This window comes from Pseudonocardia lutea (assembly GCF_042658055.1).
In the GTDB taxonomy this organism is placed as follows: domain Bacteria; phylum Actinomycetota; class Actinomycetes; order Mycobacteriales; family Pseudonocardiaceae; genus Pseudonocardia; species Pseudonocardia lutea.
On sequence record NZ_JBHSQK010000007.1, the window covers coordinates 223748 to 337592 of the forward strand.

The 113845-nt window shown below is 70.3% G+C and carries 110 protein-coding genes and 4 pseudogenes (2 of these 114 cut by a window edge); 34 read left to right on the top strand and 80 right to left on the bottom strand.

The window, feature by feature from the left end:
- The 5 genes from ACFQH9_RS04065 to ACFQH9_RS04085 form a co-directional block, all read left to right on the top strand.
- Window positions 1-741, top strand: the 3' portion of a protein-coding gene (locus ACFQH9_RS04065; RefSeq protein ID WP_379564315.1) for a sugar ABC transporter substrate-binding protein. 381 nt of this gene lie to the left of the window's left edge; the window shows 741 of its 1122 coding nt (coding positions 382-1122); its start codon lies beyond the left edge, outside the window; it ends in the stop codon at window positions 739-741.
- Window positions 742-827: 86 nt separating this feature from the next.
- The gene (locus ACFQH9_RS04070; protein ID WP_379564317.1) at window positions 828-2297 is read left to right on the top strand and encodes a sugar ABC transporter ATP-binding protein; all 1470 of its coding nucleotides are present in this window, start codon (window positions 828-830) and stop codon (window positions 2295-2297) included.
- Window positions 2294-3283, top strand: coding sequence for an ABC transporter permease (locus ACFQH9_RS04075; protein WP_379564319.1), 990 nt, complete (start codon window positions 2294-2296; stop codon window positions 3281-3283). Before ACFQH9_RS04070 ends, ACFQH9_RS04075 begins: the two co-directional genes overlap by 4 nt.
- 1 nt (window position 3284) lies before the next feature.
- Window positions 3285-4277, top strand: coding sequence for an ABC transporter permease (locus ACFQH9_RS04080; protein ID WP_379564321.1), 993 nt, complete (start codon window positions 3285-3287; stop codon window positions 4275-4277).
- 59 nt (window positions 4278-4336) lie between these two features.
- Entirely contained in the window at window positions 4337-5176 is an 840-nt protein-coding gene (locus tag ACFQH9_RS04085; RefSeq protein WP_379564323.1) for a mycofactocin-coupled SDR family oxidoreductase, read from the top strand.
- A gap of 29 nt (window positions 5177-5205) precedes the next feature.
- Here ACFQH9_RS04085 and ACFQH9_RS04090 read toward each other — a convergent pair whose 3' ends face one another.
- Window positions 5206-5457 (bottom strand): hypothetical protein, encoded by a 252-nt coding sequence (locus ACFQH9_RS04090; protein ID WP_379564325.1) that lies wholly within the window; start codon window positions 5455-5457, stop codon window positions 5206-5208.
- A gap of 47 nt (window positions 5458-5504) precedes the next feature.
- Here ACFQH9_RS04090 and ACFQH9_RS04095 point away from each other — a divergent pair, with 47 nt between their 5' ends.
- Genes ACFQH9_RS04095 through ACFQH9_RS04110 form a run of 4 tightly spaced genes read left to right on the top strand, consistent with a single transcriptional unit; the run spans window position 5505 to window position 9788 of the window.
- Complete coding sequence (locus ACFQH9_RS04095; protein WP_379564546.1) at window positions 5505-6062, top strand: SDR family oxidoreductase; 558 nt, start codon at window positions 5505-5507, stop codon at window positions 6060-6062.
- Window positions 6052-7149, top strand: a complete 1098-nt coding sequence (locus ACFQH9_RS04100) for a zinc-dependent alcohol dehydrogenase (RefSeq protein WP_379564327.1) — start codon at window positions 6052-6054, stop codon at window positions 7147-7149. Before ACFQH9_RS04095 ends, ACFQH9_RS04100 begins: the two co-directional genes overlap by 11 nt.
- Window positions 7146-8765, top strand: coding sequence for an MFS transporter (locus ACFQH9_RS04105; protein ID WP_379564329.1), 1620 nt, complete (start codon window positions 7146-7148; stop codon window positions 8763-8765). The genes ACFQH9_RS04100 and ACFQH9_RS04105 overlap by 4 nt, the downstream gene beginning before the upstream one ends.
- A gap of 27 nt (window positions 8766-8792) precedes the next feature.
- Complete coding sequence (locus ACFQH9_RS04110; RefSeq protein ID WP_379564331.1) at window positions 8793-9788, top strand: alcohol dehydrogenase catalytic domain-containing protein; 996 nt, start codon at window positions 8793-8795, stop codon at window positions 9786-9788.
- A 57-nt stretch (window positions 9789-9845) separates the two neighbouring features.
- Here the strand turns inward: ACFQH9_RS04110 and ACFQH9_RS04115 are convergent, their stop codons facing one another.
- The 4 genes from ACFQH9_RS04115 to ACFQH9_RS04130 form a co-directional block, all read right to left on the bottom strand.
- Complete coding sequence (locus ACFQH9_RS04115) at window positions 9846-11288, bottom strand: aldehyde dehydrogenase family protein (RefSeq protein WP_379564333.1); 1443 nt, start codon at window positions 11286-11288, stop codon at window positions 9846-9848.
- 52 nt (window positions 11289-11340) lie between these two features.
- Complete coding sequence (locus ACFQH9_RS04120; RefSeq protein ID WP_379564335.1) at window positions 11341-12435, bottom strand: NAD(P)-dependent alcohol dehydrogenase; 1095 nt, start codon at window positions 12433-12435, stop codon at window positions 11341-11343.
- Between the two features lie 111 nt (window positions 12436-12546).
- On the bottom strand, window positions 12547-13293 hold the full coding sequence (locus ACFQH9_RS04125) for an IclR family transcriptional regulator (protein ID WP_379564337.1): 747 nt from the start codon (window positions 13291-13293) through the stop codon (window positions 12547-12549).
- Window positions 13294-13391: 98 nt separating this feature from the next.
- On the bottom strand, window positions 13392-14207 hold the full coding sequence (locus tag ACFQH9_RS04130; protein ID WP_379564339.1) for a shikimate dehydrogenase family protein: 816 nt from the start codon (window positions 14205-14207) through the stop codon (window positions 13392-13394).
- A gap of 134 nt (window positions 14208-14341) precedes the next feature.
- Between ACFQH9_RS04130 and ACFQH9_RS04135 the strand changes: the two genes are divergently transcribed.
- From ACFQH9_RS04135 to ACFQH9_RS04150, 4 genes are all read left to right on the top strand, one after another.
- Window positions 14342-15184 (top strand): sugar phosphate isomerase/epimerase family protein, encoded by an 843-nt coding sequence (locus tag ACFQH9_RS04135; RefSeq protein ID WP_379564341.1) that lies wholly within the window; start codon window positions 14342-14344, stop codon window positions 15182-15184.
- A 148-nt stretch (window positions 15185-15332) separates the two neighbouring features.
- Window positions 15333-16733 carry an MFS transporter gene (locus ACFQH9_RS04140; protein ID WP_379564343.1) on the top strand — a complete coding sequence of 467 codons (1401 nt, stop codon included), beginning with the start codon at window positions 15333-15335 and terminating at the stop codon, window positions 16731-16733.
- Window positions 16734-16759: 26 nt separating this feature from the next.
- Window positions 16760-17617, top strand: a complete 858-nt coding sequence (locus tag ACFQH9_RS04145) for an alpha/beta fold hydrolase (RefSeq protein ID WP_379564345.1) — start codon at window positions 16760-16762, stop codon at window positions 17615-17617.
- The gene (locus tag ACFQH9_RS04150) at window positions 17610-18371 is read left to right on the top strand and encodes an SDR family NAD(P)-dependent oxidoreductase (protein WP_379564347.1); all 762 of its coding nucleotides are present in this window, start codon (window positions 17610-17612) and stop codon (window positions 18369-18371) included. Before ACFQH9_RS04145 ends, ACFQH9_RS04150 begins: the two co-directional genes overlap by 8 nt.
- Window positions 18372-18981: 610 nt before the next feature.
- Here the strand turns inward: ACFQH9_RS04150 and ACFQH9_RS04155 are convergent.
- The 9 genes and pseudogenes from ACFQH9_RS04155 to ACFQH9_RS04195 form a co-directional block, all read right to left on the bottom strand.
- Window positions 18982-19350: a hypothetical protein gene (locus ACFQH9_RS04155; RefSeq protein WP_379564349.1), complete on the bottom strand. Its 369-nt coding sequence runs from the start codon at window positions 19348-19350 to the stop codon at window positions 18982-18984.
- Window positions 19351-19368: 18 nt separating this feature from the next.
- Window positions 19369-19641, bottom strand: a complete 273-nt coding sequence (locus tag ACFQH9_RS04160; RefSeq protein ID WP_379564351.1) for a hypothetical protein — start codon at window positions 19639-19641, stop codon at window positions 19369-19371.
- A 223-nt stretch (window positions 19642-19864) separates the two neighbouring features.
- Window positions 19865-19999, bottom strand: a pseudogene (locus tag ACFQH9_RS04165) (hypothetical protein); the annotation flags it as partial.
- A 195-nt stretch (window positions 20000-20194) separates the two neighbouring features.
- Window positions 20195-20932 carry an enoyl-CoA hydratase-related protein gene (locus tag ACFQH9_RS04170; protein ID WP_379564353.1) on the bottom strand — a complete coding sequence of 246 codons (738 nt, stop codon included), beginning with the start codon at window positions 20930-20932 and terminating at the stop codon, window positions 20195-20197.
- 71 nt (window positions 20933-21003) lie between these two features.
- A complete protein-coding gene (locus ACFQH9_RS04175) occupies window positions 21004-21975 on the bottom strand; it encodes a zinc-binding dehydrogenase (protein WP_379564354.1) in 972 nt (323 codons plus the stop codon).
- Between the two features lie 15 nt (window positions 21976-21990).
- Window positions 21991-23169 (bottom strand): thiolase family protein, encoded by a 1179-nt coding sequence (locus ACFQH9_RS04180; protein WP_379564356.1) that lies wholly within the window; start codon window positions 23167-23169, stop codon window positions 21991-21993.
- On the bottom strand, window positions 23166-25106 hold the full coding sequence (locus tag ACFQH9_RS04185) for an acetoacetate--CoA ligase (protein ID WP_379564358.1): 1941 nt from the start codon (window positions 25104-25106) through the stop codon (window positions 23166-23168). Before ACFQH9_RS04185 ends, ACFQH9_RS04180 begins: the two co-directional genes overlap by 4 nt.
- Before the next feature lie 16 nt (window positions 25107-25122).
- A complete protein-coding gene (locus tag ACFQH9_RS04190; RefSeq protein ID WP_379564360.1) occupies window positions 25123-26547 on the bottom strand; it encodes an amidohydrolase family protein in 1425 nt (474 codons plus the stop codon).
- Between the two features lie 70 nt (window positions 26548-26617).
- Window positions 26618-27607: a cyclase family protein gene (locus ACFQH9_RS04195; protein WP_379564362.1), complete on the bottom strand. Its 990-nt coding sequence runs from the start codon at window positions 27605-27607 to the stop codon at window positions 26618-26620.
- Between the two features lie 222 nt (window positions 27608-27829).
- On the opposite strand from ACFQH9_RS04195, the gene ACFQH9_RS04200 reads away from it, so the two are divergent.
- On the top strand, window positions 27830-29650 hold the full coding sequence (locus ACFQH9_RS04200) for a helix-turn-helix domain-containing protein (protein ID WP_379564364.1): 1821 nt from the start codon (window positions 27830-27832) through the stop codon (window positions 29648-29650).
- 37 nt (window positions 29651-29687) lie between these two features.
- Here ACFQH9_RS04200 and ACFQH9_RS04205 read toward each other — a convergent pair whose 3' ends face one another.
- From ACFQH9_RS04205 to ACFQH9_RS04220, 4 genes are all read right to left on the bottom strand, one after another.
- Window positions 29688-30779, bottom strand: a complete 1092-nt coding sequence (locus ACFQH9_RS04205) for a purine-cytosine permease family protein (protein ID WP_379564366.1) — start codon at window positions 30777-30779, stop codon at window positions 29688-29690.
- Between the two features lie 106 nt (window positions 30780-30885).
- A complete protein-coding gene (locus ACFQH9_RS04210) occupies window positions 30886-31713 on the bottom strand; it encodes an enoyl-CoA hydratase-related protein (protein WP_379564368.1) in 828 nt (275 codons plus the stop codon).
- Window positions 31714-31720: 7 nt separating this feature from the next.
- Window positions 31721-32509, bottom strand: a complete 789-nt coding sequence (locus ACFQH9_RS04215; RefSeq protein ID WP_379564370.1) for an enoyl-CoA hydratase-related protein — start codon at window positions 32507-32509, stop codon at window positions 31721-31723.
- Window positions 32509-33729 carry a CaiB/BaiF CoA transferase family protein gene (locus ACFQH9_RS04220; protein ID WP_379564372.1) on the bottom strand — a complete coding sequence of 407 codons (1221 nt, stop codon included), beginning with the start codon at window positions 33727-33729 and terminating at the stop codon, window positions 32509-32511. Before ACFQH9_RS04220 ends, ACFQH9_RS04215 begins: the two co-directional genes overlap by 1 nt.
- A 233-nt stretch (window positions 33730-33962) precedes the next feature.
- On the opposite strand from ACFQH9_RS04220, the gene ACFQH9_RS04225 reads away from it, so the two are divergent.
- Entirely contained in the window at window positions 33963-34874 is a 912-nt protein-coding gene (locus tag ACFQH9_RS04225; protein ID WP_379564374.1) for a LysR substrate-binding domain-containing protein, read from the top strand.
- A gap of 45 nt (window positions 34875-34919) precedes the next feature.
- Here ACFQH9_RS04225 and ACFQH9_RS04230 read toward each other — a convergent pair whose 3' ends face one another.
- The gene (locus ACFQH9_RS04230) at window positions 34920-36299 is read right to left on the bottom strand and encodes an MFS transporter (protein WP_379564376.1); all 1380 of its coding nucleotides are present in this window, start codon (window positions 36297-36299) and stop codon (window positions 34920-34922) included.
- Window positions 36300-36583: 284 nt separating this feature from the next.
- On the opposite strand from ACFQH9_RS04230, the gene ACFQH9_RS04235 reads away from it, so the two are divergent.
- Window positions 36584-37456, top strand: coding sequence for an oxidoreductase (locus tag ACFQH9_RS04235; protein WP_379564378.1), 873 nt, complete (start codon window positions 36584-36586; stop codon window positions 37454-37456).
- Window positions 37457-38196: 740 nt separating this feature from the next.
- On the opposite strand, the gene ACFQH9_RS04240 is transcribed toward ACFQH9_RS04235, so the two are convergent.
- A complete protein-coding gene (locus tag ACFQH9_RS04240) occupies window positions 38197-38583 on the bottom strand; it encodes an ATP-binding cassette domain-containing protein (protein ID WP_379564380.1) in 387 nt (128 codons plus the stop codon).
- A 566-nt stretch (window positions 38584-39149) separates the two neighbouring features.
- Here ACFQH9_RS04240 and ACFQH9_RS04245 point away from each other — a divergent pair.
- Window positions 39150-39548 carry a hypothetical protein gene (locus ACFQH9_RS04245; RefSeq protein WP_379564382.1) on the top strand — a complete coding sequence of 133 codons (399 nt, stop codon included), beginning with the start codon at window positions 39150-39152 and terminating at the stop codon, window positions 39546-39548.
- A gap of 128 nt (window positions 39549-39676) precedes the next feature.
- Here ACFQH9_RS04245 and ACFQH9_RS04250 read toward each other — a convergent pair whose 3' ends face one another.
- Together ACFQH9_RS04250 and ACFQH9_RS04255 are read right to left on the bottom strand one after the other, a co-directional pair.
- A complete protein-coding gene (locus tag ACFQH9_RS04250; protein ID WP_379564384.1) occupies window positions 39677-40585 on the bottom strand; it encodes an IS5 family transposase in 909 nt (302 codons plus the stop codon).
- Window positions 40586-40702: 117 nt separating this feature from the next.
- Window positions 40703-41623 carry an aldo/keto reductase gene (locus ACFQH9_RS04255; protein ID WP_379564548.1) on the bottom strand — a complete coding sequence of 307 codons (921 nt, stop codon included), beginning with the start codon at window positions 41621-41623 and terminating at the stop codon, window positions 40703-40705.
- 184 nt (window positions 41624-41807) lie between these two features.
- Here ACFQH9_RS04255 and ACFQH9_RS04260 point away from each other — a divergent pair, with 184 nt between their 5' ends.
- A complete protein-coding gene (locus ACFQH9_RS04260) occupies window positions 41808-42653 on the top strand; it encodes a helix-turn-helix transcriptional regulator (RefSeq protein WP_379564386.1) in 846 nt (281 codons plus the stop codon).
- A gap of 32 nt (window positions 42654-42685) precedes the next feature.
- Window positions 42686-43525, top strand: coding sequence for a hypothetical protein (locus ACFQH9_RS04265; RefSeq protein WP_379564388.1), 840 nt, complete (start codon window positions 42686-42688; stop codon window positions 43523-43525).
- 174 nt (window positions 43526-43699) lie between these two features.
- Here the strand turns inward: ACFQH9_RS04265 and ACFQH9_RS04270 are convergent, their stop codons facing one another.
- Complete coding sequence (locus tag ACFQH9_RS04270; protein WP_379564390.1) at window positions 43700-44515, bottom strand: NAD-dependent epimerase/dehydratase family protein; 816 nt, start codon at window positions 44513-44515, stop codon at window positions 43700-43702.
- A complete protein-coding gene (locus ACFQH9_RS04275; RefSeq protein ID WP_379564392.1) occupies window positions 44512-44976 on the bottom strand; it encodes a MarR family winged helix-turn-helix transcriptional regulator in 465 nt (154 codons plus the stop codon). The genes ACFQH9_RS04270 and ACFQH9_RS04275 overlap by 4 nt, the downstream gene beginning before the upstream one ends.
- 434 nt (window positions 44977-45410) lie before the next feature.
- On the opposite strand from ACFQH9_RS04275, the gene ACFQH9_RS04280 reads away from it, so the two are divergent.
- From ACFQH9_RS04280 to ACFQH9_RS04290, 3 genes are all read left to right on the top strand, one after another.
- A complete protein-coding gene (locus ACFQH9_RS04280) occupies window positions 45411-45545 on the top strand; it encodes a hypothetical protein (protein WP_379564394.1) in 135 nt (44 codons plus the stop codon).
- A 103-nt stretch (window positions 45546-45648) separates the two neighbouring features.
- Window positions 45649-46056 (top strand): hypothetical protein, encoded by a 408-nt coding sequence (locus tag ACFQH9_RS04285; protein ID WP_379564396.1) that lies wholly within the window; start codon window positions 45649-45651, stop codon window positions 46054-46056.
- A gap of 756 nt (window positions 46057-46812) precedes the next feature.
- A complete protein-coding gene (locus ACFQH9_RS04290) occupies window positions 46813-48129 on the top strand; it encodes an MFS transporter (RefSeq protein ID WP_379564398.1) in 1317 nt (438 codons plus the stop codon).
- Between the two features lie 244 nt (window positions 48130-48373).
- On the opposite strand, the gene otnC is transcribed toward ACFQH9_RS04290, so the two are convergent.
- From otnC to ACFQH9_RS04330, 8 genes are all read right to left on the bottom strand, one after another.
- The gene (otnC, locus tag ACFQH9_RS04295; protein WP_379564400.1) at window positions 48374-48997 is read right to left on the bottom strand and encodes a 3-oxo-tetronate 4-phosphate decarboxylase; all 624 of its coding nucleotides are present in this window, start codon (window positions 48995-48997) and stop codon (window positions 48374-48376) included.
- Window positions 48994-50235: a 3-oxo-tetronate kinase gene (gene otnK / locus ACFQH9_RS04300; RefSeq protein ID WP_379564402.1), complete on the bottom strand. Its 1242-nt coding sequence runs from the start codon at window positions 50233-50235 to the stop codon at window positions 48994-48996. Before otnK ends, otnC begins: the two co-directional genes overlap by 4 nt.
- The gene (locus tag ACFQH9_RS04305) at window positions 50232-50906 is read right to left on the bottom strand and encodes a hypothetical protein (protein WP_379564404.1); all 675 of its coding nucleotides are present in this window, start codon (window positions 50904-50906) and stop codon (window positions 50232-50234) included. Before ACFQH9_RS04305 ends, otnK begins: the two co-directional genes overlap by 4 nt.
- Entirely contained in the window at window positions 50903-51691 is a 789-nt protein-coding gene (locus ACFQH9_RS04310) for a hydroxypyruvate isomerase family protein (RefSeq protein WP_379564406.1), read from the bottom strand. The genes ACFQH9_RS04305 and ACFQH9_RS04310 overlap by 4 nt, the downstream gene beginning before the upstream one ends.
- Entirely contained in the window at window positions 51688-52398 is a 711-nt protein-coding gene (locus ACFQH9_RS04315) for a substrate-binding domain-containing protein (protein ID WP_379564408.1), read from the bottom strand. Before ACFQH9_RS04315 ends, ACFQH9_RS04310 begins: the two co-directional genes overlap by 4 nt.
- Window positions 52399-52505: 107 nt before the next feature.
- Window positions 52506-53423, bottom strand: coding sequence for an alpha/beta fold hydrolase (locus ACFQH9_RS04320; protein WP_379564410.1), 918 nt, complete (start codon window positions 53421-53423; stop codon window positions 52506-52508).
- 2 nt (window positions 53424-53425) lie between these two features.
- A complete protein-coding gene (locus ACFQH9_RS04325; protein WP_379564412.1) occupies window positions 53426-53812 on the bottom strand; it encodes a RidA family protein in 387 nt (128 codons plus the stop codon).
- Between the two features lie 86 nt (window positions 53813-53898).
- A complete protein-coding gene (locus ACFQH9_RS04330; RefSeq protein WP_379564414.1) occupies window positions 53899-54510 on the bottom strand; it encodes an HD domain-containing protein in 612 nt (203 codons plus the stop codon).
- A 57-nt stretch (window positions 54511-54567) separates the two neighbouring features.
- Here ACFQH9_RS04330 and ACFQH9_RS04335 point away from each other — a divergent pair, with 57 nt between their 5' ends.
- The gene (locus tag ACFQH9_RS04335; protein ID WP_379564416.1) at window positions 54568-55914 is read left to right on the top strand and encodes an amidase; all 1347 of its coding nucleotides are present in this window, start codon (window positions 54568-54570) and stop codon (window positions 55912-55914) included.
- A gap of 147 nt (window positions 55915-56061) precedes the next feature.
- Entirely contained in the window at window positions 56062-56700 is a 639-nt protein-coding gene (locus ACFQH9_RS04340) for a GntR family transcriptional regulator (protein WP_379564418.1), read from the top strand.
- A 348-nt stretch (window positions 56701-57048) separates the two neighbouring features.
- Here the strand turns inward: ACFQH9_RS04340 and ACFQH9_RS04345 are convergent, their stop codons facing one another.
- Both ACFQH9_RS04345 and ACFQH9_RS04350 read right to left on the bottom strand, forming a co-directional pair.
- On the bottom strand, window positions 57049-57921 hold the full coding sequence (locus tag ACFQH9_RS04345; RefSeq protein ID WP_379564550.1) for an IS3 family transposase: 873 nt from the start codon (window positions 57919-57921) through the stop codon (window positions 57049-57051).
- 8 nt (window positions 57922-57929) lie between these two features.
- Complete coding sequence (locus tag ACFQH9_RS04350; protein WP_379564420.1) at window positions 57930-58220, bottom strand: transposase; 291 nt, start codon at window positions 58218-58220, stop codon at window positions 57930-57932.
- Between the two features lie 49 nt (window positions 58221-58269).
- On the opposite strand from ACFQH9_RS04350, the gene ACFQH9_RS04355 reads away from it, so the two are divergent.
- Window positions 58270-58602 (top strand): transposase family protein, encoded by a 333-nt coding sequence (locus ACFQH9_RS04355; RefSeq protein ID WP_379564422.1) that lies wholly within the window; start codon window positions 58270-58272, stop codon window positions 58600-58602.
- Window positions 58603-58619: 17 nt separating this feature from the next.
- Here the strand turns inward: ACFQH9_RS04355 and ACFQH9_RS04360 are convergent, their stop codons facing one another.
- Window positions 58620-59171 (bottom strand): TetR/AcrR family transcriptional regulator, encoded by a 552-nt coding sequence (locus tag ACFQH9_RS04360; protein WP_379564424.1) that lies wholly within the window; start codon window positions 59169-59171, stop codon window positions 58620-58622.
- A gap of 63 nt (window positions 59172-59234) precedes the next feature.
- Between ACFQH9_RS04360 and ACFQH9_RS04365 the strand changes: the two genes are divergently transcribed.
- A complete protein-coding gene (locus ACFQH9_RS04365; protein ID WP_379564426.1) occupies window positions 59235-60200 on the top strand; it encodes an SDR family NAD(P)-dependent oxidoreductase in 966 nt (321 codons plus the stop codon).
- 628 nt (window positions 60201-60828) lie between these two features.
- Window positions 60829-61325 (top strand): annotated as a pseudogene (locus tag ACFQH9_RS04370) (transposase family protein); the annotation flags it as partial.
- 351 nt (window positions 61326-61676) lie between these two features.
- On the opposite strand, the gene ACFQH9_RS04375 reads toward ACFQH9_RS04370, so the two are convergent.
- From ACFQH9_RS04375 to ACFQH9_RS04415, 9 genes are all read right to left on the bottom strand, one after another.
- Window positions 61677-63317: an AMP-binding protein gene (locus ACFQH9_RS04375; RefSeq protein WP_379564428.1), complete on the bottom strand. Its 1641-nt coding sequence runs from the start codon at window positions 63315-63317 to the stop codon at window positions 61677-61679.
- A gap of 7 nt (window positions 63318-63324) precedes the next feature.
- Window positions 63325-65070, bottom strand: a complete 1746-nt coding sequence (locus ACFQH9_RS04380) for a CocE/NonD family hydrolase (RefSeq protein ID WP_379564430.1) — start codon at window positions 65068-65070, stop codon at window positions 63325-63327.
- A gap of 71 nt (window positions 65071-65141) precedes the next feature.
- Entirely contained in the window at window positions 65142-66776 is a 1635-nt protein-coding gene (locus ACFQH9_RS04385; RefSeq protein ID WP_379564432.1) for an AMP-binding protein, read from the bottom strand.
- Window positions 66773-67894, bottom strand: a complete 1122-nt coding sequence (locus ACFQH9_RS04390) for an LLM class flavin-dependent oxidoreductase (RefSeq protein WP_379564434.1) — start codon at window positions 67892-67894, stop codon at window positions 66773-66775. The genes ACFQH9_RS04385 and ACFQH9_RS04390 overlap by 4 nt, the downstream gene beginning before the upstream one ends.
- Window positions 67895-67967: 73 nt before the next feature.
- Window positions 67968-69071, bottom strand: coding sequence for an acyl-CoA dehydrogenase family protein (locus ACFQH9_RS04395; protein WP_379564436.1), 1104 nt, complete (start codon window positions 69069-69071; stop codon window positions 67968-67970).
- Window positions 69072-69076: 5 nt separating this feature from the next.
- On the bottom strand, window positions 69077-70237 hold the full coding sequence (locus ACFQH9_RS04400) for an acyl-CoA dehydrogenase family protein (RefSeq protein ID WP_379564438.1): 1161 nt from the start codon (window positions 70235-70237) through the stop codon (window positions 69077-69079).
- On the bottom strand, window positions 70234-71001 hold the full coding sequence (locus ACFQH9_RS04405; RefSeq protein ID WP_379564440.1) for an enoyl-CoA hydratase-related protein: 768 nt from the start codon (window positions 70999-71001) through the stop codon (window positions 70234-70236). The genes ACFQH9_RS04400 and ACFQH9_RS04405 overlap by 4 nt, the downstream gene beginning before the upstream one ends.
- Before the next feature lie 13 nt (window positions 71002-71014).
- Window positions 71015-71938, bottom strand: a complete 924-nt coding sequence (locus tag ACFQH9_RS04410) for an alpha/beta hydrolase (RefSeq protein ID WP_379564442.1) — start codon at window positions 71936-71938, stop codon at window positions 71015-71017.
- A 58-nt stretch (window positions 71939-71996) separates the two neighbouring features.
- Window positions 71997-72893: an SDR family NAD(P)-dependent oxidoreductase gene (locus ACFQH9_RS04415; RefSeq protein WP_379564444.1), complete on the bottom strand. Its 897-nt coding sequence runs from the start codon at window positions 72891-72893 to the stop codon at window positions 71997-71999.
- Between the two features lie 211 nt (window positions 72894-73104).
- On the opposite strand from ACFQH9_RS04415, the gene ACFQH9_RS04420 reads away from it, so the two are divergent.
- From ACFQH9_RS04420 to ACFQH9_RS04430, 3 genes are all read left to right on the top strand, one after another.
- Window positions 73105-74247 carry an acyl-CoA dehydrogenase family protein gene (locus tag ACFQH9_RS04420; protein WP_379564446.1) on the top strand — a complete coding sequence of 381 codons (1143 nt, stop codon included), beginning with the start codon at window positions 73105-73107 and terminating at the stop codon, window positions 74245-74247.
- A 547-nt stretch (window positions 74248-74794) separates the two neighbouring features.
- Complete coding sequence (locus tag ACFQH9_RS04425; RefSeq protein ID WP_379564448.1) at window positions 74795-75145, top strand: helix-turn-helix domain-containing protein; 351 nt, start codon at window positions 74795-74797, stop codon at window positions 75143-75145.
- A 169-nt stretch (window positions 75146-75314) separates the two neighbouring features.
- A complete protein-coding gene (locus ACFQH9_RS04430) occupies window positions 75315-77066 on the top strand; it encodes a CocE/NonD family hydrolase (protein WP_379564450.1) in 1752 nt (583 codons plus the stop codon).
- A 98-nt stretch (window positions 77067-77164) separates the two neighbouring features.
- Here the strand turns inward: ACFQH9_RS04430 and ACFQH9_RS04435 are convergent, their stop codons facing one another.
- The 7 genes from ACFQH9_RS04435 to ACFQH9_RS04465 form a co-directional block, all read right to left on the bottom strand.
- Window positions 77165-77314 carry an SDR family oxidoreductase gene (locus ACFQH9_RS04435; RefSeq protein ID WP_379564452.1) on the bottom strand — a complete coding sequence of 50 codons (150 nt, stop codon included), beginning with the start codon at window positions 77312-77314 and terminating at the stop codon, window positions 77165-77167.
- Window positions 77269-77460 carry an SDR family oxidoreductase gene (locus tag ACFQH9_RS04440; protein WP_379564552.1) on the bottom strand — a complete coding sequence of 64 codons (192 nt, stop codon included), beginning with the start codon at window positions 77458-77460 and terminating at the stop codon, window positions 77269-77271. Before ACFQH9_RS04440 ends, ACFQH9_RS04435 begins: the two co-directional genes overlap by 46 nt.
- A 124-nt stretch (window positions 77461-77584) precedes the next feature.
- Window positions 77585-77845, bottom strand: a complete 261-nt coding sequence (locus ACFQH9_RS04445; RefSeq protein ID WP_379564454.1) for an SDR family NAD(P)-dependent oxidoreductase — start codon at window positions 77843-77845, stop codon at window positions 77585-77587.
- Window positions 77846-77986: 141 nt separating this feature from the next.
- A complete protein-coding gene (locus ACFQH9_RS04450) occupies window positions 77987-78601 on the bottom strand; it encodes a sugar ABC transporter substrate-binding protein (protein ID WP_379564456.1) in 615 nt (204 codons plus the stop codon).
- Window positions 78602-79048: 447 nt separating this feature from the next.
- Window positions 79049-79555, bottom strand: a complete 507-nt coding sequence (locus ACFQH9_RS04455) for an FAD-dependent oxidoreductase (protein ID WP_379564457.1) — start codon at window positions 79553-79555, stop codon at window positions 79049-79051.
- Window positions 79556-79643: 88 nt separating this feature from the next.
- On the bottom strand, window positions 79644-79775 hold the full coding sequence (locus ACFQH9_RS04460; RefSeq protein ID WP_379564459.1) for a hypothetical protein: 132 nt from the start codon (window positions 79773-79775) through the stop codon (window positions 79644-79646).
- The gene (locus ACFQH9_RS04465; protein WP_379564461.1) at window positions 79772-80761 is read right to left on the bottom strand and encodes an NAD(P)H-dependent flavin oxidoreductase; all 990 of its coding nucleotides are present in this window, start codon (window positions 80759-80761) and stop codon (window positions 79772-79774) included. Before ACFQH9_RS04465 ends, ACFQH9_RS04460 begins: the two co-directional genes overlap by 4 nt.
- Before the next feature lie 225 nt (window positions 80762-80986).
- Here ACFQH9_RS04465 and ACFQH9_RS04470 point away from each other — a divergent pair, with 225 nt between their 5' ends.
- Complete coding sequence (locus ACFQH9_RS04470) at window positions 80987-81655, top strand: TetR/AcrR family transcriptional regulator (RefSeq protein ID WP_379564463.1); 669 nt, start codon at window positions 80987-80989, stop codon at window positions 81653-81655.
- Between the two features lie 8 nt (window positions 81656-81663).
- Here ACFQH9_RS04470 and ACFQH9_RS04475 read toward each other — a convergent pair whose 3' ends face one another.
- A complete protein-coding gene (locus ACFQH9_RS04475; RefSeq protein WP_379564465.1) occupies window positions 81664-82575 on the bottom strand; it encodes a helix-turn-helix transcriptional regulator in 912 nt (303 codons plus the stop codon).
- A gap of 117 nt (window positions 82576-82692) precedes the next feature.
- On the opposite strand from ACFQH9_RS04475, the gene ACFQH9_RS04480 reads away from it, so the two are divergent.
- A complete protein-coding gene (locus ACFQH9_RS04480) occupies window positions 82693-84162 on the top strand; it encodes an MFS transporter (protein WP_379564467.1) in 1470 nt (489 codons plus the stop codon).
- 98 nt (window positions 84163-84260) lie between these two features.
- Window positions 84261-85379, top strand: a complete 1119-nt coding sequence (locus ACFQH9_RS04485) for an FAD-dependent monooxygenase (RefSeq protein ID WP_379564469.1) — start codon at window positions 84261-84263, stop codon at window positions 85377-85379.
- Window positions 85380-85420: 41 nt separating this feature from the next.
- On the opposite strand, the gene ACFQH9_RS04490 is transcribed toward ACFQH9_RS04485, so the two are convergent.
- From ACFQH9_RS04490 to ACFQH9_RS04520, 7 genes are all read right to left on the bottom strand, one after another.
- The gene (locus ACFQH9_RS04490; protein ID WP_379564471.1) at window positions 85421-85783 is read right to left on the bottom strand and encodes a DUF1330 domain-containing protein; all 363 of its coding nucleotides are present in this window, start codon (window positions 85781-85783) and stop codon (window positions 85421-85423) included.
- A gap of 30 nt (window positions 85784-85813) precedes the next feature.
- Window positions 85814-87145, bottom strand: a complete 1332-nt coding sequence (locus ACFQH9_RS04495) for an MFS transporter (RefSeq protein WP_379564473.1) — start codon at window positions 87143-87145, stop codon at window positions 85814-85816.
- Between the two features lie 40 nt (window positions 87146-87185).
- Window positions 87186-88406, bottom strand: a complete 1221-nt coding sequence (gene fdhA / locus ACFQH9_RS04500) for a formaldehyde dehydrogenase, glutathione-independent (RefSeq protein WP_379564554.1) — start codon at window positions 88404-88406, stop codon at window positions 87186-87188.
- Between the two features lie 38 nt (window positions 88407-88444).
- Window positions 88445-88858 (bottom strand): carboxymuconolactone decarboxylase family protein, encoded by a 414-nt coding sequence (locus ACFQH9_RS04505; protein ID WP_379564475.1) that lies wholly within the window; start codon window positions 88856-88858, stop codon window positions 88445-88447.
- On the bottom strand, window positions 88855-90348 hold the full coding sequence (locus ACFQH9_RS04510; protein ID WP_379564477.1) for a CoA-acylating methylmalonate-semialdehyde dehydrogenase: 1494 nt from the start codon (window positions 90346-90348) through the stop codon (window positions 88855-88857). Before ACFQH9_RS04510 ends, ACFQH9_RS04505 begins: the two co-directional genes overlap by 4 nt.
- A gap of 159 nt (window positions 90349-90507) precedes the next feature.
- Window positions 90508-91998 (bottom strand): aldehyde dehydrogenase family protein, encoded by a 1491-nt coding sequence (locus ACFQH9_RS04515; RefSeq protein ID WP_379564479.1) that lies wholly within the window; start codon window positions 91996-91998, stop codon window positions 90508-90510.
- A gap of 101 nt (window positions 91999-92099) precedes the next feature.
- Entirely contained in the window at window positions 92100-93035 is a 936-nt protein-coding gene (locus tag ACFQH9_RS04520) for a LysR family transcriptional regulator (protein ID WP_379564481.1), read from the bottom strand.
- 121 nt (window positions 93036-93156) lie between these two features.
- Here ACFQH9_RS04520 and ACFQH9_RS04525 point away from each other — a divergent pair, with 121 nt between their 5' ends.
- A complete protein-coding gene (locus ACFQH9_RS04525; protein WP_379564483.1) occupies window positions 93157-94083 on the top strand; it encodes an amidohydrolase family protein in 927 nt (308 codons plus the stop codon).
- Window positions 94084-94438: 355 nt separating this feature from the next.
- Here ACFQH9_RS04525 and ACFQH9_RS32245 read toward each other — a convergent pair.
- The 21 genes and pseudogenes from ACFQH9_RS32245 to ACFQH9_RS04630 all read right to left on the bottom strand — a co-directional run.
- Window positions 94439-94672, bottom strand: a pseudogene (locus tag ACFQH9_RS32245) (hypothetical protein); the annotation flags it as partial.
- A 20-nt stretch (window positions 94673-94692) separates the two neighbouring features.
- Window positions 94693-94932, bottom strand: a complete 240-nt coding sequence (locus tag ACFQH9_RS04535; protein WP_379564558.1) for a dehydroquinate synthase/iron-containing alcohol dehydrogenase family protein — start codon at window positions 94930-94932, stop codon at window positions 94693-94695.
- A gap of 41 nt (window positions 94933-94973) precedes the next feature.
- Window positions 94974-95270 (bottom strand): annotated as a pseudogene (locus ACFQH9_RS04540) (iron-containing alcohol dehydrogenase); the annotation flags it as partial.
- Between the two features lie 25 nt (window positions 95271-95295).
- Window positions 95296-96501 carry a CaiB/BaiF CoA transferase family protein gene (locus ACFQH9_RS04545; RefSeq protein WP_379564485.1) on the bottom strand — a complete coding sequence of 402 codons (1206 nt, stop codon included), beginning with the start codon at window positions 96499-96501 and terminating at the stop codon, window positions 95296-95298.
- A 97-nt stretch (window positions 96502-96598) separates the two neighbouring features.
- Window positions 96599-97831 (bottom strand): NAD(P)/FAD-dependent oxidoreductase, encoded by a 1233-nt coding sequence (locus ACFQH9_RS04550; protein ID WP_379564487.1) that lies wholly within the window; start codon window positions 97829-97831, stop codon window positions 96599-96601.
- A 58-nt stretch (window positions 97832-97889) separates the two neighbouring features.
- Complete coding sequence (locus tag ACFQH9_RS04555) at window positions 97890-98672, bottom strand: alpha/beta fold hydrolase (protein ID WP_379564489.1); 783 nt, start codon at window positions 98670-98672, stop codon at window positions 97890-97892.
- A gap of 69 nt (window positions 98673-98741) precedes the next feature.
- A complete protein-coding gene (locus tag ACFQH9_RS04560; RefSeq protein ID WP_379564490.1) occupies window positions 98742-98939 on the bottom strand; it encodes a ferredoxin in 198 nt (65 codons plus the stop codon).
- A 30-nt stretch (window positions 98940-98969) separates the two neighbouring features.
- Window positions 98970-100250, bottom strand: coding sequence for a cytochrome P450 (locus ACFQH9_RS04565; RefSeq protein WP_379564492.1), 1281 nt, complete (start codon window positions 100248-100250; stop codon window positions 98970-98972).
- A 143-nt stretch (window positions 100251-100393) separates the two neighbouring features.
- Window positions 100394-101386 carry an NHL repeat-containing protein gene (locus tag ACFQH9_RS04570; RefSeq protein WP_379564494.1) on the bottom strand — a complete coding sequence of 331 codons (993 nt, stop codon included), beginning with the start codon at window positions 101384-101386 and terminating at the stop codon, window positions 100394-100396.
- The gene (locus tag ACFQH9_RS04575; RefSeq protein WP_379564496.1) at window positions 101383-102054 is read right to left on the bottom strand and encodes a GDSL-type esterase/lipase family protein; all 672 of its coding nucleotides are present in this window, start codon (window positions 102052-102054) and stop codon (window positions 101383-101385) included. Before ACFQH9_RS04575 ends, ACFQH9_RS04570 begins: the two co-directional genes overlap by 4 nt.
- Before the next feature lie 43 nt (window positions 102055-102097).
- Window positions 102098-102907, bottom strand: coding sequence for an SDR family NAD(P)-dependent oxidoreductase (locus ACFQH9_RS04580; protein ID WP_379564498.1), 810 nt, complete (start codon window positions 102905-102907; stop codon window positions 102098-102100).
- A 6-nt stretch (window positions 102908-102913) separates the two neighbouring features.
- A complete protein-coding gene (locus tag ACFQH9_RS04585) occupies window positions 102914-103486 on the bottom strand; it encodes a cupin domain-containing protein (RefSeq protein WP_379564500.1) in 573 nt (190 codons plus the stop codon).
- A gap of 19 nt (window positions 103487-103505) precedes the next feature.
- Complete coding sequence (locus tag ACFQH9_RS04590) at window positions 103506-104042, bottom strand: (2Fe-2S)-binding protein (protein ID WP_379564502.1); 537 nt, start codon at window positions 104040-104042, stop codon at window positions 103506-103508.
- Complete coding sequence (locus tag ACFQH9_RS04595) at window positions 104039-104857, bottom strand: FAD binding domain-containing protein (protein WP_379564504.1); 819 nt, start codon at window positions 104855-104857, stop codon at window positions 104039-104041. The genes ACFQH9_RS04590 and ACFQH9_RS04595 overlap by 4 nt, the downstream gene beginning before the upstream one ends.
- On the bottom strand, window positions 104854-107313 hold the full coding sequence (locus ACFQH9_RS04600; protein ID WP_379564506.1) for a xanthine dehydrogenase family protein molybdopterin-binding subunit: 2460 nt from the start codon (window positions 107311-107313) through the stop codon (window positions 104854-104856). The genes ACFQH9_RS04595 and ACFQH9_RS04600 overlap by 4 nt, the downstream gene beginning before the upstream one ends.
- Before the next feature lie 239 nt (window positions 107314-107552).
- A complete protein-coding gene (locus ACFQH9_RS04605; protein ID WP_379564508.1) occupies window positions 107553-108527 on the bottom strand; it encodes a sugar ABC transporter substrate-binding protein in 975 nt (324 codons plus the stop codon).
- A gap of 29 nt (window positions 108528-108556) precedes the next feature.
- The gene (locus tag ACFQH9_RS04610; protein ID WP_379564510.1) at window positions 108557-110047 is read right to left on the bottom strand and encodes a sugar ABC transporter ATP-binding protein; all 1491 of its coding nucleotides are present in this window, start codon (window positions 110045-110047) and stop codon (window positions 108557-108559) included.
- Window position 110048: 1 nt separating this feature from the next.
- Window positions 110049-111080, bottom strand: coding sequence for an ABC transporter permease (locus ACFQH9_RS04615; RefSeq protein WP_379564512.1), 1032 nt, complete (start codon window positions 111078-111080; stop codon window positions 110049-110051).
- A gap of 307 nt (window positions 111081-111387) precedes the next feature.
- Window positions 111388-112221, bottom strand: a complete 834-nt coding sequence (locus tag ACFQH9_RS04620; RefSeq protein ID WP_379564514.1) for a mycofactocin-coupled SDR family oxidoreductase — start codon at window positions 112219-112221, stop codon at window positions 111388-111390.
- A gap of 40 nt (window positions 112222-112261) precedes the next feature.
- Window positions 112262-113350 carry a YncE family protein gene (locus ACFQH9_RS04625; protein ID WP_379564516.1) on the bottom strand — a complete coding sequence of 363 codons (1089 nt, stop codon included), beginning with the start codon at window positions 113348-113350 and terminating at the stop codon, window positions 112262-112264.
- Between the two features lie 79 nt (window positions 113351-113429).
- Window positions 113430-113845: the 3' portion of an enoyl-CoA hydratase/isomerase family protein gene (locus tag ACFQH9_RS04630; RefSeq protein WP_379564518.1), read on the bottom strand. It continues 349 nt past the right edge of the window; 416 of the gene's 765 nt are visible here — the last part of the coding sequence; the start codon falls outside the window, past its right edge; it ends in the stop codon at window positions 113430-113432.

A 113845-nucleotide genomic window follows, 5' to 3' on the forward strand; every position in this document is an offset into this window, starting at 1 on the left:
CCGGTCATCCAGATCAATCAGGGTGTGTCTGCGGAGACGGAGCAGTACGTCGCGGCGTACGCCGGCGCGAACGACGGGTTGATCGGCACGATCGCCGGTCAGCAGGCGCTCGAGGCGCGCAAGGCGGACGTCGCGGCGGGCCGCACGCTCCACTCCGGCAACGGCAACCTCATCGAGTTCAGCTTCCCGTCCGGCTACAAGGCCGCCGCCGACCGGCACGACGGCTTCACCGAGGCCACCAAGGCAGCGCCGTTCGACCTGCTCCGCGACGAGCCGGCGACGGGCACGCTCGACGCCGCCGACGGGTTCAACCACGCGTCGCAGGTCCTCCCCAAGTTCAAGGCCCAGGGCGTCGACTACGTCTACGCCCAGAATCTGGACATGGGGTCGGGCATCGTCGAGGCCCTCGAGCAGAACGGGTACCAGCCCGGTAAGGACGTCACGGTGGTGGCCGGCAACTGCTCGGGCAACCTCGGTCCGCTCCAGGACGGCAAGGTCTACTCGGCGGTCGTGCAGCCACCGCTGATGGAGGGCCGCCTCGCTGTCCGGACCGCGGTCCAGCTCCTCGCGTCGGGGAAGGTCACGGACGAGACGGTGACCGTGGAGCCCAGCGACACCGTCCCGGAGCTGACGGTCGGGCCGGTCCCGAAGCGCGCCTACCTCCCGGCGGTCCCGCTGACGAAGGACTGCCTGGCCACGCTCAAGATCTGGGGTCTGTCGGGACGGGACCTGTGCAGCTGATGGCCGCCCACGAATCCCTGACGTCGACGGACTCACCTGCGGAGCCGAACAGCGCATCCGGTGTGCCATCGGTGCGGATCCGCAGGGTGTCGAAGAGCTACGGCGCGGTGCGCGCACTCGACTCGGTCGACTTCGAGCTGCGCCGCGGAGAGGTCATGGCCCTGCTCGGCGAGAACGGGGCTGGCAAGTCGACCCTGGTGAAACTCCTGTCGGGGCTGATCCAGCCCGACTCGGGGACGATCGAGATCGCCGGCAAGGAGGTCGTGCTCGGGTCCCCCCTGCAGTCGCAGCGACACGGGGTCGCCGTCGTCCAGCAGGAGTACAGCTCGGTGCCGACGATGACGGTCGCGGAAAACCTCCTGCTCGGTGACCGGACCGCGGGCTGGTGGTGGAGCCGTGCCCGCCTCGACCGGGGCACCGGCGACGTCCTCGACCGGGTCGGGCTCGGCCACGTGTCGCCCCGGACCCGCGTCGAGGACCTCAGCGTCGCGGAGTCGCAGCTCCTCGAGCTGGCCCGGATGCTCCGGCGCGACGCACAGATCCTGATCCTCGACGAGCCCACCGCGGCGCTGTCCGACCACGAGATCGAACGGGTGCTCGCCGTGCTGCGGGACCTCGCGAACGAGGGGCGGAGCATCATCTACGTGACCCACCGGCTGGACGAGGTGTTCCGCCTGGCCGACCGGGTCACCGTTTTCAAGAACGGGCGCAGCCTGCCGGCTCGGGACGCCGCGTCGCTCGACGAGCACGCGGTGGTGACCATGATGCTCGGTCGGGAGATGTCCACGATGTTCCCCGAACGCCCCGAACTCGACGGCGCCCCCGTCCGGGTCGAGGCCACCGAACTGGTCGCCCCCGGGCTCCACGAGCCGGTCTCGGTCTCGGTACGCCGGGGCGAGATCCTCGGCGTGACCGGCCAGCTCGGGAGCGGCGCCAACGCCTTAGTACGCGCCCTCGCCGGCGTCACACCGGCCGTCGGTGGCCGGGTCGCCGTCGACGGCGCGGCGGTGGACCTGCGGTCCCGCAGGCGCGGCATCGCCGCCGGGATCGCCTACTGCTCCGACGACCGCAAGCGCGACGGCATGTTCCAGGGCGTCTCGGTCCTGCGCAACCTCTCGGCCCCGTGGCTCGGCCGGAGCTCGCGCCTAGGGGTGCTGCGTCCGCGACACGAACGGTCCACGGGGCGGGAGATAAGCGGTGCCTTTGCCTTCGACGCCTCCCGGCTCTCGGCCAACGTCGAGACGCTGAGCGGCGGCAACCAACAGAAGGTGGTCCTGGGCCGGTGGGTCGGCACCGACCCAGTGCTGCTGCTCGTCGAGGAGCCCACGCGGGGAGTCGACGTCGGCGCCCGGGCGGAGATCTACGCCAAGCTGCGCGACCTCGCCTCGACCGGGACGTCGATCATCGTCGCCTCCTCGGACTCGACCGAGATCCTCGGGCTCTGCGACACCATCGGCGCCTTCTACCGAGGCCGGTTGACCAGCGTTCGGCCCCACACCGAGTGGGACGAGCCGCAACTGATGGCCGCCACCATGCACAGCGAGGCCACGTCATGACCACACAGACCGATGCGCGCCCCGCGGCTACCGCGACCGTAATCTCGCGGCTGGGCACCGACGTCGCAGGTCTGCTGCCGCTCGTGGTCGCGGTCGTCGCCCTCTTCGCGCTCGGCGCGGTCACCACGGCCGGATTCGCTGCGCCGGAGAACATCCGGGCGGTGCTGATCGCCGCCTCCATCACCGGCATCGTCGCGGTGTCGATGACGTTCCTGACCCTGTCGGGCAACTACGTCTCGCTCGGCGTCCAGCAGTCCACGGTGCTCGCCGCCCTGCTGTTCCTGCACACGGTGGCCGAGGGCCACGGCGTGACGCTCGCGATCCTGGTGTCCGTGCTTGCCGTCGTCGCGGTCGGGGTCGCCCAGGGCATCGTCGTCGCGCTCGGGATGAACACGATCATCACGACGCTGGCCACGGGTTCGGTCCTGTTCGGGATCACGGCCTCGGCCTCGGGCAGCGGCGTGGTCACCGCGGAGGGCAAGAGCATCGGCTGGCTCGATGCGAGCCTGGTGTTCGGGCTCCCGATCGCGGTGTACGGCTTCGTGGCCGTCACGATCCTGGCCACCCTGATCTCGGCGCGCACGGTGATCGGCCGCAAGGTGCTCCTCGCCGGGGCGAACCGCCGGACGGCCCGGCTCAACGGCATCTCGGCCACGGCGACCACGTTGTTCGGGTTCGTCGCGTTGTCCCTAGGAGCGGCGATCGCCGGCGTGCTCACCGCCGCGCAACTCGGGCAGGCGACGGCCAGCGACATGCCGAGCCTCACCATCGATGTGGTGGCCGCGGTCCTCGTGGGCGGCACCGCGATCGCCGGCGGGTACGGGTCCCCGATCCGCTCGGCCCTGGGCGCCATCACCATCGCCCTGCTCAACAACGTCATGGTGCTCAACAACTTCGCCACCGGATGGCGGTTCGCGATCCAGGGGCTGGTGGTCGTGGGCGTCGTCTGTCTGCTGCAGTACCTCGCCCGGAAGAGAGCGAACTGACATGCGCATCGGCGGCAACAGCAGCATCGCACGGGAGTACGGCGTCCAACTCGTCATCCTCCTGGCCGTCCTGATCGGACTCACCGCGACCTCGCCCGCGTTCCGCGGGGAGGGCGCGGTCTTCTCGACGCTGGAGGGGTTCGGGTTCCTCGGGGTGGTGGCGCTCGGGGTCGGGGTGACCATGATCGCCGGCGAGCTCGACCTGTCCGCGGCGTCGATCGCGACACTCGCCGCGGTCACCGCGATCCAGGCCTCAGACCTCGGCCTGCTCCCGGCCCTCCTGATCCCGACAGCCGTCGGGCTCGGCATCGGGGCGATCCAGGGTCTAGTGATCTCCGGGCGCGGCATCAACTCACTCGTCTTCACCGTGGGCGCCTCGGTGCTCTACCAAGGACTGTCCTACATCGTCAGCGGTGGCGGACCCGTACAGCTGACGGACTTCGACCTCTCCGACGCCCTGCTCGTGCGCTGGGGCCCGTTCTCCCCGTCGTCGGTGACCGGCATCGTGCTGTTCATCGTGATCGGTGTGGCCCTGACCCGGACCGTCGTCGGGCGCGAGATCTTCGCCATCGGCGGAGGCCGGCGCGAGGCCCTTGCCGCCGGGGTCGGGCTGCGGCGCCCGATGGTCACCGCATTCGCCCTCTCCGGCGGATGCGCGGCGCTGGCCGGTGCCATGGCGGCGATCCGGGGCGGCAGCGCCGCCCCCAACTCCTTCGGCAGCCTGCTGCTCACCGGCGTCGCCGCGGCCCTAATCGGCGGCATCGCACTCAGCGGCGGACGGGGGTCGGCGGTCCACGTCGCCATCGGCGTCGTGGTCCTGTCCACCATCTCGGCCGGGTTCGCCGCCCGCGGCTCCGAAGGCTACGTCACCGAGCTGGTCACCGGGCTAGTCCTGATCGGCGCGGTGGGCCTGCAGGCCGGAACCCTGGCCCTGCTCCGGCGGCGCGACCGCACTCGTGCGATGGGGCTACAGCTCGCGCACGCCACGCACTGAGCGGGCCGGACGGCCCGAGGCCGACCATCCATCAGCCACGACGACGAGGAGTACGCGCCATGGGGCGTATGGAGGGCAAGGTGGCGCTGGTGACCGGCGCCGGACGGGGTCAGGGCCGCGCACACGCGGTCGCCCTGGCCCGGGAGGGCGCAGACATCGTGGCAGTCGACTTCAACGGCACGTTCGACCACGTTGCGTACTCGGTCAACCACCCCGGCGACCTGGCCGAGACGACGCGGCTGGTCGAGGCGACCAGCCGCCGCTGCCTGCCGGTCGAGTGCGACGTCCGGTCGGTGGAGGGCATGCGCGCCGCGGTGGCGAGGACGCTGGCCGAGCTGGGCCGGATCGACGTCGCCGTCGCCAACGCGGGGATCGACTCCTACGCGCCGGTGCACGAGATGACGCCCGAGCAGTGGCGCGACATCGTCGACGTCAACCTCACCGGCGTTTTCAACACCCTCAGCGCGGTGGCCCCGCACATGATCGAGCGCCGCCGGGGCAGCATCATCGGGATCTCCTCGTCGGTGGGCAGGCTGGGGGCCGGCAACAACGCGGCCTACTGCGCGGCCAAGTGGGGCGTCATCGGCCTGGTGAAGTCCGCCGCCATCGACCTCGGGCCGCACCTGGTCAGGGTCAACGCCGTCTGCCCCGGCTACATCAGCACCGGCATGATCGACAACGGTCTCCTGCCGCCACTGTTCTTCCCGCACGAGGAGGCGCCGACCGAGGAGATGGTCGACCAGGTCGTCAACGAGCGCTACCACTTCATCCCGGCCGGCAGGCTCGCCCCGGAGGAGGTGTCGGCCGCGGTCGTCTTCCTCGCCTCCGACGAGGCCCGCTACATCAGCGGATCGACCGTCGACGTCAACGCCGGCTGGAGCGCGGCCTACTCGGCCTGAGCGAGGAGACGCACATGGAAAGAGTCCCGTCAACCGATCCCGCGGCCGAGCTGGCCGGCCGCGGCGCCCTGGTCACGGGCGGCGCCCGCGGACAGGGCCGGGCGCACGCCTTGCGCCTGGCCGGGGCCGGCGCGGCCGTCGTCGTGGCCGATGTGGCCGACGGCGGCGTACCCGGGACGGTCCCGGCCACCGCGGACGACCTGGCGCTGACGGTGCGACAGGTCGAGGCGGCGGGAGGCCGCTGTCTGCCCGTGGTCGCCGACGTACGCGATCCGCGGCACTCGAGGAGGCGGTTGCGGTCGCGGTCCGCGAGTTCGGGCGCCTGGACATCGCGGTCGCCAACGCCGGGACGACGGTCATCCAGGGCGCCCTCGAGACCAGCGACACCGAGTGGGAGCACTCGCTCGCCGTCAACCTGTCGGGCGTGTTCCACACGTTGCGCGCCGCCGGCCGGGCCATGCGTGCCGCCGGCGCTGGCGGCTCGATCATCGTGACCGGGTCGGTGTGCTCCCGGCGCGCGCAGCACGGCCTCTCCGCCTACACCGCGACCAAGCACGGGGTCCTCGGTCTGGTCCGTCAGCTCGCGCTCGAGCTCGCGCCGCTCGGCATCCGGGTCAACCTCCTCGAGCCCGGCAACGTCGACACCCCGATGATCAACAACGAGCCGATGTACCGCCGCCTGCCTCCCGACCTGGCCCGGCCCGGTCGGGACGACGCCGCTGTCGCCTTCGCGCGCATGAACGCGATGGAGACGCCATGGGTGGCGGCCGAGGACGTCAGCGAGGCGATGCTGTGGCTGGCCGGTGACCGGGCCCGCTTCCTCACCGAGATCGAGCTGCCGGTCGACGCCGGGCTCCTGCTGACGCCGGGTCGTCATGAAGGGTGAGGCGATGCGGGCCGTCGTGCTGCACGCGCGCGGGGACCTCCGGGTCGAGGAGCGGGCGCGGCCGCACCCCGGGCCGGGAGAGGTCCTGCTCCGGGTGACCGCCGCCGGCGTCTGCGGGAGCGACGCCGGCGAGCTCGACCACGGTCCCGTGCTCACCCCCCTGACGACCCCTCACCCCGTGACGCGGCACGAGGGACCGCTCGTTCTCGGGCACGAGATCGGTGGTCGCGTGGAGATACTCGGTCCCGGCGTGGCGGGCCTGCGGATCGGCCAGCTCGTGGCGTGCGGGGCAGGGGTGTCGTGCGGCCGGTGCGACCACTGCGCGGCCGGACGCACGAACCTGTGCGATCGCTACTGGACCCTGGGGCTGAGTACCCACGGCGGCCTCGCGGAGTACGTCGTCGCGCCGGCCTCGGTCTGTCTCCCGGTGGACCCCGACCGGGTCTCGGAGCACGCGGCCGGGCTCGTGCAGCCGATGTCCATCGCCGTCCACGCCTCGCGGTGCGGCCGGCCGACGAGCGACGACCACGTGGTCGTCGTCGGCGCCGGTGGTATCGGAGCGTTCCTGGTCGCCGCCCTCGCCCAACACACGGGTCCGCGCAGCCTCCGGTTGGTCGAACCGAACCCGGCCCGCCGTGAGGTGGCGCTCGGACTCGGGGCGACCTCGGCGCACGAGGACGCCGGTTCGCTGCGGGCAGCGGCCGCGCCGGTCGACGTCGTCTACGAGGTGAGCGGTACGCCCGCAGGTCTGCGGACGGCCCTCGGAACCGTCCGTCGCGGCGGCCGGGTCGTGCTCGTCGGGCTCCAGAGACCCGGCACCGCGCCCGACGACCTGCTCCTGGACGTCTCGCGCACCGAGCTCGAGCTGGTCGGGACGAACGCACACACCTTCGCCGCGGACTTCACGGTCGCGGCCGAGCTCATCGCCCGGCGCGGGGACTGGAGCCTCGTGGCGCCGCGTGTGCACCCGCTGGAGGCCGCGGCGACGGTCGTCGACGCGCTGGCCCACGGCGGCGGGACGACGATCAAGGAGCTCTTCGACCCACGAGTCGGACGACCGGTCGAGGCCGGCTACGGGACGGCGTGAACCGCTCCGTCCCGTGGGCCCTCTTCGCCGGCAGCGCGTTCGTCCTGGCCCCTACTCCACTGTGGACGCACTACCGGCAGCTGCTGGGTCTGACCGACGTCGAGGTGACGACGATCTTCGCCCTCTACGGCGGGGGCGTCCTGGCCGGGCTGCTGGTCGGCCCCGCGTCCTGCCGGCTCCTCGGCGCACGACGGGTCGTCCGGTTCGGGCTGCTGATCTGCCTGCTCGCCGCGGCCGACTTCGTCGTGTCTGCGGATCCCGTGGGGCTGCTGGTGGCCCGCACCGCCTCGGGACTGGGGCTCGGGCTGCTGTCCGCGGCCGCCGCCCACGTGCTGGCGGACGGGCCCGCGGGAGCGCGAGCCCTGACGGCGGCCACCCACGGCGGCGTCGCCACCGGTGCGCTGGGATCCGGCCTCGTCGTCGAGCCCTTCCCATGGCCGCTCGTCACCCCGTACGTCCTCGCGGCCGCCGGAATGGCCGTCGCGGACGTGGCGGTGGGCCGCGTCCCGGCACCGGCCCGCCACGAGTGCTCCCCGGCCCCGCCGGTCGCGAAAGGGGATACCCGCAGGTCCGCCCCCCTGGTCCTCGTCAGCGGCCTCCTCGGTGCGTTCGCCACCAACTGGGTCTTCGGCACGGTCACCGTGAACGCCTCGCACCTCGTCCTGGTGCAGGGGCTCCCCGCGGACGGGATCGTGGCCGGAGCCCTGGTTGCGGTGATGCAGCTCTGCGGGGGTCTCGGACAGCTCGCGGTCGGGCGCAGGACCGCCGCCGGTCCCCTGCCGGTGCTCTGCTTCGCGGCCGGCGTGGGCGTCGTCGTGATCTCCGTGTTCTGCTCGTGGCCGGCACCCCTCTTCGGCGGGGTCGCGATGGTCGGCCTGGGCGGCGGGATCCTCCTCCGCCGAGCCTTCGCGGCCGGGGCCTTCGGGAACGGGTGGACGCGAAGGGCGCCCGCTCTCGCGTTCTACTCGGGCATGTCGCTGCCCGTGGTCGGCGGCGGATGGCTCGCCGACCGCACGGGTCTCGCGGCCTCGATCGCGCTGTCCGGGCTCGGCGCCGTCGCCGTGGCGGTCGCGAGCCGGCTCGTGCACACCGCTTCCACGGTGCGCGCCCGGCCGTCGCCGCTCTCCACCCATTGCTACTCAGCGGCACACGATGATGGGTCGCCAACGGCCGCTCTGGCTACGTTCGTCGTCCGGCCGCCGAACGCCTCACCACCACACGATGGGATACAGCCGATGGACACACAGAAGGTCAAGGCGGACATCCTCGAACTCGAGGACCGCCGCTACCAGGCCATGGTCGACAACGACACGAAGGCCCTCCAGGAGCTGCTCTCCGACGAGCTGGTCTACACGCACTCGAACGCCACCCGCGACACGAAGCACTCCTACCTCGACAAGGTCACGGCCGGATTCTTCGTCTACCACTCCGTGGAACACCCCGTCGAGACGCTCGTCGTCCGGGACGGGCTCGCCGTCCTGACCGGACAGATGCGCGCCCGGGTGACCAACAACGGTGTGGAGAGGCAGCTCGACAACGCCTGTCTGGCGGTGTGGGCGAAGGAGGGCGAGGACTGGAAGTTCGTCGCCTACCAGCCGACCCCGAACCAGGGCTGACGCCATGACGGAACGAGGAGGTGCGCCGTGCGCGCCGCGGTGACCCGAGAGCCGGGCACCCTCCCGGCGATCACGACGCTCCCCGACCCGGAGCCGGGGCCCGGCGAGGTGCTCATCCAGGTCGACGCGGTCGGCCTGTGCGGCACCGATCTCAAGCTGCTCGACGGGATGATCCCCACCGTGACCTACCCGCTAGTGCAGGGCCACGAGGTCATGGGCCGGGTCGCCGGTGGCGAGGGCCCCACCGGGGCACGGGTCGCCGTCTACATCCCGCAGGCCTGCGGGGACTGCAGGTGGTGCGCCCGCGGACTGACGAACATCTGCCCCCGGGCCACCCGCATGGGCTTCGAGCGTCCGGGCGGCCTGGCCGAGTACGTCGTGGCGCGGGCGGAGAACGTCGTGGCGGTCCCGGCGGCGGTGACCGACGAGATGGCCGCCGTGACCCTCGACGCTGTCCTCTCCCCCTACCGCGCACTGAAGGTGCGCGGCGAGGTCGGGCCCGGCGACCGGGTCGTCATCGTGGGCGGCGGCGGCCTCGGGCTCCACGGCGTGCAGATCGCGATCGCGCTCGGAGCCCGGGTCGCCGTCGTCGACCTGGATCCCGGGAAGCTGGAGACGGCCTCTCGCCTGGGGGCGGAGGTGGGCGTCCTCGCCGCGGACGAGGGAACGCTCGGCGAATGGGCGCCCGACGGCGCCGACGTCGTCATGGAGTCCTCGGGGGCACCGGCCGGGTTCCGGCTGGCGACCGAGGTCGTGCGCCCCGGCGGCACGGTCGTCACCTGCGGCTACAAGCCCGGCTCCGACGCCAGCTCCGACTCGATGCGCCTGGCCATGGACGAGCTCACCATCCGCGGTTCCAAGGGCGGCACCCGCGCCGACGCCGACGGCGCGCTGGCCCTGATCGCGGAGGGCAAGGTGGCGCCACTGATCGCGCGCACCGGCGGCCTCGACGACGTGCCGGCGTTCGTGCAGGACCTGCGGGCCGGCGAGCAGGTCGGCCGGCTGGTCGTCCGGCCGCGGTAGCCGCACCACACGCCACGGCCGGCTGGGCGTCCCAGCCGGCCGTGGCGTGTGCGGAGCTCAGTGACCGGAGCCCAGCGAGACGTGCTTGTACTCGGTGAAGTCCTCCATGGCGGCCAGCCCGTTAAGACGACCCAGGCCACTCTGCTTGTAGCCGCCCTCCTCGAACTCGTCGTGCACGACCGCCCAGTTGTTGACCCAGACGGTGCCTGCCTCGAGCCGCTTGGCCACTTGCAGGGTGCGGTCGACGTCGCGGCTCCACACGCTCGCGGCCAGGCCATAGCTCGAGTCGTTCGCCATCTCGACGGCCTCGTCCTCAGTGTCGAAGACCTGCAGCGTCAGGACCGGTCCGAAGGTCTCCTTCTGGATGATCGGGAGCGACTGGTCGTCGACCTCGAGCAGGGTCGGGTGGTAGAAGGCGCCCTCCGCCAGCGCCGGATCGATGCCGGCGCCCCCACGTACCAGGGCACGGGCCCCTGCGGCGAGCGCGCCCTCGACGACGCCGTCCACCCGGGCGACATCGCGCTTGCTGATCAACGGCCCCATCTGGCTCGAGGGATCTGCGGCCGGGCCGACCCGGACCTTGCCGAGGGCGTCGATCATCAGCGAACGCACCCGGTCGACGACCCCCCGCTGCACGAGCAGCCGGGAACCGGCCATGCAGAACTGGCCGGCGAATGTGGTGATGGCCTTCGTGAGCACCGGCACGGCCGCGTCGACGTCGCCGTCGTCGAAGACGAGCATCGGCGTCTTGCCCCCGAGCTCCAGGCTGAGGCGCTTGAGGGTCGCGGCACCCTGCGCTGCGATGGCCCGGCCGGTCGCCGAGCTGCCGGTGAAACTGATCGCGCGGACGGTCGGCGACTCGACGACCAGCGAACCCTCCTCGACGCCCGTGGTGACCGCGTTGACGACACCCGGCGGCAGCCCCTCGACGCCGGCGAGCACCTCCATGAACGCGGCATTCACCAGCGCCGTCTCCTCGGGCATCTTGAGCACCGCCGTCGCACCCGCGGCCAGCACCGGACCGAGGGAACGCACGGCCAGGATCACCGGGGAGTTGAACGGCACGATGATCCCGACGACCCCGATCGACTCGCGGAGCACGATCGAGGTCTTGCCGCCCGGCATCTCCGATGCGCGGCCCTGCTCGGTGAGGGCCATCGCCGCCCACCAGCGGAGCTTGGGGGCGACCATGCTCACCTCGAACGTCGCCTCGGGCACGATCTTGCCGTTGTTCGCCGCGAGCAGGGAGATCAGCCGTTCGCTGTTCGCCTCCACGCGATCGGCCATGGCGTTCAGGACGCGCGAACGCAGCCGGCGGTCGTGGGCCCATTCGGAATCGGTGAAGGCACGCTGCGCCGCGTCGATGGCCCGGGCGACGTCGTCGCGGGTCCCGTGGGCGTATCGGCCGATCTCGAGACCGGTGGCCGGATCGTACGCAGGCCGGTGGTCCCCGCTGTCCATCCATTCTCCGTCGAGATAGTTGCGTGCGAGGTCGTACAACGGTGGGCCTCCTCGTAGGTCATCCACGATCGTGTGATCGGGATCGTGTGGCTCAGGGCTCGCCGACGACGAGAACCGGCTTCACGACGCGGCCGGACTCCATCGCCTCGACCGCCTTCTGCACGTCGGCGAAATCGAACCGGGTCACCATCCGGTCGAAGGGAAGACGCCCGTCGCGATACAGCTCGAGCAGCCGCGGCAGGAACTCCCGTGGCGTGGCGTCGCCCTGGATGGTCCCGCGCAGCCGGCGCCCGTTCAGCAGCACGTTCATGTCGACGGGTGCGGTAGTCCCGGCCGGCGCCGCACCGACGGACACCAGCTCGCCCACCATCGCGGTCGCGCGCAGGGCGCCGGCCAGCACGGCCGGGATCCCGGTGGTCTCGACCCCGGTGTCGACGCCGTCCGAGACGATCTCGAGCACCTGCTCGGTCGCGCCGTCCGCACGGGCGTCGACGACATGGGTGGCGCCGAGCGAGCGGGCGAGCGCGAGCCGTTCGGGCCGGGTGTCGACCGCCACGATCGTCCGCGCGCCGACCACAGCACCCGCCATGACCGCCGACAGCCCGACACTGCCGGCGCCCCATACCGCCAGTGATCCCCCGGGTCCGAGCGACGGGGACGACATCACCGCCCCGCACCCGGTCTGCACGCCGCAGCAGAGCGGTGCGAGACCCGCCAGGTCCGGTGTACCGGGGGGCGCGATCACCAAGTTGTTCACGTGGACGACGGCGTGGGTCGCCATCGACGACTGCTGGAACACGTGCCCCTGCACGGGCGAGCCGTCGAGTCGCGATAGGGCAGTGGTGCCGTCCGGCCGGCGGCCGCCGAAGGACAGCGCGAAGCCGTCCCGGCAGTACGACTGCCGGCCCTTCCGGCACGCCGGGCACGATCCGCACCACGGGAACGACGCGAGCACGTGGTCCCCGACGGCCACCTCGGTGACCTCGGCACCGACGGCCTCGACGACACCCGTCGACTCGTGCCCGGCGACGACGGGGTGCCCGGGAACCGGGTACTCGCCGTCCCGGATGTGGAGATCGGTGCGGCAGATCCCCACGCTCACCGCGCGCATCAGCACTTCTCGCGCCTGGGGCTCACCCAGTTCGAGCGGCTCCACGGTGAAGGGTCCGCCCGGAGCGGTCGCCACCGCGCCCATGATCCGCATCAGGCCCCCCGGAAAGCGTCCGACATGGCTGGGAGGGTATGGCGACGATTCCGCGCCTGGAAAGGACGGTTGACCGCTCAGTGGCAACGCGCGTCAGCTGATGACGCGGCCGATCGACAGCGATGCCGTCTTCACTGCGGGGGTGAGCGCTTCCAGCTGTCCGGGCGCGCGCACGACGATCCCGATCGCCCCGCGCAGCGTGCCACCGGACAGAATCGGGGCGGCGACCGACACCGCGCCCAGCGTCATCTCCTCGCGGGAGTACGCCACCCCGGCGGCGCGGACCTCCTTGAGCTGGCGGACCAGGAGCCCCGGCTGGGTGAGGGTGTGCGGGGTGTGTCGCGACAGGCCGCGCTCGACCACCGCGACGAGCAGGTCCCGGGGGCTGTGGGCAAGCAGACACTTGCCGACCGCGGTGGCGTAGAGAGGGAGGCGTCCTCCCACCTGGGTCGCAGTGGGGCTCGCCCTCGCGGCCGAGACCTTCTCCACACAGAGCGCGTCCAGCCCGTCGAGCACCATGACCTGCACGGTCTCCTGGGTCGCCTTGGCGAGGTCGTGCATCAGCGGCAGCGCCGTCTCGCGCAGGTCACGCTGCCGGGGGGCGAGTGTCCCGATCTGCCAGAGGTGGATGCCCACGCGGAACCGGTTGTCGACAAGGCGCTCGAGCCCACCCCAGGCCGTCAGCTCCTGGAGCAGGCGCCGGGTCGTGCTGATCGGGAGGTCCGCGCGTTCGGCGATCTCCGTGAGGGTCATCTCCCCGTGGGCCGGGTCGAATGTGTCGAGGACGCGGAACAGCCGTTGCGCCACCGACGCGCCCGGGACCGAGGCGTTGCCTGCCATGCCGTCTCCTTGCTCTGCCGCTCAGTGAAGCGGCTGGGCGCAGCCTGCCACGCGTCGTCCCCGGCGGCACCGGGACGCTCCGGCACCGAGCGGCGAGATCAGCCCCGGTCAGGCGTGTGCAGCCGGCCATAGCCGAAGAACTCGGCCTGGTCGGGTACCTGCGCGTGCATCATTCGGCCCCCGGGAACGACCCAGCACCCACGCTCACGTGCCAGGCGCAGCAACCTGGTGACGGGCGGATGCGCGACGGCGTCGGCGACGGTCGTGCCGGGCCCGGTGCCGTCGAGGTCGATCGGCAGGTCGTCCTCGGCACGCATCCCCGCCGGGCTGCAGTTCACGACGACGTCGAATCCGGCCGCGACGGGCTCGGCGACGTGGGCGGGGTAGCCGAGCTGGGTCAGACGTCGGGCGAGCGTGAGGGCTCTCGCCGGATCCAGGTCGCTCACCGCGAGATCGGCGACGCCGGACTCGCCCAGCGCGTGCGCAACGGCCGTACCCACTCCGCCGCTCCCGACAACCAGTGCACGCCGGTCCCGCAGCGGCCGGCCGTCGCTCGTCAGCGCCGCAACGAGACCGACGCCGTCGAGGATGTCACCGGTCCAGCCGGACGCCCCGTCGGGTCTCAGCACGTTGACCGCGCCGACACGGTCGGCCCGCGTGCTCAGCTCCGTGGCAAGGGTCGCCGCCGTGATCTTGTGAGGGATCGTGACGATCAGCCCGTCCAGGTTCTGCCAGCGCGCCGCCCCGGCGAGGAACTGCGCCAGATCCTCCGGGCGGACGTGGGCCGGTACGCACACGGCGTCGAGGCCCTGGTCGCGGAACAGGGCGGTCCAGATCGCCGGCGCCCCGACCTGCACGACCGGGTCGCCGACGATGCCCAGAACCCGTGTGCGCCCGCTCGGCAGCTGAGTCATTCCCTCGCACCTCCGGTCCGTCGGGTGAGCACTGCGATCCTGCGCGTCGTCCGTTCGCGGCGCGAGCGGTCGTTGCCACTGAGCCGCATTCTGCTTTTGACGGCCGCCCCGAGACCGACCTAGTTTCGCCCGGTATGACCACCCGAGCGCCGGGCGACCCGGCAGCCGATCCGCAGGTCGAAACGCCGCTGGCGATGGGGGCGATCTGCTTCCGGGACCGCCCCTTCGACCAGATCCTGGCCGCCGCGTCGGCGAGCGCCTTCCCCGGCATCGGGCTGACGGTCGGCCAGTGCCTCTCCGCGCTCGAACGGGGCATCTCGTGGGACGACCTGCCGAGCCGGATCGCCGGGGCCGGGCTCCGGCTAGCCGAGTTCGAGCTGGTACGCCTGTGCGAGGACGGCCCGGTGGCGGCGGCCAACCGGCTGGTCGAGGAGCTGGCCCTCGCGCTGCGGCCCGACCGCGTCCACGTCGCCGCCTTCCGCGGCGAAGCGGCGCGTATCGCGGACGAGTTCGCCGCTGTGTGCGAGCGTCTCGCCCCGGTGCCCGTCGCGGTTGAGTTCATGCCGTACAGCGCGGTGAGCAGTCTCGACCAGGCCCGCGAACTCGTCGGCACGGTCGCCGCGCCGAACGCCGGCATCGTGCTCGACGTCCTGCACTTCTTCCGCTCCGGGGGGCGGATCGAGCAGCTCGACCGTGACCTGCTTGAGGCCGTCGTGTGCATCCAGCTCTCCGACGTCGTCCGCCGTCCCGGCGTGCGCCCCATCGACGAGGCCCGCCACCTGCGCACCTACCCCGGCCGGGGCTCGCTCGACATCGCCGGGTTCCTGCGCGCCGTGCGGGAGGCGACCGACGTCGTGCCGCCGGTCTCCGTCGAGCCGGTCTCCGACGCGCTGGAGTCGCTGCCCCTCGGCGTCGTGGCCGAGGAGACCATGTTCTCGACCCTGGACGTCCTCGACGCTGCCGGCTGGCCCCGGTAAGACGGCCGGCGATCTCGACCGCTCGGTCACTGAGTGGTCGACAGAGCTGGCACGCCGGTGCGCGAGCACCGACCATCCCGGTCGTAGCACGCGACCTTCCCCCACCATCGCCGGCGCAAGCTGGTCGCACAGACACCGAGGTCTACGAATGAGCACGGCAGGGTACCTGGACGTCCGAGAACTCATCGACCACAACCGCCTGACCGGGAAACAGAAGCTCTCGACACTCGTGGCGCTGCTCTGCATCGTCGTCGACGGCCTCGAGGTCATCGTCGTCGGGTTTATCGCACCCGCACTGAAAGCCGACTGGGGCCTGTCCACTGCGCAGCTCGCGCCCGCCGTGACCAGCGGTCTCGTCGGACTCGCGCTCGGCTCGTTCGTCGCCGGGCCGCTGGGTGACCGGTTCGGCCGGAAGCCGGTGATCCTCACGGCGGTCGCCGCGTTCGCGGTCATCACTCTCGTGACCCCGCTCGCCGGCGGGGTGGTGTCGTTCAGTGTCCTGCGCCTGCTGACCGGCTTCGGACTCGGCGCGTCGATGCCCAACGTCGCCGCGCTGGTCGCCGAGCTGACCCCCACGCGGCACCGGCGCGCGCTCGTCGGCCTGAGCTATGCCGGCTTCCCAACCGGCGCGGCCATCGGCGCGGCGGTGCTGCCGTTCATCGTCGCCGGTGCGGGGTGGAAGGTCGCCATGCTCCTCTGCGGCCTCGCCGCGGTGGCCATCGGCATCGCCGTCCTGTTCCTGCTGGCGGAGTCGCCCCGGTTCCTGGCCTCGAGCGGCCGCAACCGGGCCACCCTCGTCCGCTTCTGCAATGATCTCGAGCCCGGCAGCGCCGACGACACGACGGTCTTCACCCTCGGCACCCCGACCCGAGGCCGCAACTACCCGATCTCGGCCCTGTTCCGGCGCGGCCTCGCGCCGGGCACCATCTTCCTCTGGGTCGGTTTCCTCGCCGTCATGTTCACCGTCTACCTCAACAACACCTGGCTGCCCTTCCTCTTCGCCGACACCGGTTTCGAGACCGGCCAGATCTCGCTGCTGACCACCCTGCTCCAGGTCGGCGGCATCGTCGGTTGCAGCATGATCGGCCTGCTGCAAGAGCGATTCGGGCCGCAGGCGACGCTGGTCGTCACGGGAGCCGTCGGAGCGCTCATGGCCCTGTCCATCGCCCTGGTCCCTGCGTCCACCACCGTGCTCGCCATCCTGATCTTTGTGCTGGGGATGGCCACGAACTCGATCTCGACGGGCTACACCGTCGTGTCGTCGACCTTCTACCCGACCGACATCCGGTCGACCGGCACGAGCTGGACGGCCGGGGTCTCCCGGATCGGCTCCGTCGCCGGAGCGGCGGTCGGCACCGCCCTCGTCAGCCTTGGGTTCAGCATCTCGCAGGTCTTCCTGCTGCTGCTCGTCCCCATCGCCATCGGCGCGCTGGCCATGGCAGCAAAGGGCGTCGTCTACCGCCGCCGCCCGACCGCCGGCGACGACGCCCCGCACCACCCGCCCGTCACAGCCGAGAGCCGGCCCATCTCGCCCGCCGAGCAGAGCTGATCCGCCGTCAACCGAGGAGTATCTCGATGTCGCAGACCCTGGACGAGTTCGACCACGTCGTCGTGGAGGTGTCAGACGGAGTCTCCCTGCACGCTGTCGTCGCGGGGAGCGGGCCGACCGTCGTCCTGCTGCACGGCTTCCCGCAGACCTGGTACGAGTGGCGGCACCTCATGCCCGTGCTCGCTCGCGACCACCGGGTCGTCGCCGTCGACATGAAGGGAGCCGGGGAGTCGTCGAAGCCGCTCGTCGGCTACGACAAGGTCACCATGGCGAACGACTTCGAGACCCTGCGCCAGGAGCTCGACCTCGGCCAGGTCCAGGTCGTCGGCCACGACATCGGCGCCATGGTCGGATACGCCTGGGCCGCAATGCATCGGGACTCGGTGAGCAGGCTGGCCTTCCTCGACGCACCGCTACCGGGCGCGTCGTTGTGGGAAGGCGTCCTGCTCAACCCGAGGACGTGGCACTTCGCGTTCCACATGCACCGCGACATGCCGGAGTTCCTCATCGCCGGGCGCGAGTACGGGTACGTCGAGGCGTTTTTCAAGGACCGCGCGGTCAATCACGCGCCCTTCACACATGAGGAGATCGGCTACTACGCGCGGGCACTTGCCCAGCCCGGTGCGACCCGTGCTTGCCTGGAGTGGTATCGGGCGTTCCCGCAGGATGTCCTGGACAACCGGAAGCTCGGGAAGGAGCCGTTGTCCATCCCTGTCCTCGGCCTCGGCGGAGCCGGCCGGTGGGGACCACAGCTGCAGAGCATGCTATCCGAGTTCGCCTCGGACGTGCGGGCCGTCTCCATCGACCGGTGCGGCCACTGGCTGGTCGAGGAACGCTTCGACGAGGTGGTCCGGGCCCTGCAGGAGTTCCTGGCCCATGACTAGCTCGCACGGGCGGTTGGCGGGGAAGATTGCTGCCATCACCGGGGCTGCGAGTGGGATGGGGCGGGCGGCCGCAACGCGGTTCGCCCGCGAGGGCGCCACCGTCGTCGTGGCCGACATCGCTGACGGTGAAGACGTCGTCGAGGCCATCCGCTCAGATGGCGGAAACGCGCACCAGCTGCGCCTCGACGTCACGGACGAGAGTTCCTGGGCCGAGGTGATGAACGACGTGGTCGGCCGCTATGGCCGCCTCGACGTGCTCGTCAACAACGCGGGGCTCAGCGGCACCTACGAAACCGACCTGTTCAGCACCGCGTTCTTCGACCAGCTCATGCTCGTCAACGCGCGCGGTGTGTTCCTCGGGATCAAGCACGGCGCCCGGACGATGGCCGCCTCTGGCGGGGGCTCGATCGTCAACGTCTCTTCGATCTCGGCCTCGGTCGGTCAGCTGGGAGTCCACATGGGCTACAGCGGGTCGAAAGCGGCCGTGCGGATGATGAGCACCACCGCGGCCGTGCAACTCGCCGACGCCGGTATCCGCGTCAACGCCGTTGCACCGGGCATCCTGCCCCCGATGCGCACATCACGCGGTTCAAGGGATCCGGCTTGGCGTGCTCGGCAGATCGACGGCATCCCGATGAAGCGGGAGGGCAAGCCGGCGGAGGTAGCCGCCGTCATGCTCTTCCTGGCCAGCGATGAGTCCAGCTACGTCACTGGCGTCGAGATTCTTGTCGACGGCGGGCTCACCGCTGTCTGAACGCGACACCTCTAACGATTCCCGCAGCATCCTGCACGCGGGCCCGTGGCTTCCCGCCTATGCGACAGCTGATCGTGATCACGCGTAGCCCCCGCAGCCAGTCGTCTGCGTAGTTCTCACATCTCGTGGTCGGCGGCGCGAGGTGGCGGTGCAGCTCGGCGAGCTCGCGCGCGTGCTCACCGGCCTGCTGTTGGGCGGCGGCGGTGAGCTCGCCACGCTGCCGTTCCACACGGCCGTGTGCTGCGCGCGGGCCTGGTCGCGGCCGCAGCCGCATCGCGGCGCAGGCGCTCCAGCTCGGCGGCGTGTGCGGCCTGGGCTGCGGCCAGCGCTCCAGCGCGCAGCGCGAATTGTCGGCGAGCGAGGTACCAGCGTCCTGTGCTGTTGCGCGGATCGCATGGAAAACCTCGAGGCGTGTCGCCTTGCGAGGGAGCCGCCACAGCGGTGGGCTACGGCTGTACCGACCCGCCCGCCGGGCCTGCCGCGGGATCCCCGGGCACCGGAGATCGAGATCCAGGGCCCCGGCGGTGTCTTCGAGCTGGGCTCAGCCTGCGGTTTCGCGGTTGTGTCGCCAGGCGAGGTCTTGTTCGACGGCGCGGTCGTAGTTGGTTTGCTAGTGCTGGGGCAGGGCGAGTTGGCGTCCGGGTGGGATGCGGCGGCCGTCGGGTCCGGGCGGGAGGTGGGGGGCTGGGCGTTCGGCTTCGGGGACGAGGTGGAAGCCGGGGCCGCAGAGGTTGCGGTCGATCACTGTGCGCAGGCGGTCGACCGCCCCTGGGCGCCAGCGTTGGTGCCACTCCCCGGCCGCGCTGGGGGGTGCCGAGCGTAGGTAGGCCTGGGCGTGGGCGCTGCGTAGCCAGGACAGCTCGACCAGGGCGGGGCGGTGCAGGGGCCAGCAGTCGGGGAGCTCGTCGCGGGTGATCTCGTACCAGGGCACGAAGACCTCGGCGATCCAGCGCCCGAGGAAGCGCCCTCGTAGGTGCACCGTCCGCGACGGGCTGCCCTATCGCGAGGGAAGGGCGCTCCGCCACACGAAGTCGCAGGTTTCGAGGGCCGTCTGGAGATCGCTGCCGGTGGTGGTGGCGCAGTAGAAGGTGCGCTCGGTCATCCAGCACAGCGCCCGCGCGAGCTCGCCGGCGTCGGTGGGGCCCGAACCGTTCGGCACCCCGGCGCGGACTAGGACCCCCCGCAACGCCGCGGCGTTTTCCTCGAGCACCTCCACCCACATCGCGCCGATCTCCGGGATCACCGCGGTGTGGTCGACCGCGACCCGCATGGCCCGGCCGTGCTCGCGCCACGCCGCCGCCGTGGCCTGCAGGGCGACCCGGATGCGGTCCCGGGGGGCACGTTCCCGTCCGTCGCCGCGAGCCGGGGCGTTTCCCGCAGGGCTGCCACGGTCCGGGCGACGAGCGCGACGAGCACGTCCTGCTTCGAGCCGAAGTAGAAGTACAGCGCACCCCGGTGATCCCCGCGCCGCGGGCGATGTCCTCGACGGTCAGCGCGTCGACGCTCCGCTGGTCGAGCAAGGTCTCGGCGGCATCGAGAATCGCCTGTTCGCGCAGATCTCCCTTCGACGGCGTCTGCCGACGCCGGCGGGACGTCCGCTCCTCACCGGGCACCGCGCACCCCCGCACCGGTCGCGGGTTCCGCGGGATGGATCCTCACAGCGACGACCGTACCTGCCGTGACCGGGCCGGCCGACGACGACGGACCCCGGGTCGGCCGGCCCGGCCGAGCCCTGGTGCGGGATCGCCGGAATGCGCCGACGGCACGGTGTGGCTGTGCGGCCTCGCGCAGCAGGGTGCCGCGGGAACATCAGCCCCAGCCGGTCACCGGCCGGTGAAACGCGGCTCGCGCTTCTCCACGAACGCTGCCATGCCCTCGGCACGGTCTGCGGTGGCGAAGCGGCCGCGGAACAGGGCCCGCGCGAAGCGCACACGCTCGGTGAGGCCGGTCTCGAACGCCCTGTTCACCGCCTGTTTCGCCGCTAGCACCGCAGGCTTCGACTTGCGGGCGATGGTCGCCGCCACCCCGACGGCCTCGTCGAGCAGGTCGGCGGCGGGGACGACCCGGCTCACCACCCCTTCCCGCTCGGCCTCGTGGACGTCCATCGTGCGGCCGGTGAGGATGAGGCCCATGGCCTTCGCCTTGCCGACGGCGTGGCCCAGGCGCTGGCTGCCGCCGATCCCGGGCAGGATGCCAAGGTTGATCTCCGGCTGCCCGAACACGGCCGTATCTGCGGCGATCAGGACGTCGCAGAGCATCGCGAGCTCGCAGCCACCGCCGAGGGCGTATCCGGACACGGCGGCGATCAGCGGCGTACCCAGCTGCGCGAGTCGGTCCCAACCGTCGAACAGTCGCTCGGTGTCGGAGTAGTCCAGTTCGGCCATCTCCGCGATGTCGGCGCCCGCGGCGAACGCCCGCTCGGAGCCTGTGATCACGATGGCACCGATCTCTGGGTCGGTGTCGTAGGCCGAGGCCGCCGCCAGCACCTCCGTCTGCACGGCCTGATTGAGGGCGTTGAGGGCCTTCGGCCGCTCGAGCCGGATGAGACCGACCCCGGGCACGGGGAACTCGGTCCGGATCGAGGTGTACGGGTCGGAGGTGTTCTGGCCGGAGGTCTGCGAGTCGGGGCCGCTCACGGTCCCGCCGTCAGCACGATCTTGCCCGCGGTATCCCCGTCGAGCATGGCGCGGAACGCCTTCTTCGCCTCGGCCATCGGCAGCGAGAGGCCGATCTGCGGGCTGATCCCGGTGTCGGCGACGAACCGCAGCAGGTCGACGAGCTCGGCTCTCGTACCCATCGTGGACCCCTCGACCCGGAGCTGCAGGAAGAACAGCCGCTGCAGATCCGCGCCCGGGTTGGGGCCGCTCGTCGAGCCGCAGCAGACGATCGCGCCCCCGGGCCGAAGTGCCCGCATCGAGTGCGACCAGGTCGCGTCGCCGACGGACTCGAAGACCGCGTCGACCTTCTCCGGGAGCCGCGCCCCGGGTTCGAAGGCAGCGTGCGCGCCCAGCCGGCTGGCGAGCTCACGCTTCGCCTCGCTGCGTCCGGTGACCCACACCCGGAAACCGGCGGCCCGTCCCAGCTGCACCAGGGCCGTCGAGACGCCGCCGGACGCACCCTGGACCAGCATGGTCTGTCCCGGGCGCAGCCCGGACTTGGTGAACAGCATCCGGTACGCCGTCAACCAGGCCGTGCTCATGACGGCACCCTGGGCCGGGTCCATGCCGTCGGGCAGCGGGACCGCGTTCCGTCGCGGTACGACCACGGTGCCCGCGAGCGTGCCCTGGTGCTTCTCGGTGAGCAGCGTGCGTCGGGGATCCAGGGTCTCGTCGCCTGCCCAGTCGGGGTCCCCGATCACGGGGTGCACGACGACGGCGGTGCCGTCGGCCAGGGTGCCCGCGGCGTCCATCCCGAGGATCATCGGGAACTGCTCGGGCTTGATCCCAACGCCTCGCAGCGTCCACAGGTCGTGCATGTTGAGGCCGGCCGCAGTGACGGAGACCGCGACCCAGCCGTCGGGTATCTCCGGCTCGGGCCGCTCCCCCACCACGAGGGAGGCGATCGGGTCGTCGGGGTTCGGTTCGCTGGCGTAGACGGCGAACACGTGGTTCTCCTCTGCTCAGAGTCGTTCGAGGACGGTGCCGGTGGCCAGGCCGCCGGCACAGCACATGGTCAGGAAGCCGAGCTGACGGTCGAGGTCCTCGAGCTCGTGGACGAGGGTGGTGATCAGCCGGGCGCCGGAGGCCCCGAGCGGGTGGCCGAGGGCGATGGCGCCGCCGCGCGGGTTGACCCGCTCCGGCTCGGGGCCGAGCTCGTGCAGCCAGGCCCCGACGACGGACGCGAACGCCTCGTTGATCTCGACAACGTCGAGATCGTCGATGGTCAACCCGTTGCGTCCCAACATCCGGCGGGTTAGCGGGATCGGCGCGGTCAGCATCATCAACGGGTCGTCGCCCTGCACCAGGTGGTCACGGATCCGGGCCCGCGGGCGCAGCCCCAGCTCGCGCGCAGTGTCGGCGCCCATCAGCAGGACCGCGGCCGCACCGTCGGATGTCTGCGACGAGGTCCCGGCGGTGAGCACGCCGTCGTCGGCGAACACCGGGCGCAGGGCGCCGAGGCTCTCGCGGGTGGTCTGCGGCCGGATTCCCTGGTCGGTGCGCACCAGCGCGCCACCGGCCTCCACGGGCACGATCTCCCGGTCGAACGCGCCCGCTCGGGTCGCCGCATCGGCGAGCCGGTGGGAGCGGACCGCCCAGTCCTCGAGCTCGCCGCGGGAGAGTTTCCAGCGCGCGGCGATCCGCTCCGCGGACGGGCCCTGCCCGACCAGGTTCTGCGCTTTGACCAGGCCGTACCGGTCGATGATCTCGGGGGTGACCGCGTCGCCGTACTCCTCCTGCACGCGCACACCGGCCGCGAACGGAAGGCGCCCCATGTGCTCGACGCCCGCCGCCAGCACGATGTCCCGCGCACCGGATCCGATCAGGGAGGCCGCCAGGTTGACAGCCTGTTGCGAGGCGCCGCACTGGGTGTCGACGGTGCTCGCCGGGACCTCTACGGGCAGGCCGGCGTGCAGCCAGGCGTTGCGGGCCACGTTGGCGCCCTGCACCCCGATCTGCTGCACGCACCCCGCCAGTACCTCGTCCACCTGTGCAGGATCGAGCCCGGTGCGGTCGAACACGGCCCGATAGGTCGCGCCGAGCAGGTCGTGCGGATGCAGATCGCGGAACACCCCCTTCTCCGGGTGCCCGCGCCCGATGGCGGTGCGCACGGCGTCGACCACGACGACGTCACGGTTCATGTGATCTCCAGATCGGTACGGGGAGGTGGGGTCGTAGGGATCAGGCCGCGAGCCGCGGCGAGGACCGCATCGATCGCGGTGGGATCGGCCAGGCTGCCCCGGCTGACCACCGAATCCGGGTCCGCGCCCATGAGCAGGCGCTTGATCGGCACCTCGAGCTTCTTCCCCGACGAGGTGCGCGGGAGGTCGGCGACGGCCAGGATGTCGTCCGGCACGTGCCGCGGCGAACAGCCACGGAGGATCGCCGCGCGGATGCGTGCCTCGAGCGCCTCGTCGAGCGGCACGCCGTCCAGCACCACGAACAGGACAATCGCCCCGTGCGTACCGGGCCGCGGGACGTCCACGGCCACCGCATCGGTGACCTCGGCGACGGCAGTCAGCGCGTGGTAGATCTCGCCGGTGCCGATCCGCACGCCGCCCCGGTTGATCGTGGCGTCGCTGCGGCCGGTGATGATCCCCGTGCCGCGCGGGGTGAGCTCCAGCCAGTCCCCGTGCGCCCACACGCCCGGGAACCGCTCGAAGTAGCTGGTGCGCAGCCGCTCACTGCCGTCGTCGCCCCAGAACCCCAGCGGCATCGAGGGCATCGGCGCCGCAACCACCATCTCGCCGACCTCGCCGACGAGCGGCCGGCCGTCGGCCGACCAGGCCTGCAGGTCCACACCGAGCGCGGGTGGGCCGAGCTCGCCCCGGTACACCGGGACCGTCGGGGCCAGCCCGAGGAACGGCGTGACGACGTCTGTTCCGCCGCTGATCGACACCAGCCAGGTGTGCGCGGGGAACTCGGCGTAGACCCAGTCGAAGCACTCGGCCGGCAGGGGCGATCCCGTCGACCCGATCGTGCGCAGGGACGTCAGGTCCCGACCCGCCCGCGGCCGAGCCCCGTTCCGGCGCTGCGCGTCGAGCCAGGCGGCGCTCGCACCGAACACCGTGATGCCGCTGTCCGCGGCGAGGTCCCACAAGGCGTCCCCGCCGGGATGGCCGTCGTAGAGCACCACGGACGCACCGGCGAGCAGCGGGGCGAGCTGGATGTTCCACATCACCCAGCCGGTGGTCGTGTACCAGGCGAAGCGGTCCTCGGGCCGGAGATCCAGCTGCAGGACGGCGGTCTTGAGCAGCTCCAGCAGCACCCCGCCGTGCCCGTGCACGATCGCCTTGGGCGGGCCGGTGGTGCCGGAGCTGTAGAGCACCCAGAGCGGATGGTCAAAGGGCACGTCGGCGAACTCGAGCCCGTCCGGCTCCGCGGGGCCGCCGCCGAACCCCTCCTCCCAGCCGGAGCCGTCGAGCAGGCCGAAGCGGATCCGGCGGGCGCCGGTGCGGTCGGCGATCTCCCGGGCCTCCTGCTCGCGGTCGACGGCGCGGCCCTTGTAGCGGTAGCCGTCGACGGCCAGCAGCACGGTCGGTTCGATCTGGGCGAACCGGGCGGCCACGGCGTCCCCCCCGAACTCCGGGGCGGCGGCTGACCAGACCGCACCGAGGGACGCCGTGGCCAGGAACGCAGCCAGGGTCTGCGGGATGTTGGGCAGGTAGGCGGTCACCCGGTCACCTGCGCCGACGCCATGGGCGGCCAGACCCTGCCGGATGCGGGAGGTCTCGCGGCGCAGGTCTCCCCAAGTCCAGGAGCCGTCCCCGCCCGCCTCGGAGCGGAACCGCACCGCGACCGCGCGCGGGTCCCGCCCCGCGAGGACGTGCTCGGGGAACGACAGCCGCCCACCGGTGAACCACTCCGCGCCCGGCATCGCCCGCGAGCCCAGCACGGCGGAGGGCTCGGTGTGCCAGCGGACCCCGAGGAACCGGGCGGCCAGCGACCAGAAGCCCTCCAGGTCGTCGACCGACCAGCCCCACAGCTCCTCGTAGGTCGACCCGGCCCGCCCGGCCGCCGCGGCGAAGCGAGTCAGCGCCGCGTCGCGCAGCCGGGCGGGGTCGGGACGCCAGAGCACGTTCGGCACAGTGACCTCAGCCCGCCTTGATGTTGTCCTGGGCGGCCTTCTCCCGCTCCGCGAAGCGGCTGCCCTCCACCTGCGGCGGAAGCACCGGGAAGTCCCGGTGGACCTTGCGCAGTACCTCGTCGGTCGAGGCCTTCGAGCGGGCGAACAGCGCCGGGAGGTCGACGCCGACCAGCACACCGTCCTTCTTGACGTGCCTGCCGTCGATCCACACGTCCCGCACGTCCTGCGGGGTCGACTGGAAGACCACTCCTCCGACCGGATCGACCGAGGGCTGGCCGGTGAACGTGAGCGGGTTGCCGACGATCACGACGTCAGCCTTCTTGCCCGGGGTGAGCGACCCCGTCACGTCTCCCAGCCCGCAGGCCTCGGCCCCGTTGATGGTCGCCCAGGCCAGGACGTCGTGCACGGAGGTCTGCAGGGACTCGGGCATTCGCCCGGCCCGGTTGATCGGGTCGTTCTGCGCGAACCGGTCCGCCGCGATGGCCAGCCGCATCTGCGGGACGAGGGAGCCCGAGTTGAGCGAGATGATGTCGCAGCTCAGGGTGGGCTTGATGCCGTGCTGGCGGCACTCGGCCATGGCCGGCCAGCCCATGCCCATATTCATCTCGGTCTCCGCGGCGATGGAGACCTTGCAGCCCGCCTCGCCGAGGTACGCCCACTCCTGCTCGTCGAGCGCCACGCAGTGGATGTGCACCTGGTCCGGCCCGAGCAGGCCCGCGGCGTGCAGGTCCTTGATCCCGTTCGACAGGGGCGTGCCGAAGAAGCAGGCCGTGTGGAAGGCGATGATCTCGCCCTCCTCGCGGGCCGCACCGATCTCCGCCCGGGTCTGGTCGAACGGGACGAAGCCCAACTCGTTAACCGAGACGCCGACACGCACCAGTGACTGGTTCGAGTGCTCGCGGACCAGCCGGTGGTAGTCCTTGACCCGCTGGGCGTGGTCGGCGTAGCCCACCTCCGGCGGCGCGGAGTCGAAGAAGCCGTAGGCGAACACGGCGCGGATGCCGCTGTCGAGCAGCCCACCGATAGCACCGTCGGCATGACCGGGGCTGTTGTTGCAGTGCGAGAAGTCCAGCAGTGTGGTGATCCCCGCGTCGACGGCTTCCAGCGCGCCCACGAGGTTGCCGACGTACACGTCGTCGGCGGTGTAGTTCGGCGAGATCGCCATGCGCAGCGTGTTCATGTAGCCGCTGATGCTCATGTCGGCGCAGATGGCGCGCATCTGCGTCTGCCAGGTGTGCCGGTGCGTGTCGACGAGGCCGGGGATGACTACCCGGGCCGTCGCGTCCACCACGGTCGCGTCGGGCGCCTGCAGGTCCCGGCCGACGGCCGCGATCACGTCATCGGAGAGGAGGACGTCGCCTCCCTCGATGACCCCGAGCCCCGGGTCCATCGTCACCACGTGACCGCCCTTGATCAGGGTGCGCGTGCCCATGTGTGTCTCCATCCATCGGTTGCGGTACGTCGTCGTATCCGGTCTGCCCGATTGCGCAGGCCCAGCAGGCCTACTTGATCGCCAGCCCGCTCAGCGGCGATCCCGAGGCCCCGCTGATCGGCAGCGGCGGAGCCACGAACTGGAATTCGTACACGCCGTCGTCCGCGCAGTGGCGGCCGAGCGCGTCGAGGTCGAAGATCTCACCCAGGGCAAGCCCCATGTGCACGAGCGCGACCGTGTGCAGGGGCTGGATCTGGGCGATCTCGTTGGGGCGCACCTCGACGCCCCAGGTGTCGGTCACCACGGCGGCGACCTCCTTCTCGTACAGCCACGGCGCGGTGTGCAGCGAGAGCCCCGGAGCGGGGCCGCCGGCGTAGTCGCCCCAGGCGTCGCGGCGCGCGCCCAGGAACCCGGTGCGCACCAGTACGGCGTCGCCGCGGCGGACCTCGACGCCCTCCGCCGCGGCGACGGCGTCGAGCTCGGCCGCTGAGACCGCGTGGCCCGGCTCGAGGCTGTCGAGACCGGCCCACTGGGCGACGTCGAGCAGCACGCCGCGCATCACGTACCGGGTGATCCCGGCCTGGATGCCGTTCCGGCTCGACCCCTGCGAGGTCGAGAGCGCCGCAGGCCGGTCGTTGTACATCCTGCCGCCGTAGAAGATGTGGGACAACGAGTCCCACTGCGTCCCGGCCTGGGTCGGGAGCACCACGACGTCGTCGGAGAAGCCGAACCCCTTGCCGGGCCCCCAAGGTGTCTGCTCCTGCGCACCGGCGGCGTAGTCGGAGCCGGAGGCCTTGACCAGGAGCTGGGGATTCTGCCGGAAGCCGCCGTCCTGGCAGCCATCCTGGTCGTACGGCAGGGAGAGGGGGACGACCTCGCCCTTACGGACGCACGCTGCCGCGGCGCGAATCTGTTCCGCCCCGACGAAGTTCAACGTGCCGATCTCGTCGTCGTCGCCCCACCGGCCCCAGTTGCTGAACCGCGAGATGTAGTCCTTCAGCAGGTCGGTGCCCTCGGGCACCTCGGCCGGGACCCGGACGGTTTCGACGTGCGTTGACAAGCCAGGCTCCTTCGCGCGGCGGCGGTCCTTCTCGACTCTCGATCCTGCGGGGCCACCGCGACCCGGTCCATGTATGGGCTCACAAAGGATGCCTTCCCGAGTTGTGGCCGCCACAATGCCTGGGAGGCATGGTCGGGGCAGTCGACGACGAGGGGGCGAGATCCTGTGGACGGGACAGCGCTGGAACCACCGGAGTCGCGTCTGCCCCGGTGGATGGAGGCGATGACCGAGAGCTTGCGCGCCATCAACGAGGAGCACGACCTCGACCAGGTGCTCGCCCTGATCGCCCGCCAGGCGTGCGAGCTGCTCGACCTGCAGCAGTGCGCGGTCTACGTGCTCGACCCACCGTCGGGGACCTTCCGGATCAACGGCTCGCACGGCCTTTCCCCCGGCTACATCGAGCGCACCAACGTCGAGCCCATGCGGCTCGACGAGGCGACCGCCCGGACCGGCCCGCCCACCGCACGGGCCGCGCTCACCGGGCGCCCGGTGTTCGTGGAGGACGTGTTCAACGAGCCAGGGCTGGACCGGTGGCGGGCCAACATGGCCCGGGAGGGCCTGCGCGCCGTGGTCGCCGCCCCCATGCGCACGACCGACAAGTCCCCGATCGGCACCCTCACCGGCTACACCCGCTCCGAGCGCGCCTTTGACACCGCAGCTCTCGACCAGCTCGCCCTGCTCAGCGACCATGCCGCGGCCGCGATCGTGGCCGCGCGCCGGCGCGACCGCGAGCGTGCGGCCATCGGTGCGCTGTCCGAGGCCAACGAGGAGCTGCGGGCGCAGCAGGCGACGGTCGCCCGGCTGCGGGACCTCCAGCAGGAGCTGACCCGGCTGCTGCTGACCGATGTGGGCCTGGCCGGCATCGCCGCGTTCCTCGCCCGGCGGCTCGACGCCGAGATCACCATCGACGACGAGGACGGCACCGCGCTCGCCGCGTCGCCCGCGGACGCCACCGTGCAGCGTGACGTGTTCGAGGGCGGGGCCGGGGGCCGGGCTCGGCTCACCGAGGTGCTCGACGCGGGCCGGGCGACCGAGATCGGGCAGGCGGACACGCCGGTCTGCCTGGTACCGATCCCGGGCTCGACCTCCCCGCGGGCGCGGATGTGGGTGCGCCGCACCACGTCGGGCGGGCTGCGGCCCGCCGCCCCCTTCGACGACGACGAACGGCGTGCCATGGAGGGCTGCGCCCTGCTGATCGCGCTGGAGCGGAGCCGCCTGGAGCGGCGGGCCGAGGCCGAGGCCCGGCTGACGAAGGACCTGCTCGCGGACCTGCTCTCGCCCGCCGCGATGGTGCACGCGGACTCCGTGATGGCCCGGGCCGCCGCGCTCGGGCACGATCCGCGCGGCAGCCACGAGCTCGCCGTGTTCGTGCAGGTCACCGACCCGTCCCCGGGCGCCCGGCCGGACCCGGGCCGGCTCACCGCCGCCCTGCTCGACGCCGCCCGCGACATCCGCCCGCGGCCGGTGGTCGGCGCGGTCGGCGACGCCGTGGTCGCGCTGCTGCACACCGCCGCGGACCCGTTGCGGGACCGGCGCCGGGGACGCGCCCTGCTGCCGTCGCTGGTCGAGCGCGCCCGGCAGGTCACCGGCGGCCGGGCCCGTTGCGTCGTGGGGGCGGTGCAGGTCGAGCTGGCCGACGTCGGCCAGGAGCTCACCGTCGCGCTCCACGCCGCCCGGCTCGTCACCCCGGCCTCGCCGGAGATCGTCCGGCTGGCGGACTTCGGAGTGCACGGCCTGCTGCTCGAGTCCGGGACGACCGAGCGCCTGGTCCGGTTCGCCGAGCGGACCCTGGGGCCCGTCGCCGAGCTCGACCGGACCCGGCAGAGCGACCTGGTGGCCACCCTGCGGGCGTGGTTCGCGGCGGACATGTCGAACCGGGAGACGGCCGGGCGGTTGTTCGTGCACCCCAACACCGTCGGCTACCGCCTCAAGCGCGCGGCGGGGGCGGCGGGGCTGGACCTGGGCCGCCCGGCGGACCTGATGACGCTGCAGCTGGCCCTGGTCGTCGACGAGATCCGCGGCGGGGTTCCCCGGCCGTCCTGAGGGGCGGCGCCGGGATCAGCGCCGCCCCTCAGGGCGGTCACGACACGGGGACCTCCGGACCGCCCGGCTGCCGGGTCGCCGGCAGCGGGCCGGCGGCCTCGTGCCGGGCCGCGGCCACGAACGCGGCACTCGACGCGCATGCGGCGCAGATCGCCTCGTGTCCGGCGGTGGGGTCGCGATCGACCTCGACTGCGGTTTGGGACTTCGTGCAGGCGTGGCACCGCACGCGCTCGGCCCAGACGTCGTCGACCTCGTCGCGCGGGTCACCCGGGCGCACGAGCCGGTCCGTCGGGTTGCCGCGCAGCCCTCGGAGGGCCGTGTAGACCGCGGCCGCCACGACGAAGGTCAGCGGCGGGGCCCAGGTCGCGGCGACCACCGGAGAGACGGCCAGCAGCACGATGCCGACCACGCTCGCGACGGTCCAGGCGGTCAGACCCGGGCCGTTCACCCCCGGCACCCGGCCGGGCCGGAACTCCAGCGGACCCTCCCGCCGGACCCGGCGGAACCCGAACTCCGTCAACGCGATCGCGATCCAGGCGACCACCACCACGGCCTGGTAGTTCAGCGCGGCGAGCAGGAACGAGAAGACGTTCGTGAGCATGAACAGGTAGCAGGCCAGACCGGAGGTGAGCACCCAGACCCACCGCGGCAGCCGAACCCCGAACACCCGCGAGAAGAAGCTCTCGAGGTTGGTCGAGGCGAGGTAGAGGTTCGCACTGTTGATCTTCGTCTGGGTGGCGAGGATGAAGATCATGCCCCAGATCCCCATCAGCTGGACGATCCCGACCACCAGCGCCGACTCGCTGACCGGCCCGGACGAGGGCAGGGTCCCGACCAGGAAGATCCCGACCAACGCGTTGCCGAGGATGGTGACCAGGTAGAACACCGGTCCGAACGTGACGACACCATTGACCCGGACGTCGCGCGGGCGGCCGAGCCTGGCGAAGTCCACGGTGTAGAACATGATCAGCCAGACGCGCATGAACACGCTGAACGCGAACAGCCAGCCCGGGCCCGCGACCGCGCTCCCGGGAGCGGGCTCGAGGTGTAGCGCCGCCTCGCGATGGTGATCGTGGTAGCGGGCCGGCCGGAACCCATCCGACCCGCCACCACGCCCCGGCATGGTCACCGACGCCGGAAGCCTGGCACCATGTTCCCCGACACCACGGGGCCGGCTGTCGCTGTGCCGTGGCACAACGACAGCCGGCTCCGGGTTCGGCGGCGTGCGGCGTCGCTCAGGACCGACGGGAGGCCTGGGCCTCCAGGAACGCCGACACGGCCGCCTTGTGCTCGGCACCGCCGAGCAGGATCGCCTGCATGGATGCGGCCATCTCCAGCGCCGCGGGGAGCGACGCCTCGGCCGATTCGCGGACCAGCCGCTTGGCCATCCGCAGGGCCTGCGGCGGCGTCGCCGCGATCGAGGCGGCGAGCGTCCGCGCCGCCGCCGGGAGCTCCTCGCTCGGCACCACCCGGGAGACCAGGCCGAGCTCGAGCGCCTTCGGCGCGTCGATGAACTCGCTGGTCAAGGTCAGCTCGAGGGCCTTCGCCGGCCCGACCAGCCGGCTCAGGAACCAGGCGCCGCCGATCCCGGACACCAGCCCCAGACGCAGGAAGCTCTCCGCGAGGACCGCCCGCTCCCCCGCGATCCGCAGGTCGCACATCAGCGCGAGGTCGCAGCCCGCACCGACCGCGGACCCGTCGACCTCCGCGACCGAGGGCACCGGGAGCTCGTGCAGCGCTCGCGTGATCCGGTGCAGGCTCGAGCTCAGCCGCGCCCGCACGTCGGCGACCGAGCCCGCCATCAGGTCCGCGCCGGTGCGCATGTCCTTGACGTTGCCGCCCGTGCAGAAGTGCCGGCCCGACGACCGAATCAGCACACAGTGGACCTCCGGGTCGCGGCCCGCGGCCTCGAGGGCGTCGGCCAGCGCCGTGCTCATCGCGACGTCGAGCGCATTGCCCGTCTCGGGCGCGTCGAGGGTCAGCGTCAGGACGCCCGCGACGCGCTCCGCGCGCACCAAGTCGCCTGCGGTCTCGGGCAGGTGGTCGAGAGCTGTCGTGGTCATGGGTTCCTCATCGGTTCGTGAAGTCCGGACGGCGCCGCTCGCGGAACGCGGCGATGCCCTCCTTCTGGTCGGTCAGCGCGAAGCCGGCGTGGAAGGCACGGCGTTCGAAGAGCAGGCCCTCGCTGAGCGAGGACTCGAAGGAGCGGTCCACTGCTTCCTTGACTGCGAGGATCACCGGCAGCGAGTGCCGCGCGATCCGTTCCGCCAGGGTGAGCGCGGTGGGCACGACCTCGGGAGCCGGCACGACGGCCGACACCAGACCGGCCGCGAGGGCCTGGTCGGCGGTGATCGGGTCGCCGGTCAGGCACATCTGCATCGCCAGGGACTTGCCGACGGCGCGGGGCAGCCGCTGGGTGCCGCCGGCGCCGGGCACGATGCCCAGCACGATCTCGGGCTGGCCGAACGTGGCGTCCTCACCGGCGACGACGACGTCGCACAGCATGGCGAGCTCGCACCCGCCGCCCAGCGCAAAGCCCCGCACCGCGGCGACCACGGGTTTGCGACGGCGGCACAGCACGTCCCACGCCCGCCCGATGACGTCCCCGCCGAAGGCGCCCGCGTAGTCGAGCGGCGCCATCTCCGTGACATCCGCGCCGGCGGCGAACGCCCTCTCGGAACCGGTCAGGACGGTCGCGTGGATCCCAGGGTCCGCCTCTATCGCCAGGACGGTCTCGCCCACCGCCCCGACGACCTCGTCGGACAGCGGATTGAGCGGGTTCGCCGACGCGAGCCGGACGAGCGCGACCCGGCCGGTCCGCTCGACGGTCACCGGACCGTGGGTCTCGATCCCGCCCATCAGACCGCCTCCGCCCGCACCGGCTCCGGGGCCGTCCGCACCACACCGGAGTCCACCAGCGACGCCTGCTCCTCCGCGGTGAACCCGAAGCCTGCCAGCACCTCGAGGGAGTTCTGGCCGAGTGTCGGCGGGGGTGACGGGCGGGGCGCGGGGTGCGACGGGCCGAGGGCGAACCCGGGCATCCGGACCCTTCCCGCGATCGGGTGCTCGACCTCGGTCTCGAGGCCGCTGGCCCGGTACTCGGGCGAGGCGACGACATCGGAGTAGGAGGCGACAGGGGCGCAGAGGATGTCACGCTCGGCGAGCAGTGGCAGCCAGAACCGCGTCGGGTGCCGGACCAGGCGGCGGCTCAGCTCGACGCGCAGTGCCGGGCGATGGGCCACCCTCGCGTCGTTCGTGGCGAACCGCGGATCGGTGCGCAGCACCGGCACCCCCAGGACCGCGCACAGGGCCGACCAGCGGTCGGGGTCGTAGGCGGCGAGCATGACGTGCCCGTCGGCCGTCGGGAACGCCTCGTTCGGCGCCGCGTAGGGCGCTCCGCTGCCGAGCTTGTCGGCCTCTCGGCCCGACGCGAGGAAGGAGGCGAAGCCGATCTGCTGGAGCAGCACGGTCGCGTGGTAGAGGCTGACGTCGAGGTGCTGCCCACCCGCCCCGTCGCGGACCTGGTGCAATGCGGCGAGGACCGCGACGGTGGCGAGGTGCCCGGTGACCATGTCCGCGACCGGGACCGGCACCTTGGACGGGCCCGAACCCGGTTCGCCGAGGCTGCTCATCAGCCCCGTGACCGCCTGCATGACCCCGTCGACGCCCGGCCTGTCGCGTGCCTCGCCGGTCTGGCCGTAGGCCGAGATCGAGCAGTACACGAGATCGGGGTGGGTGGCCCGCAGATCGGCCGCACCGAGCCCGAGGGAGTCCATGACGCCCGGCCGGAAGCTCTCGACGACGACGTCGACCTCGCCGGCGATCCGGCGGACAACGGCCCGGCCGCGCTCCGACTTCAGGTCGATCGCGATGCTGCGCTTGTTCCGGTTCACGCTGAGGTGGATCACGCTCTCGCCGTGCTGCCACGGCGGCCCGATCCGGCGGCCGCGCTCGCCACCCGGCGGCTCGACCTTGATGACCTCGGCGCCCAGGTCGCCCAATGTCATCGCGCAGACCGGGCCCGCCACCACGTGGGTGAAATCAAGTACGCGGATACCGCGCAGACTTTCCTGCAGCATACTTCTCGTCGCCCTCGATTCGAAGTGGGAAGGACCGGGAAACCATTCCGGACCGCCGTGGGTCGAGCTTAGGAACCGAACCTACCGGCGGACAATCGACCTTTGCTGGGGTACGGGTTGACCAGAGCTCAACGGCGCCGGACGACCGGCCCGGAGCCGGTGGCGACCGGCGGCCCGCGCGAGGCGGGCTATCCTCGAGCCGTCCTCGGGTCGCTGTCGGGAGGAGTCGGTCCATGGCGGGTCGCGGGGAGCTGCCGCCGCTCAATCCAGCCCGCGTGTTCGAGGTCACCGGTCGCCTGCTGAGCGTGAGCCGCGCCGCCGAGGAGCTCGTCGTGACACCGGCGGCGGTGAGCCGGCAGGTGCGGGCGCTGGAGCGCCACCTCGGCGTGGCGCTGTTCGACAGGGTCCACGGCGGCCTACAGCTCACCGCGGCCGGCGCCCGCTACCTGGCGGAGCTCGGACCCCTATTCGCCGCGCTCCGGGACGCGACGGACGCCGTCCGTTCCGGCGGCGGGCGCTCGGGGCAGCTGCGGATCGTCTCGCCCGCGACGTTCGCCGTCCGCTGGCTGATCCCCCGGCTCGCGGGGTTCCACCAGGCCCACCAGGACATCGACGTGCAGCTGACCACATCCTCGCAGCCCCTCGACCTCGAGCGCGGCGACGTCGACGCCGGGATCACCCTGGGTGACGGGGCCTGGCCGGGGGTGGAGTGCCAGCGGCTCGTCCCCAACGAGCTGGTGCCCGTCCTGTCGCCGGAGCGGGCCGCGGCGTCGGAGGTCGCGTGGCCGCAGCGGCTGGCCTCGGAGACGCTCCTGCACTCGTTGGCCCGCCCGGACGACTGGTCGGTGTGGCTGCGTTCGGCGTCGGTCCCCGGCGTCGACGCGTGGGCCGGCATGAAGTACGAGACCTCGCTGCTGTCCTACCAGGCCGCCATCGAGGGCCACGGGGTGGCGATCGCCCAGCGGGCGCTGGTGGCCAGGGAGCTCGGCGCCGGCAGCCTCGTGGCCCCGTTGCCGCAGGTCGACCGCGGCGACCACACGTACTACGTCGTGTGGTCGACGCGGCGCGCGCCCTCGGCCGAGCTCAGGGTGTTCCGCGCGTGGCTGACCCCCGAGGTGCTGGGGCCGGCGGGCGGGACCCGCTGAGCCGGGCGGGCGCGGGCCCGTCCGGCCACGGTCATCCAGCGGCGGTCATCCGGCGTCGCTGCCCCGTTCAGCGGTGACGGGAGTAACGGGCTCGGCGGCCGGGAGGCCCCGGGCCCGTTCCCGGTCCTCGACCCGCGACCGCTGGTCCCAGAAGGTCCCCACGACCACCAGCACGGCGAACGCCAGGAACAGGATCGAGACCCCCCAGGTGGCGTTCCCCGGCATGACCGCGACGAGGGCGAACGCCAGGAGCGGCGCCAGACCGCCCGCGATGCCGCCCGTCTCGCGGCCTGTGCCCAGCCCGCTCGCGCGGACCTCGGCGGGGAACTGCCCTGCGTAGAACGACCCGGACGCCGCCAGCATCGCGGGCATGATCACGCCGGTGCCCAGGATGAGGACGGCCCAGATGAGCCAGGGGGCGCCGGTGTCCAGGGCCCAGAAGAACGGGAAGGCGAGCGCGGCGATGCCGGCGGCGCCCGCGACCTGGACCTGCCGGGAGTCGAAGCGGTCGCACAGCCGACCCGCGATCGGGACGGTCACGATCGCGACGGCGCTCGCGAGCGTCACCCCCAGCGCTCCGACGCCGGCCGCGACGCCGCGGAACTCGGTCAGGTACGAGAGGCTGAACGTCTTGAACAGGTACGACGAGCCGAGGTAGCCCACGGTCACCATCGCCACGACAAGGAGCCCCCGCCAGTCACGGGCGAGCAGGGTGCGCAGCGGCGCCCGCCGGTCGCCCGCGCCGCACTGGCGGACCGCCTCGAACGCCGGGGTCTCGGGCATGCGGGCCCGGACCCAGATGCCGAGGACGACCAGCGCGAAGCTGGCGATGAAGGGGATGCGCCAGCCCCAGGTCAGGAGGAACTCGCGGTTGGTCGTCGTCAGCACGGTGACGGTCAGCGAGGAGACGAACAGCCCGATGTTGACGCCCAACGCGGGCCACGAGCCCAGCCGTCCCCTGGTCCGCACCCCGGCGTGCTCGTAGGCGACCGCCACCGCGCTGCCGAACTCGGCGCCGGCGCCCAGTCCCTGGGTCAGCCGCAGCAGGACGAGCAGCACCGGGGCGAAGACGCCGATCGAGGCGTACGACGGGATCAGCCCGATGAGGCCGGAGGAAACGCCCATGAGCAGGAACGTCAGGGACAGGACCTTCTTGCGCCCGATCCGGTCCCCGAGATGGCCGAAGACGATGCCGCCGAGCGGACGGACCAGGAAGCCGACGGCGAAAGTCGCGATCGAGGCCAGGGTGCCCGCGACCGAGCTCTCGCCCGGGAAGAACACGGGCCCGAAGACGAGCGCCGCCATCGAGGCGTAGAGGTAGAAGTCGAACCACTCCAGGGCCGAGCCGATCACCACGGCCGGTCCGACCGCCCGCCGGTCGAGCCGCTTCCCGGTGGAGCCCGGTGACGGTGAGGTGTCCGCCATCGCAATGTCCAATCTGTGCGTCGTTGCAATGATCTGGCCGGGGCGGTCCGGCCACGGCGCCCGCATCGGGACGAAGGACCGACGGATGCCCCGGGAATGCGTGCGGGAAATTCGAGTACCCGGCCGGGAAGTCGTCGCTCAGAGAACGTAGGAACAGCTCCGGGTCGGACGCAATCGACGTTTCCGACAGGACGCCTTGACCTCAGGTCAAAAGGTACGGCCGCGGACGCACTCCTGTAGTCAACAGCACGTTGACTTTTCTCTACGCTGCGTAAGCTGGGGTCATGGCCCTAACGACGCCGAAGATCTTCTTCATCACCGGCGCGAGCTCCGGCTTCGGCCAGGCGTTCGCGACCCGCTTCCTGCAGGACGGACACACCGTCGTGGGCACCGTCCGCAAACCGGACGACGCCGCGGCCCTCGAGAAGCCCGCCGAGGGCACCCCGGGTACCGCCGTCGCGCGGCTGCTCGACGTCACCGACGACGAGGCCGTGTTCGCCACCGTCGCCGAGGTCGAGGAGACCGTCGGCCCGATCGACGTCGTGATCGCGAACGCGGGCTACGGCCACGAGGGGATCCTCGAGGAGTCCCCGATGTCGGAGCTGCGCCGACAGTTCGACGTCAACGTCTACGGTGCTGTCGCCACGCTCAAAGCCGCCCTGCCGTTCATGCGCGAGCGCCGCCGTGGCCACCTGATGGGCGTCACCTCGATGGGCGGCTTGATGACCATCCCCGGCCTGGCGTACTACCACGGGAGCAAGTTCGCGCTCGAAGCGATCCTCGAGACGCTCGCCAAGGAGGTCAAGGCCTTCGGGATCGCCGTCACCGCGATCGCACCGGGCTCCTTCCGCACCGACTGGGCGGGCCGCTCGATGGTGCGCACCGAGCGGTCCATCGAGGACTACGACGAGCTGATGAACCCGGTGCGCGCCAACCGCCTCGCCGCGCACGGCAATCAGCTTGGCGACCCCACCAAGGCCGCCGAGGCCGTCCTGTCGATCGCCGGCAGGCCGGACGCGCCGGTCCACCTCGTCCTCGGCTCGGACGCCCTGCGGCTCGTCGGGACCGCCCGCAAGGGGGTCGACGAGGAGATCGAACGCTGGGCCGAGCTGAGCCGCACCACGGACATCCCCGACGGGGTCCAGATCACCAGCTGAGCGGATGCAGCGAGCGCCCGGATCCCGAAGGGGCCGGCCGCCCCATCCCGTCCCCGACGCGCATCGTGACGACGACGTGGCGGGACCCACGGCGGCGGCCCCCAAGCAGGGGCGTGGCCGACAATCCGGGCACCGTCCGGCCGGCCGGAGGGGTGCGGGCCGTCGAGACGATGACCGCCTCATGCAGGTGCCTGTCCCTCCGTGGGCGTTCTCAGGCGAAGCCGGCGCCCGCGCGGGCTCCGACCTCGACCCGCACCCCGTTACCGAACCAGGACCCGCTGCGCCAGCGCAGCCCAATCCGGACCGGGTCGCCGGGGCCGAACGGGGCCCGTCGGGTGCTGCCGCGTGGACGTTCAGCGTGGCGGCACCCGCGGCTACGCTGAGGTCGTAGTGGCGGTCCTCGTAGACCGATCCCGCCACGCGGCCCTCCAGCACGAGCCCGTGGTAGCCGGTGGCTGCGTCGGTTAGCAGGTCGGCGTCGTGCGGGCGGAACCGGAGCGTGAGCGAGTCCGTGTCGGCGCGCGTGGCGACCGGGATCTCGCGGTCGTGCCCGCCGTGCAGGGCCCAGTGCACCGCACCGACGGCGTCGAGGAGCCGGTTGGACAGCCCCACCAAGTTCGCGCGTACTCCGTCTGCGGCCGACCGTAGATCTCCTGCGGGGTCCCGATCTGCTCGATCCGGCCGGCGCGTATGAGCGCGAGCCGGCCGAGCGCGAAGGCCTCGCTCTGGTCGTGGGTGACCTAGATGCCGCTGAACCCGACGGCCTGGTGCAGCTCGTGCAGGTCGTGCCGGACCTTGGCGTGCTGCAGGGCGTCGAGGTGGCTCAGCGGCTCGTCGAACAGCATGAACTTTGGCTTCGCGACCAGCCCGCGGGCCAGCGCGACCCGCTGCTGTCCGCCGGACAGCTCACCCGAGAAGCGCTGCAGGTAGGGCAGGCAGTCGACCAGACCGGCCGCGTTCTGCACCGCGTCGCCGGCGGCGAGCTCGGCCTTCATCTTCTGGGCGCGTAACGGGAACTCCAGGTTGCGCCGGACGTTCAGGTGCAGCCAGAGCGCGTAGTTCTGGAACATCGTCCCGATCTTGCACCGCTCCGGCGGCAGGTCCACGCCTCCGGCGGCGTCGAACACGCCTCCCCGGCGAGCCGGAAGAACTCCGCGCGAGGCTTCCCAGCCTCGATCCGCCCGAGCCGACGCTGATCTAGCGCGACCGTTCCCGCTGCGCCCGGCACATCGGCTCCAACCAGGTCGAGCGGCTGATCGCCGACTACCGGTCCGGCGCGCGGTGTACGAACTCTGTGACCGGTTCGGCTCGAGCGGCGAAAGGTCGACAGCATTCTCCGCCAGCACAGTGTGCCGATGCGCTGCCGCGGCGCCCCGCCTGATCAGGTCGACGACGCCAACCACCTCTTAGAACCGAGGCTGATCGCTAGCGCGAGTCGGTGCCTGCTTGGGCGTCAACCACACCACCATGCTGAACAAGCTCCGCGAACGCGGTATCCCACGCGAGACACTCACGGGCGTACGCGGGTCGAAGCAGGTGGTGCCAATGACCCGTCGTTCAGCTATGTCGACTCGATCACAGGTTCGGACGGGGTTGCTGTGGTTCACGCTGTTACGGTGATCATGGGCGTCGTCGTCGGCCTCACCATCATGTTCAGCTTCGGCAACGTCCTCAATCTCGCGCTAGGCTCGGCGTGCCTGCCTGGGTCGTGCCGCTGGTGGCTCCTGTGGTTGACCTCTCGATCCTCGGGCTTCTGCTCGGCACGCGGCACCTGGCGCTCACCAGTGCTTCGCCGGAGGTTCTGCGGCCTGCTCGCCGGCTGCTGATCTTCGCAAGCGTGGTCACGCTTTTGCTGAACATGGCAGAGCCTCTGGTCGCAGGCGAGTTTGCTGAAGCGGCGTTCGACGCGGTAGGGCCGCTCCTGTTGATTGGCTGGGAGGTCGGCCCTGGCCTCTTGGAAGCGATCGGCGCCGCAAGTGGTGGGCCAGCTGCAGCCGAAGTCGATCGACATGAGAAGGCTGTCCGTGCGGACGCGGATGACGGTGCGCCAGAGACCGGGCCCGAACTCCCAAGGACCTCCGCCGCAAGGTGACGAGCGAGCAGTCGTCGGGCCCACGCCGGAGACTCTCTTGGCTCAGGCCCGATGCGCGTGACCTGGCGAACGATCTCCTCCGCCTCGCGGCCCCCTCGCTCCCTCCAGGCCTGCGGACTAGGCCGTGTTTAGAAACCCTGGGCGGCGAGGGCACGTAGCCAGATGTTGATCGTCGCGATGTGCAGGGTGGCCTCGTAGCGCAGGGCGAGCTTGTCGTACCGGGTGGCGAGCGCGCGGTGCTGTTTGAGCAGGTTGATGCCGCACTCGACCGCGTGACGCTGCTTGTAGATCTGCTCGTCGAAGACCGGTGGACGCCCGCCGGCCGAGCCGCGTTTGCGCCGATGGGCCTGCTGGTCGACCTTGATCGGGATCGTTGCGGCGATCTTGCGGTCGCGCAGGTAGGCGCGGTTGGCCCGCGACGAGTAGGCCTTGTCCGCGAGCACCCGGTCTGGACGGGTCCGAGGACGTCCCGGCCCGATCCTCGCCACCCGCAGCGAGTCCAGAACGGGGATGAACTGCGGCGAGTCACCGCGATGACCTACGGTGACCAGCGCTGCGAGCGGGCCACGGCCCTGCTCACAGGCGAGGTGGATCTTCGTCGTCCAGCCACCTCGGGAACGACCGAGTCCGTGATCGGCCGGTTCGTCGCCGGGCGGCTCGACCTGCTCGTGCGGGCGACGGCAGGCCCCGGCGGCGTGCTGGTGGGCGCGGTTGATCGTGGAGTCGACCGAGACGTCCCAGCGGATCAACCCGCCGGCATCGGCCCAGGCCAGCAGCGTGGACCACACCAGCGTCCATACGTTCTGGCGCTGCCAGCGGCGGAACAGCGAGTAGATCGACTGCCAGTGCCCGTAGCGCTCGGGCACGTCGCGCCACGGGGCGCCGACGCGGGTGCGCCACCGGATCCCGTCGATCAGCTGGCGGTGGGGCCACTTCCGGGGCCAGCCTCGGCCCGTCGGGGCCGGGAGCAGCGGTTTCAGGATCCGCCACTGCCGGTCCGTCAGGTCCTTACGTGCTCCGATCGATAGGCTGCTCAACGAGGTCTCCGGGCGGGCGGTCTTCTTGGTCGTTGATCACCTACCGGAGACCTCACTCATGCCCGGGCAGCGACACGCGCCCGCCGCGACCCGCCTCGGCGACTTCGTAAACAGGTCCTAGCCTTCGCCGCCGAGATCCGGCATGTGCTGTTCGGGGTAGCGGGTGCCCTTGGCGGCCCCCTTCGGGATGAGCTCGTCGATGCGGACCAGGTCCTCACGGTCGAGTGTGACGGCTGTGCTGGCGATCATAGTCTCGATCTGCCAAGGTCGCCGCGACCCGATGATCGGGACGATGTCGTCGCCCTGAGCAGCGACCCAGGCGATGGCCACCTGGGCAAGCGTGGCGTGCTTCGCCTCGGCGATCTCCGCCAGGGCGGAGACCAGCGCGTCGTTGTGCTCGCGGTTGCCGGGCTGGAATCGCGGCATCATCGACAAGGCGCCGCCGGTCGCGCCGCTGCCTCCGATGAGGCCCTTGGCCAGGACTCCGTATGCGGTGATGCCGATGCCGAGCTCGCGGCAGACAGGGAGGACGTCGTCCTCGATGTCCCGGCTGAGCAGCGAGTACTCGATCTGCAGATCACTGATCGGCGCTGCGGCCGCGGCACGGCGAATGGTGTCGGAGTCCACCTCGCTCAGGCCGATGTGTCGGACGTATCCCTGCTCGACCAGCTCGGTGATCGCACCGATCGTATCCTCGATTGGCACCTGGGGGTCGAGCCGGGCGGGACGGTAGATGTCGACGTGATCCGTGCCCAGGCGCTGCAGCGAGTAGGTGAGGAAGTTGCGCACGGCAGCAGGGCGGGCGTCCTTCACCCCGGCCGGCATTCCGGCCGGGGTGAGCAACTCGCCGAACTTCACCGAGAGCACGGCGTCGTCACGGCTGCGCTCGCGCAGGGCACGCCCGACGAGGAGCTCGTTGTGGCCGGCCGCGTAGAAGTCCCCGGTGTCGAGTAGCGTGCCGCCGGCATCGAGGTAGGCATGGATGGTGCGGACACTCTTGTCGTCATCAGTGTGCCCGTAGGCGCCTGACATGCCCATGCAGCCTAGACCAGGCGAGGAGACGGCCGGGCCGCTGTGGCCGAGGCGGCGGGTGTGGAGCGTCGCGGAAGATGAATCGGTCATGCCATCAGCCTCTCCGGCTGCGCGTACGCCGACCAGGCCCGGTGTATCCAGGGAGAGGCCCTCCCTGGCTATCCAGTCTGACGCGGGCGATAGTGGAGGAATGATCGATCGGCACGGGCTCGCGGACTTCCTCCGTCGTAGGCGGGAACGTCTGCGACCAGCCGACGTCGGCCTGCCCGCTGGTGCTCGCCGTCGGACACCGGGTCTGCGGCGTGAAGAGGTCGCGCAGCTGGCCGGCATCTCCACGGACCACTACGCCCGGCTCGAACAGGAGCGCGGGTCGACCCCGTCGGAATCCGTCGTGGCCGCTCTGGCACGTGCACTGCGATGTGATCTGGACGAACGCGACCACCTGCTCCACCTCGCCGGATATTCGGCACCTCCCCGCCGAGCCGGACGGTACATACGCCCAGGGCTCATTGCCCTCGCGAGTCGTCTCGACGACGTGCCCGTCTGCATCTACACCGACCTCGGCGAGATCGTGTGGAAAAACGCCCTGCTCACTGCTTTGCTGGGCTACGGGGAGACAGCACCCGGCCGCGACAGCAACATGATTTGGCGCATGTTCACCGACCCGGCGGGACGCGCCCACGCCCCCGAAGAAGACTGGGCCCGTCTGGCCGCCGTACATGTCGCCGACCTGCGCGCCACGTACTCCCGACGCGGCGGCGACGCCGACGTCACTGCCCTGGTGAACGATCTGATCGAAGCCAGCACCGAGTTCCGCGAGCTGTGGCAGCGGCACGAGGTCGGCGTCCGCCGTTCTGACCTCAAGCGCACCATTCACCCCGAGGTGGGGACGATCGAGCTGCACTGCGAGGTCATGCTCACCCCCGATGCCGACCTCAACCTCCTCGCCTTCTTCCCTCTCGAAGGCACCGACGCCGCCGAGAAGCTCGAACTGCTGCGCGTCATCGGCACCCAGGACTTCCAGACGACCTCCTAGACCGGGGCGCGCAAGTCGCCCACCACCACTCAGTGAACAAGCGCATCAGAAAAGGCCTCCGTATGGCCGACATCGCAATCGCATGCTCGATCGACAACCGCCCCTGGTCCTGTAGCCAGCTCGCCATGGTGGAGTACGACCGCCATCGCCATGTGCTGCACGAAATGAAGAGGCTTGGAGCCACCATCGAACATGCCGGCGGCCGGCTCACCCACGACGAAATCGACTTCCTGAACGCCGCCGACGCCCGCACAGCCTGCATCACCGCACGTCAGTCGTACGGGGTCCACGGCATCACACATCTTTACAGGGACCTGTTGCGGGCATCCGACAGAATGTGGAAGGAGGTGAACGCGGGGCCCAGGAAGAAGGCTCCCATGCAGTTCGCCACCGCCGATGTCACAGTGACAGGGCTGAACATCGAGGAGCTTCGTGGCGCACTAGATACAGCGAGCCTGAGCCGCGACTACGCCTTGCTCAACCCAGACCACTACTTCATCGAAGAAAAAGGCGACGGTATGCACGCGATGGAGACATTCGGCATGTACGGCGCCCCGACCGAGATGCACCTCATTGCTGACCCGGCCATCCCGGTTCCCGTCGAACCGGCAGCTGGATATCTGATCCTCACGGCCGGCTCGACGAGCCTCGCCCGCGACGGCACCGAAATCAACGTCCTGGCATTCCACCAGTACAAGCCGCTAGAGAACGGTTTTACCGTCAAACTCGGCTCGCTCTACCCGGCGACGACACCGCAACAGATCGTCGAGGGACACAAGGTCCACATGGCTATCGAATTCTGGTCGATGTGCGAACTTGCGGCGGGTGTCGACGCCGGGCTGCGGCCGGCCTCCTGCTCCGAGTCCGCGTAACGTGCGGGCGGACTCGAAATTCATGCATCCGCGGCGTGTGCGGTCGCGCTGAAGCGGCACGAGTAGCGGGCTCGCGTCACGCGGGCCCGGCGCAGCGGCGATGCTCGGATGCCCTCTCGGTCGTCGTCGCCAACGATGCGGAGTTACGGTACGACCCGGGAGCGCGCCACGCCGTTACAGTGCATCTTCGGCGGCCGCCTGATAGACGCTTCGCACGAGCGGCCTGAATCCGAGCTCACGCGCGAGGGTGCCGTCGACGTGTCCCTTCCACGGGTTATCCAGGGGTTCGGCGGACTCTTTGTACTCCGCTCCGACGATACGTGCGATCTCGTAGACCGAAGTCGGAGCGTCGTCGGTGAGGTTGACGACCTTGTTGTCCATCGCGCCGGTCAGGGCGAGCTGCATCGCGGTTGCGATGTCGCGGTGGTGAATCAGGCTCATGGTTGCCGCGGGGTGCCAGCCCCACGAGCCCAGAAGCTGCGGCGCGGACTCCAGATGGCCGTCGCGGTCGCCGTAGACGAACGGGAATCGCAGGACACTCCACGTCAGTCCGCTTTGGCGCAGGAGGCCTTCCGCGATGATTTTGGTCGCAGGATAGGGCTGCTTCGCGTTGGCCGGGTCCTCTTCGCGGGCCGGCCGCGACAGGTCGTCGCTGTAGACGAGGTTGGTGCTGGCCATGATGACGCGCGCTTCGGGAGCGTGGGCCAGGACAGCCTCAATGAGGTTCTTCGTGCCTCCGACGTTCACCTGTTCGATCTTGACGGGGTCGGGGGTGCGCAGCACTGCGGCGAGGTGGATGACCACGGAAACACCTTGCGCGGCCCTCCGCAGGGTCGCCGGGTCGAGCAGGTCACCCTCGGCGGGAGCCACGCCCGCCGGGAGCGTCTTGCCGGGGCGGACGATCGCGCGACACTCTATGCCCGCGTCCACGAGACGTCGGAGCAGGCGCGTGCCGACCAGGCCGGTTCCGCCGGTGATGAGGACTGTCATGATCCGTTTCCCTTCGGGAAGAGGTTGGCGAGTTTGCTGGTTGCCGTGCGCAGCACGCGGGTGGTCGTCTCGATATCGACTCGGGCGATGCCGTCAAAGGCCGTCTCGAGGATGAGGGCGATCGGGTCGGGTAGCTCCCGCCAGAGTGCGGCACCGGCAGGGGTGGCGGTCAGCACCTTCTGGCGCTGATCGGTGGCATCAGGCTTCTGTTCGACCAAGCCCTTGCGGACAAGGGCGGCCACGACGCCCGTGAGTGTCGCGCGCTCGATCTGGAGCATGCGCCCGAGGTCGCGTTGCGAGGTCGGCCCCACGGTCATGAGCTGGTGCATGACGTACCACTGCGTGGGGCCGACGTCGTACGGGCGCAGGACGGCCTCCATTACAACCCGGGTTGCGAAGTAGTACTTCTTCGCCCATCCACCCGCGGACTGGCGTTCAGCATCCACCTCTTCGTTAGGCACCTAGCAACTATAGCTAGGTGCCTAACAATGTGTCAAGGGGCGATGGACATCACTGCGTGCCCGCGGCTTTCGACGCGGTGACCGACGTCTGCAGTTGCCGGGACAGCTGCCGTTATCGCGATGGATGCCCGGTGTCCCGCTTGCCAGCGAACCCCTGAACGTCGTGTCGGGCCTATCGTCGATCGCTCATTGCCGTCTCGTCGGGATGCTCGTCTCAACCGCGAACTGCCCTATCGGGCGCGACCGGACCGCGTTCGTTGAAGAGGGTGCGACGGCCTTGCTTGAATGGATTGCGCGACGCGCGAATCTCGCGATCGGAACCCTCTATGCGCACTCTCTCGCTGCATAGACCTGCTCGTTATGGGCGAGCAGCAGGATCACCGAGTTGATCGGCGACGTTGCGCCACGGGTTGTGCCGGCGAGACCTTCACCTGATGTTTATCAACCGGGCCGCCTTCGAGCGGATCGACCGCAGCCCGATCAATGCCCTGACCGAGCTGAGCCGCGCGACCGGGACGGGTGGGCTGCTCACAACCGCGCGCCGGCTGGGCGATGCCAACGTCACATAGACGTCGCTGAACATTAATGAGCCTTTGCCAAACTAGCGTTGAGGCTGGTCAGCGGGTGGGCGGCGTGGCGTGGCCTCCAATGGGTGAAGCTCCTGGTAGGGGGGTGATTGCCGAGATCACTCGCCCAACCAAGAGCTTCGAGGTGTTGTCCTACCCGTCCGCGATGACCGTGTCCAGCCGCGCGCTCGGCGTGCTGTCCGATGCCCTGCGAGCGCAGCGCAACCAGCGCCTGACCCGATGGCGCAAGTTCTCGCCGGGTCGACAGGCGTTGCTGGTGCTCGCGCATCTGAGTAAAGCGAGACCTACGCCGACCTGGCCTACGGCTTCGAGGTCGGGACCTCGACGGTCTACCGCGATATCCGTAAGGCCCCTCGCTGCGGTCCTGCAGACCCCGGATCCCGAACAGATCAATCGCGTCAACGTCGTCGGCACACGCAACCTGCTTGCCGCGATCCGGGCGCACGGCTCCCGCGCCGCGCGTGATCATGGCCAGCACTGGTCTCGTCTATGACTCCGACCTGCCCCGTCCAGCCCCGGAGGGCGATTCGACCGACGCGACGCAGCCCTACCCCGCCAGCAAGGTGGCTGCGGAGCTGGCGTGCTCGAGAGCGGACTGACCTACACCATCCCGAGGCTCGCATTCGTGTACGGCGACGACGACGGTCATCTGCAGTCCGCCCCGGGGCTTCTAGGTTCATGGAACTGGCACCCCGCCCAGACACTGAGCCTGGTCCACCACCGCGACATCGCAACCGCCGTGCAGCTCGCCCTCACCGGCGCGATGGACGGACGCACCGTGAACATCGCCGACGAGGGTTCCGCCACTGTCCTGGAGATCGCCCGCCTCGTCTTACCGACTACCCGGAGTCCGCGGAGCCGCCCGCCAATCCCTGGCGCGGGCACCTCGACGGCTCCCTCGCACGCGAGCTGGGCTTCAGACCCACCGTCCCGACGATGTACCGGGCCGCATCGGACGGCGCAATCTGAGGCACCGCCCCGATGGAGCCTCCGACCAGGGTGCCACCAGGACGGCCGAGACAGAGTCCATGCCTCGTGGGGGCTGGCTCGCCCCTTAGAGGTACTTCGGTGCCCGTCAGGACCTGGGCGGCTTCCCACAGGCGTGCAGCCACCGCGAGATCCGCAGCCTCGGCGCAGCGGCGTCCATTAACGCGAACGTTGCAATAGGACTGACCCAGAGACTATAGTATTTTGTCACGCGATCGTCGCGTACTGGTCTTCCACCTGCCGTCCGTCGAGAGGATCCCGAGTGACATCCGCTGAATCTGCCGAGGTGGTGCATGCGTCGTCGCCGCGCGAGACCCGCAAGGTCACGATCGCGGGGGCGATCGGGTTCTTCGTCGAGAACTACGACAACTCGGTCTACGGCTTTCTCGCCGGGATCATCGCGATCGTCTTCTTCCCCGAGGGGGCGGAAGGGGCCGCGCTGCTCTTCACCTTCGGCATCTTCGCCGTCTCGTTCGTCTTCCGTCCGGTCGGCGGGGTGCTGCTGGGGATCATGTCCGACCGGGTCGGTAGGCGCCCGGCCATGGTGTTGGCACTGACGCTGATGGCCGGGGCGACCACCGCGATCGGCCTGCTGCCGGGGTACGCCTCGTGGGGCGTCGGCTCGGTGCTGATCCTGCTCCTCCTGCGCCTCATCCAGGGCGTCTCGGTGGGTGGCGAGGTCTCTGCGGCCATGTCGTTCGTCGGCGAGCACGCGCCGCCGCGCAAGCGGGCCTTCCTCATGTCGTTCCCCCAGGCGGGCAGCACGCTGGCCAACCTCGCGGGCAGCGGCTCGGCTTTCCTCCTGACCTCGCTGCTGTCGGCGGAGGCCATGGAGAGCTGGGGCTGGCGCATCCCGTTCCTCATCGCGGCGCCGCTGGGCATCATCGGCTTCTACATCCGCCAGAAGCTCGAGGACACCCCGGCCTTCACCGCGATGCAGGAGGAGGGCAGGATCGCGCGTAACCCCCTGCGTGATGCGTTCGCCCGGGAGAACCGCCGGCGCCTCGTCCTGGCGTTCACCCTGCCGATGCTGAACAGCGCGGGCTTCTTCGTGATTTTCGTCTTCATGCCGACGTACCTCACGAGCCAGCTCCACTTCACGCGGCCTGCGGGTCTCCTCGTGGCCGCCGTGGCCCTGGCCTGCGCGACCGTGTGCATCCCGTTGTTCGCGCGGATCTCCGACCGCGTCGGGCGACGACCGGTCATGATCACGTCCTGTATGGCGATCATCGCGTTGTCCGTCCCCGCGTACCTGCTGCTCAACGCCGGTAGCGAGGCACTGGCAATCGTCTCCGGCGCGGTGCTCGGTATCGCGTTCGCGGGCAACTACTCGGTCATGCACCCGATGATGCTCGAGCTCTTCCCCTCGCGCGTGCGCACCACGGCCTACGCGCTGGGGTACAACGTCACCACCGCCGTGCTGGGTGGGGCCGCGCCGCTCATCCTGACCGCCCTCTACGGCTCGACGGGCAACCTGCTCCTGCCAGCCTTCTTCGTCATGCTGTCCGCGGTCGGGACGGCGATCGCGGCCTTCAAGAACGAGGAGACCAAGGGCCGTTCGTTGACCGACTTCGTCTAGAGGTCCTTGCCGGACGACCGGGTCCCCATCTCGGTCGGACCGGCCGGCAGTGATCCCCTCCGAACAACTCGCCCGGACCGAGGGTGACCAACACCTCGGTCCGGGCGGGACCATGAACGGACGGATCACGGTGCGGGCGAGCTGCCTCCAGGACTGGTCATCCGGCGCTCACACAGACCGACAACGTCCCCACCACCCGCGAGGTGGTGGGGACGTTTGGTGTCCGGGGCGCAGGCCGGGGGCTTCAAGGAGCGAGCGCGGCCGCCTGCTCCTCGGAGAGCGGGTCGACCGGCAGGCCACGCAGGAGGAAGAACAGCTTCGCCGTCTCCTCCAGCTCCTCGAGGGCGTCCATGGCCGCGGCGAGGCTCACTCCGGCGACGACCGGGCCGTGGTTGCTCAGCAGCATGGCGTGCCGCGTGGCCGCGGTGGCCTCCGCAAGCGCCTCCAGCGCGGGGTCGCCGGGAGCGTGGTACGGCAGCAGCGGCAGCCGGCCCACCCGCATCGCGTAGTACGCGGTCAGCGGCGGCAGGGCGTTCGTGACGTCCAGGCCGCTGAGGCAGGACACCGCAGCGCTGTGGGTGGAGTGCGTATGCACGACGGCCTGTGCGTCCGGCCGCGCGCGCAGCACCGCGGCGTGCAGAAACGCCTCCTTCGACGGCTTCGGGCCGGCGAGGTGCGCCCCGCGGTCGTCGACGAGCGACAAGTCCCCCGCCTCGACGGTGCCCAGGCTCGACCCGGTCGGGGTGACCAGGATGCCGTCCACCGTCCGGACGGAGATGTTCCCCGTGCTGCCGTGGGTCAGGCCCCGCGTGAACAGGGACCGCGCGGCCCGAACGACCTGGTCCGCGGCCTCCTCGGTCGGCGTCACGCGCTACCCTCCGATGCCGAGAGCAGCAGATCGGGATCGCCGAAGTTGCCCGACTTGAGCAGCACGTCGAGGTCCTGGTCCGTGTGGATCCACGGCACTCCGCGAGCGGCCTCCACGCCGACGATGCCGCCGCGGATGCCCAGTGCCGCCACCACCGACCCCGACGTCTCGCCGCCCGCTGCCACGAACCGGGTCACCCCGCGGTCACGCAGACCCTCCGCGACCCGCCCGATGGCAGCCTCGAGGATCTGCGCCGAGCGCTCCACCCCGAGCTTCTCCTGCACCTCGTGAAGCAGCTGCGGGGGCAGGGAGGAGTAGATCAACGGCGCTGGGCCGGGCGGGAGCGCGTCGTACCAGTCGAGGGCTTCCTGGGCGAGGTACTCGGGGTCGTCCGACTGGAGTGCGTTCAGCCGGTGGGCCGGGCGCTCCGCCCGCAGCACCTGGTCGATCTGCTCGAGCGTCCGGCGCGAGCAGCTGCCCGCGAGGACAGCGGCCCGGCCCTTCGGCGCGCTGTCCTCGCGGGTCCGCGACGTGGGGGCCGCGCCCCGGGCGCGTCCGATCGCGCCGGCGAGGCCGGCGGCGCCGGCCACGAGCGGCTCGCCGCGGACTGCCTGGGCGATCACGAGGAGGTCGGCGTCGGTCGCGGCGTCGGGGAACAGGTAGCGCTTCCTGCCACGGGCTGCCTCCACCTCTCTCCGGATCGCGGCCGGACCCCGCGTGACGACGTCGTGGCCGACGACGGCGCTGCCGCCCTCGGCCTGCGCGTCCATGAGCCTGGTGAGCGCGGAGTCCCGCATCGGGGTGAGCGGGTGGTTGCGCATGGACGACTCGGAGAGCAGCACGCTGTTGACGAAGAGATAGCCGTTGAACGTCGTCCGGCCGTGCTCGGGCGAGGCCGGTGTCGTCACCACGACGTCCGTCTGCACGAGCTCGACGAGGGCGTCGAGGACCGGCCCGATGTTGCCGTTCTCGGTGGAGTCGAACGTGCTGCAGTACTTGAAGTACAGCTGCTGCGCACCGAGTGCCCGCAGCGTGTGCGCGGCGCCGAGCGACTGTGCGACGGCGTCGTCGGCCGCGATCGTGCGGGACTTCAGCGCGATCACGACGACGTCCAAGCCCACATCGACGGCCGAGGGGGCGGGGGTACCAAAGTAGACACCGCACCGCATCCCGGTCCGGCGGAACGCCACGGCGACGTCGGTGGCCCCGGTGACGTCGTCGGCGATGACGCCGATCATCGGGCGACCTGATCGGAGGCGAGCCTGCGCAGGGCGGCCGCCGCGCTCTTGGGCCCGGACAGCACCGGGAGGCCGATGGTCTGCTGCAGGGCGTCGCCGGCCGGCGCGAGGGAGTACTGCGCGAGGAAGACGGCGTCGACGTCCGCGGGCCGGTCCACGCACGCCTCTACCAGCGCCGTGACCAGGGCGCCCTGGTCGCCGGCCCGGGACGCGGTCATCGCTGCGGGCACCGAGCGCCCGGTCACCCGGACAGTCACGCCGGCGGCACGCACCGCCGCCTCCAGGCGCTGCACCGAGTCGTCCCGCGCGTTGTCGAAGGAGGCCAGGACGAGCACGGACGCGTGGCCGGCGGCGGCGATGTCGGCGAAGGCCGCCTCGTCCGGGGCCATAACCGGCACGGCGGCGTCCGTCTGCTGCGCGACCGGTCCGTAAAGCGAGCAGGTCAACAGCACCCCGTCCACGTCCTCCGCCACGGCGTGCGCGATCAACCGCTGCATGCGCAGACGCAGGACGTCGTCCAGGCCCCCGCGGCTGTCCGCGTCCGCGAGCAGCCGGTCGTCGAGAATGTTCCAGACCACCGCGTCGGGCAGGGCCGCCCGCAGCGCGGCCTCCGCGGGCGCGATGGCCGCGGGCACGGCGCTGATCAGCGCGATCTTGGGGGCAGCGCTCATCTCGCGAGCTCCTTCATCCAGGTGAGCCCGGCCACGGTCTCGGTGGCGGGGCGGTACTCACACCCGATCCAGCCGTCGTACCCGGAGGACTCGATGACCCGGAACAGGGTGCCGTACGCGATCTCGCCGGTGCCGGGCTCGGTGCGCCCGGGCACGTCGGCGATCTGCAGGTGGAGTGTGACGTCGCGGTGCTTCTCGAACGTCCGCACGAGGTCGCCCTCGTCGATCTGGAGGTGGTAGAAGTCCAGCAGGAGCCCAACGGCGTCGTCGCCGACGGCCTCCACGACGGCGGCGGCGCGGTCCTGCGAGGTGAGCACGAAGCCGGGCGCGTCGCGCTTGTTCTGCGTCTCGAGCAGGAGCCGGACCCCCGTGCCGCGAGCCTGCTCGGCCGCCCAGGCGATGTTGGCCACGTATCGCGCGAAGGCGCGGTCCGGGCTCACGCCCTCCGGCACGATCCCGGCCACGACGTGCAGGAACCTCGCCCCGAGGGCGGTCGCGTACTCCAGTCCGCGCCGCACGCCGTCGCGGTACTCCTCGACGAGGTCGGGGAAGCAGGCGTTGCCGGAGCGCGTGGACGAGCCCGCCGGGCCCATCGGCGTGTTGATCAGGACCTGTTCGAGGCCCGCATCGTCGAGCAGGGTGCGCAGCCGCCGCGCGTCGTACTCGTACGGGGACGGGTACTCGACCCCGGCGAAGCCAGCGCGGGCGGCGGCAGCGAACCGCTTGGGGAACGGCAGCTCGGTGAACAGCCACCTAAGGTTCGCGTCGAAGCGGAGGCCGGTCATGACGCGTGCGCCCGGCTCACCGGCTCGAGTTCGGTCACCAGGTACGCCTCCTGCGCCTCCGGGCTGCCGAGGAACTCGACGAACGCCGCCACATCCGGGTTCTCCGCGGACGCAGCCGCCGTCCCAGCCGAGAACTCCGTCCATCTCTGCAGTTCGTCGGGAAGCGGACCGACGATTTCGGCACCGGCGACATACAGGAGCTCGCTGAGCTGCTGCACGGCGAGATCGGCCGCACCGCTCTCCAGAGCCGTCGCGGTGAACCCCTTCTCGAGCGCGGTGGCCCTGGGGAGCACGGCGTCGTCGATGCCGAGCCGCTTCACCAGCTCGACGAAGTAGATGCCGCTCTGGCCAGTCTGCGAGTAGGCGACCGAGCGGGCCGCCGTTAGTGCGGACACGAGCTCGTCCGTCGTCCCGACCGCGGGGTGCGCGGCGCCGCGGGCCACGGCGAGGCCGATCCCGGCCCTGGCGATCGGCCGCGGACCGGGCGCGACGACGCCCCGCGCGACGAGGTCGTCGAACGACCGGGTGGCCGCGATCATGACGTCGAAGGTCTCACCGGCGTCGAGGCGCCGGAGCAGCTGCACCGTGGGGTCGTACACGGGGACGACCTCGACCCCAGTGCGTCCGGTGAAGGCAGCGAAGAGGTGGTCGTCGAACGCCTTGCGCGTCGCCAACCCGCTCATCATGACGATGGATCGGCCGGCCATGGTCAGTCCTCCTTGCTCGGTGGTTGGGGGCGGCGGCGCGCGCCCGGCGCCGCCATGCGGCGATGCCGAGCGCGTCCGCCAGGAGCACGTCCTCCTGTGCGGCCTCGTCAGCGGTCACCCACCCGCTCGGCGAACGAGACGATCGCCTCGACCAGCTCGTGCGGCTTCTCCTCCGGGATGTAGTGCCCGCTATCACGGATGACGGTGCCGTTGACGTCGACACCGAGCGAGCGCATGTCGTTGTGCAGGCCCGGTGCGGAGCCGACCTCTCCCCCGATGGCGAGGATCGGCACCTGGATCTGCGTTTTCTGCAGCTCCTTGTTCCGCTGGGCGTTCTCGGCCACCGCGCGGTAGTACCCGAGGCTCCCGCGGATGCCGCCCGGGGCCGCCAGGGTGCGGGCGTACTCCGCGATGTCGGCATCGGTGAAGGTCTCGCGCCAGCTCGCGGTCTTGCGGGCGAAAAACCACTCGATGAGGATGCGCTCGCGGCCCGCGAGGAGTGCCTCGGGCAGGTCGGGCAGCGCATTGAACAGGAAGTGCCACTGGCGCCACCCGTCCAGGCCCGTGGACACCGTCTCCGGCAGCGAGATCCCGGCGATGTTGCCGTCCACGAACACGACGCCCCTGAGCGACTCTGGGTAGCGGTGGGCGAACGGGAAGCTGACCCACGAGCCGATGTCGTGCCCGACCAGCAGGTAGCGCTCCAGGCCGAGCTCGGCCAGCAGGTCGTGCAGCCGCTCGGCGGTGGTCCAGGTGTCGAAGCCGCCCGCCGGCGCCTCGGAGTCGCCCTGACCGGGCAGGTCGACGGCGACGACGTGATGGCTCCCGGCGAGCAGCGGGATCACGTGGCGCCAGGCGTGGATGTTCTGCGGGAAGCCGGCCACAAGCACGATCGTCGGCCCGCTGCCCGCTTCGATCACGTGCCAGCGCAGTCCGCTCGCGTGGACCGTCCGGTGGCGCGGCCGGCCGGCGGGGCCGGGCCGGCTGCTCGCCGGCCCGGCCCCGCCCTTCTCGGTCGAAGCCACGGTCAGCTGTGCTCGGGGATGTACGCGACGGCCTCGATCTCGATGCGCAGGTCCGGGTCGGACAGCGGGGCGACGATCGTCGAGCGAGCGGGGTACGGCTTCGTAAAGTACTCGCGGTAGACGGCGTTCATCGGCTGGAACAGGGTGGCGTTGAGCAGGAACACGGTCGTCTTGACGACGTCGTCCAGGGTGCCGCCCGCCGCCTCGACGCCCGCCTTGATGTTGTCCAGGACCGCGCGCGTCTCCTCCGCGAAGTCGCCTTTGACCAGCGTCCCGTCGGCGCGGACGGCAATCTGCCCGGACAGGTAGACCATGTCACCCGCGCGCACGACGTGGGTGAGCGGAACCTCGAGCGGAGCGATGCCCTTGGCGGGGATTTCCTTGGCCATGATCAGGTTTCTCCTAGTTTCGTGGGATCGGCGAGAGATGTCGGTCTCGGGTCGCGCTGTCGAGACCATGGGGACGAGGCCGAGGTTCAGCCCGTCTTCGTCCAGAGCTGGGAGGGGTCGACGTCGAGGAGGCCGCCCTTCTCGGCGGCGGCCCAGAAGGCATGGTCCGCATGGTGCACGACGCTGTTCAGCAGGCTGCGGTAGACGAGCTCACCCTCCCCCGAGTGACAACCACAGATGTGGGCGAGCTCCTCGGGCAGACCGACGGTCAGCGCGATGTGCACCCCGTACACCGAGTGCCGGATCGAGGGCAGACCGGTCCTGCCCGGGTCCGCCTTCCAGCGCGCCTGGTTGGCCGGGCTGTTCTCGAAGGGCTTGCCGAGATCGTGCAGGGCTCCCCCGGCGTAGAGCATGTCGCGGCTCATCCCGAGGGGGCCGAGGACCCGCTGCAGCTCCTCGCCGAGCGCGACGGTCAGCAGCGCCACGCCCCGGACGTGCGTGGCCTGATTGCCCTCGCGCAGGGCCGGCGAGTCCGGGTTCGCCGAGCCGGGCATGTCCTCGATGCGTTCGAACTCGGTCTCGCTCAACGAGAGCGCCCACGCGTCGACGATCTTGTCCGCGAGGCCCTGGTCGGAGAAGTCCTCCAGCTCGGGCAGGCTTGCGAGGACGCCGGGACGGAGAGCTTTCGGATCAACCATGTCCCTATACTATAGCAACGAGCAGAAAGGTGTAGTACCTTCTCGATCGTGGAGACCGTGAGCGACGCCCTGGACCGACCTGCCCCTCACACCCTGCACGACCTGAGCGACGATCTAGCGGCCAATCGGTATTCGGCAGTCGATGTAGTGGATCACTTCCTGCGACGGATCGACGACACGGCCGACTCGATCCGCGCGTTCGTCGAGGTCTTCCACGACAGCGCCCGTCGACAGGCGAAGGAGAGCGACGAGCGACGCCTGGCCGGTCGCCCACGCTCGGAGATCGACGGGATCCCCTTCGCCGTGAAGGACATCATCGGGATCGCCGGGCAGCGGATGTACGCCGGGTCCGGTGCCGTGGACATCGTCCCGACCTCCGACGCGCCGGTCATCGCGCAGCTGCGCGCCGCCGGCGGGATCATCCTCGGCACGACCCGGATGCACGAGCTGGCCTACGGCCCGTCGGGCCTCAACGATTTCGACGGTGGCGCCTACAACCCGTGCTACCCGGAGATCATCCCGGGTGGCTCCAGCAGCGGCTCCGCGGCGGCCGTCGCAGGTGGCCTCTCCCCGATCGCCTTCGGCTCCGACACGGGCGGCTCGATCCGTGCTCCCGCCTCCCTCTGCCAGATCGTCGGATTCAAACCCAGCTATGGACTGCTGTCGACCGAGGGCGTTCACCCCACGGCCCCCACCCTCGACCACGTCGGCTTCCTGGCTGCCTCGGTCGACGACGTGCGCATCGCGATGCGCGTGTTCGGCGACGTCCCGATCATCGACGGACCTGGAAGGGGTCGCCGACTCGCGGTGTTCGACGAACCCGACCTGACCGTCGACCCGGCAATCGCGACGGCCCTGCGGCGCGCGCTCGACACACTGTCGAACTGCGGATGGCGGATCGAAGCTGTCACGGCACCCAGCGGATTCGATGTCATGGACGTGTCCAGCACGATCATGGCCTATGAGGCTTACCGGGTGAACCGGGAGCGGCTGGAGACGGTGCCCGAGCGCCTGGGCGCCGACGTGCGCGAGCGGTTGCAGGACGGCTCCCGCGTCACCAGCGGGCAGTACGAACGAGCCTTGCACGAGGTGGACCGGGTGCGCACCGAGGTCGGCGTGCTCGCCGAGGGCTACGACGCGCTGGTCAACCCGACCATCCCGATCACCGGGCCGACCCGGGAGGACGCGGTCAGGGAGGACGTGCGTCGCATGCTGATGCGCAACACCCGGCTGCAGAATCTGCTCGGCGCGCCTGCGATCTCGCTGCCCGGCGCCGAGGACGGCCCCGCCCCATGGGGCATCCAGCTATTCTCGGTGCGCGGTCGTGACACAGAGCTCCTGGCGACCGCCGCGGCCGTCGCCGCGGGTCTCGCAACACCCCGGCCCACACAGTGCATGACCTGACATCGTCGCGTCGCGCGATCTGGGAGATAGTATAGTTAGGTGGGGTGTCCTTGCGGCACAACGGACAAGCTCTGCAGTCCGCCCGCGAGCGTCGTCGACGAAGCTTGGGGGTTTGGTTCCTTGGCGAGGGTTCCTCTTGCGGATCGCATGTACGAGGTGCTGCTCACGCAGCTCATGGACGGGACGCGTAAACCTGGCGAGCCGCTGAACATCGGCGCGCTTGGTCGTGAGCTGGAGGTCAGCCAGACTCCCCTCCGCGAAGCCCTCGCGCGACTGGAGCACTCGGGGCTCGTGCAGCGCGAGGCGCTCCGCGGCTACTTCGTCGCGCCCGCGTTCACTCACCGCGAGATGACGAAGTTGGCCGCTGCACGCGAACTGATCGAACCGGCGATCGCCGCCGAGAGTGCGCTGCGCCGCACCCCAGAGTTCTTGGCAGAGTTGGCAGTCACCATCCAGGAACTCGCCGACTCAGCCGAGACCGCCGACACCGACTCAGAGGGGTTCCGCCTGTACTGGACGTCGGATGCCCGCTTCCACACGCTGATCGCAGCGCAGGCCGACAACCCGTTCCTGGAGAGCGCGTTCCAGGCGCTCAGCGGGCCTGTGCAGCGGTTTCGCCTGTTCATGAAGGCCGGGCACGCGCATGCTGAGCGCGCCGCGGCGGAACACCAGCGCATTCTCGACGCCCTCGCTCAAGGCGATCCCATCGCCGCGTCGGCGGAGATGCTCTCCCACGTCAGAGCAGCTTCCGAGCGCGCGCTGAAGGAACACCCCGAGTCACGATGACAGGCAGAGCCGAACGTTGCCCGCTCCCGGGCTCCACCACTCGCACGACGCGAGTGAACTCGCACCAGGAGCGGATCCACTCCTGAGGGTGCTCACGCCGCGCGAGCACCGACCCAGGAGAGGCAAACAACGTCGTCGCACGAAGCGACGGCAGCGCGACGGCGGGTTCGGCGAGGGTGCGGCCCGGGCTCATCGCGTGACCCAATAGGCGCGGCCGCCCAGGTCTGGACGAGGCGGTAGCGCGGCGGGCGGTATCCGCGAAATGGACCTCCCACCGCGGGGGCGCCGGACGGCCCGCGCCTCCCGATCTGAGCTTGGCCCCGTAGGCCGGACACCGACGGTGTGGGGTCAGTGGTCGTGGTCGGGCGGGGTGTGGGCTGCTTCGTAGTCGACCGGGGAGAGCATCCCGAGACTGGAATGGCGTCGGCGCGGGTTGTACCAGGACTCTATCCACTCGAATATTGCCGTGGCAAGCTGGTGGCAAGTTCTCCATCTTCGTGAGTCGAGAAGTTCCAGTTGCATCGTGCCCCAGAACGACTCGACCATTGAATTGTCGTAGCAATCGCCGATCGAGCCCATCGAGCCGACCAGGCCGGCGTCGGTGAGGCGCTTCCCGAAGGCCCATGAGGTGAATTGCGACCCGTGGTCGGAATGCAAGATCGCCGAATGCGGCTCAGGGCGCCGGCGGGTGATCGCCATGCCGAGCGCGTCGACCACGAGTGCGGTGCGCATGTTGTCGTCGATGGACCAGCCCACCACCCGGCGCGAGTAGGCGTCGAGCACGGCCGCGCAGTACACCTTCCCGTCGTCGGTGGGGTGCTCGGTGATGTCGATACACCACAGCTCGTCCGGGCCCTCGACGACGAAGTCCCGGTCGACCAGGTCGGCGTACCGATCGGCATGCGTGTCCCGCAGCGTGCAGCCGCGGCGGCGACGCCGGTACAAGCCCTGGATCCCGGCCTCGCGCATGAGCCGGGCGACCCGCTTGTGGTTGACCGCGAACCCGAGTCCGAGGGTCAGCTCCGCGTGCACCCTCGGCCAGCCGTAGGTGGACCGGGACTCAGCGTGAATCTTCTCGATGTGTTTGAGCAACAGTTCGTTCTCCTGCGCGCGAGGCGACTTCACCCCAGAACACCATTCGTAGTAGCCCTGGCGGCGCACGCCAAGGACCCGGCAGGTCACCGCGACCGAGAATCCGTCGTCGGCGAGTTCACGGACCAGCGGGAAAACTACTTTGGGAGGACGTTCTCCCGGGCGAAATACGCGGCCGCACGCTTGAGGATCTCGACTTCGACCTCGAGTCGCCGCTTCTCTTTGCGCAGCTCGGCGAGCTCGCGTTTCTCGTCACTGGTCAACCGCGACTCGCTGCGGCCCTCGTCAGCGTCGGCCTGGGCGAGCCAGTTCCGCAGGCACGACTCGGAGATCGACAGGTCCTTGGCGATCTCGGCAACGGTCTTGACCTTCGAGCGGGCAAGGTCGACGGCGCACTGCCGGAACTCCGGCGGGTGAGGAGCGGGCACGAACGACATCCTTCCCGGCGGACGGCATCCGCCTCAGAAGAGGTGTCCGGTGTCAGGGGGCCAAGCTCAAGCCGCCCGCGATCACGGCATCCTCGACGCCCTGTCTACAGCCGAGGTGAAGGTGATCGCGGACAACGGCTACCGCGGCTCCGGATTCGAGGTCCCGCAGCGTCGGCGACCGAAGGACCCCGAGACCGGTAAGCGGCGAAAGTTGTCGCGCAACCAGAAGGACGTGAACTCCGCTCACTCCCGTCAGCGCGGGCCCGGCGAGCGAGCGAACGCCCAGCTCAAGACCTGGCGCGTGCTACGCAAGATCCGCTGCTGCCCACGGCGGGCCACCGACCTGGTCAAGGCCGTCTTGGTCCTCATCCTCGCTGGCTGACGCCAAGTGGAGAGACCTCAATAATCCGGTACGAGGAGGCCGACCGCGACGGTGAGGCGGCGGATGTAGGCGTCGCGGGAGTCCACCTCGTGTTTGAGGCCAAGCGAGGTACTGATCAGGGTCTGGGCTATGTCGAGGGCAGCCTGGGCGCCGGTCGCGGGAGCGAGTGTGTCGACGATCAGTTGCCGGAAGCGGGCGGGGGCCGTGTGGACAATCTCGCCGAGGAGGTCCGGATTGTCGTCGATGACGTCCTCGACGTCCCGCGCGGGGCCGACGTAGCGGCCGGTCCAGTGGTCGAACGCGTCCACGACGCGGCGGCGTAGCGGCTGTTCGGTCGACGCGAGCGAGCGTTCCGCCGCGGCGAGGTCCTGCTCGAGGGCGCGTGTCGCCGCCGCGCGGAACAGCTCCTGCTTGGAGGAGAACAGGAAGTAGAGGCCCGGCCGGGAGATCTTCGCCTCGCGCGCGACCTCGTTCATCGAGGTCTTCCGATAGCCGTAGCGGGCGAAGCTTTGCAACGCCGACTGCAACACGCGATCGCGACGCCCGGTCTCCTCCGACGCTGCTGTCACGCTGACGAGCCTACGCAAGCTAGTCGAACTAGACGGATATTGCCTCATCTGTATAGTCGGGTTATGACTCGGGCCCTGTTGACCACTCCGTTCTCCGCGGCCAGCACCACCGACGAGGTGCTGGCGGGACACGATCTGACCGGCATACGCGCCGTCGTGACCGGGGCGTCGTCCGGTCTCGGGGCCGAGTCGGCCCGCGCCTTGGCGGCCGCCGGTGCCCAGGTGACCCTCGCCGTTCGCAATACCGAGGCCGGCGCGGCCACGGCCGCCGCCATCGCGAGGTCGGTCGGCGCGGCACCCGCGGTGGTCCCGCTGGACCTCGCGGACCGTTCCTCGGTCACGCGGTTCGTCGAGTCGTGGAGCGGTCCGCTGCACCTGCTGCTCGCTAACGCCGGGGTGGTCAGCGGAGGTCTCGAGCGCACGGCCGAGGGGTGGGAGTTGCAGTTCGCCACCAACCACCTCGGCCACTTCGGCCTGGTCACAGGTCTTCGCCGCGCGCTCGGCGCGGGTGCCGCGGACCGGGGTGCGGCCCGAGTCGTCGTGGTGAGCTCGACCGCGCACATGCGCGCCGACGTGGACTTGGACGACCTGCACTTCGACCGCCGCGCCTACGACCCCCAGATCGCCTACGCACAGTCGAAGACCGCGAACTCCCTGTTCGCGGTTGGTGTAACCCAGCGGTGGGCCCAGGACGGCATCGTCGCGAACACTGTCAATCCTGGTGGTGTCGCCACCGGGCTGCAGCGGAACTTCACGCAGAGCCAGAAGGACTCCCTGGCCGCCGCGGAGGCTGCGGGCGTGTTCACCTACAAGACGGTCGAGCAGGGCGCGGCGACGAGCATGGTGGCCGCGGTCGACCCGCGGCTGGCCAGCTCGGGGGGCCACTACCTCGACGACTGCCAGGAGGCCTACGAGGTCCCGGACGACGCCGACCTCGCCGACCATCCCCACGGCGTCAAGGCCTGGGCTCTCGACCCCGACCGTGCCGACCGCCTCTGGAGGGTGTCTACGCAGCTATTGTGCGCATGACCGCCGTGGTGCCCTCTTTTCATCGTACCCGGCCGGGATGTTGGTGACGGCGGGTTGGGCGCAACGCGGGACTTCACCTCACTCGGGAGGGCGTGCCGTCGGTGTCGGGCTTGCGCGGCATGCTGCGGCAGTCGAGCGGCGTCGCCGGAGTCACGGTCCTGACCGGAACAACTCCAAGGAGCGTTGGCCCGGCCGGAACGCAGGCGATCCGCTACCTCGTGCTCGCGGGGCATCCTCCTCGCACTCCTCCCGCTGATGCCCTGCCTGCCCGATCACAAAGGCCGTTGGTGATGCGGTAGAGCGCCGGGTGCGGGCGGCGTTGGTCAGCGCCGTCCGCTGGCCGAGAAGGGAGGTGACGGCGGGGGCCAACTCGGTCTGTCTTGCTCTTCAACCCGACCCAGCCCATCACCTGCCCTGATGCGCCCATCAACGACTGTTGCCACAGCCCGAACTCGGACACATCACGCCAGAACAGTCCGCACCGGTAGCGGTCGATGATCCCTTCGATCTCGCGGCGGCCGCCGCGAACTGACATCCACGACGACCAGCGGACGAAGGCGGCAGAAGGGGCGATCAGCACCCACTGAGAGTCGGTCAGTAACGCAGTCCGCGACACCAATCAAGGATCTACGCCGACCTCGCCGCCGGCTTCGCGGTCGGCACGACAGTGTTCCGCTACATCCGCGAAGCCCTCGACGTCCTTGCCGCGCTAGCACCGTCGCTGGCCGAGGCGATAACCGTCGCCGTGCGCAAGGCGTTCGTGATCGTCGACGGCACCCTGCTGCGGATCGATCGGGTCGGCATGGGCTCTGGCCGCGACCGGCCCTACTACCCCGGCAAACACAAGTGCTGCCACGGAGGGAATGTGCAGGTCATAGCCTGCCCGGCCGGGCGGCTGTTCTGCGCTTCGGCCGCACTACCCGGCGCCCGGCACGATATGGGCGCCGCCCGCGAACACGGTATCCTCGACGCCCTGCGCGCGGCGGGAGTTCGGGTGATCGCCGACAACGGCTACCGAGGCGCCGGGTTCGAGGACCCGCAGCGCGGCGGCGCCGTCGTGATCCGGACACCGGCCAGCGGCCGCGAATCTCGCGCAACCAACGCGATGTCAACGCCGCCCACGCCCGCCAGCGCGGGCCCGGGGAGCGGGCCAACGCTCAGCTCAAGAGCTGGACGATCCTACGCAAGATCCGCTGCTGCCCCGACGAGCGACCCAGCTCGTCAAGGCAGTCCTCCCCGTCATCCACGCCGGATCACCCCAAGTGGAAAAGGCTCAATGGTGCAGGGTAGCGACTTCGCCTCGCTCCTTCCCCGCCGCCTTGCTCTTCGCCTCGAGCAGGATCTCGACATGGCCTCGCTCGAGCCACCGGGTCTGCTTCTCGACGTCAGCACGAGCACCTCCGGAGCGCGCGCACCGAGAACCACCCGGCTGTAGCTGGCTCCGGGAAAGGTCTTGGAGCCAGCCCGTGAGCTCGGTTAGCTCCGTCGGCTCGCGGAGTCGGCCGGAACGGGTTGTTGTTCTGCCGCTCGCATGCGGAGCGCTGCCCGCTGGATCTTGCCGCTCTCGGTCTTCGGCAGCTCGTCGACGAAGTGCACCCGGCGCGGGTACGCATGCGCCCCGTACTGATTCCGGACGAGCCCTTGGAGATGGTTCACCAGTTCCGCGGATGGTTCGACGGCCGTTCGCAGGACGACGAAGGCCTCGATGACCTCGCCCCGGAGGTCGTCCGCGGTCGAGACACAGGCCGCTTCAACCACTGCCGGATGGTTGAGCAATACCGACTCGACGTCGAACGGGCCGATTCGGTAGCCGGCCATGATGATGACGTCGTCGTCCCGGGACGAGAAATGAAAGTAGCCGTCTCCGTCACGTCGGGCGAGGTCCCCGGTCACGTACCAACGGCGGTCGCGGCTGAAGCGTTCGGCAGTGGCCCGCGGATCGTTCCGGTAACCCTCGAACCACATCAGCGGACTGGCCCGCACATCGATCACCAGCCGACCGATCTGGTCCGGGCCGACGACCTCGTCCCGGTCCTCGGCGAGGACGGCAGCCGTCCAGCCCGGAAGCTCCTGTCCCATGCTCCCCGGCCGGATCTCCCGGGAAACGGCGGGATGGTGGTGGTTGCCGAGGACCATGCCCAGCTCCGTCTGGCCGTAGTGGTCACGGATCGCCGTCCCGAACTCCCTCCTGGACCACTCGACCACATCAGGATTGAGCGGCTCACCCGCACTCGACACCCGGCGCAGAGCGAGGTCGCCGCCTGGTCGACCGGAGGCGCGCAGGGCCCGGAAGACGGTCGGCGTCGCCGCGAGGTTAGTTACGCCGTACTCGGCGAGCACCCGCCAGGTCTCCTCGACGGTGAACTTGCTCGCGACCAGCACCGACCGCCTGCCGACCAGCAGCGGCGCCACGACGGCGTTGTACAGCCCGTAGGCCCAGCCCGGATCCGCCACGTTCCAGTAGACGTCGTCGCCGGTCACGCCCAGGCCGTAGGTGAGGTAGCACTCGAACGAGGCCAGGGCCCGGACCGGAACCTGTACCTCCTTCGGGCGCCCGGTGGTGCCCGAGGTGAACAGCACGATCATGGGGCCGTCCGGCCCGACGGCCACGGGCGCCGTGGTGGGCGGGCCATGGAGCAGGTCGGCGAACCGGACGTCACCGTCGCACAGGGTCCCGCCGGTGTTCACCACGCGCCACGACGGCCGGCCCCCGAGCTCGGTACCAGGTTCGAGCTTGTGGCGCTCGTGCTCGTCACACACGACCACGCGCACGTTCGCCCGGCGGAGCCGGTCGCCGACCGCGCCCGGCCCGAAGGCGGTAAACAGGGGCAGGTACACCGCCCCGAGCCGCCAGACAGCCAGCAGCGTCGTCACCAGGTCGAGGCCCTTGGACATGAGCGTCGCGACGTGGTCCCCCCGCCCGACCCCCAGGGAGGCGAGACCGCTCGCGAGACGCGCCGACCGGTCGTGGAGCTCGCCGTAGGTCAGATCCGCACTCAAGCCGTCGCGACCGCGAACCGTGAAGGCGACGGACGCCGGATCGTGCCTGTCGCACAACAGCTCCGCGACACAAGCTCCCGGCAGACCGGACGGGTGCTCACGGTAGTCGTCGATCATCGCTCGCTCACTTCGGCGGGACGACCGCGGCGAGGAGGTGGGAGGCCCGGTCGCCTCCGGCGTACAGGGTGACCTCGTTGTCGTAGACGGCCGCCGGACGACGGAGGGGGTCGACGTGCGGCCAGATCGAGGCGCCGCGCAGCTCCAGGCCCGACTTGCCCCACAGGACCGGCTCGCGGCCGTGGTCGAAGTCGACGCCCGCGATCGTCAGACCCAGTCGGTGGCCCGCGGGGACGACCACGCTCGTTGGCCAGATCTCGACGTCCAGCTCGTAGACCTTGCCGGGGAACAGCGGCTGGACCGTGTCATGGCTCAGGTAGGGCCGGTAGGGAAGGCTCTTCGCCTCGTCCAGCTTGCGCTGCGAAGCCCGCAGCCACCCGTTGGTGATCGGCACGTTGGGGTCTGCCATGCCGTGGAAGAGCATCTCCTCTCCGTCCGGGTCGAACAACCGGAGGCTGACGAAGAAGTCCGCGTCGGTGGTCGAGGAGGAGGCCCACAGCTTGACCGCCTGCGGCCCGAGGATCTCGGTGTCCTCCGCCATCGGCTCGGTCAGGAACGTGAGCCCCGCCTTGTCGAACCCCTTGTAGCTGCCGGCCTGCTCGCCCGCGGGCGGCTGGTCAGTCAGGGCCAGGTTTTCGACGTCGAGGTAGAGCTTCGTCCACCTCGTCCGCGCCAGCGGCCACGCCTGCTCGGCACGCCGCTCCACGACGTCGTCGCGGGCGCTGCGGATGTCGAGCTGCACCGGGGGCTGGGAAGCGAAGTCGCCCCCGCCCTTGAGCACGAAGTCGAAGAAGCGCCGCTGCAGGTCGACGCCGTCGTCGGTGTACATTCCCGCGAACGTCCCGCGGGACTGACGGATCGCGAGCCACTTCCGGGTGGAGGCGGCGTGCATGAACCCCTCGGTGTTCCCGCGAAGGTGCACGCCGACCGAACCCCAGCTCCCGACGGAGAGGAGTGGAATGGTGATCCGGTCCCAGCGTGCCTTCCGCAGCTCGTAGAACTCGTCGTCGAGCGGGTGCTCCATCACCTGCACGTACGGGTCCACGATGTTCGCGTCCAGCTCCTCCTGCGACAGCTCGACATCACCGGAGACGAGCCTGCCGGTGAACCGGTTGCGGTAGCCGCGCGAACCCAGCCCGTGCTGCACGGACCTCACCTGGGAGTCCGACCAGCTGCGGTAGAACGTGGACGGGATCCCGCCGTGGTAGCTGAGCATGCGGAGCATGTCGTTCCACGCCTCCCACGCGATCATCCCGGCGTGGTGCGGTGCCTGCCGGCCGGCCACGAGCCACTGGGACACGGCGAGATAGGACATGCCCATCGTGCCGATCTTCCCGGTGGACCACGGCTGCACCGCCGCCCACTCGATCACGTCGTGGTAGTCCTTCGACTCACGCGGGGAGAAGCTGTCGATCACCCCGGGCGAACGGCCGACGCCACGAGCATCCACGACGACGACGGCGTAGCCGTGCGGCACCCACTTCTCGGGATCGACGGCCTCGAACGAGATGTACTTCCCCGAGGTGCGTTCCCCGAGCTCGGGCGCCACCAGGAGAGCGGCCTCCCAGGACTCCGGATAGCCCTGGCAGAAGGGGAGGTCCTTCGCGTAGTTCGTGACGGCGAGCACCACGGGGTAGGCGCCCTCCTCGGGAGGGAGGAACACGTTCGCCCGCAGCTCGATGCCGTCATCCATGGGGATCGGCTCGTCGAACAGGATCCGCATTGGGACGACCGGCTCGGGGCCCTCGTTCATGGTCACTACCCTTTCTTGCTCGGATCCCGCACACGACTCCGCGGGATCGCAGACGGACGCTCGGCCCGCGTTCACCGAGCGCTTCCGAGGGCCGTCCGGCCCTCGGCAATAAGCTGGTCCCTCACCTGTCCCCGCAGCACCGCCTTCTGGACCTTCCCGCTGGCCGTCCGCGGCAGCGAATCCACCAGCTCCAGCCGCTCCGGGAACTTCTGGCGCGCGAGGTGGCGCGACTCCAGGTGACGGGAGATCTCGGCGAGGTCGAGCGAGGTCCCCGGCCGGGTCACGACGAAGGCGCACGCCCGCTCCGTGAGGACCTCGTCGGGCATCGCCACCACCGCGACCTCCAGGACCGCGGGATGCCCAAGCAGGATCTCCTCGACCTCCTTGGCGCTGATGTTCTCGCCGCCGCGAAGGATGATGTCCTTGGTGCGCCCCAGGATGCTGACGTAGCCCTCCGGGTCTATCGCCGCCTGGTCGCCGGTGTCGATCCACCCCTCGGGATCGGCCGCTTCGCCGGCCGCCCGGCCCAGATAGCCGAGGAACGCCTCCGGGCCGCGCACGTACAGGTTGCCGACCGTCCCGGGTGGCGCCTCGGTGCCGTCGTCGGTCAGGACCCGCGCCTCCGCCGCCCCGAGGATCCGCCCATCGGTGGTCGCCCTGCGCTCCAGGGGATCGTCCGGCCCCCCGGCGGACAGCGTCGGGAACTCGGTGGACCCGTAGGCGCGCACCGCGACCCAGCCCAGCTTCTCCTCGGCAAGACGGATCAGCTGCGGCGGCACGTCCGCTCCCCCGCAGACGAAACAGCGCATCGGGCCTGCCTCGGCGTCGTCGGGCGCCGCATCGACGAGCCCCTTGAGGAAGGGCGTGGCCCCCACCGTGAACGTGCATCCCTCGGCGCGGACGAGCTCGTGTCCCTGCTCGGGCCGCCACTGGTCGAGGAAGACGGCCTTCGTCCCCAAGGCCACCGGCAGGTGGATCCCGTAGAGCAGGCCCGAGATGTGGGTCACCGGCGACGGCATGAAAACCGAGTCGCGCTCGGAGAGCGAGAACCTCTCGATCATCGTGCGGTTCTCGTACACCAGGCTCTCGTGGCTGTGCAGCACGCCTTTGGGCCGGGCCTCGGTCCCCGACGTGTACATCAGCAGGACCGGATCGCTCGCGGACCTCGCCGCGGCGGGCGGCCCGTCCTCGGCACCCTCGTCGAGCAGCTCCGCGAACGTCGGCGCACGACCCTCCGTACCCCGCACGACGACACTCGTCCCGAGGGTCGCCACCTCGGCACACAGCTCCTCGGCGAGGGCCGCATGGTCGAAGCCCCGGTACGTCGCCGGGACGAAGAGCATCTTCGACCGCGCCTGCGTCAGGATGAAGGACAGCTCGCGTCGACGCAGGATCGGCACGAGCGGATTGCTCACGGCGCCGAGCCGGATCGCGGCGAAATGGACGACCGAGGCCTCCCACCAGTTCGGGAGCTGGAACGACACGACGTCGCCGGGCCCGATGTCCCGCCGCCGCATCGCGCCGGCGATCCTGTCGACGCGCCGGGCCAGGTCGAGGTAGCTCAGGCGGTGCGTGCCGTCCACGATGGCCGTTCGCGACCCGTGGGACTCCGCCGCCCGGTCGAGCTGGGCGTCGAGCAGCTCCTCGCCCCGCCGGGCCTGCGGTGCGTCCCGGCCTCGAACGTGTCCGGTCGGCGTCGTGCTCACCGAACCGTGGCCCGTTCCTGCGGCCGGGGGGCACCGGCAGCTGCCCGGGTACTCGTCGGCAGGTCCTGCAGGTGAGGAAGGACCTTCTCCTTGAAGGTGGTGTGGTACTCGGCGGCCTCCTCCCAGCTCATCCCCGGGCGCGTGGCGAGCAGCAGCAGCTCGTCCGGGGCCCGCTCGGCATGGGTGCCCCGGAACTCGGCGATCGCCTCCTCGGGGGTCATGAAGATCCGGCGCAGGTCGAGACCGGCGATCAGGCCCTTGTCGCCGCCGTGCCGGAGGCTCTCGTCCGAGTACACGTGGATGGAGGGCCGCGACTCCCACGTCAGGCAGTACTCGACGGACGCGCCGTGCAGCGCCGCCGCCCGCTCGGGATCGTCAGTGACGAAACACTGCCCGAACACCGAGATCTTCACCTCGGCGGGGTTGCGGTCGTGGCGGGCGCAGACGCGCTGCCACATCGGCCACCACTCGTCCCACCGCTCCTTCGACGTCAGGCCGTCGAAGAAGCCACCGGGCGCACCGATGTCGAATCCCATGCGGGCCACGCGATCGGCCGAGGTCTCGCTCACACCGACGACGTGGATCGGCGGCGACGGCCGCTGCAGGGGCTTCGGGATCACCTGGATGTGCTTGCCCCGGTGACGCTTCCCGACGTAGTCGAACGGCTCGTCCTCGGTCCAGCAGCGGTGCAGGAGCTCGAGCCCCTCCTCCAGAAGGCTGGGCCGATGCTTGGTGTTCACGCCGAGCATCTCCATCTCGACGTCCCACGGGGACCCGATCTGGCCCATCCCGAGCGAGCGGAGACGGCCGCCGGAGAGGATGTCGACGAAGGCGAGCCGCTCGGCCAGCATCACGGGGTGGTAGTACGGCAGCTGGATGACCGCCGTGCCGAGCGACGCGCGGCTGGTTCGCTGCGCGGCGAGTACCAGCGACTCCACGATGTGCGGGTTGAACCCGTCGACGTCGCCGTGGTGCTCGCCGAAGCTGATGACGTCCACGCCCCGGCGGTCCATCTCGGCGATGTGGTCGAAGCCCTCGGCATAGAAGCGCTGCCACGGGACGTGCCACTCCGGACGAGGTGGGTTCCGCCAGTCGTACAGCAGTCCGAACTCGATCATGTCGCTCCACTTCCTCGTAGAGTTCTCGACGGTGTTCCGGCCGGTGCAGGTGCCGGGCCCAATCGTGCGGTCCTCAGGGTTCGAGCCCCTCGTGCAGCAGCAGATGCCCCAGCTCCGCCGCGAGCACTCGCTGGTCACCGTAGAGACCCTGCAGGCTCAGGGCGTGCAGGTGCCATCGGTGCAGCGGGAACTCGTGGGTGAAGGCGATTCCTCCGTGGACCTGGAGGGCGCCCTCCCCCACCGAACGGCCGACGTCCGCGGCGATCGCCTTGGCCGTGGCAGCGGCGACACCGCGCCGAACCGGGTCGCCGTCCCACAGGTCGAGGCCCTGTTCGCAGGCGGCCTCCAGGGTGAGCTGCCTGGTGGCCAGCGTGGCCAGGAGGTGGGCGACGGCCTGGAACGCCCCGATCGGACGGCCGAACTGTTCCCGCTCCTTCGCATACGACACCGCGCTGTCCAGCAGGTGGCGCGCGGTGCCGGCCGCCTCGTGGGCGTAGAGCAGGCGGGCGGCGTCCCGCAGCTGCGTGATCCGGGAGGCCGCCCGCTCGGGCTCGCCGGACCGGTTCTCGAAGAGCGGCTCGAACTCGGCCCCGTCGAACACGACCTGCGCGCACTCGGCCGCTGGGTCGAAGGAACGTCGGTGCCGGCTCGTGAGACCGGCGGTCGCGGTCGAGGCCATGACCAGCGTGGGCTCCGGATGCTCGACGACGACGAGCAGGTGCTCGACGGTCCCCCCACCGCAGCGGACCAGGTCGACCGAGCCGAAGAGTCGGCCGTCGGCGATGCGGGGCCTGCTCTCGGCGGGCTGCGAGCTCGCGGCGCCGTCCGCGAGGGAGATCCTCTTCCGGCCGGCGACCAGAGCCCGGAGGTGCTCGGTCCTGGTCGCCCCGCTCACGACGAGGGGTACGGCGACGGCGTTGTCGAAGAGGGGGCCGGGTACGAGCTGCTTGCCCGCCGCGGTGAAGATCCCCGAGATCTCGCGGATCCCCAGTCCCAGCCCGCCCAGGTCGTCCGGGAGCATCACGTCCAGCCAGCCCGCGTCCACGAACGCCGCCCAGAGCGACTCGCTCCATCCGGCCTTCTCCCGCTGCTCCCGGATCGGTCCGCGGGCCATCTGGGCGTCCAGCAACTCCATCGCCGCGACCTCGAACTCCGTCGCGTAGCTGCTCGCGGTCATCTCCCTCACCTCGTCCTCGGCAGTCCGAGGAGCCGTTCCGCGACGATCGTGAGCTGGATCTGCTCGGAGCCCCCGTACACGGAGGCGCTCCGACCGTGCAGGTAGTCCCTGACGATCTGTTCGCCGTCGAGCCCGGACTCGGCCGACAGCGGTGCCGTGCGATGGGCACCCAGCAGGTCGAGCGCGGTGCCGAACAGCTGCTGCTCGCCGTGGGCGAGGGCGAGCTTGTCGACCGAGTCCAGCGGGGACGGCACCTCGGCGTTGCGTGCTCGTCGAACGGCGCGACGCGACAAGGCGGCCAGGCCACCGAGGGCGACATAGGTCCCGCCGACCGCCGCCGCGGTCTCCGGGGACGGTCGCTCCTCACGGACCGCGTGCAGCAACTGCGTGTACGAGACCTCCAGCTCGGCACGCCTGCGGAGCGCGTACCCGCTGCGCTCGTGGGCCAGGGTGTGCATCGCGAGATCCCACCCGCCGTTCAGCGGGCCCAGGAGGTTCGTCCGCGGTACGGCCACGTCCTCGAAGAAGACCTCGCAGAACTCGGCGTCACCCGTGATCTGCGTGATCGGCCGGACGGTGACACCGGGCGTAGTCATGTCCACCAGCAGGTAGCTGATGCCCCGGTGCTTCGGCTGGTCCGGATCGGTGCGGGCGAGCACCGCGCACCAGTCGCTGTCGTCGGCCCAGCTGGTCCAGATCTTCTGCCCGTTGAGCACGAACCGGTCGCCCTCGACCACCGCCCGGGTGCGCAGCGAGGCGAGGTCGGATCCAGCATCGGGCTCGGAGAAGCCCTGGCACCAGACCTCCTCGCCCGCCAGCAGCGGTTCGACGAACCTGGCGAGCTGCTCGTCGGTCCCGTGGCGGAGCAGGGTCGGACCCACGACGTGCAGGCCGATCGCCCCGAAAGGCTGGGGAGCTCCCAGGCGCGCCGACTCCTCGATGAAGGCCAACGCGTGCTCGACGGTCAGGCCCTGGCCGCCGTGCTCCGCCGGCCAGTCGATGCCGACGAAGCCCGCCCGGTACAGGGTGCGGTGCCACGTCCGCAGCGCCTCCGTCCGGAGCCGGTAGTCCTCCGGGAGGGAGGTCGGTGCGGCGGTCTCGAGCCAGCTGCGCGCCCGCTGCCGGTACGCCTCCAGATCGCGCGGATCCGCCCCGGCCGGCGTCACGGTCGCCGCCCGAACTCGGGTGCGCGGCCTTCGATCAGCGCGCGGACAGCCTCCCGCGAGTCCGGGTGCCCCGAGAACTCGCGCGTCAGTCCCTGCTCGAAGGTGTACCCGCTCTTGATGTCCATGGTCTCGATCTCCCGCAGGGACCGCTTCGCCATGCGGATCGCCGCGCTGCTGTGCCGGACGATCCTGGCCGCCCAATCCCGCGCCGTCTCGACCAGCTCGTCCGCAGGGCACACCTCGACGATCGCGCCCAGCGCCCGCAGCGCCCCCGCTGGCAGGGGGTCCCCGGTGAGGTACATGCATCTGACCCACGGCTCCGGTACCAGCCGGGCGAGATGGCGCGCTCCACCCATGACCCCGACGCCGATCTCGGGGACGCCCAGGCGCGCGTTCTCGGCCGCGACCACGAAGTCGCACGAGGCCGCGATGGCCAGACCGGTGCCGACCGCCGTGCCGTTGACCGCGCCGATTACGGGCACTGCACAGTCCTGGATCGCGAAGAAGGCCCGGCGAACGATCTCCATCCGGCCGTCGGCGTTGTCCGGGGTCAAGGTGGCGAACTCGTTGAGGTCGTTCCCGGCGCAGAAATGCTTCCCCGCCCCGGTGAGCACCACCGCGTCCGCCTGCTCGTCGACCGTGGAGAACAACCTCTCGATCTCGAGGTACATCTCCTGCGTGAACGCGTTCACCGGAGGCCGGTCGAGCTGCACGGTCGCGATGCGGTCCTCCACGCTGACCGTCAGGTGCTCGAAGGACGTCATCGTCGTCGGCGCCTCAGGCATGCTGCGACCGGGCCGACAGCGTGCTCCGGTACCACTCGGCGGCGTGCGTCGCGGCGAGGTTGGTGTCACGTCGGTCGGAGTAGAGGCTCATGTGGCCCCCGACCGGGAGCACCTTGAGCGACTTGTTCGGCGAGGGGATGCGATTGAAGGCATCGATCTCGAGGTCGACGTGCGTGATGTTGTCACCCGAGACCACGATCATCATCACGTCGCGCTCCACGATCCTGGGGAGGAACGAGAAGACGCTGTAGGAGAGGAGGTGTTGGGTCGACTCGGTCGTGCTCCAGTGCTCGTGCAGCGGGGCCTCCTGTTCCTTGAGTACCTTGAAGACCTCGTAGGCCTGGGGGAACGGCCAGGTGGGGCGGTCCTCGTGAGGGGTGAGGGACGACATCGCCTTCGTGCCCCCGCCGCCGTCGAAGCGTTCCCGGAGATCCTCGAGGAGCTCGTTCTCGAGGAGCCGGAAGTCGACCTCGCCGTGGTCACGCTTCAGGCTCGCGTACCCGTCGACCACGGGGACCACGGACACGAAGGACTTCAGCCGCGGCTCGATGGCCGCCAGGATGAGCACGTGGCCGCCGCTGTAGGAGATCCCGAAGGCACCGAGAGCGTTCTCGTCCACCTCGTCCAACCGCTCCGCGAAGGTCACGGCGTTGCGGTAGTCCTGGATCTGGGCCCAGGGGTCGATGTGCTGGCGGCGCTTGCCGCCGCTTTCCCCGAAACCGCGGTAGTCGAACGCCAGGAACTGCACGTCGTGCTGACCGGTGAAACGCGCTACGTGCGGCAGCACGATCTCCTTCGTGTAGCACCAGCCACCCGCGCCGATGACCGTCGGCAGCGGGCCTTCGCGTCCGTCCGGTCGGTAGAGAGTGCCGACGACGGTCTCACCCTCGCTCTGGAACTCGATCCTCCGCTCCACTGCATTTCCTTTCGTGAAGAGTTGTCGGGTGACAGCGGCGATCCCGCGGGCCCGGTAATCAGGAAGCAGGCTTGGGCTCGCCCGTCGTCGTCCACTTGTCGTCGACGACGGAGAACTGCTTGACCACCGGCGCCATCGCCGCCTTGTTCTCGGGCGTCGCCGGGCCCATCCCTCCCGAGGCCACCAGGCCGCCGTCGACGATGAGGTTCTGCCCGGTCACCCAGGACGCCTGGTCCGAGGCCAGGAAGAACGCCGCGTTGGCGATGTCATCCGGCTCGCCCAGCCGCGGCACGAGCGTCCCGAGCTCGGAGACGCGCCGGCTCTCGGTACCCGGTTCGCCGTAGAACACCAGGCCGGCTTCCGTCCCGACCGCGCCGGGGGTGATCGAGTTGACACGGACACCGATCTCGGCGAGCTCGTTGGCCAGGATAACCGTCATCCGGAGGATCGCCGCCTTCGCACAGCAGTAGGAAAGCAGGAAGCTCAGGTTGCCGGGGTACCCCGCACCGAGGATCCCCGTGGTCGACCCGACGAAGACGATGGAGCCACCGCCGCGCTTGCGCATGTGCGGAATCACGTGCTTGGTGACCAGGAAATGGAGCGTCAGGACGTTGTCCTGCGAGAACTTCCAGTCCTCCAGCGTCATGTCCTCGATAGTGCCGATGCGGAACTGTGCCGCACTGTTGTAGAGAATGTCGATTCCGCCGTAAGTCTCGGCGGCGAACTCGGCGAGACGGTGCGCGTTCTCCTCGACGGTGAGGTCGAGCGGGTAGAGCGCCTCCATCTCGCCGCCGGCCTTCCGGACCAGCTCGACGGTCTCGGCCGCCGTCTCCTCGTTGAGATCACATCCGATGATCTTGGCGCCCTCGCTGGCGTACCGAAGGGCGACATTGCGCGCGATGCCTCGACCGGTACCTGTGATGACGGCAACCTTGCCGTCCAGCTGACCCGACATGCCTCACTCCTCCCTGAGTCAGGTGATCATGCACAATCCCACGACCGGCGCCCGTTCTCGATCTTTCCGAAAGAGTTCCGGGACCTTGCCGGCCCCCGTTCGCCGGTGCTCGATCGCAGTCCCGACGCTAGGCGCAAACCGGAGGTACTCGAGTGTCTCAAACCCGAACAGAGACCGATTCCCGGCCGCGAGCGGTGGTTAGGGTCCCGTCATGCCCGCACACAGACTGTTGCCCTCCGCAGAAGCCGAGGCATTCGTCGACCGAGCCCGTCGCTTCGCCCAGGAGGAGCTGCGAACGCGCGCCGCCGAGGAGCAGCCCGGCGGGCTCCGGGCCGTCCTCGGACGGCTGGGGGAGCTAGGCCTGCTGGGCATGCCGTATCCGCGGCAGGTCGGTGGGGCTGGCCTGCCCTACGAGGTCTACCTCCAGGCACTCGAGGAGATCAGCGGGGCGTGGGCGGGCGTAGGCCTCGGGATCAGCGTCCACACCGCCTCGTGCCAGCCGTTGGCCACCTGGGGCACGCCTGCCCAGATCGAGCGGTGGCTCGGCGAGATGCTCTCGGGTGCGGGACTTGGCGGCTACTGCCTGTCCGAGGTCCATGCCGGTTCCGACCCGGCGGCGATCCGCTCGCGGGCCCACCCGGTCGAGGACGGGTACGAGATCACCGGCAGCAAGGCCTGGGTGACGCATGGTGGTGAGGCCGGCTTCTACACCGTCTTCGCCCGAACCTCCGACGACCGCACGCGCGGCATCTCCTGCTTCCTGGTGCCGGCCGACTCCCCCGGCATCGGCGTCCACCCGCCGGACCGCAAGATGGGCATGGCCGGACCGACTACCGCGACGGTCGACTTCGACTCGGTGTGGATCGGGTCCGACAGGTTGGTCGGCGGCGAAGGCCGCGGACTGCAGATCGCCCTCGAGGCGCTCGACAGCGGACGGCTGGGCATCGCCGCCGTGGCGGTCGGCCTGGCCCAGTCGGCACTCGATCACTCGGTGAGCTACGCCAAGGACCGCCGAACCTTCGGGAAGCCGATCATCGAGCACCAGGGCCTCGGCTTCCTGCTCGCGGACATGGCCGCCGCCGTCGCCGGTGCACGCGGAGCCATGCTCGACGCGGCACGCCGTCGCGATCGCGGGCTGCCGTTCGCCCAGCAGGCCGCGATCGCGAAGCTGCTCGCCACCGACGCGGCCATGCGGGTGACCACCGATGCCGTCCAGGTCCACGGCGCCCTCGGCTACACCGCCGAGTTCCCCGTCGAGCGGCAGATGCGAGAGGCGAAGGCGCTGCAGATCCTTGAGGGGACCAACCAGATCCAGCGGATGGTGATCGCCCGCCACCTCAGCCGCAGCGCTTGACCGGGACGGGCGCCACTGGTTGGTACGGAGGAACCGTGAGACACACCGCCACCCCCGACCAACACATACTGTGGGCGCAACTGCTACCCCGAGTGGGACCACGCCTCATCCATCCGGTCTCGGGAACGCTGGAGGGGGCGATCGACTTCGTCTCGTCCACCGACCGAGCCTCTGAACTGGTGATTCCACTCGTGATCCGGTTGGCGAGCGAGATCGCGGAGCGGCTGCTCTCGGGCTACGCCGCCGCCGNCACCGACCGAGCCTCTGAACTGGTGATTCCACTCGTGATCCGGTTGGCGAGCGAGATCGCGGAGCGGCTGCTCTCGGGCTACGCCGCCGCCGATCGGGCCCTGCTGGACGGTTGCCTGCGAGCAGATCGCCGCGGATACCGTCGCGCGATCGTCGCCATGAACGAGCGGATGAGGATCGCCAACCCGCTAGCGGACGACATGTTAAAGGCCTCGATCGCCAAGCCCTGCAGGAGAAGGTCCGGCGCGCGATCGTCGATGGCCGTCGGAAGCTGATCCTGCACGCCGGAGAGCCCGCCGTGTACGCGACGATCGACCGGGTCGACACCCCGGACGCCATGGCGGGTGCGGTCGTCGCGCTCCGCATGGGCGGTGTGGACCTGCAGCGCCGCGCGCGGACGGGTCCGCCCGACCTCTCCGCGATGCCGCCTGGGAGGAGTCCCGCGTGGCCCCGGTACCTCGAGCACGCCGTCGAAGCCGTAGCCAGCGGACAGCATGTCCTGCGACGGCTGTCGGAGCTCGAACAGGTCGAGAGTGCGGCCACCATCAGCGCACTCCACACTGCGAACAGCAACAAGAAGGCCGCCGACGACCTCGGCATCTCCCGCTCGACCCTCTATCGCCGACTCGTCGTCCTGGACATTTTCTAGCTCCGGCACGGTCTGCGGCATCTGGCTGGGCCACGTCCGGGATTGACACACTCGGCGCGCTCGAACCCGACCTACCGTCGTTACCACGAGTCCGGACCGGCGGGACCGGCCCTCCTCCTGCCGAGAGCGAGCACCGCCCCAACGCGCCGAAGAACGACAAGGATGGAAGATGGACGAGTACGACGCCACACCGGTCGTCGACATGCGGATCCTGTACGACGAGCCGATCCCGATGGACGACGGGATCGACCTGCGCGCGAACGTGTACCTCCCGCCCGAGGAGGGCGAGTACCCTGTCGTGCTCGCACTCACCAGCTACGCCAAGGACCTTCCCTTCTGCCAGGGCTATCCCGGGGCGTGGGAGAACGCGCTGCAGACCGCACCCGAGATCGCCGAGGGGACGTCGGGCAAGTACATCTCCTTCGAGGCCGTCGACCCCGAGAAATGGATCCCCCACGGGTACGCCGTCGTCGTCGTGGACTGTCGCGGCGTCGGCCGCTCCCCCGGCTACCTCGACAACTACTCGCCGCGGGAGTCCCAGGACTACCACGACGCGATCGAGTGGGCGGCCGCGCAGCCGTGGTCCACAGGGAAGATCGGGACGATGGGGATGTCCAACCTCGCCGTCTCCCAGTGGCTCGTGGCGGGCCGGCAGGCCCCGCACCACGCCGGGATGATCGCGTGGGAGGCGTGGAGCGACATGCTGCGCGGCCTGAGCTACCACGGCGGGATCCCGTCCACCTTCTACAAGTCCTGGGCCGACTCGCAGGTGAAGTCGGTCCAGCACGGCCTCGGCGCGCGGGGGTTCCGCAACCAGTTCACCGGCAAGCTCGTGTCGGGCGACGAGGAGCTCACCCAGGAGCAGCTGGACGCCAACATCGCCGACCCGTACCCGATGCTGATGGAGAACCCGCTCGACTCCGGGCTCTACGACTGGAGGAGGGCAAAGTGGGACAAGATCGAGGTGCCGCTGCTGTCCGTCGGTAGTTGGGGTGCCGTGGGGGTCCACCTACGGGGCAACTGCGAAGGCTTCATGCTGGCGGCATCGGAGGAGAAGTGGCTCGTCATCCGGCAGTCCCACGGCACCTTCGCCGGCATGTACACCGATGAGGGTGTGGCGCTGCAGCGCCGATTCTTCGACTACGTGCTCAAGGGCGACGACGAGTTTGTGCGGACCCAGCCCCCGGTCCAGCTGCACGTCCGCACCGCGGCCGACACGGTCTCCGAGCGCCGCCCGGAGACCGAGTGGCCGCTGGCGCGCACCCGGTGGACGAAGCTGTACCTGGACGTCGAGAACCTGGCCCTGACGGACACACCGCCGGCGGAGCAGGCCCAGGTCACCTATCGGGGGTTCGACAAGCAGGGAGTCACGTTCCTCACGCCCCCCATGGCGGAGGAGACCGAGATCTGCGGGCCGCAGGCGGTCAAGCTGTGGGCCTCCTCCTCGACGGTCGACGCCGATCTCTTCCTCACCCTGCGGCTCTTCGACCCCGAGGGCATCGAGGTGCTCTTCCACGGTATGGCGGACCCGCAGATGCCCGTCAGCAACGGCTGGCTGCGTGCCTCCCAGCGCAAGCTCGACGAGGCGCAGAGTCTCCCGTTCCGCCCGTACCTGAGCCACGACACGGTCCAGCCGCTCTTCCCGGACAAGGTGTACGAGCTCGACGTCGAGATCTGGCCGACGAACATCGTCGTCCCACCGGGCTACCGGCTCGGGCTCATGGTCGCAGGGGTCGACTTCGACCACGGCCGCGAGACGGTCATGTGGGGCAAGTCCGGCATCGAGATGCGCGGATCCTCGATATGGCCGCACGTCGACCCGCTCCGCCGGCCCGCGGACGTCTACGACAACGAGGTAACCCTGTACGGCGGAGGTGAGCGGACCTCACACCTGCTCGCCGCGATCGTGCCTCCCCGGTAGCGGGTGAACCGATGCCGGCGTGTGAGCGGGCCGGCCCCCCGAACTCCGACCTCCCGACCCCTGTGGCCAGACGTCACATGCCTGGCCCACAGGGGGCCTCACTGGAAGAGGATTCCTCCGTCGATGATCAGCGACTGCCCCGTCATGAACCCGGCGTCCGGGCCCGCCAGGTAGGAGACGACACCAGCCACGTCCTCGGGAGTCAGCGCGCGGCCCAGGGCCGCGAGGTTCTTGAACTCCTCGAACATCGCCCCTTGTGGGCGCCGTTGCTCTTCGCGAACTCGTCATCCAGCTTCTCCCACCCCGGCGTCCATGCCACACCGGGGCAGTACGCGTTTACGGTGATGCCGTGCGGTGCCAGCTCCTTCGCTGCGGCCTGGGTGAGCCCCCGGATGGCGAATTACGTGGAGCAGTATTCGCTGATCATCGCGAAGCCCTCGGTACCTGCGCCGGCCGAAGCATTGATGATGGTGCCCTTGATCCCGGTATCGATATAGTTCAGTCGCGGCCTGAATGCCCTATAAGATGCCGTGGACATTGATCCGGAACATCTCGTCCATGTTCTCGGGAGTGATCTCGAGAATGGGCTCCAGGCGGTTGATCGCCGCGTTGTTGACCGTGACGTCGAGGGAGCCCAACTCCGTCGTCGTCTGCCCAAAGCCTGGAACACCTGGTCCCGCCGGCTGACGTCGGCGACCACCGCGATGCTCCTGCGGCCGGCCCAGGCCCGCAATTTCCTTCGCGGTGCTTCGCGCGAGCTCCTCGTCTCGGTCGACCACGGCGACATCGAGGGCCGTCCTCAGCGAGACGGAGCGCGATGGAACGGCCCAGCCCCATCGCCGCACCCGTGACCAGTGCCACCTTGTTCGTCACAGTCAGCAGACCTTTCCTCGTCTCGTTCGATCGTTCGCCGAAGCCCGCTATTCCTTGCAGCGGTCCTCGGGATACGCCCACTGTGCGATGTCATCCTTGGTGTAGACCTTGCCGGTGATGCCCAGCGGATCGCTGGGCTTGCTGATTTGCTTGCCGGACAGGCCGCCGTTCAACAGGTTGACGAGCTCCTCGCCCCATTCGTACACCACGTTGTCGACCACGATGGTGAGCGAACCGGCCTCGACTTGTTTGGCCAAATCCGACGTCGCCCCGATGTAGATGGTGATGACGTCGGTGTCGACCGCCATGGCGCTCGCCCTGAGCGACCGGCCGGTGATGCCCGCCGCGCCGGCGGTGATGCTCCACAGGACGTTGGCGTCCGGGTAGCGCAGGAGGAGGCACGCCGCCTTCTCCTGGACGTCGTCCAGGGTGAGAGTGAGACTGTCCGCCTGGCCCAGGATCTCGATACCGGCTTTCTCGGCCGCCGCCCTGAACGCGGCCTGCCGCGGTGTCGCCCCCGCCGCGGCGGGAGGTCCGCCGATCATCGCGACCTTGGCGCCCGTGGGTCTGGCCCTGACGATGGCCTCCGCGGTGATCCGTGCCGCCGTGGCCGGGTCCTCGCCGATGTAGATCGCGTCCGGTGGGTTCTCGTCCGCACCCACGAAGTCCCTTGCGGGACTCCGCCCTTCTTGCCCCGGGCGTAGGACGGGTACATCGCCGCCCGGTTGACGGCGTGGGACACGATGGCGTCCGCCCCCTGAGTGAGGGCGGTGTTGAACTGCTGATCTGCTTGCCCTGGTCACAGCTGGCGTCGTAGATGCCGAGCGTGTCACCGTTCTTCTTCGCCTGACACCTCATCCCTGCGGTGATGGCCCGCTCGGCGGGCCCGAGCCGTACGACTGGAGATAGGCGATGGTCTTCCCACCGCCATCGCCGTTGCCGTTGCCGTTGCCGGAGTCACCCGAACCGCAGCCGGCCGCGACGACGCGGATCCCCGCCACCGCCGCCGTGCCGCTCGCGCGAGCCCACCTCCTGGTCGTCGTCGTCCTCTCGATGGTCAAAATCGGGCCCTCACCACCGTCTTCGGAGTGGTCAGGAGCCACTCGTCATCAGCCTGCTCGATGGCCCGCACCGGCTGCTGGAAACGGACCGTGGCACCACGACGTCGGGCCAGGTCGAGATAGGTCGTGGTGACAGAGTTGGATCGACGATGCCGTCGGCCCTCCCCCAGGTGCAGCCTCCGAGACCCGAGGTGTCGAAGGACGAGTGCCGCTGGGCTTTTTGACGGGGAGGGGACGTCCACGTGTGCTACGAGCGAACGTTGCAGCTCCACGGCCTCCAGCTGCGCGTCCCAGCTCCTCAGGCACCAACAGCAGGTAGCCCGATGCCTCGTAGCCGACGTCCACGCCGTGCGGTGACTCGAAGTCGCGGTATGTCTGGATGCTCTTCCAGGACAGCATGACGTTGGTGGCGTCTGCCCACTGGGTACGGATCGAAGCGAACGAGCGGCCGGTGATCTCCATGTCCGGTCCCTCGTTGGCTTCGAGCACGGTGACATCCAGGCCCCGCGGAGCGGTGGAAGGCGCAGCTGGCACCGATGATGCCGGCGCCGACATCGGCGACCTCCACCTGTTCTACGGGCGCGGCCCGTTGACGGCGGCACCGGTCACGACGACCGCCCGCACGTCGTCGCGATCGTTGACCTCACCGAACGTGCGCTCCAGCTCGTTCGTCCGCCATCTCGAAGGTGAAGGCGTTGAGGTGCTCGGAGCGGTTCAGCGTGACGACGAGGATGCCATCCTGGACCTCGTGGCTCAGCGTCGTGAAGCCGCTCACCGGGCGATCGCCGCCATCAGCCCGGGCAGCTGCGCGCCGATGAGCTGCTCGGCCTCGGCGACGATGTCCTCGACGATCTCGCGGCACGACTTCACCGAGTCGATCAGGCCCTGGGCCTGCCCCGCCCACCACAACCCGTCCTCCATGTTCCCCTCGGTCAGCACCCGGGACCGGCCCCGTGCACCCGACGCGAGCTCGGCGATGTCGTCGAACGTCGCGCCCGGTCTGGCCGACCGCGCGACGATCTCCTCGGAGATCGCGTTGCGGGCGACGCGTGCGGTGTTGTTGAACTCCCGGAACACGAGCTGGGTGTCGAGCTCGCTGTTGCGGACGATCTGGTCCTTCACCTTCTGGTGGACGGGAGCCTCGTCGCTGGCGACGAAGCGGGTACCCATGTTTATCGCGGACGCGCCCAGCGCGAGAGCAGCCACGAGCCCCGAACCGGTGGCGAACCCGCCGCTCGCGATGACCGGGACCCGGAGGCGGCGCACGGCGGCCGGAATGAGGATCAGACCGGGGACGTCATCCTTCCCCGGATGTCCCGCGCACTCGAACCCGTCGATGCTGATCGCGTCGACGCCCAGCTGCTCGGCCTTCAGCGCGTGCCGCACGCTCACGGCCTTGTGGATCACCTTGACACCCGCCGCGTTGAACGCCGCGACGTGCTCGACCGGGTTGCTACCGGCCGTCTCCACGACCTCGATGCCACTGTCGATTATGGCGGCGCGGTACTCGGCGTAGGGGACGGGCTTCAGGGTGGGCAGGAGCGTGAGGTTGACCCCGAACGGCCTGTCGGTCATCTCCCGGCACCGGGCGATCTCCTTGGCCAGCGCGTCGGGTGTCGGCTGGGTCAGCGCGGTGAGGAACCCCAGCGCCCCGGCATCGGCGACCGCGGCGATCAGGTCCGCGGTGCCGACGGCGGTCAGACCGCCGCACAGGACCGGGTGGGTAATGCCGAAGGTTTCTGTGAAACGGGTTCTCAACACCGGTTGTCCAATCGTCCTCGAGGCTTCTGCACAGCGCGGCGTGTGCGGTGGGGCCGTGCCGGTCCGGGCGAATGGCGCACCGCGAGCACACTGGCAGCGGCCGCGCTCGATCGGGCAGCCGCCCGGGGGAGAACAACGCTAAGCAGACGCTTAGCGTATGAGGGCTGGCGAGGCCCTGTCAACGCGAGCCGCGGTAGCGTCGAACCAGCCACAGGGAAGGTCGACGTGTCTGACTCACCGAAGGACGAGAGCGCAGGCAGCGCGACGGCGGAGTACCTCAGATCGGGACTGCACCCGCTGCACCCGTTGCCGCCGACGGAATCGGATGCGCGACGCCGGCTGCTCGTGGCCGCCCGGGACTGCTTCGCCGAGGACGGGTACCAGGGCACCTCCACCCGCATGATCGCCGGACGAGCCGGCATGAGCCCCGCCGCCATGTACATCCACTACCCGTCGAAACAGGCCGTCCTGCTCAAGCTGTGCCTGCTCGGCCACGCGGCCGCGTTCGAGGCCCTCCGCCACGGCGCCGAGCTGGGCAATGACCCGCGCTCCCGGCTGAAGGGTGCGGTGTACGCCTTCGCCTTCTGGCACGCCGAGAGCCCGATGCTGGGCCGCGTCGTGCAGTGGGAGGTCGCCTCGCTCGAGCCCGTCAACTTCGAGCTCGTCGCGACCCAGCGCAGGACAATCGAGGCCTACGTGCGGGGCATCCTCGACCAGGGCGCGCAGCACGGTGCCTTCTCGGTGATGGACCTGCACCTGACGACCGTCGGGATCCTGTCGCTGTGCATCGACCTCGCGCGCTGGGTCCCGCTGCGGCCCGCCTCAAGCCCGTCGTCGATCGCCGCGACCTACGCCGCCCTCGCCGAGCGGATGGTCTCCGCCTCGCCACCCTGAGCAACTGCTTAGTTGCGCGCTCGCGCCTGCGGCGTCGCTCGCCGGACCGTCTCGTGCGCGCTGCCCACCTCCTCGTAGGACGCCGCCATCGATCCCAGGATCCGCAGCGCCTCGGCCGAGCTCGAGCCCGGCTCGGCCATATACGTGACCAGCATCTGGTTCGGCGCGCCCGGCGTCGTCCAGGCGACATAGGACAGGTCGATGTCGCCGACCTCGGGGTGCCGCAGCAGGTTCATCCCGGTGGTCTTCTCGAAGACATGGTGCTCGGCCCAGAGCCGCCGGAACGTCTCGCTACGGACGGCTAGCTCCCCGACCAGTGCGGCGAGGCGCGGATTGTCCGGGTCCTCCCCCGCCGTCTTGCGCAGGATGCCGACGGTGCCGCGTGCCGACGACTCCCAGTCCCGGTGCCGCGCAGCGGTCTCCTCGTCGAGGAAGAGCAGCCAGGCCGAGTTGCGTTCGGCCTCGGGCAGGGCGCCGTAGTCAACGAACACGGCGCAGGCCAGCCGGTTCCAGCCGATCACCTGCATCGTGCGGGTCATCACGAGCGCCGGCACGGTGAGGGTCTCGAGGAACTGGCGCGTCAGGTCGGGCATGCGCTCCTTGACCGGGCGCCCCACGGGTCGGGGCCGGGGGTGGGCCAGGTCGTAGAGGTGGGCCCGTTGGGTGTCGTCAAGCTGGAGGGCACGGGCGATGGAGTCGAGCAGGGACTCGGTGGGCCGGCCGCCGCGGCCCTGTTCGAGCCGGACGTAGTAGTCGGTCGACACGCCGATGAGCGCGGCCAGTTCCTCGCGGCGCAGCCCGGGAACCCGGCGGCGTCCGGTCGCCGGCAGCCCGGCGGAGGCCGGTGACACGGCTGCCCGTCGGGCTTGCAGGAACTCCCCGAGCTCGGACTTCCACTCACCGGGCCTCGTTGCGCTCATGGCATCAGTGTGCGGCCGCTCGCACGATCTTGGGTAGACATTCCAGTACCCCGGTTCGGCAGGCCGAGGTACGTACCAACCCTGAATAGCCGGCCCCGGGTCCTCCACCCTGGACGCATGGCTTCCGATCTCTCGACGTCGGTGCGCTCGCCGGCTCGACTCTCCATCGGGGCGGTCCTGCTCGCCTCGTTCTTCCTGCCCTTCGCCGTGACGGGGCCGGCGATCGTCCTGCCCGACATGGCGGCTGACCTGCAGGCGTCCGCCGCCGGCACCCAGTGGGTGCAAAACTCCTACAACGCGATCTTCGCCGCCACCGTGCTCGCCACCGGAAGCCTGGCGGACCGGTTCGGGCGAAAGCGCGTGCTGCGCATCGGCATCGCGACCTTTGCGCTCGCAATGGCGCTGATCGCGGTCTCCTCCGACATCGTCGTCATCGACGTGCTGCGCGGCGTGCAGGGCCTGGCCGCCGGGGCCACGGTCTCGGCCGGCTCGGCCGTGCTGGCCCACGCCACCTCCGGGGCGCAGCGGGTCCGCGTGTTCGGCATGCTCGGCGCCGCCTTCGGCGGCGGCACGGCCGCCGGCCCCCTGATCGCGGGTGCGCTCGCTCCCCTGGGTTGGCGGTCGATCTTCGTGGTGATCGCGGTCGGCACCGCGCTGGCGTTCGTCGCCGCCCGCTACGCCCACGAGTCGCGCGACCAGTCCGCGCCCCGGCCGGACCTGCCCGGCATGGCCTGCTTCGGCGGGGCCCTGCTGCTGCTGTCTCTGGCCTTCGTCACCAGCGGGACCGACGGCTGGCTGGGCACCTGGACCCTGGTGGAGTTCGGCGGCACCGTCGTACTGCTGGTCGCCTTCGTTCTCGTCGAGCTCCGCAGCAGCCACCCAATGTTCGACATCCGCCTGTTCCGCCGGCCCGCGTTCACCGCCCTGATGTGCCTGCCGTTCTCGGTGACCTTCGGCCTGGCAGCGATGAACGTCTTCCTGCCCATCTTCCTCCAGAGCGGCGGGGCCAGCCCGTTGGAGGCCGCGGTCGAGCTGATCCCGCTGGAGGTCCCCGTGCTCCTGGTGCCGCTGGCCGCCCGCTGGCTCACCTCGCGCTGGTCGGTCCGCACCCTGCTGGTCGCCGGCCCGGTCCTCATCGGTGTGGGCAGCATCGCGCTCATCGTGATGGACCGCGGCAGCTCACCGTGGGTGTCGACGCTGCCGCTGCTGCTCGTCGGCGTCGGCGTCGGCATCGCGTTCTCCGTCATGGACAACGCCGCGGTCAGCACAGTCCCAGTGGACAAGGCCGGCTCGGCCGCGGGCATGTTCAACACCATGCGGATCACCGGCGAATCCCTCGCCGTCGCCGCCACCGCCGCCGTCCTCATCTCGCTCACCGCCGCCCGCACCTCCCTCGAACAGGCGGAGGCCGCGGTGCAGGGTCAGCGGATTCCGGAGCCGACCGGGTACGCGTTCGCCGACGCCCTACACGTCGTCGTCATCGGCCTGGGTGTGCTCGCCCTCGCCGGAGCGGCCATCACCGGATGGGCCCTGCGCCACTCGCACCAGACCGAGGCCACCGAGGCGCGGATGGCCGGAGCAGCCTGACCTGACGCCACCCGTGGACGACCCCGCCGCCCACCCCCATGCCAAGCAGGCCCGGGGAAACGGGTGCCCGTGAACTCACTTCCGAGGAGAAATCGCTCGTGCCACACCACAATCGCCAGGACGGCCCCGAGGTCCTCGGCTCCGCCGTCGTCGTCGGGGCCTCGCTCGCGGGGCTGATGAGCGCGCTGACCCTGTCGCGCATCGGGCTGCAAGTGACGATGCTGGAGCGCTCGGCCCGCAAGGTGCGGACGGGGGCCGCCCTGCCCGTCAGCGACGGGCTGCTGGAACGCCTGACCGGTCGGCGCACGCACGGGCGGACGGCCGGAATCCCCTCGGGCGGGCAGGCCTGGGCCGACGTGCACGCCGCCCTCGGCTCCGCCGTCCGCGACGACCCCAACATCTCCCTCCGGTCCCCCGTGCGGGTGACCGACGTGGGCCAGGACGACGGCTCGGCCTGGGTCGTGACCGAGGACGGCGAGCAGGTGCAGGGCGACATCGTCGTCGGGGCCGACGGCCACGCAAGCGTCGTGCGCCGCCGGGTGGTCCCCGACGCGCCCGACGCGACGTTCTCCGGATACCTCATCTGGCTCGGCCTCGTCGACGAGGCCGACATCGTGTCCCGTCCCTGGCACTCGGATCTCGCGATCCTCTACGAACGCGACTACTGCCTCAACGCCTACTACCTGCCCGGAGCGGACGGGTCGCGCGCGCGGGGCGAGCGGCGCCTAGGCTGGGGGTGGTACGACTCGGGTCGCAACGACCTGCTGCGCTCCAGCGGGGCCGTCGAGGGCAACATCGTCCAGCGCACCCTCCGCGCCCCCGACGTCCCCGACGCCACGTTCGACGAGCTGGCCAAAGAGGCACAGGAGATCTGGCCCGACCCCTGGCGCGAGGCCATCGTCGACTGCATCACCCGCCGCGACGTCATCGGCACCCCCATCGGCGAGTACATGCCGTCGCAGCTGACGGCGGGGCGCGTGTGCCTCGTCGGCGACGCCGCCCACCTCCCCTCCCCGATGACCGGCAGCGGCTTCAGCGCGTCGGCGGAGGACGCCCTCGCCCTCGCGGACGCGCTGGCGGACACAGTGGACCGGCCGGATGGCTTCGCGGCCGGGCTGACCCGCTACGGGGCGGTGCGGCTCGACGCGGCCCGGTCGCTGGTCCGCTCCGGCCAGAGCTTCAACCGGTCCTTCGCCCCCCGCGGGGCCGCACAGTAGGCACCGCACGGCAGGCACCGCCCGACGGTCGCCGGAACGGCTCAGCCAGCGGCGACCGTCGGCTGCAACACGGCCTCGACGAGCGCCTCCGACCGAAGGTGGGTGCCCGTCTGGTACTCGGGATCGCGGACCATCTCGGAGAAGGCCCGGCGGCTCGGGTAGCGCACCAGCAGCACCGCGTCCCAGTCCTGGCCGGCCTCGGCCACGACCGGGGCGCGGCCGTAGCCGTAGTAGACGACCTCGGCGCCGAAGCGGGCCGTCGTCCGCCGGAAGTGCGCGATGTACTCGTCGTAGGTGGCCCGCCCGCCTTCGACGAAGCGCAACAGGTTCAGCATGGTGACGGGCTCGTCCGGGCTCTCGGCCAGGAACACCTTCATGTCCGCACCAGTGGGGTCGATTGCCATGTACCACTCCTCACACGTGAACGCCGCAGCTCATCGGACGGCGTCCGACGGCCGGAGGCCGACCGCGACCACGACGATGACGACCAGCGTGATCACGACGTCCACCACGAGGGCGAGGTGGATGCCCGAGAGCAGGTCGCCCCGGAGCGCCATCACGCCGCCGAGCACCGGCACGCCGAGTGCGGTCGCGGTCCGCTGGCTCACCGTCACCAGGCCGGTAGCGAGGCCCGCGTCGGCGTCCGGCACGTCCGTCGTGGCCGTGACGGTCGCCGCGACGACCGAGGTGATGTGGCCGAAGAACCCGATGAAGAGCGCCGGGATCAGGAGCCACAGCCACACCACTCCGTGGCCGAGCAAGAGGAGCGGCGCGGTGAATCCACCCTGGACACACATCGCCGTCAGCAGCACGGGGCGGGCGCCGCGGTGTCCGATGACCCGGCCCGCGACGACGCCGGCCGCGATCGAGGCGAGCCCGGGGACGCCGAAGACCAGACCCGTCTGCAGCGGCCCGAGGTGCAGCACCTCCTGCATGTAGATGGTCATGAGGAAGATCAGGCCGGCTTCCATGGAGAAGATCGTGAGCACCGCGAGGTTGCCCAGCCTGACCGACCGCCTGACCAGGAGGTCGAGGGCGACGAGCGGCACGGGCGCCCGTCGCTCGATCGAGACGAAGGCGACCAGCAGGACGACCCCGGCGAGCAACGCCGGCAGGGAGCGCTCGGTGATGCCGAAGACGACACCGAGGAGTCCCGCGGTGACCGTCGCCGCCCCGGCGACGTCGAGCCGCACTCCGCCGGGAGATCGGCTCACCGGCACCACGAACAGGGTCAGCAGCAGGATCACGAGGGCGACAGGAACGTTGACCAGGAACGCCCACCGCCAGCTCAGCCCTCCGACGAGCAGGCCGCCCGCAAGCGCGCCGACCGTGAACCCGCCGGACAGCAGCGCACCGTTGACGCCCAGCATGCGGGCCCGCAGCCGCTTGTCGGGGAAGCTCGTGATGAGCAGGGACAGCGCCGCCGGCGCCGTGGCCGCCGCGGCCACCCCCTGGAGGGCGCGAGCCCCAAGCAGCAGGACGGCGTTGCCGGCGAACCCCCCCAGCAGCGACGCCCCGGCCAGGACGGCGAGCCCGGCCATGAACATCCCGCGGCGACCGAAGACGTCGCCGAGCCGGCCGAACAGCAGGGCCAGCCCGGCGGCGGGCAGCGCGAAAGCCGTCGACACCCACGACAGCCGGTCGACGTCCAGGCCCACGGCGTCCCCGACGACCGGCAACGCGATGTTCAGGATCGAGAAGTCGACCGACAGCATGAAGCTGGCACCGAGAAGGAGCACGGCGATCAATCGCTGGCGGCCGGTCACCGTGCCGTCCCCTCGGCGTTGCCCGGTGTCGTCACGCCCGTCAGTGCGGCAGGTAGCCGTTGGGGTTGAGCACGTACTTGGTGGCGGCGCCGGCGTCGAACTCCGAGTAGCCCCGCGGCGCATCCTCCAGCGGGATCGGCGTCGCGTTCACTGCCTTTGCGATCTGGACCCGGTCGTGCAGGATGGCCATCATCAGCTGCCGATTGTATTTCATGACCGGGCACTGCCCGGTGGTGAACGACAGCGACTTCGCCCAACCGGTCCCGAGCCCGAGGGAGAGGGCGCCCACCTTGGCCGCCAAGTCGACGGCACCCGGGTCGTCGGTGACATAGAGCCCGGGGATGCCGATGGCACCGCCGGCCGCCGTGGCCTGCATCAGCGCGTTGAGGACCGTGGCGGGAGCCTCGGCCGCGTCGGCGCCATGCCCCTGGCTGCGCGCCTCGAAGCCGACGGCGTCGATCGCCGCGTCCACCTCGGGCACGCCGAGCAGCGCCACCAGCTGCTCGGGCACCGATCCGGCCCCGACATCGATCGTCTCGCACCCGAAGCTGCGGGCCTGCTTGAGACGGTCCTCGTTGAGGTCTCCCACCACGACCACCGCAGCGCCGAGCAGCTGCGCGGACGCGGCGGCGGCCAGGCCGACCGGGCCGGCGCCCGCAACGTACACGGTGGACCCGACACCGACCCCGGCGGTGACCGCGCCGTGGAAGCCGGTGGGGAAGATGTCCGACAACATCGTCAGGTCGAGGATCTTCTCCAGCGCCTGGTCGCGGTCCGGGAACTTCAGGGCGTTCCAGTCCGCGTAGGGAACCAGCACGTACTCGGCCTGCCCGCCGACCCAACCGCCCATGTCGACGTAGCCGTAGGCACTGCCGGGACGGTCCGGGTTGACGTTGAGGCAGATGCCGGTCTTGCCGGTCTTGCAGTTGCGGCAGCGTCCGCAGGCGATGTTGAACGGAACCGAGACGATGTCACCGACCTGGAGGACCTCGACGTCGGGACCCACCTCGACCACCTCGCCGGTGATCTCGTGACCGAGGATCAGGCCGACCGGCGCCGTCGTGCGACCCCGCACCATGTGCTGGTCGGAACCGCAGATGTTAGTGGTGACCGTCCTCAGGATGACGCCGTGCGGCACCTTGCGCCCAACGTTAGCAGGGTTGACGCCGGGACCGTCCTTGAGCTCGAAGGTCGGATAGGCGGTGTCGACCACCTCGACCACCCCGGGCCCCTGGTACACAACTGCTCTGTTGCTGGTCATGTGTACTCCTCCACGTTCACGAGCCTCGCCTGCCGGGCCTACCACTCACCGCGCTCGTCCAGCACCCGCCGGAGCACCTCGAGCGCCCTCACGACCACGGGCATCCCGCCGTAGGTCACCTGCTGGAAGATCACCTCGGCCACCTCCTGCCGCGTCGCGCCCACGTTCAGTGCCGCGTGGACGTGGGCGCGTAGCTCCTCCTGACGATCGAGCACCGTCAGGGAGGCGAGCGCGCACATCTCGCGCTCCTTCTGCGAGATCACGTTCCGGCTGTAGAGCCTGCCGGTGAAGAACATGCTGAGCTCGCGCGCCAGGTCCTGGTCGAAGCGCTTCCAGGTGTCGAAACCGACGCCGCTGGGCAGCGTGTGGAACAGCGCCTGCGCGGTGTCCTTCGTCCGCTGCCGCAGCTCGTCGTCCACCGGCCGGGCCGGCCCCTCCCCCGTCGCCGTCACGTGCTCGTCGGGAACGCGAAGCTCGCCTGCGCGGTGCCGGTGCTCTCCCACCGCGTGGTGACGACCTTGGCGCGGGTGTAGAAGCTCACGCCCTCGGGACCGTGGACGTGCTTGTCCCCGAACAGCGACGCCTTCCAGCCACCGAACGAGTAGTAGGCCATGGGCACCGGAACGGGCACGTTCACCCCGATCATCCCGACGTGCACCCCGCGCTGGAACCGGCGCGCGGCTGCGCCGTTGGAGGTGAAGATGGCCGTCCCGTTGCCGTACGGGTTGCTGTTCACCAGCGCGATGGCCTCGTCCAGGGACTCCACCCGGACGACCGACAGCACCGGCCCGAAGATCTCCTCGCGGTAGACGTCCATCTCGGTGGTGACGCCGTCGAGGACGGTCGGCCCCACCCAGAACCCCTCCGGGTACCCGTCGACGCCGAGCCCCCGCCCGTCGACGACCACCTTGGCGCCCTGCTCCTCGCCGCGGTCGACGAGGCCGAGGATCCGCTGCTGGGCCGCCTTGGTGACCACCGGGCCCATGTCGCTGCCGGTGTCGCTCCCGGCGCCCACCCGGACCTCGCGGGCCTTGCGGCTCACGGCCTCGAGCACCCGGTCGCCTGCGTCCCCGACCAGGACGGCCGCGGAGATCGCCATGCACCGCTCGCCGGCGGAGCCAAACGCCGCCGCCGCCAGGTGGTCGGAGACGAACTCGGGGTCGGCGTCGGACGGCACCACGGCGTGGTTCTTGGCTCCCCCGAGCGCCTGCACGCGCTTCCCGGACGCCGACGCGCGCTCGTGGATGTACTTCGCGATCGGGGTCGACCCGACGAACGAGACCGCGGCGATGTCCGGCGAGTCGAGGATCGCGTCGACCGCCTCCTTGTCGCCCTGCACGACGTTGAAGACACCGTCCGGCAGACCGGCCCGCTTCCACAGATCGGCGATCAGCAGCGACGCGGAGGGATCGCGCTCGCTCGGCTTGAGGACGAACGTGTTTCCGCAGGCGATCGCGACGGGGAACATCCACATCGGGACCATCGCCGGGAAGTTGAAGGGCGTGATCCCCGCGACGACACCGAGCGGCTCCCGGTAGGAGAACACGTCGACACTCGTGGAGACCTGGTCGGAGTACTCCCCTTTCAGCAGCGCCGGGATACCGCAGGCGAACTCGATGACCTCCTGGCCGCGCTGCACCTCGCCGAGCGCGTCGCTCAGCACCTTGCCGTGCTCGCTCGTGATCAGCGCCGCCAGCTCGTCGGCGTTCTGCGAGAGGAGCTCACGGAACGAGAACAGGATGCGCGATCGCCTGCTGAGCGAGGTCTGGGACCAGGACTCGAAGGCCTGGGAGGCAGCCGCGACGGCCGCCTCCACGTCCGTGGCGGAGGCGAGCAGGACCTCCGCCTGCTGCTGTCCGGTCGCGGGGTCGAAGACCGGTGCGCGTCGCTCGGACTCCCCCACAACGGCTTCGCCCGCGATCCAGTGCGTGATGGTCGACAAGACCGCTCCTCGTGGTGAGATCTGAAGTCGGCGGGCTAGGAGCCACACCAGGTTCGCGGAGAGGCCCGACGGGCCTCTCCGCGGGCGGAATGTATTCACCCTAGTATACCTGTGATGTCGCAGACAACCACGCAAGGCCGATCGCCAGCCGCGCGGTCGTCAGCCGCCGGTGACCTCGTGGGACGGCGGCCAGGACGGGATCTCACCGAGCCCGTTCGGGATGCGCAGGCTCTTGCTGAAGCCGAACTCGCCCAGGGTCTCCAGGGCGTGCTCCCGGCCGTAGCCGCTCGCGCCGATGCCGCCGAACGGGACGCCGACGGACTTCCGGTTGTAGTGGTTCACGTACACGATCCCGCAGCGCATGGCGTTGCTGACCCGCATGGCGCGGCCGTTGTCGCGGCTAAAGACGCTGGCCACCAGCCCGAACGCGGTGCCGTTGGCGATCTCGACGGCCTCGTCCTCGGTCTCGAACCGGATCATGGCCGTGACCGGCCCGAAGATCTCCTCCTGCGCCACCCGCATGTCCGGGGTGACCCCGGTCAGGAGCGTAGGCCGCACGTAGTAGCCACCCGCGAGGCGGGGGTCGTCCGGCAGGTCGGCCTGCGCGGCGATGACCGCACCCTCGGCCACGCCGATGTCGAGGTAGTTCAGCACGCGCTGCTGCTGGGCCTCGGTGACCATCGGCCCGACGTGGGTGCCCGCGTCGGCGCCGTCGCCCACGCGCAGGCGGGCGACCGCGGCCCCCAGCCGCTGCGCGATCTCGTCGTAGATGCTCGAGTGCACCAGAATGCGCGAGGCGGCCGTGCAGGCCTCGCCCTGGTTGAAGAACGCCGCCTCGACGATCCACGGGACGACCTCGTCCAGGTCGACGTCGTCGAAGACGATGAACGGGTTCTTGCCGCCCAGCTCGAGCAGGGCCGGGGTGAGGTTCTCCGCAGCGGTCTTCAGCACGAGCCTGGCCGTGTCGGGCGAGCCGGTGAAGGAGATCTTCTTGACCAGCGGGTGGCTCGCCACCGCGGCACCGACCGATCCCCGGCCCGGGACGACGTGCACGACGTCGTCGGGCAGGACCTCCTCGATGAGCTCGATGATCCGCAGCACCGACAGCGGGGCCTGCTCCGGCGGCTTGAGGACGACCGCGTTGCCCGTGGCGAGCGCGGGCGCGATCTTGCCGGCGGTGTGGTTCGGCGGCCAGTTGAACGGCACAATGGCCCCGATGACGCCGTAGGGCTCCAGCGTGGTGATGTCGAGCAGCGGCCCGTTGTTGGTCGCGTGGCTCGGGTGAGCCGCCATCATCCCGGCGTACATCTCGAAGAGCCCCACCGCGGCCTCGCAGTCGAAGCTGCGCGCCTGGGTGGTCGGCTTGCCGTTGTCGCTCGTCTCGAGCGCCGCGATCTCGTCGGCGTGCTCGCGGAGCACCTGGGCGATGCGGTGCATGTAGCGGGCGCGCTCCAGCGGCGGGCGTTCCTTCCACACCAGGTGGCCGGCGTGCGCCGCCCGCACGGCCGCGTCGACCTCGTCGGGACCCGAGCCCTGGATGACGGCGATCGTCTCGCCGGTCGCCGGGTTCTGGACCTCGAAGACGTCGTCGTCGTTCATCGACGACCAGCGCACGCGGATCCGCTGCTGCTGGGTCGTGGTCGCGGTCATATCGCCTCCTTCGTTGTCGGTCCCAGCGTGTCCCAGTCCCCGCCGCGCAGGAACCGCCAACGACCGATGGCCGGCTTAGGCGTGATCTATACCGGCGTGACCTACACCGACAGTCCGCCCGCGACGGAGGTGAGCTCTTTCCGCAGCCAGCGGTGCCCGGCGTCCTCGCCGAACTGCGGATGCCACCACAGCGCGAGCAGCAGCGGATCCAGGTCGACCGGACACCGCAGGACCCGCAGCCGGCCGCTCTCACCGGAACGGTCGAGCATGCCCCTGTGCACGATGGCGATCCGGTCCGTGCCCTCCACGAACCGCGGCACGACGAGGTAGGAGTCGACGACGACCGCGATGTGGGGCTCGATCCCGGCCTGCCGGAGCCGGCGCAGCGCGAGCGGTTCCCACAGCGGCGCGTTCGGCCCGGAGTGACCCGCGACGGCGACCCAGGGCAGGGCGGCGAGATCGTCGCGGGTGAGCTCCTTTTCCACGCGCGTGTTGCCCGAGTCCACGAGACAGACCCACTCCGCTGTGCAGAGGTCCACGTGCGGCACTTCCCGGAAGTCGCCGTGCGGTGCGAGCACGCCGTCGACGGTCCGGAGCGCGTCGAGCGTCTCGGCCTGGCCGACGGCGAAACGACCGAACCGGACCCGCACGGGCGAGCCGGACGAGGCGACGGATGCCGCCAGCGCAGCGCCCACGGTGGCGATCCAGTAGTCGCCCGCGACCAGCCTGAACTCACGGGTGGACGTTCGGGGATCGAAGACCGTCGTACTCGTGAAGAGCCGCTCGGCAGCTCCCAGCGCGGCCGTCGCCAGCGGGAGCAGCTCCGTCGCCAGCGGCGTGAGCCCGGGCCGTGACCCGTCCCGGACGATGAGCTCGTCCCCGAAGTGGCGACGGAGCCGCCGAAGGGCGGCGGACACAGTCGGCTGGCTGAGTCCGAGGTGGTCCGCGGCCCTCGAGACGCTGCGGAACGCCAGCAACGCCTCCAGGTGGGCCATGAGGTTGAGATTGAGGTTGCGCAGCGGCCCAGCGTCCGTCACGTCCATCCCTCCCGAGCGGCGAGTCCGACCATAGACCGCGTCTATAGCCTACCTCCGGGATTCTCCGTACCCCGCGGCGGCGCGCTCGGGCACCCTCGGCGTCGGCAACAGGAAGGCAGACATGATCGTCGACACTCACCATCACTTCGCCCCGCCGACGATGCTCGCCGCCGCGATCGCGGAGCGACCCGAGATCCAGGGGTATCTGGGTGGCACGGTCGCCACGCTCGACGACCGCGTCCGCGAGCTCGACCTCGCCGGCGTCGACATCGCCGTGCTCTCGATGCCGCCGCCTGGGCCGCTGCTGGACCCGGGCGACGACCTCCCCCGCTACCGGGAGCTCATCAGCCGGTCGAACGACGAGCTGCTCGCCGGCGCGACCCAGCGCCCCGATCGGTTCCGGGCCTTCGTCTGCCTGCCCCTGGGGGACCCCGATCCCGCGGCGAGCATCGCCGAGCTCGACCGGGTGCACGACCACCCCCTGGTCCGCGGGGTGATGGCCTTCGCCAACACCAGCGGTCCGACGCTGGACGAGCAGGAGTCGGTGTGCGACGCCATCGCCTCCGCCGGCCTCCCGCTGCAGTTGCACCCCCAGCTCGGCGATCTCTCCCACCATCCCGTCCTCGACGACTTCACGCTGGGCGGGAGCCTGGGGATGATGCTGGAAACGTCGACGATCGCGGCCCGGATGATGCTCTCCGGACTGCTGGACCGGGTGCCGACGCTGACCCTCGTCATCCCGCATCTCGGCGGGGTGCTCCCCTATCTCGCCCAGCGGATGAGCGACCTCAGCGGGAAGGGGCGGGCGCTCGAGGACTCCTCCTACTACCTGCGGGAGCGCTGCCTGCTCGACAACTGCTCGTTCCATCCCCCCGCGCTCCGGTGCGCGGTGGACACAGTGACGGCGGACCGGATCGTGCTCGGCTCCGACTACCCGCAACGAGGCCGGCTCGCCAGAGCCGTCGAGGACATCCGGAAGAGCGAGCTGACGGCCGACGAGCAGCAGGCGATCCTCGGCGGCAACGCCGTGCGTGCCGGGCTGACGTGATCCTCCCGGTCCCGGTCGGCCGGTCGGCCGGGACGCACTCACCAGGCGCGGAGCAGCAGGTCGCGCACCTCGTCCGCATCGGGCGGGCGGGGCCCGCCGTGATGGCCCAGTCGTCCATGGCGTGCCTGACGACCTCGGGGAGGGACTCGTCCGCGACGCCGATCTCCCGCAGCCGGCGGGCACCTCGAAGACGCCGAGCAACCGCTCGATCTCCGCGACGACCCCGTCGGCACGGCGATCGGCCGGCCCGAGATAGTCCGCGATCGCCTCGACGCGCTCCGAGACCACCTCGGCGTTGAACCGTGTGGCGTTCGGCAGCAACAGGGCCCTCGACCACGCCGTTCGGGGCCGACGAGCGGGGGCCGACGGCGTGGGACAGGGCCTGGGCCAGGCCGCCACCGGTGAAGTCCGTGCCCTGCCCGCTCATGACCGCGGACAGCATCAGCTGCAGCCGGGGCGCCGCGTCGTCGGGGTCCTCCCCCATCCGCGGCAGCCACGCCACCACCGTTCGCAGCGCGTGCGCGAGCAGCGCGTCGGCCAGCGGGTCGACACTGCGCGACTGCAGGCCTTCCACCGCCTTCGAGAACACGTTCAGCGTGGCCGACCGGCTCAGCCGGGCGGCGCGGTGAGTGCCATCACCGGGTCGAGGACCACCCCCTGCGCGCGGGCCTTCGGGTCGAACAGGGCGAGCCGCTCCTCCGTCTCCGGATCCCGGACCGCGGCACCCGCCTTGGCGTAGGCCGAGGAAGGTGAGCTCGGCACCACCCACTGCGGCAGCCTCGCGGCCGAGAGCCGGGGGCACACCAGCTTCCCGTCGATGCGGCGGGTGCAGAGCTCCCGAACGTCCACGCCCTCGCCCAGCAGGATCGTCGCCGCCCGGCGGTGACGATCGCCGAGCCGCCGCCGACCGCGATGACCGCGGCCGCACCGTGCGCGGCCAGGAAGTTCCTGGCGGCGACCACCGACGGGATCGGGCTGTGCCGCACGACCCCCTCGAACTGCCCCACCAGGCGCTCGCCGAGCGCGGCGTGCAGCGGACCCATCGCCTGCGTGTGGGCGGCCACCGCCGGGCCGCACACGACGACGGCGCGGTCCGCCAACACCCGTGCCAGCTCCCGGGGCAACGACTCGAGGGCGTTCTCCCCCCAGAACGTGCGGAAGGCGGGAGTGGCGTGGCGGAAAGTCACAGTCGTCCGGACTCGTCCGCCGAGCTCACAGGGGCGCCGGTTGGGCGGACGCGGCTTCGATCGCGTTCAGCTCGTCGATGACGTCCTGCGTGTCCTGCCCGATCAACGGTGCCGGGCGCGGCTCCGCCGCACCGGTCCCGCCGGCGAACCGCGCCATCGTCGGAATGACCCGGTAGGTGCCCGTCACGGGGTGCACGCTGACCGGCAGCTCGTCGACGAGGTCCTGGAGGGTGAGCACCCTGGTCGCCGGGATGCCGACCTCCGCGCAGTAGGTCAACCACTCGTCCGTGGTCCTGAGCGGCGCGATCTTCCGGATGTCCCGGTACAACGAGTCGGAGTTCTGGATCGCGGCCCGCTGATCGACGTAACGGTTGTCGTCCGGGTCGTAGATCCCGGCCTCGAGGAAGACCGCCTCGTAGTGCTTGGGCAGGTACGGGAAGAGGTGGATCTGCCCGTCCTTCGTCCTGTGCGGCCGGCGCTCCGGAGACAACACCCTCGGATAGCCCGCTGCGGGGATCCCGTCGTGGCTGACCGGGGGTTCACTGATCGCCCCCGACCCGTGCTCGGTCAGCATGAAGGCCGACGTCGCCTCCTGCATGGCGACCTCGATGTGCTGGCCTTCGCCGGTGCGGGCCAGTTGCACGAGACCCGCGGTGACCGCCTGGGCGATGACGAGACCGCACACCTTGTCGGCGAAGATGGTGGGCAGGAGTGCCGGCTCACCCCAAATCCGTTCCATCAAGTCGGAGACGCCGCTCGCCGCCTGGATGATGTCGTCGTAGGCCGGCTCGGTCGCGCGAGAGCTGGCCAGCGGGAAGCCCTGTGCCTGGCAGTAGACGATGTCGGGCTTGAGCGCCGCCAGACTGGCATAGTCGATCTTGAGCCTGGTGAGGACCTGAGGGCGCATGGAGGTCACCACGACGTCGCAGGTCTTCACCAGCCGGTAAACGAGTTCCAGCCCTTCGGCCGACTTGAGATCGAGGTCGATCGATCGCTTGTTGCGCAGCAGGTTGAGGGAGATCCCGGAGAGCTCGGTATGAGGTCCCGGCCCCATGACACGGCACGTGTCGCCGCCCGGGGCCTCCACGAGAATGACGTCCGCACCCTGATCGGCCAGTATCTGCGTGCTCAGCGGTCCCATGACGACCCGCGTGAGGTCGAGGACTCGGACTCCACTGAGCGGTCCGGCTGCCATATCGCTCGGTCCTTCCCTACTGACGACGCACTCCATACACAATCGTATACAGAAGAGGATGCACCTTTGTCGAGGATGCTGCTGCTGCGACGCTCGACAGAAGACGTGACGCGGCCCGGTGGGCGGCGGACGATCAGCGGCTCTTGGCCGCGAGCATCTCCCGACGCTTCTCCGCCAGCTCCAGACCGTCCTGCCAGCTCGCGCGCTCGTTGATCAGCTTGCGGTACTTCATGATGTCCGACTGGCCGTTGACCGCGAGCGCCCCGACGAGCCGGTCCCCCTCGCGGTAGAGCGCGATCCACCGCCGGTCGACGGCGGCGTCACCGTCGACCACGCGGGCCTCGTCCGCTCCCGGGATCCCGACGAACTGGATCTTGCTGTCGTACCAGTCGGACCAGAAGTACGGAACCGTCGAGTACGGCCGCGCATTCTCCGGGTCGACGGCGTTGCGACCGGCTGCCTCACCGTGGCCGGCCGCGCTCGTCCAGTGCTCGAGGCGCTGCAACCGGTCGAAGAGAGGGTTGTGCCACCTCGCGACGTCCCCGGCCGCATAAACGCCCGGGGCGGCCCGCAGGTACTCGTCGCAGACCAAGCCGTTGTCCAGGCGCAGGCCGGAGCCCTCGAGCCAGGCCGTCGCCGGGTCGGCCCCGACGCCGACGACGACCAGGTCCGCGGGGAGCTCGGAGCCGTCCGTCAGACGCACACCGGTGACCCGCGTGTCGCCGAGCAACCGGTCGACTCCCGAGCCGAGCCGGAGATCGGTGCCGTTCTTCGTGTGCAGCTGCGCGATCGCGAGCCCGAGCTCGGGACCGATCGACCGCACCAACGGGGTCGGGAGCGCCTCGACGACCGTCACGGACAGTCCCCGCTTGCGGGCCGACGCGGCGACCTCCGACCCGATGAACCCGGCGCCGATGACCACGACCCGCGGCCCGGCGTCCAGGGCCTTCCTCACGGACCGGGCATCATCGAGCGTCCGCAACACGTGGACACCGGCCAGCTCGTTGCCCACGGGCAGGCGACGGGCCGAGACGCCCGTCGCGATCACCAGGGCGCCGTACGGAACGGCGTCCTGACCGACGACGACGCGCTTCTCCGCCAGGTCGAGGCCCGTTGCCGCCTCACCCAGCTTCAGCGTCACCCCCAGCTCTTCGACGAAGTAGTCCTCGCCGTGGAACCCGGGGGTGACCTCGTCGGTCGGGTCGGCCGGCCCGTCCAGGAACTGCTTGGACAGGGGCGGCCGGTCGTACGGCAGGTGCGGCTCGGCGCCGACGAGCACGATCCTGCCGTCGAACCCCGCCTTGCGGGCTCCTTCGACGGCTCGCAGCCCGGCGAGCGACCCACCCACCACAACGAGGTCGTTCACGACCACGACATTTCCTTCCGAAACGGTCGACCGAGCACGAGCTGCGTGTGACGCCCTCTCATGCCGCGTCGGCCAGGTGCTTGACGATGGCCTTCCGGAACTCCTCTGGTGTCTCCCAGCCGAGGTTGTGCCCTGCGTGGACGTCCAGCTTCTGCGCCCCGGCGATGCCGGTCGCGAGCTCCTCCGCGTGGGCCGGGTGCACGAGCCGGTCCTCGGTCGGCACCACGACCAGGGTCGAGGCGTGCACCCGCTCGAGATCGGGGCGGACGTCCAGGGTGCGGATCAGGTCCACGAGCGCTGCCGTCCCGGGCGGGATGTTCGCGCCGATCAGGGCCGCGACCTCGTCGGGGTCCAGGACGCCCTCGCCGTCGGCGCCGGCTCCGGACCAGTGCTGCTCGCTCGAGGATACCCAGGCGAGGAACCGGCCGACCGCCCGCGCCTGTTCCGGGTCGCCGGCCCGCTCCAGCAGGGCGAGCCATGTCCCGCAGGCCATCCGCAACGACGGGCTCGCGTGCGCGAAGCCGGTCGCGAGAACCAGGCGCCGCACGCGATCGGGCCGTTGCGCGGCCAGCCGCACCGCGACGGCCGCGCCGAGCGAGTAGCCGACCACGTCAATGGACTCGAGTCCGGCGTCGTCGGCCGCCTCCAGTCCGAGCGCGACCAGGCTGTCGACGTCGACGTGCGACGCCACCGGAGCCGGCCCGGTGCCGGGGTAGTACGGCGCGACCACCCTCCCCGGCAACTCGGCCTGGAACGGGAAGTTCGCCTCCGGGGCACCTCCGGCGCCATGGAGGAGCAACGTTCCGTGGCCGGCTACCGGGCCGGTCGTGACGGAGTGCATAGAGATTCCATGTCCAAATAGTCGCTCGGCCGGCGGGGGCACCGATGGCGCCCCCGCGTCACGACGCCGTCAGCAGGCCTCGACCAGGGTCAAGGCGCCGGCCGGGCAGGCTGAACAGGCGGCGCGAGCCTCGTCGAGCTGATCCGGCCGCGGCTCGGGGTTCAGGACGACCAGGGAACCGTCGTCCTGCACCTCGAACAGATCCGGGGCTTCGGCCTCGCACATGCCCAGGCCACAGCACTTGCCTTCGTCGAGCAGGATCCGCATGGCGATCCCTTCCTCCTTGGTGACGGAGTCTCAGAGCGAGACCGGCATCGACTTCACGACGTGGAAGAACGTGCCCGGCTGGTACTCGGGGTCGCCGGCCTTGAGCTGCGGAGCACGGGTCATCAGCTCGGTGAACAGGGCGCGCAGCTGGAAGCGGGCCAGCTGGTTGCCGAGGCAGTGGTGGATCCCCCCGCCGCCGAAGCTGATGTGCGGGTTGCGCGTCCGGGACAGGTCGAACTCGTGCGGGCGCTCTATCCGGGACTCGTCGCGGTTCGCCGAGCTGTAGAACATGACGACCTTGTCGCCCTGGCCGATCTTGGCGCCCTTGAAGTCGATGTCACGCGCCGCGGTGCGGCGGAAGGTCATGATCGGCGTGGCCCAGCGCACGAACTCCTCGATCGCCGTGCCGATGCGTCCCTTGAGGTCGGCGAGCAACCACTCCCGCTGGTCCGGGTGCGTGGTCAGGGCGCGCAGCCCGTGGCTCGTGGACTGGCGGGTCGTGTCGTTGCCCGCGCTGAGCATCAGCAGGAAGAAGCCCCCGATCTCCTTGTCCGTCAGCCTCTCGCCGTCGACCTCCGCCTGGGCCAGTGCGGTGATCAGATCGTCCTGCGGGTTGTCCCGCCGCTGCGCGGCAAGCTCGATCGCAATGTCGTTGACGTTCTTGACGGACTGGTAGATCCGCTCGACCACCTGCTCCTTGGTCATCCCGGCCAGCTCCGAGTCGCTCCACCCATTGGCGACGTTCAGCTCTTCGGTGATCGCCAAGCGGAGGTCGGCCGGCACACCCATCATGTCGTTGATGTTGTGCATCGGAAGGAGCTGGGCGCACTCGGCCACGAAGTCGGCGGTCCCGCCGCCTTCCTCGATCTTGGCGAGAAGATTGTCCACGACCGCCTTGGCGTTGGCTTCGATGCGACCGTTGATGCGCTGGATCTGCTTGGGAGTGAAGGCCGCGGAGACGAGCCGCCGCATCTTCGTGTGCCGCGGCGGGTCCATCTGGATGATGGAGGTGGAGATCTCCAGGATCTCCGGGGTCAGGTTCTCGAAGAGGATTCCGGCCCCGGAGATGAAGTCGTCGGGGCGCTTCGTGATCTCCACGACGTCGTCGTAGGTGGTGGCTGCCCAGAACCCGTAGTCGCCCGGCACCTCGTGCACCTGCTCTTGGAGCGCGCGGTGCCATGTCAGCGTTCCGCGCGTGCGCAGCTCGGCGAACGCAGCCTCACGCTCGTCCATCGTGGCCGACCAGAACGCGGGGGACGAGATGTCGACCGGGTCGTACGGCCGGTCGGCCGTACCGCTCGAAAACTTCATCACATCCATCGTCGTCAACGCTCTACTCCTCATTGAACGGCCGTTGCAACTGGACTACCAGGCGACAATCAGGGTCTCACGCATCCAATCGTGCATACACGTGATGTGATTGTCAACACAAACCCTGTCCGGTAAGGGTGGTGTCAGGACCTGTCGAGGCGCACCATACGTCCCCCGACCAGCCACTCCGCCACGAGCAGATCGCCCCGGGAATTCACCGCCAGCCCGTGGGGGCTGTTGAACTCCCCCGGCCGCAGCCCCGGCGGACGCACCACGGATCCGTCCTCCGCGATGGCATTGGGCCAGCCCGGCCGGCTCGCGGCCGTCTCGTCCTCACCGAGGTGCCCGACCAGGCGGTCGTCGATGTCGAAGATCGCCAGCCTCGCCTGCAACTCCGCCACCACGAGCTGGGAGTGGTACGTGACCATCGCGCTGGGCGAGTTGAGGCCGTCCGTCAGGGACCGGAGGAACTTGCCCTCCAGGTCGAAGATCTGGATCCGGGCGTTCGTCCGGTCGGCGATGTACAGCCGCGGCACGTCCGTGCGGTGGTCGACGAAGAGCCCGTGCGGGCAGTCGAACCGCCCGGCACCCTCCTCGCCCGTCAGCGTGAGGGTGAGGGTGCCCTCCGGCGAGTACCGGTGCACGAGGCTCTGCCCGTAGCCGTCCGCGACCCAGATCGCCCCGTCGTCGGCGACCACGACCGCGGTCGGCTGGTAACGGTTGTCCGCATACGCCGGATGGTCAGGAAGCGGCAGCTCGCGCAGCCGTCTGCCGTCCAGGTCGAAGCACGCGACGAGACCGTGCGCGCCCGGGGTGTCGGCGAGGTACCCACCCGCGCCGTCCGGCACCGCCTTGAGTGCCGGGTCCGCGATCCACAGGTGGTCGTTGCCGTCGAGCATCATCCCGTGGATCTCGGTGAGCCCCGACTCCCACGAGCTGAGCAGCCGGCCGTCCTCGGAGTAGAAGCACACCACCGAACCCCCGGACTGCGCACCGACCACCCGGCCGTCACCGGTGACGACGAGCGCATGGTGCGCCCATCCCAGATCACCGAGGGGCCCGTCGGGGGGCGTGGCCCACCCTTCCTTCCAGGTGTAGGTGTCCTCACCCGCGTGCAGGTGTGGTTCCGTCGTCATCGTCCCCTGCCCATCGTGGCCCGTTCGGACATGTCGTTCCACAGTTCAGTTTCCCGGCGATCAGGCGTCGGTGCCGCGAGCAGGCGGGTCCACGCCGGGAGCACCAGGTCCGCCATCTCCTGGTAGCCGGCCTCCGCCGGGTGCGCCCCGTCACCCCGCAGGATCTCGCTCGTCCACGCCACCGAGTCGCGCAGCGGCGCGCAGACCTCGACATACGGGATCGCGCGCCGGTCGCAGAGCTCGGCGAAGGCGGCGCTCACCGTCGCTGTCCGGGCGTTGTGGTCGTCGTCGGCCACCGGCGTCGGCCCGACGACCAGCAGCGGCAGCGCACGCCGCGCCGTGGCGTCGATCAGGGCCCCGAGGCCGGCGCACGACTCCTCCGTGCTCCGTCGTGGTGCACCGTCGTCCAGCATGGTGTCGTTGACCCCGAACGACACGAGCACCTTGTTCTCGGCGCCGACGCGTAGGCGCAGAGCCAGCTCGGCCTCGAAGCGCGCCACCACGTGGGCCGACGTGTCCCCGCGCACCCCCAGGTTGTAGGTGGTGAGCGCGACGTCGTCCGGCTTTCGCCGTGCGACGCGCCCCAGCCAACCGAGGCCGGCCGGATCGCCGACGCCCACAGCGAACGAGTCGCCGAAGACGCAGACCCGGACATCACGGTCACCCACGAACCCCTACCCTCCCCTCGGCCGCGGCTCTTCGCTCGACCGCTCAGGACATGAGCATGCCGGCCGTGACGTTGATGTCCTGCCCGGTCATGTGCTGGGCGTAGTCGGACGCGAGGAACAGCGTCGTGTTCACGATGCTCTCCGGAGCGACTTGGGTGCGCAGCGGCGAAAGAGCGAGAACCTGCTCCCGCACCTTCTCGACCGGGACGCCCTGCGCGCTCGCCTGCGCCGCGATGATCTCGTCGACCCGCTCACCGGCGACGTTCGCCGGCAGGACGCAGTTCACCCGGATGCCACTAGGCCCGAGCTCCAGCGCCAGGGTGCGGGTCAGCCCGATCATGCCCATCTTGCTGGACGCGTACGAGGAGCGCTGGGCGTACGGAGTCTTGCCGTTGATGGAGCCGATGTTGACGATCGCCCCCCCGCCCCGGCTCTTCATGGACGGCACGACGCCCCGGATCGCGAGGAAGACGCTCGTCAGATTGACGGCCAGGGTCTCCTCCCAGCCGTCGAGCGAGGTCTCCTCGATCGGCGCGATGGGCCCAGCGATGCCGACATTGTTGACCAGGACGTCGACCCCCCCGTAGTCCCGATGCACGGTCTCGAGCATCATCTCGACGTCACCCGCACGCCCGAGATCCGCGACCAGGCCGCGGCCGTCGTGCCCCGCGTCCGCGATCTCCTTTTCCAGGATGCGGAGCTCGGGCTCGCGGCGGGCCGCGAACACCGTCGTCGCACCCGCCGCCGCGAAGCTCGTGGCCAGCACACGGCCGATGCCGCGGGAGGCGCCCGTCACGAGCACGACCTTGCCCTCGAAGCTCACGGGCAGGACGGGGACACTCGTCGTCGTCATCGCGACTCAGCCCTGACGGGCGGCGAGCCCGGAGTCGATGAGGACGAACGCGATGATGCAGTTCTCCGAGCTGCGGTTGCTCCATCCGTGCACGGTCCCCCGCTGGACGAGCGTGTCCCCCGCGCTCAGCTTGACCTCACCGGTCTCGAGCTGCGCGTAGATCTCCCCGGAGATGATGACCGCGCAGTCCACGGTGGTGGTGACGTGCATCGTCCCGTTGCCGAACGTCTCGCCCTGCGCGACGTGCCCGGTGCCCGGCATGGAACCCCACGCCTTCTCCCGATCGAAGTCGTCGACGAACAGGTGGTCCGGCGGGAACTGCGAGATCCGGAAGACCAGCCCGCCCGCTGCGGGCTCGACCGGGAAGGGGGTGTAGCACGGCTCGGCCGGGTCCGAGTTGTCACCCGGGACCTGCGTGCGCCAGATGTCCGTGGCGCCGTAGTCCGGGATGCCGGGGAAGTGGGTGGTGAACGGGCAAATCTCGTCGCTCGCCACGGTCGACCGGCCCTCGGCGTCGAGACCGGTGACGATGCGCCGAACCGGCTTGAGGCCGCGGCCTTCGGTCGGGGTGCTGCTCACTGGTGCGTCCCTTTCTCGTTCACGCGTGCTCGGCGGCGTCCCGGCGGCGTTGTGCCACCAGCAACGTCGCCTTCACGAGGTTCGTGTAGCCCGTGCACCGGCAGAGGTTGCCGATGAGGGCCTTGCGGACGTCGGACTCGGACGGCTCAGGAGTGGACTCGAGCAGGTCCTCGATCGCGAAGAGGTGCCCGGCGACGCAGAAGCCGCACTGGAACGCGTCCGACTCCCAGAACGCCTGCTGGATGTCCCCCAGCTCGCCCTGCGGCGCCATACCCTCGATCGTCTGCAGCTCACAGCCGTCCACACTGGCCGCGAGGAGCAGGCACGACTTGGCAATTCGCCCGTCGACGCGCACGGTGCACGCGGCGCAGTCGCCGTTGTAGCAGCCGGCGTGCGTGCCGGTCAGGTGCAGCTCTTGGCGGAGCACGTCGACGAGCAGCGCACGGTCCTCGATCGTCACCCGTCGCCGGCGGCCGTTCACCCGGACCGTGATCGTGCGGGTCGGGACCTCGTCGTCCGGCAGCGCGTCCGCGGACCCGTCCTGTGTCGTCGTCATGTCAATGCTCCAGTGAGATCCAGGATCGCCCGGCGCGCGACGGCCGCTGCGATGTCGGCGCGGTAGCTGCCGGGCGCGAAGTGGTCGGACCACGGCGCGGTGATGGCCCTGTCCACCCGGTGCTCCAGCTCCGTCCTGTCGAACGGGTCCTCGACCGTCAGCACGACCGGCCGGGCCTCGACCGCCCCCAGGGTGACCCGGACGCCCCCGCCCGTTGCCGGCACCGCGCTCGCCGTGACGATCGGCCACGAGCCGGTGGCGTGCTTGACCTTGCAGTAGCCACCGGCCGGCTGCGGGGCGAACCGCATCGCCGAGACGAACTCGCCCGGCCGGAGGTCCACGACGAAGGCGTCGATCAGGAAGTCCGAGATCGGGACGGAACGACGGCCGTCCGGGCCCTGGATGTCGACCGTGCCGTCGAGGGCGACCAGCGCTCCCGGCGCGTCCGTGGTCGGGAACTGGAAGCAGGCGGCACCGACGAGGGTGCCCTGCTGAGTGATCTGCCGCCCGCCGGTGACCCCCTCGGCCATCCGCGGCAACAGACCGAGATTCGACCGGGTCAGGTCCGACTCCAGGACGTCGACGTAGGTGACGCCGGCGCCCATCACGATCTCGCCATCCACGCTGGTGACGTGCCGCAGGCCGAGGTCCTGCAGGTCCACCACGTTCTCGAACTCCATCAGGTGCCGGTTCATGCGCGGGAGCAGGAAGGTCCCACCGCCCAGGACCGCGACGTTGCCGTGGTGCTCGAGGAGCACCTGGCTCGCCTCGACGAGAGTCTGCGGGCGGTGGTAGCGCATACGCGTGCGGATCACGGGGCCGTCACCGTCCGGGTCTCCTGCCGCTGCGCGGCCTTGATCGCGCTCAGGATCCTCGGCGGGCTGAGGGGAAGCTGATGTACCTGCGCGCCGAGGGGGGCGAGGGCGTCGTTGACGGCGTTCAGGACCGCGGCCATGGCCGAACCGATGCCGCTGTCGCCGGCGCCCTTGGTCCCGAACTCGGTGAACGGGCTCGGCGTCTCCTGGTGAGTGACCCGGAAGGTCGGCAGGTCACCGGCCCGCGGCAGCAGGTACTCCTTCAGGTTCTGGGCCTGGGAGTTCCCGCTGTCGTCGTACGGCAGCTCCTCCCACAGGCTCCCGCCGATGCCCTGGGCCAGGGCGCCGTTGAGCTGGCTGTCGACGAAGTTGCTGTTCAGGACCGTCCCGCAGTCGTCGACGGCCGAGCACTCCTCAATGGTCACCACACCCGTCTCGGCGTCCACCTCCAGGGCGATGGCCGCGGCCGCGCAGGGATAGGAGGCGTAGAAGTTGATGCGCCCCTGCTCGTCCGGGACGTGGTGGAAGTTGTCCGGCCCTGCCACCTTCGTCGCCTCGAGGTTGGCGTGGGTGACGCCGGTCCGGCTCGACCCGTTGGAGCCGCGCCGGTAGATCGCGGCAGCCAGCTCGTTGAACGTCATTGACCTCGAGGGTTCGTCCGCGACCGCGACCGTCCCCCCGCCGAAGACGATCTCCTCGGCCGAGCAGCTCCACTCCCCGGCAGCAAAGTCGGTCATGTCCGAGCGGATCTGTCGGGCAGCGGCCGCGGCGGCCGCAGTGCCGGCCATGGCTGCCCGACCGCCCATGATCCCGAAGCCGTACGGGGCACGCTCCGTGTCGCCCTGGATGGTGTCGACCCGGTCGAGGTCGATCCCGAACTCCCGCGCCACCACGTAGGCGATCGTCGTGTCGTTGCCGGTCCCCGGGGTCGTGATCCCGCTGGCGACGGTGACACTGCCCGAGGGATGCACCCGGACCGTGGCACTGTCATGGCCGCGGGTCAGGCTGTCGAACGCCTCGCCCCCCTCGGGGGTGAGCTCACAACCCAGCCCGACACCGAAGAGCCGCCCCTGGCTGCGCGCTTCCGCCTGCCGGCGCCGCAGTCCGTCGTAGTCGCCGAACTCGAGCAGCGTGGTGAGCAGGCCGGCGTAGTTCGCCGAGTCGATGTGCTTGTTGTGGACCCAGCCCGGAATCCCGTCCGGAGGCTGGAAGTTCCGGAAGCGGACCGTGGCGGGGTCCATCTCGAGGGTCGTGGCGATCAAGTCCATGATCCGGTCGAGGACGAGGTTCGTCTGCTCCTTGCCGTAGGCGCGGAAGCCGGACCACGGTGCCTTGTTCGTCACCACCGGCACGACCTCGACCGCGTAGTTGCTGCACTTATACAGCCCGGGGTAGGTGAAACAGCCCTGGGCAGCCATGCCCCACCCACTCCAGGAGGCCAGACTCCCCACGTTGCCGACACTGCGGACGGTGAAGGCTTCGAGCACCCCGTCCGCGTCGAAGCCGAACTCGACGTCGTGGGTGAACTCGCGGCCCCCGGCCAGCAGCTCGTCCGCACGGGTCTCGGTCCACTTCACCGGGGCCTGGACGAGCCGGCTCAGCAGGCACACCAGGACCTCCTCGGGGAAGCCGACGAACTTGTATCCGAAGGACCCGCCCATTCGGGGGGCGACGACCCGGATGCGCTCCTCGGACAGTCCCACCATGTCTGCCAGCCGGGTCCGCAGCACGTGCGGGTTCTGGGTGGCGGCCCAGAGCTCGATCCGGTCCGGCGCCACCCACGAGCCCACGTAGCCCCTGGTCTCCAGGGGCACCGGCTGGTGACGTCCGGACGAGATGCGGGTCGAGCCCCGGAACTCGGCCCTCCGCAGCGCGGCCTCGGCATCGCCCTCGGTGTTCGGGAGGCGGCCAATGACGTTGCTCGTCCAGTGGTCGAACAGCCGCGGAGCGTCCGGGCGCAGCGCGTCCTCGGCGTCGAACACAGCCGGCAGGAGCTCGTACTCCACCTCGATCTTGCCGACGGCGGCCTCGGCCGTGGCCAGCGAGTCGGCGACGACCGCCGCGACCGGCTCCCCCACCCACCGGACCTTCTCGACCGCCAGAACGCTGAAGTCGGCGGTGTGGAAGCCCGGCGTCCCCCCCGGGTCCATGAAATGGGGCACCGGCTTCGTCATCTCCACCGCGCGATCGCCGGTGAGCACGACCTCCACACCGGGGACCGCCTCGGCGGCGCTGGCGTCGATCGACACGATCCGCGCATGCGGGTGCGGACTGCGCAGCAGGGCCGCGTAGAGCATCCCCGGGAGGGTGATGTCGTCGATGTACTGCTCCCGGCCCGTCAGGATCCGGTCGCCGTGCTGCCGCAGAGGTCGATCGCCGTGGCCGCTCGGACCGGCGTGTGCCCCGACCTCGCCTTCACCATGGCTCTCGGTGTCCGCGGACTGCAACACATCCACCTCGGTGGTCTCCCTTGATCGCCAGGTCGCACAGGCACCCCGCCGGTGGGACGGGGAACCTTAACTCACTGCACCGCACGCACAATATACATAACAGTACACAATGGAGCTGCATTCTCGCCCCGCTTCCGGCGCTGTCGGAGATCGCCGATCGACCGCTCCGGACACGCCGCCGGGAGCCACCCTGGGCGACCCGGGTTGCTCCCGATCTCACTGTCGACGTGTCCTTGTCGGAGCGGTCAGGCGGTGCAGCGCTTCGCCGGGTCCTTCCATGTGCTGATGTTGTCCTTCGTGTAGGCCTCGTACTGGAAGGACGGGTTGCTGATCTGCTTGCCGGCAATGGCCTCGTTCAACAGTCCGACCATGGCCTCTCCCCACTCGTAGCCCATGGTGTCGACCATGATGGAGAGCGAACCGTCGCGAACCTTGTCCGCCACGTCGAGAGTGGCGCCGGCCCCCACACTGACCACGCCGTTGCCGACCGCCATGCCCTGCTGCTTCGCCATCTGGCCCGCGACCGCCGCGGTGTTCGCGGTGATGCCCCAGATGACGTTCGCGTCGGGGTACTTCAGCAGGAGGCTCGAGGCCTTCTTCTGGATGTCGTCCGGCGTCAGGGCCAGGCTGTCCTCCTTGCCGAGGATCGTGATCCCGGCCTTCTCCGCCGCCGCCTTGAAGGCGTCCTGGCGCGGTGTCACACCGGACGCCGATGGCGGCCCGCCGACCATGACGGCCTTGGCGCCGGAGGGGATGGCCTTCAGGATTGCCTGGACAGTGACGTCCGCGACGGCCGGGGGGTCCTCGCCGACGAAGGTGGCGTTCGGCGGGTTGGTGTTCGCGCCGACGAAGTCGATGACGGGGACCTTCTGGGCCTTCGCCCGCGCATAGGACGGATACATCGCGTCCTGGTTCACCGTGTGCGAGATGATCCCGCTCGCACCCTGTGTCATCGCCGTGTTGAACTGGTTGATCTGCTTGTTCTGGTCCAGCGCGGCGTCGTACACGAGCACCTTGCCGCCGGCCTTCTTGCCGGCGCATTCCACCCCGAACGTTACCGACTGCTCCGCCGGGTCGGCGCCGAACGACTGCAGGTAGGCGATGGTGTTCGCGCCCGTCTCCGAGGAGGATGCCGCCGCGCCGGATCCACACGCGGCGAGCGACGCCACCAGGGCCGCCGACAACGTGGCGACCCCGATGGCCCCCAGTCTTCTGATCATGGTGATCCCTCCAAACGTCGTTGTTCTGGTCAGGACGAGGTGCTGTGCAGGCTGGCGCCGGTGATGGCGTGGCCGATGGAGACGGCGTCGACGCCTCGCGGGAACTCGTCCACCACACGACCGGAGTGCAGTGCGACGATCCGGTCGCTCAGGCCCAGGAGCTCCGGGAGCTCGGAGGCCACGAGCACGATCGCCGTCCCACGCTCCGCCAGCTGGTGGATGAGGTCGTAGATCTCCCGCTTGGCGCCGACGTCGATCCCGCGGGTCGGCTCGTCGAGGAGCAGGACCGCGGGCACGGACTCCAGCAACCGCCCCAGGACGATCTTCTGCTGGTTCCCGCCGGACAGGGTCTTCGCCGCGTGCCGCCCGTCCGGCGCCTTGAGCCGGACCCGTTCCCGCATGATTGCCACGTGCCGCTCACCACGGGTGTGCGAGGTGAGCCGGTGGAGCCCCCGGCGCGCGGGATCGAGGAGGCTCGCATTCTGCCGGACGGACTGGCCGATCGCCAGCCCCTGACGCCGGCGATCCTCGGGGACGAGGCCGATCCCCGCCTCCATGGCCGTCGACGGGCTGCCGGCGCGCACCCGGCGGTCACCGCAGGTCACGACCCCCTGCCGGCGTCGCAGCCCGTAGATGCTCTCGAGCAGGTTGCTCCGGCCGCTGGCGACCAGGCCGGCGACGCCGAGCACTTCGCCCGCGTGGACCTGTAGCTCGTATGGCTCCCCCGCTGCGGTCTCCAGGACGCCCTCGACCGTGAGGACGACCTCGCCCTGCTCGGCCGGGGGCCGGAAGAACTGGTCGCGGATGCTCCGGCCCACCATCAGCTGCACGATGCGATCAGTGTCCAGGGTGGGCACCGGCGCCGTCTCGATCAGCTCACCGTCGCGGAGGACCGTGGCGCTGTCGCAGAGCTCGAACACCTCGACCAGGCGGTGGGTGACGAACAGGACCGCGGCACCCCGTTCGCGCATCCGGCGGATGATCGTGAACAGCCGCTGCACGTGGTCCTCGGTCAGGGACGCGGTCGTCTCATCGAAGGCGACGATCTTGGCCTCCTGCGCGACGACTCGTGCCACCTCGACGAGATGCTGCTGGTCCTGCGAGAGACCACCGACCCGTGCGGAGGCGTCCAGCTCGATCCCCCACTCGTCGAGGATCGCCTGGGCACGCGCGATACCCCGGCGGGACCGCAGACCCCGGAGGCCGGACCGCCGCCGCACGGAGAGGAACATGTTGTCGGCCACGGTGAGCTCGGTGCACACCTCGGGCGTCTGTCCGACGATGCCCACCGCCGCCACCTGGCGGCTGGCGACGTCTCGCGGAGGCAGGACCACGTCGTCGACGAGGACGTCGCCGTGGTCCTGGGCCACCTCTCCGGCAAGGATCCGGACCAAGGTGCTCTTGCCCGACCCGTTCTCCCCCAGCAGGGCTCGGATCTCGCCGGGTTCCACCCGGAGCGACACCCCCTTCAGCGCGCGTGCACCGCTGAAGTTCTTCTCGATGCCTTCGAGAGCGAGCATGTCAGGCACGCTTCCGGAGCAGTTCGAGCCCGACCGCGGCGATCAGGACCACGCCGGTCACGACTCCCTGCCAGAACGGCTCCACACCGTTGAGGTCGAGCCCGTTCTGGATGAACGCAACGAACGCGACGCCGAACAGCGTCCCGACGAAGGTGCCACTACCACCCTGGAAGGACGAGCCGCCGAGCAGCACACCGGCGATGACGGACAGCTCGAACCCCACGCCGGCATTGGGGTCCGCCGACGCGCCCCGGCCGGCGAAGAGGATGGCGGCAATGCCGACGGTGAGCCCGCTCAGGGCGAAGACCAGCATCTTCACCCGGCCGACGGGGATGCCCGCAAGGCGGGCGGCGACCTCGTTGCCACCGATGGCCCGGACGGCGTTGCCGAACTCCGTGCGGACCATCAGGAGCGCGCTAATCAGCACCACGAGGACCGCGATCGCGAACGCGGCCGGGATGCCCGCAGGCGTCGCGTTGCTCATCCAGTTCACGATGGACGCCCCAGAGCCCGTCAGCGGCTGCGGGATTCCCTTCGTCGGGATCTGGGCCGCTGACCGGAAGACCGTCAACAGACCCAGGGTCACGACGAAGAAGGACAACCCGACCTTGCCCACCAGGAACCCGGCCGTCAGGCCCGATGCGGCCCCGGCGAACACGATCACGACGACGACCACGAGGATCCCGGGGAGCCCCGTCCCGGTGAGCCCGGCCAGCATCACCATCGACAACGCCATGAGCGATCCGATGGAGAGATCCACGTAGCCGAGCGTGATGAGCATGGTGGTGCCCGCGGCCATCACGAGGACCGGCGACATCCCGGTGAGCACGGACTCCAGATTCCGCGTCGTTAGGAAAAGCCGTTCCGTCGAGGAAAGCACGATGACCAGCAGCACCGTGGCCGTGACGATGCCGGCCCACGGCGGAAGGGCGCCGATCCTCGCACGCAAGCCGCCCACGACCGACTCACGGCCCGGGCCGACTTTCGCCCGGCTCTCGCCGATTCCGATCACGCGATCTCGCACCTCGCTCACGGTCAACTCCTCCTTGAGTTCCGAGGTCGCTCTGCGCCCCGGCGGCGGCACCGAGGAGTGCATATCGTCTCGGTACACGATTTTGCATAACATAAGCGGTGACTGGCGTCACGGTCAAGACTTCGAGACCGGTCCTGAGGAGCCCAACTCTTCGAGATCGGGCCTTACAAGATGTAGCCGGTCAGGCCCTCACAGAGCTGTGAACCGCAGTCGCCCGCCCGGTTTGAAGGCGACACGACAACGCCCCCATCGGGCCTCGGTGTGCCGTGGCCGACGGGGGCGGCGTTGTCGAAGTGCGAACCCGGCGTTAGGTGCGGACGTACCAGCCCGCGTCGACGGGGATGAGGACGCCCGTGATGAAGCGCGATTCGTCGCTGGCCAGCCACAGCGCGGTGTTGGCGATGTCCTCCGCCTCTACCCATGGTGTGGGCAGGAGCGCCAGGTCCTGCATGGTCCCCTTGACGTCCTCCAGCGTAGGTTCCGGCAGGTCGGGCCGGAAGAGCCGCCAGGTGGCCTTGTTGTTGAGCAGCGGGGTGTTCGTGTTGCCGGGTAGGATCGCGTTGGCCCGGATGTTAAACTCGCCCGCCTCGTTTGCGAGCGCCCGCGTCATTCCGACGACGCCGTGCTTGGCCGACACGTAGGCGGACGTGTGGCGCATGCCCTGGATCCCCGCGAGCGAGCTCGTCAGCACGACCGAGCCGCCGCCGGCCTCGATGAGCGCCGGGACCGCGGCCCGGACGGTCTTCCAGACCCCCAGCAGGTTGACGTCGAGCACGGTGCGCCAGACGTCCTCGTGCGTGTCCCACATCTTCCCGCGCTCGCCACCGATGCCCGCGTTCGCGCACACCGTGGTCAGGCTCCCGAAGGAGTCCTTCGCCAGCCGGACCGCGGCCTCGAGGGCCTCCTCGTCGCGGACGTCCGCGACCATCGTCTCGATCCGGCCGCCGACGTCCTTGACGAGCGCAGCCGTCTCGTCGAGGTCCTCGGTGGTCGGCAACGGGTAGTCGATATGGTCGTAGGTGGTGCAGGCGTCCAGGGCGACGACCGCCGCCCCTTCCTGCGCGAACCGCACCGCGATCGCCCGACCCTGCCCACGTGCAGCACCGGTGACGAGTGCCACCTTTCCGTCCAAGCGGCCCATCGCGCACTCCTTCTTGCTCTTCGGTCGGTGAGGAACGGGGTCAGGCCGGCGGGACGAGGACCATCCCGTGCGTGCCGCCGTAAGCCCCGCCCGCGTTGTTGTCGAGATCGCCGACGCGTTGCTGCGCCCGCACGTCGACCACGGTGACCCGCCCGGTGGCCAGGCTCGCCACCCAAGCCGTGGTGTTGTCCTGGGTCACCCGTGTCGTCATGGGCAGGGCGTCCACTGGGACACTGCCCACCAGGGACATGTCCTTCGTGTCGACGATGTTGAGCAGGCCGTCGTTGCGCGGCAGCGCCTTCAGGTCCACCTCCGGGCCCGGGCGCTCCATGTTGTTCATACAGGTCGAGTAGAGGACACCGTCGTGGCCGGCCCGCAGGCCGATCTGGTAGTCCGCCATCGCGATCTCGCCGACGATCTCGTTCGTCGCCACGTCGATCTTGACCAGCCGCGGTGCCGGTTCCGACGCCGTGAGCTCCGGGCGGAAGAAGTGCCCGCTGCCGCCCAGGTCAACGTCCACCTTCATGCGCGGCGTGACCGCGTACACGAAGTCGCCGTCCGGCGACGCGTCGATCTCCTCGGCGCCCCCGGGCACCTCGATGGACGCGACGAGCGTGCGCTCGACGAGGTCGACAACCGAGATGATCGGCGCCTCCTTGTGCGTCACGAAGACCTTGCGCCCGGGGACCAGGGCGAGCCAGTGGCAGTTGCGGGCCTCGGTGGGGACGTTGCCGACGACTTCGTGCGACTCCGCGTCGATCAGCACGACGCCGCGCTTGCCCTCGAAATCCTCGATCCCGGTGATGATGAGGTCTAACTCGGGGTCGTACTCGACGTCGTGCGGCGCGTAGTAGGGCGTGATGTCGATGACCTTCTCCACCGTGTGTGAGTCGACGTCCACAACGGTGATCTCATGGCCCTTGGGCACATCCTGGTCGTAGACGCCTTCGCGGTAGGTGTGCGCGATATAGGCGCGACGCCGCCCGGCGTCGAACACCATTTCATGCGGTTCGGCGATCAGATCGGTCAGCGTGGCGATTTTCTGGCCGGTCGAGAGGTCGAAGAAATCCAGGTTCTTCGCCGTGGAGCTCGAGACCAGGAGCGTCCCCGCCGAGCCGGTCGATCCCATGCTGCCTCCCTGTTCGGAGTGCCCGGTGCTGCCTCGCACCTGGACTTTGTATACAGAAACGCACACGAACCTGTCAATGCTAGCGCCCGACGAACTCCGGCGTCTCCCGCTGCTGTGCCGCCTTCATCCCGATCGCGGCGTCCTCGGTGGCCCAGAGCCGGCGTTGCTCCGCGGCTTCCCAGGCCATCGCACGCTCCACGTCGCGGACCAGGTCGTGACGGAGCGTGGCGCGCACGGACTGGACGGCGAGCGGCGCGCGGGCCGCGAGCTGCGCCGCGAACGAGATGGCCGCGTCGACGAGAGCCTCCGGCTCCGCGAGCCGCTCGGCGAGGCCGATCGAGACCGCCTCCTGGCCGTCGACCCGCCGTCCCTCCATCAGCAGCAGCAATGCCTTCTGCTCGCCGACGAGGCCCGGCAACCTGACGCTCAGCCCGAAGCCGGGATGGAACCCGAGCCGGGTGAAGTTCGCCTCCAGGCGCGTCGTCGGGGTGACCA

Bases quoted from the DNA above. Each gene is read 5' to 3' on its own strand.
- ACFQH9_RS04075 (WP_379564319.1), top strand. From the start codon at position 2,294: ATGACCACACAGACCGATGCGCGCCCCGCGGCTACCGCGACCGTAATC.
- ACFQH9_RS04080 (WP_379564321.1), top strand. From the start codon at position 3,285: ATGCGCATCGGCGGCAACAGCAGCATCGCACGGGAGTACGGCGTCCAA.
- ACFQH9_RS04085 (WP_379564323.1), top strand. From the start codon at position 4,337: ATGGGGCGTATGGAGGGCAAGGTGGCGCTGGTGACCGGCGCCGGACGG.
- ACFQH9_RS04100 (WP_379564327.1), top strand. From the start codon at position 6,052: ATGAAGGGTGAGGCGATGCGGGCCGTCGTGCTGCACGCGCGCGGGGAC.
- ACFQH9_RS04125 (WP_379564337.1), bottom strand. From the start codon at position 13,293: ATGGCAGGCAACGCCTCGGTCCCGGGCGCGTCGGTGGCGCAACGGCTG.
- ACFQH9_RS04130 (WP_379564339.1), bottom strand. From the start codon at position 14,207: ATGACTCAGCTGCCGAGCGGGCGCACACGGGTTCTGGGCATCGTCGGC.
- ACFQH9_RS04135 (WP_379564341.1), top strand. From the start codon at position 14,342: ATGACCACCCGAGCGCCGGGCGACCCGGCAGCCGATCCGCAGGTCGAA.
- ACFQH9_RS04140 (WP_379564343.1), top strand. From the start codon at position 15,333: ATGAGCACGGCAGGGTACCTGGACGTCCGAGAACTCATCGACCACAAC.
- ACFQH9_RS04145 (WP_379564345.1), top strand. From the start codon at position 16,760: ATGTCGCAGACCCTGGACGAGTTCGACCACGTCGTCGTGGAGGTGTCA.
- ACFQH9_RS04150 (WP_379564347.1), top strand. From the start codon at position 17,610: ATGACTAGCTCGCACGGGCGGTTGGCGGGGAAGATTGCTGCCATCACC.
- ACFQH9_RS04160 (WP_379564351.1), bottom strand. From the start codon at position 19,641: ATGCGGGTCGCGGTCGACCACACCGCGGTGATCCCGGAGATCGGCGCG.
- ACFQH9_RS04180 (WP_379564356.1), bottom strand. From the start codon at position 23,169: ATGAACCGTGACGTCGTCGTGGTCGACGCCGTGCGCACCGCCATCGGG.
- ACFQH9_RS04190 (WP_379564360.1), bottom strand. From the start codon at position 26,547: ATGGGCACGCGCACCCTGATCAAGGGCGGTCACGTGGTGACGATGGAC.
- ACFQH9_RS04200 (WP_379564364.1), top strand. From the start codon at position 27,830: ATGACCGAGAGCTTGCGCGCCATCAACGAGGAGCACGACCTCGACCAG.
- ACFQH9_RS04210 (WP_379564368.1), bottom strand. From the start codon at position 31,713: ATGACCACGACAGCTCTCGACCACCTGCCCGAGACCGCAGGCGACTTG.
- ACFQH9_RS04215 (WP_379564370.1), bottom strand. From the start codon at position 32,509: ATGGGCGGGATCGAGACCCACGGTCCGGTGACCGTCGAGCGGACCGGC.
- ACFQH9_RS04220 (WP_379564372.1), bottom strand. From the start codon at position 33,729: ATGCTGCAGGAAAGTCTGCGCGGTATCCGCGTACTTGATTTCACCCAC.
- ACFQH9_RS04225 (WP_379564374.1), top strand. From the start codon at position 33,963: ATGGCGGGTCGCGGGGAGCTGCCGCCGCTCAATCCAGCCCGCGTGTTC.
- ACFQH9_RS04230 (WP_379564376.1), bottom strand. From the start codon at position 36,299: ATGGCGGACACCTCACCGTCACCGGGCTCCACCGGGAAGCGGCTCGAC.
- ACFQH9_RS04235 (WP_379564378.1), top strand. From the start codon at position 36,584: ATGGCCCTAACGACGCCGAAGATCTTCTTCATCACCGGCGCGAGCTCC.
- ACFQH9_RS04255 (WP_379564548.1), bottom strand. From the start codon at position 41,623: ATGGGCATGTCAGGCGCCTACGGGCACACTGATGACGACAAGAGTGTC.
- ACFQH9_RS04260 (WP_379564386.1), top strand. From the start codon at position 41,808: ATGATCGATCGGCACGGGCTCGCGGACTTCCTCCGTCGTAGGCGGGAA.
- ACFQH9_RS04270 (WP_379564390.1), bottom strand. From the start codon at position 44,515: ATGACAGTCCTCATCACCGGCGGAACCGGCCTGGTCGGCACGCGCCTG.
- ACFQH9_RS04280 (WP_379564394.1), top strand. From the start codon at position 45,411: ATGTTTATCAACCGGGCCGCCTTCGAGCGGATCGACCGCAGCCCGATC.
- otnK (WP_379564402.1), bottom strand. From the start codon at position 50,235: ATGATCGGCGTCATCGCCGACGACGTCACCGGGGCCACCGACGTCGCC.
- ACFQH9_RS04305 (WP_379564404.1), bottom strand. From the start codon at position 50,906: ATGAGCGCTGCCCCCAAGATCGCGCTGATCAGCGCCGTGCCCGCGGCC.
- ACFQH9_RS04310 (WP_379564406.1), bottom strand. From the start codon at position 51,691: ATGACCGGCCTCCGCTTCGACGCGAACCTTAGGTGGCTGTTCACCGAG.
- ACFQH9_RS04315 (WP_379564408.1), bottom strand. From the start codon at position 52,398: ATGGCCGGCCGATCCATCGTCATGATGAGCGGGTTGGCGACGCGCAAG.
- ACFQH9_RS04325 (WP_379564412.1), bottom strand. From the start codon at position 53,812: ATGGCCAAGGAAATCCCCGCCAAGGGCATCGCTCCGCTCGAGGTTCCG.
- ACFQH9_RS04330 (WP_379564414.1), bottom strand. From the start codon at position 54,510: ATGGTTGATCCGAAAGCTCTCCGTCCCGGCGTCCTCGCAAGCCTGCCC.
- ACFQH9_RS04340 (WP_379564418.1), top strand. From the start codon at position 56,062: ATGTACGAGGTGCTGCTCACGCAGCTCATGGACGGGACGCGTAAACCT.
- ACFQH9_RS04365 (WP_379564426.1), top strand. From the start codon at position 59,235: ATGACTCGGGCCCTGTTGACCACTCCGTTCTCCGCGGCCAGCACCACC.
- ACFQH9_RS04375 (WP_379564428.1), bottom strand. From the start codon at position 63,317: ATGATCGACGACTACCGTGAGCACCCGTCCGGTCTGCCGGGAGCTTGT.
- ACFQH9_RS04380 (WP_379564430.1), bottom strand. From the start codon at position 65,070: ATGAACGAGGGCCCCGAGCCGGTCGTCCCAATGCGGATCCTGTTCGAC.
- ACFQH9_RS04390 (WP_379564434.1), bottom strand. From the start codon at position 67,894: ATGATCGAGTTCGGACTGCTGTACGACTGGCGGAACCCACCTCGTCCG.
- ACFQH9_RS04395 (WP_379564436.1), bottom strand. From the start codon at position 69,071: ATGACCGCGAGCAGCTACGCGACGGAGTTCGAGGTCGCGGCGATGGAG.
- ACFQH9_RS04405 (WP_379564440.1), bottom strand. From the start codon at position 71,001: ATGACGTCCTTCGAGCACCTGACGGTCAGCGTGGAGGACCGCATCGCG.
- ACFQH9_RS04415 (WP_379564444.1), bottom strand. From the start codon at position 72,893: ATGTCGGGTCAGCTGGACGGCAAGGTTGCCGTCATCACAGGTACCGGT.
- ACFQH9_RS04420 (WP_379564446.1), top strand. From the start codon at position 73,105: ATGCCCGCACACAGACTGTTGCCCTCCGCAGAAGCCGAGGCATTCGTC.
- ACFQH9_RS04430 (WP_379564450.1), top strand. From the start codon at position 75,315: ATGGACGAGTACGACGCCACACCGGTCGTCGACATGCGGATCCTGTAC.
- ACFQH9_RS04435 (WP_379564452.1), bottom strand. From the start codon at position 77,314: ATGTTCGAGGAGTTCAAGAACCTCGCGGCCCTGGGCCGCGCGCTGACT.
- ACFQH9_RS04455 (WP_379564457.1), bottom strand. From the start codon at position 79,555: ATGTCGGCGCCGGCATCATCGGTGCCAGCTGCGCCTTCCACCGCTCCG.
- ACFQH9_RS04475 (WP_379564465.1), bottom strand. From the start codon at position 82,575: ATGAGCGCAACGAGGCCCGGTGAGTGGAAGTCCGAGCTCGGGGAGTTC.
- ACFQH9_RS04480 (WP_379564467.1), top strand. From the start codon at position 82,693: ATGGCTTCCGATCTCTCGACGTCGGTGCGCTCGCCGGCTCGACTCTCC.
- ACFQH9_RS04490 (WP_379564471.1), bottom strand. From the start codon at position 85,783: ATGGCAATCGACCCCACTGGTGCGGACATGAAGGTGTTCCTGGCCGAG.
- fdhA (WP_379564554.1), bottom strand. From the start codon at position 88,406: ATGACCAGCAACAGAGCAGTTGTGTACCAGGGGCCCGGGGTGGTCGAG.
- ACFQH9_RS04515 (WP_379564479.1), bottom strand. From the start codon at position 91,998: ATGACCGCGACCACGACCCAGCAGCAGCGGATCCGCGTGCGCTGGTCG.
- ACFQH9_RS04525 (WP_379564483.1), top strand. From the start codon at position 93,157: ATGATCGTCGACACTCACCATCACTTCGCCCCGCCGACGATGCTCGCC.
- ACFQH9_RS04545 (WP_379564485.1), bottom strand. From the start codon at position 96,501: ATGGAGTGCGTCGTCAGTAGGGAAGGACCGAGCGATATGGCAGCCGGA.
- ACFQH9_RS04555 (WP_379564489.1), bottom strand. From the start codon at position 98,672: ATGCACTCCGTCACGACCGGCCCGGTAGCCGGCCACGGAACGTTGCTC.
- ACFQH9_RS04560 (WP_379564490.1), bottom strand. From the start codon at position 98,939: ATGCGGATCCTGCTCGACGAAGGCAAGTGCTGTGGCCTGGGCATGTGC.
- ACFQH9_RS04565 (WP_379564492.1), bottom strand. From the start codon at position 100,250: ATGAAGTTTTCGAGCGGTACGGCCGACCGGCCGTACGACCCGGTCGAC.
- ACFQH9_RS04570 (WP_379564494.1), bottom strand. From the start codon at position 101,386: ATGACGACGGAACCACACCTGCACGCGGGTGAGGACACCTACACCTGG.
- ACFQH9_RS04580 (WP_379564498.1), bottom strand. From the start codon at position 102,907: ATGACGACGACGAGTGTCCCCGTCCTGCCCGTGAGCTTCGAGGGCAAG.
- ACFQH9_RS04590 (WP_379564502.1), bottom strand. From the start codon at position 104,042: ATGACGACGACACAGGACGGGTCCGCGGACGCGCTGCCGGACGACGAG.
- ACFQH9_RS04605 (WP_379564508.1), bottom strand. From the start codon at position 108,527: ATGATCAGAAGACTGGGGGCCATCGGGGTCGCCACGTTGTCGGCGGCC.
- ACFQH9_RS04610 (WP_379564510.1), bottom strand. From the start codon at position 110,047: ATGCTCGCTCTCGAAGGCATCGAGAAGAACTTCAGCGGTGCACGCGCG.
- ACFQH9_RS04620 (WP_379564514.1), bottom strand. From the start codon at position 112,221: ATGGGCCGCTTGGACGGAAAGGTGGCACTCGTCACCGGTGCTGCACGT.
- ACFQH9_RS04625 (WP_379564516.1), bottom strand. From the start codon at position 113,350: ATGGGATCGACCGGCTCGGCGGGGACGCTCCTGGTCTCGAGCTCCACG.